Source organism: Acinetobacter sp. TGL-Y2 (genome assembly GCF_001612555.1).
Lineage (GTDB): Bacteria > Pseudomonadota > Gammaproteobacteria > Pseudomonadales > Moraxellaceae > Acinetobacter.
In genome coordinates this window covers 1,326,444-1,441,786 of the sequence record NZ_CP015110.1, presented here as the reverse complement: position 1 = coordinate 1,441,786, position 115,343 = coordinate 1,326,444, and the positions used below count along the sequence as shown (strand labels likewise).

General features: G+C 38.8%; 97 protein-coding genes and 7 pseudogenes (1 of these 104 only partly in view). 49 read left to right on the top strand and 55 right to left on the bottom strand.

From position 1 onward, the window contains the following. Positions 1 to 285: 285 nt before the first annotated feature. Positions 286 to 1,122, bottom strand: coding sequence for a pyruvate, water dikinase regulatory protein (locus AMD27_RS06655; RefSeq protein ID WP_067658026.1), 837 nt, complete (start codon positions 1,120 to 1,122; stop codon positions 286 to 288). Between the two features lie 153 nt (positions 1,123 to 1,275). On the opposite strand from AMD27_RS06655, the gene ppsA reads away from it, so the two are divergent. The 11 genes from ppsA (at position 1,276) to dnaB (ending at position 12,842) form a co-directional block, all read left to right on the top strand. Then, the gene (gene ppsA, locus AMD27_RS06650) at positions 1,276 to 3,654 is read left to right on the top strand and encodes a phosphoenolpyruvate synthase (RefSeq protein WP_067658022.1); all 2,379 of its coding nucleotides are present in this window, start codon (positions 1,276 to 1,278) and stop codon (positions 3,652 to 3,654) included. Positions 3,655 to 3,731: 77 nt separating this feature from the next. Further along, entirely contained in the window at positions 3,732 to 4,505 is a 774-nt protein-coding gene (locus AMD27_RS06645) for an RDD family protein (RefSeq protein WP_067658019.1), read from the top strand. 286 nt (positions 4,506 to 4,791) lie between these two features. Further along, a complete protein-coding gene (gene cyoA, locus AMD27_RS06640; RefSeq protein WP_067658017.1) occupies positions 4,792 to 5,865 on the top strand; it encodes a ubiquinol oxidase subunit II in 1,074 nt (357 codons plus the stop codon). Positions 5,866 to 5,868: 3 nt separating this feature from the next. Continuing rightward, positions 5,869 to 7,857, top strand: coding sequence for a cytochrome o ubiquinol oxidase subunit I (gene cyoB / locus AMD27_RS06635; protein ID WP_067658015.1), 1,989 nt, complete (start codon positions 5,869 to 5,871; stop codon positions 7,855 to 7,857). Positions 7,858 to 7,861: 4 nt separating this feature from the next. Beyond that, positions 7,862 to 8,479 (top strand): cytochrome o ubiquinol oxidase subunit III, encoded by a 618-nt coding sequence (gene cyoC, locus AMD27_RS06630; RefSeq protein WP_067658013.1) that lies wholly within the window; start codon positions 7,862 to 7,864, stop codon positions 8,477 to 8,479. Then, complete coding sequence (cyoD, locus tag AMD27_RS06625; RefSeq protein WP_171254831.1) at positions 8,476 to 8,808, top strand: cytochrome o ubiquinol oxidase subunit IV; 333 nt, start codon at positions 8,476 to 8,478, stop codon at positions 8,806 to 8,808. Before cyoC ends, cyoD begins: the two co-directional genes overlap by 4 nt. A gap of 9 nt (positions 8,809 to 8,817) precedes the next feature. Continuing rightward, the gene (gene cyoE, locus AMD27_RS06620) at positions 8,818 to 9,696 is read left to right on the top strand and encodes a heme o synthase (protein WP_067658009.1); all 879 of its coding nucleotides are present in this window, start codon (positions 8,818 to 8,820) and stop codon (positions 9,694 to 9,696) included. Positions 9,697 to 10,099: 403 nt separating this feature from the next. Beyond that, complete coding sequence (rpsF, locus tag AMD27_RS06615) at positions 10,100 to 10,486, top strand: 30S ribosomal protein S6 (protein WP_067658007.1); 387 nt, start codon at positions 10,100 to 10,102, stop codon at positions 10,484 to 10,486. Positions 10,487 to 10,498: 12 nt separating this feature from the next. After that, complete coding sequence (rpsR, locus tag AMD27_RS06610; RefSeq protein ID WP_004648825.1) at positions 10,499 to 10,726, top strand: 30S ribosomal protein S18; 228 nt, start codon at positions 10,499 to 10,501, stop codon at positions 10,724 to 10,726. Positions 10,727 to 10,735: 9 nt separating this feature from the next. After that, positions 10,736 to 11,182: a 50S ribosomal protein L9 gene (gene rplI / locus AMD27_RS06605; RefSeq protein WP_067658005.1), complete on the top strand. Its 447-nt coding sequence runs from the start codon at positions 10,736 to 10,738 to the stop codon at positions 11,180 to 11,182. 214 nt (positions 11,183 to 11,396) lie between these two features. Further along, complete coding sequence (gene dnaB, locus AMD27_RS06600; RefSeq protein WP_067658003.1) at positions 11,397 to 12,842, top strand: replicative DNA helicase; 1,446 nt, start codon at positions 11,397 to 11,399, stop codon at positions 12,840 to 12,842. 875 nt (positions 12,843 to 13,717) lie between these two features. On the opposite strand, the pseudogene AMD27_RS19120 reads toward dnaB, so the two are convergent. Further along, positions 13,718 to 14,547, bottom strand: a pseudogene (locus tag AMD27_RS19120) (IS3 family transposase); the annotation flags it as partial. A gap of 253 nt (positions 14,548 to 14,800) precedes the next feature. Between AMD27_RS19120 and AMD27_RS06585 the strand changes: the two are divergent. Further along, positions 14,801 to 15,952, top strand: coding sequence for a DUF1615 family protein (locus tag AMD27_RS06585; RefSeq protein WP_416202807.1), 1,152 nt, complete (start codon positions 14,801 to 14,803; stop codon positions 15,950 to 15,952). After that, entirely contained in the window at positions 15,919 to 16,566 is a 648-nt protein-coding gene (locus tag AMD27_RS06580) for an HAD-IB family phosphatase (protein WP_067657997.1), read from the top strand. Before AMD27_RS06585 ends, AMD27_RS06580 begins: the two co-directional genes overlap by 34 nt. A 45-nt stretch (positions 16,567 to 16,611) precedes the next feature. Here the strand turns inward: AMD27_RS06580 and proB are convergent, their stop codons facing one another. The 4 genes from proB to AMD27_RS06560 all read right to left on the bottom strand — a co-directional run bounded on the left by proB (position 16,612) and on the right by AMD27_RS06560 (position 20,424). Further along, positions 16,612 to 17,745 (bottom strand): glutamate 5-kinase, encoded by a 1,134-nt coding sequence (gene proB, locus AMD27_RS06575; RefSeq protein ID WP_067657994.1) that lies wholly within the window; start codon positions 17,743 to 17,745, stop codon positions 16,612 to 16,614. A gap of 29 nt (positions 17,746 to 17,774) precedes the next feature. Next, positions 17,775 to 18,989: an Obg family GTPase CgtA gene (cgtA, locus tag AMD27_RS06570; RefSeq protein WP_067657992.1), complete on the bottom strand. Its 1,215-nt coding sequence runs from the start codon at positions 18,987 to 18,989 to the stop codon at positions 17,775 to 17,777. Positions 18,990 to 19,118: 129 nt separating this feature from the next. Beyond that, positions 19,119 to 19,964 (bottom strand): PhzF family phenazine biosynthesis protein, encoded by an 846-nt coding sequence (locus tag AMD27_RS06565; protein ID WP_067657990.1) that lies wholly within the window; start codon positions 19,962 to 19,964, stop codon positions 19,119 to 19,121. A gap of 82 nt (positions 19,965 to 20,046) precedes the next feature. Beyond that, positions 20,047 to 20,424, bottom strand: a complete 378-nt coding sequence (locus tag AMD27_RS06560) for a winged helix-turn-helix transcriptional regulator (protein ID WP_067657983.1) — start codon at positions 20,422 to 20,424, stop codon at positions 20,047 to 20,049. 122 nt (positions 20,425 to 20,546) lie between these two features. Here AMD27_RS06560 and AMD27_RS06555 point away from each other — a divergent pair, with 122 nt between their 5' ends. After that, complete coding sequence (locus AMD27_RS06555; RefSeq protein ID WP_067657980.1) at positions 20,547 to 21,404, top strand: SDR family oxidoreductase; 858 nt, start codon at positions 20,547 to 20,549, stop codon at positions 21,402 to 21,404. Between the two features lie 104 nt (positions 21,405 to 21,508). On the opposite strand, the gene AMD27_RS06550 is transcribed toward AMD27_RS06555, so the two are convergent. Continuing rightward, positions 21,509 to 22,189 carry a hypothetical protein gene (locus tag AMD27_RS06550; RefSeq protein ID WP_067657963.1) on the bottom strand — a complete coding sequence of 227 codons (681 nt, stop codon included), beginning with the start codon at positions 22,187 to 22,189 and terminating at the stop codon, positions 21,509 to 21,511. Continuing rightward, a complete protein-coding gene (locus tag AMD27_RS06545; RefSeq protein ID WP_067657960.1) occupies positions 22,189 to 22,962 on the bottom strand; it encodes an MFS transporter in 774 nt (257 codons plus the stop codon). The genes AMD27_RS06550 and AMD27_RS06545 overlap by 1 nt, the downstream gene beginning before the upstream one ends. A gap of 668 nt (positions 22,963 to 23,630) precedes the next feature. On the opposite strand from AMD27_RS06545, the gene AMD27_RS06540 reads away from it, so the two are divergent. Beyond that, complete coding sequence (locus tag AMD27_RS06540) at positions 23,631 to 23,894, top strand: hypothetical protein (protein WP_067657957.1); 264 nt, start codon at positions 23,631 to 23,633, stop codon at positions 23,892 to 23,894. 24 nt (positions 23,895 to 23,918) lie between these two features. On the opposite strand, the gene AMD27_RS06535 is transcribed toward AMD27_RS06540, so the two are convergent. Continuing rightward, positions 23,919 to 25,376, bottom strand: a complete 1,458-nt coding sequence (locus tag AMD27_RS06535) for a glyceraldehyde-3-phosphate dehydrogenase (RefSeq protein ID WP_067657953.1) — start codon at positions 25,374 to 25,376, stop codon at positions 23,919 to 23,921. 431 nt (positions 25,377 to 25,807) lie between these two features. Between AMD27_RS06535 and AMD27_RS06530 the strand changes: the two genes are divergently transcribed. Further along, a complete protein-coding gene (locus AMD27_RS06530) occupies positions 25,808 to 26,743 on the top strand; it encodes an IS5 family transposase (protein ID WP_081405939.1) in 936 nt (311 codons plus the stop codon). A gap of 41 nt (positions 26,744 to 26,784) precedes the next feature. On the opposite strand, the pseudogene rarD reads toward AMD27_RS06530, so the two are convergent. From rarD to uvrB, 3 genes and pseudogenes are all read right to left on the bottom strand, one after another. Beyond that, positions 26,785 to 27,706, bottom strand: a pseudogene (gene rarD / locus AMD27_RS06525) (EamA family transporter RarD). A 262-nt stretch (positions 27,707 to 27,968) separates the two neighbouring features. After that, entirely contained in the window at positions 27,969 to 28,556 is a 588-nt protein-coding gene (locus tag AMD27_RS06520; protein WP_067657951.1) for a lipocalin family protein, read from the bottom strand. A 119-nt stretch (positions 28,557 to 28,675) separates the two neighbouring features. After that, positions 28,676 to 30,697, bottom strand: coding sequence for an excinuclease ABC subunit UvrB (gene uvrB / locus AMD27_RS06515; protein WP_067657948.1), 2,022 nt, complete (start codon positions 30,695 to 30,697; stop codon positions 28,676 to 28,678). Positions 30,698 to 30,882: 185 nt separating this feature from the next. On the opposite strand from uvrB, the gene AMD27_RS06510 reads away from it, so the two are divergent. The 6 genes from AMD27_RS06510 to AMD27_RS06495 all read left to right on the top strand — a co-directional run bounded on the left by AMD27_RS06510 (position 30,883) and on the right by AMD27_RS06495 (position 35,911). Continuing rightward, on the top strand, positions 30,883 to 31,662 hold the full coding sequence (locus AMD27_RS06510) for a hypothetical protein (protein WP_067657946.1): 780 nt from the start codon (positions 30,883 to 30,885) through the stop codon (positions 31,660 to 31,662). A 130-nt stretch (positions 31,663 to 31,792) separates the two neighbouring features. Continuing rightward, positions 31,793 to 31,921 (top strand): hypothetical protein, encoded by a 129-nt coding sequence (locus tag AMD27_RS19280; protein WP_265733175.1) that lies wholly within the window; start codon positions 31,793 to 31,795, stop codon positions 31,919 to 31,921. Positions 31,922 to 32,232: 311 nt separating this feature from the next. Then, complete coding sequence (locus AMD27_RS19115) at positions 32,233 to 32,877, top strand: hypothetical protein (RefSeq protein ID WP_228140725.1); 645 nt, start codon at positions 32,233 to 32,235, stop codon at positions 32,875 to 32,877. Further along, positions 32,855 to 33,208, top strand: a complete 354-nt coding sequence (locus AMD27_RS19110; protein WP_265733174.1) for a GGDEF domain-containing protein — start codon at positions 32,855 to 32,857, stop codon at positions 33,206 to 33,208. The genes AMD27_RS19115 and AMD27_RS19110 overlap by 23 nt, the downstream gene beginning before the upstream one ends. A 269-nt stretch (positions 33,209 to 33,477) precedes the next feature. Continuing rightward, a complete protein-coding gene (locus AMD27_RS06500) occupies positions 33,478 to 34,938 on the top strand; it encodes a sensor domain-containing diguanylate cyclase (RefSeq protein ID WP_067657943.1) in 1,461 nt (486 codons plus the stop codon). Positions 34,939 to 35,159: 221 nt separating this feature from the next. Continuing rightward, positions 35,160 to 35,911, top strand: a protein-coding gene (locus AMD27_RS06495; protein WP_416202806.1) for an IS5 family transposase whose coding sequence is annotated in 2 segments (ribosomal slippage) — positions 35,160 to 35,373 and positions 35,373 to 35,911 — 753 coding nt in all. Because the reading frame shifts where the segments join, the coding sequence is not laid out codon by codon here. A 272-nt stretch (positions 35,912 to 36,183) separates the two neighbouring features. Here AMD27_RS06495 and zapE read toward each other — a convergent pair. Together zapE and AMD27_RS06485 are read right to left on the bottom strand one after the other, a co-directional pair. Next, positions 36,184 to 37,332, bottom strand: coding sequence for a cell division protein ZapE (gene zapE, locus AMD27_RS06490; protein WP_067657940.1), 1,149 nt, complete (start codon positions 37,330 to 37,332; stop codon positions 36,184 to 36,186). A gap of 104 nt (positions 37,333 to 37,436) precedes the next feature. Further along, positions 37,437 to 38,447, bottom strand: a complete 1,011-nt coding sequence (locus tag AMD27_RS06485) for an AraC family transcriptional regulator (protein ID WP_067657937.1) — start codon at positions 38,445 to 38,447, stop codon at positions 37,437 to 37,439. A gap of 175 nt (positions 38,448 to 38,622) precedes the next feature. Here AMD27_RS06485 and AMD27_RS06480 point away from each other — a divergent pair, with 175 nt between their 5' ends. Beyond that, positions 38,623 to 40,119 (top strand): flavin-containing monooxygenase, encoded by a 1,497-nt coding sequence (locus AMD27_RS06480; protein WP_067657934.1) that lies wholly within the window; start codon positions 38,623 to 38,625, stop codon positions 40,117 to 40,119. 84 nt (positions 40,120 to 40,203) lie between these two features. After that, on the top strand, positions 40,204 to 41,112 hold the full coding sequence (locus AMD27_RS06475; RefSeq protein ID WP_067657925.1) for a lysine exporter LysO family protein: 909 nt from the start codon (positions 40,204 to 40,206) through the stop codon (positions 41,110 to 41,112). A gap of 76 nt (positions 41,113 to 41,188) precedes the next feature. Here AMD27_RS06475 and AMD27_RS06470 read toward each other — a convergent pair whose 3' ends face one another. After that, on the bottom strand, positions 41,189 to 41,671 hold the full coding sequence (locus tag AMD27_RS06470) for a glutathione peroxidase (RefSeq protein WP_067657922.1): 483 nt from the start codon (positions 41,669 to 41,671) through the stop codon (positions 41,189 to 41,191). Continuing rightward, entirely contained in the window at positions 41,668 to 42,087 is a 420-nt protein-coding gene (gene msrB, locus AMD27_RS06465; RefSeq protein WP_067657919.1) for a peptide-methionine (R)-S-oxide reductase MsrB, read from the bottom strand. The genes AMD27_RS06470 and msrB overlap by 4 nt, the downstream gene beginning before the upstream one ends. Positions 42,088 to 42,325: 238 nt before the next feature. Between msrB and AMD27_RS06460 the strand changes: the two genes are divergently transcribed. Both AMD27_RS06460 and AMD27_RS06455 read left to right on the top strand, forming a co-directional pair. After that, positions 42,326 to 43,756, top strand: coding sequence for a pyridoxal phosphate-dependent aminotransferase (locus AMD27_RS06460; RefSeq protein WP_067657916.1), 1,431 nt, complete (start codon positions 42,326 to 42,328; stop codon positions 43,754 to 43,756). A 213-nt stretch (positions 43,757 to 43,969) separates the two neighbouring features. Then, a complete protein-coding gene (locus tag AMD27_RS06455; protein ID WP_067657915.1) occupies positions 43,970 to 45,028 on the top strand; it encodes an asparaginase in 1,059 nt (352 codons plus the stop codon). 87 nt (positions 45,029 to 45,115) lie between these two features. On the opposite strand, the gene AMD27_RS06450 is transcribed toward AMD27_RS06455, so the two are convergent. Beyond that, positions 45,116 to 45,988, bottom strand: coding sequence for an SEL1-like repeat protein (locus AMD27_RS06450; RefSeq protein WP_081405938.1), 873 nt, complete (start codon positions 45,986 to 45,988; stop codon positions 45,116 to 45,118). Between the two features lie 211 nt (positions 45,989 to 46,199). Here AMD27_RS06450 and dnaE point away from each other — a divergent pair, with 211 nt between their 5' ends. The 5 genes from dnaE (at position 46,200) to AMD27_RS06425 (ending at position 54,585) form a co-directional block, all read left to right on the top strand. Continuing rightward, on the top strand, positions 46,200 to 49,769 hold the full coding sequence (gene dnaE, locus AMD27_RS06445) for a DNA polymerase III subunit alpha (RefSeq protein ID WP_067657913.1): 3,570 nt from the start codon (positions 46,200 to 46,202) through the stop codon (positions 49,767 to 49,769). Between the two features lie 13 nt (positions 49,770 to 49,782). After that, positions 49,783 to 50,625, top strand: coding sequence for an RNA methyltransferase (locus AMD27_RS06440; RefSeq protein ID WP_067657905.1), 843 nt, complete (start codon positions 49,783 to 49,785; stop codon positions 50,623 to 50,625). Beyond that, positions 50,618 to 51,430, top strand: coding sequence for a serine O-acetyltransferase (cysE, locus tag AMD27_RS06435; protein ID WP_067657900.1), 813 nt, complete (start codon positions 50,618 to 50,620; stop codon positions 51,428 to 51,430). The genes AMD27_RS06440 and cysE overlap by 8 nt, the downstream gene beginning before the upstream one ends. Positions 51,431 to 51,542: 112 nt before the next feature. Next, on the top strand, positions 51,543 to 52,460 hold the full coding sequence (locus AMD27_RS06430; protein ID WP_067657898.1) for an ABUW_2363 family tetratricopeptide repeat lipoprotein: 918 nt from the start codon (positions 51,543 to 51,545) through the stop codon (positions 52,458 to 52,460). Between the two features lie 121 nt (positions 52,461 to 52,581). Continuing rightward, positions 52,582 to 54,585 (top strand): alpha/beta fold hydrolase, encoded by a 2,004-nt coding sequence (locus AMD27_RS06425; protein ID WP_212846461.1) that lies wholly within the window; start codon positions 52,582 to 52,584, stop codon positions 54,583 to 54,585. Positions 54,586 to 54,634: 49 nt separating this feature from the next. Here AMD27_RS06425 and AMD27_RS06420 read toward each other — a convergent pair whose 3' ends face one another. The 7 genes from AMD27_RS06420 to kdpA all read right to left on the bottom strand — a co-directional run bounded on the left by AMD27_RS06420 (position 54,635) and on the right by kdpA (position 63,778). Then, on the bottom strand, positions 54,635 to 55,099 hold the full coding sequence (locus tag AMD27_RS06420) for an IS1 family transposase (RefSeq protein ID WP_067657894.1): 465 nt from the start codon (positions 55,097 to 55,099) through the stop codon (positions 54,635 to 54,637). Then, positions 55,092 to 55,373 carry a transposase-like zinc-binding domain-containing protein gene (locus AMD27_RS06415; protein WP_067657891.1) on the bottom strand — a complete coding sequence of 94 codons (282 nt, stop codon included), beginning with the start codon at positions 55,371 to 55,373 and terminating at the stop codon, positions 55,092 to 55,094. The genes AMD27_RS06420 and AMD27_RS06415 overlap by 8 nt, the downstream gene beginning before the upstream one ends. A 266-nt stretch (positions 55,374 to 55,639) precedes the next feature. Continuing rightward, positions 55,640 to 56,353 carry a response regulator gene (locus AMD27_RS06410; RefSeq protein ID WP_067657886.1) on the bottom strand — a complete coding sequence of 238 codons (714 nt, stop codon included), beginning with the start codon at positions 56,351 to 56,353 and terminating at the stop codon, positions 55,640 to 55,642. 26 nt (positions 56,354 to 56,379) lie between these two features. Beyond that, on the bottom strand, positions 56,380 to 59,031 hold the full coding sequence (locus AMD27_RS06405) for a sensor histidine kinase (protein ID WP_067657883.1): 2,652 nt from the start codon (positions 59,029 to 59,031) through the stop codon (positions 56,380 to 56,382). 321 nt (positions 59,032 to 59,352) lie between these two features. After that, positions 59,353 to 59,985, bottom strand: a complete 633-nt coding sequence (gene kdpC / locus AMD27_RS06400) for a potassium-transporting ATPase subunit KdpC (RefSeq protein WP_067657880.1) — start codon at positions 59,983 to 59,985, stop codon at positions 59,353 to 59,355. 20 nt (positions 59,986 to 60,005) lie between these two features. Continuing rightward, entirely contained in the window at positions 60,006 to 62,042 is a 2,037-nt protein-coding gene (kdpB, locus tag AMD27_RS06395) for a potassium-transporting ATPase subunit KdpB (RefSeq protein ID WP_067657877.1), read from the bottom strand. Between the two features lie 11 nt (positions 62,043 to 62,053). Then, positions 62,054 to 63,778 (bottom strand): potassium-transporting ATPase subunit KdpA, encoded by a 1,725-nt coding sequence (kdpA, locus tag AMD27_RS06390; RefSeq protein ID WP_067657874.1) that lies wholly within the window; start codon positions 63,776 to 63,778, stop codon positions 62,054 to 62,056. 314 nt (positions 63,779 to 64,092) lie between these two features. Here kdpA and AMD27_RS06385 point away from each other — a divergent pair, with 314 nt between their 5' ends. From AMD27_RS06385 to AMD27_RS18080, 4 genes and pseudogenes are all read left to right on the top strand, one after another. Next, on the top strand, positions 64,093 to 64,893 hold the full coding sequence (locus tag AMD27_RS06385) for an undecaprenyl-diphosphate phosphatase (RefSeq protein ID WP_067657871.1): 801 nt from the start codon (positions 64,093 to 64,095) through the stop codon (positions 64,891 to 64,893). Positions 64,894 to 64,997: 104 nt separating this feature from the next. Beyond that, entirely contained in the window at positions 64,998 to 65,393 is a 396-nt protein-coding gene (locus AMD27_RS06380) for a transposase family protein (RefSeq protein ID WP_067655826.1), read from the top strand. Continuing rightward, positions 65,341 to 65,811, top strand: a complete 471-nt coding sequence (locus AMD27_RS06375) for a transposase family protein (protein ID WP_067655823.1) — start codon at positions 65,341 to 65,343, stop codon at positions 65,809 to 65,811. Before AMD27_RS06380 ends, AMD27_RS06375 begins: the two co-directional genes overlap by 53 nt. Before the next feature lie 696 nt (positions 65,812 to 66,507). After that, positions 66,508 to 66,921, top strand: a pseudogene (locus tag AMD27_RS18080) (IS5 family transposase); the annotation flags it as partial. Positions 66,922 to 67,288: 367 nt separating this feature from the next. Here the strand turns inward: AMD27_RS18080 and AMD27_RS06365 are convergent. The 5 genes from AMD27_RS06365 to AMD27_RS06345 all read right to left on the bottom strand — a co-directional run bounded on the left by AMD27_RS06365 (position 67,289) and on the right by AMD27_RS06345 (position 77,656). Next, a complete protein-coding gene (locus AMD27_RS06365) occupies positions 67,289 to 67,675 on the bottom strand; it encodes a hypothetical protein (RefSeq protein ID WP_067657865.1) in 387 nt (128 codons plus the stop codon). Next, a complete protein-coding gene (locus AMD27_RS06360) occupies positions 67,676 to 72,625 on the bottom strand; it encodes an RHS repeat-associated core domain-containing protein (RefSeq protein ID WP_228140723.1) in 4,950 nt (1,649 codons plus the stop codon). Positions 72,626 to 72,643: 18 nt separating this feature from the next. Continuing rightward, positions 72,644 to 75,826 (bottom strand): type VI secretion system Vgr family protein, encoded by a 3,183-nt coding sequence (locus AMD27_RS06355; RefSeq protein ID WP_067657862.1) that lies wholly within the window; start codon positions 75,824 to 75,826, stop codon positions 72,644 to 72,646. A gap of 86 nt (positions 75,827 to 75,912) precedes the next feature. After that, positions 75,913 to 76,848, bottom strand: a complete 936-nt coding sequence (locus AMD27_RS06350; protein WP_067657859.1) for a hypothetical protein — start codon at positions 76,846 to 76,848, stop codon at positions 75,913 to 75,915. A 472-nt stretch (positions 76,849 to 77,320) separates the two neighbouring features. Beyond that, a complete protein-coding gene (locus tag AMD27_RS06345) occupies positions 77,321 to 77,656 on the bottom strand; it encodes a hypothetical protein (protein ID WP_171254783.1) in 336 nt (111 codons plus the stop codon). Between the two features lie 148 nt (positions 77,657 to 77,804). On the opposite strand from AMD27_RS06345, the gene xseA reads away from it, so the two are divergent. The 3 genes from xseA (at position 77,805) to AMD27_RS06330 (ending at position 82,093) form a co-directional block, all read left to right on the top strand. Beyond that, positions 77,805 to 79,070, top strand: a complete 1,266-nt coding sequence (xseA, locus tag AMD27_RS06340; protein ID WP_067657856.1) for an exodeoxyribonuclease VII large subunit — start codon at positions 77,805 to 77,807, stop codon at positions 79,068 to 79,070. Then, the gene (gene xseB / locus AMD27_RS06335) at positions 79,060 to 79,254 is read left to right on the top strand and encodes an exodeoxyribonuclease VII small subunit (RefSeq protein WP_067657853.1); all 195 of its coding nucleotides are present in this window, start codon (positions 79,060 to 79,062) and stop codon (positions 79,252 to 79,254) included. The genes xseA and xseB overlap by 11 nt, the downstream gene beginning before the upstream one ends. A 100-nt stretch (positions 79,255 to 79,354) precedes the next feature. Next, the gene (locus AMD27_RS06330) at positions 79,355 to 82,093 is read left to right on the top strand and encodes a UvrD-helicase domain-containing protein (protein ID WP_067657850.1); all 2,739 of its coding nucleotides are present in this window, start codon (positions 79,355 to 79,357) and stop codon (positions 82,091 to 82,093) included. Here AMD27_RS06330 and AMD27_RS06325 read toward each other — a convergent pair. The 5 genes and pseudogenes from AMD27_RS06325 to AMD27_RS06305 form a co-directional block, all read right to left on the bottom strand. Beyond that, entirely contained in the window at positions 82,079 to 82,531 is a 453-nt protein-coding gene (locus AMD27_RS06325) for a hypothetical protein (RefSeq protein WP_228140722.1), read from the bottom strand. The genes AMD27_RS06330 and AMD27_RS06325 overlap by 15 nt on opposite strands. A 71-nt stretch (positions 82,532 to 82,602) precedes the next feature. Continuing rightward, complete coding sequence (locus AMD27_RS06320) at positions 82,603 to 84,627, bottom strand: DUF3732 domain-containing protein (protein ID WP_067657844.1); 2,025 nt, start codon at positions 84,625 to 84,627, stop codon at positions 82,603 to 82,605. Continuing rightward, positions 84,624 to 85,076, bottom strand: a complete 453-nt coding sequence (locus AMD27_RS06315; RefSeq protein WP_067657841.1) for a three component ABC system middle component — start codon at positions 85,074 to 85,076, stop codon at positions 84,624 to 84,626. Before AMD27_RS06315 ends, AMD27_RS06320 begins: the two co-directional genes overlap by 4 nt. Then, positions 85,073 to 86,209 carry an adenylate cyclase gene (locus tag AMD27_RS06310; protein ID WP_067657839.1) on the bottom strand — a complete coding sequence of 379 codons (1,137 nt, stop codon included), beginning with the start codon at positions 86,207 to 86,209 and terminating at the stop codon, positions 85,073 to 85,075. Before AMD27_RS06310 ends, AMD27_RS06315 begins: the two co-directional genes overlap by 4 nt. A gap of 215 nt (positions 86,210 to 86,424) precedes the next feature. Next, a pseudogene (locus AMD27_RS06305) lies at positions 86,425 to 87,232 on the bottom strand (hydrolase or metal-binding protein); the annotation flags it as partial. Positions 87,233 to 87,740: 508 nt separating this feature from the next. On the opposite strand from AMD27_RS06305, the gene AMD27_RS06300 reads away from it, so the two are divergent. The 4 genes from AMD27_RS06300 to AMD27_RS06285 all read left to right on the top strand — a co-directional run bounded on the left by AMD27_RS06300 (position 87,741) and on the right by AMD27_RS06285 (position 92,199). Then, positions 87,741 to 88,949, top strand: coding sequence for a hypothetical protein (locus AMD27_RS06300; protein WP_067657837.1), 1,209 nt, complete (start codon positions 87,741 to 87,743; stop codon positions 88,947 to 88,949). A gap of 177 nt (positions 88,950 to 89,126) precedes the next feature. Continuing rightward, positions 89,127 to 89,393 (top strand): helix-turn-helix transcriptional regulator, encoded by a 267-nt coding sequence (locus tag AMD27_RS06295; protein ID WP_067657834.1) that lies wholly within the window; start codon positions 89,127 to 89,129, stop codon positions 89,391 to 89,393. 473 nt (positions 89,394 to 89,866) lie between these two features. Beyond that, positions 89,867 to 91,081 (top strand): inovirus-type Gp2 protein, encoded by a 1,215-nt coding sequence (locus AMD27_RS06290; protein ID WP_067657832.1) that lies wholly within the window; start codon positions 89,867 to 89,869, stop codon positions 91,079 to 91,081. After that, positions 91,072 to 92,199 (top strand): hypothetical protein, encoded by a 1,128-nt coding sequence (locus tag AMD27_RS06285; protein WP_067657829.1) that lies wholly within the window; start codon positions 91,072 to 91,074, stop codon positions 92,197 to 92,199. The genes AMD27_RS06290 and AMD27_RS06285 overlap by 10 nt, the downstream gene beginning before the upstream one ends. 291 nt (positions 92,200 to 92,490) lie before the next feature. Here AMD27_RS06285 and AMD27_RS06280 read toward each other — a convergent pair whose 3' ends face one another. The 7 genes from AMD27_RS06280 to AMD27_RS06250 all read right to left on the bottom strand — a co-directional run bounded on the left by AMD27_RS06280 (position 92,491) and on the right by AMD27_RS06250 (position 97,607). Then, a complete protein-coding gene (locus AMD27_RS06280; protein ID WP_067657826.1) occupies positions 92,491 to 93,423 on the bottom strand; it encodes a hydrolase or metal-binding protein in 933 nt (310 codons plus the stop codon). Between the two features lie 123 nt (positions 93,424 to 93,546). Then, positions 93,547 to 94,581: a YqaJ viral recombinase family protein gene (locus AMD27_RS06275; protein WP_416202814.1), complete on the bottom strand. Its 1,035-nt coding sequence runs from the start codon at positions 94,579 to 94,581 to the stop codon at positions 93,547 to 93,549. A 178-nt stretch (positions 94,582 to 94,759) separates the two neighbouring features. After that, positions 94,760 to 95,806 (bottom strand): DUF932 domain-containing protein, encoded by a 1,047-nt coding sequence (locus AMD27_RS06270; RefSeq protein WP_067657819.1) that lies wholly within the window; start codon positions 95,804 to 95,806, stop codon positions 94,760 to 94,762. 84 nt (positions 95,807 to 95,890) lie between these two features. Next, positions 95,891 to 96,193 carry a hypothetical protein gene (locus tag AMD27_RS06265; protein ID WP_067662823.1) on the bottom strand — a complete coding sequence of 101 codons (303 nt, stop codon included), beginning with the start codon at positions 96,191 to 96,193 and terminating at the stop codon, positions 95,891 to 95,893. Between the two features lie 143 nt (positions 96,194 to 96,336). Continuing rightward, positions 96,337 to 96,717, bottom strand: a complete 381-nt coding sequence (locus AMD27_RS06260; RefSeq protein ID WP_067662819.1) for a hypothetical protein — start codon at positions 96,715 to 96,717, stop codon at positions 96,337 to 96,339. A 20-nt stretch (positions 96,718 to 96,737) separates the two neighbouring features. Then, the gene (locus tag AMD27_RS06255; protein WP_067657814.1) at positions 96,738 to 97,328 is read right to left on the bottom strand and encodes a hypothetical protein; all 591 of its coding nucleotides are present in this window, start codon (positions 97,326 to 97,328) and stop codon (positions 96,738 to 96,740) included. Between the two features lie 18 nt (positions 97,329 to 97,346). Then, complete coding sequence (locus tag AMD27_RS06250; protein WP_067662816.1) at positions 97,347 to 97,607, bottom strand: hypothetical protein; 261 nt, start codon at positions 97,605 to 97,607, stop codon at positions 97,347 to 97,349. A gap of 493 nt (positions 97,608 to 98,100) precedes the next feature. On the opposite strand from AMD27_RS06250, the gene AMD27_RS18705 reads away from it, so the two are divergent. Next, positions 98,101 to 98,247 carry a hypothetical protein gene (locus tag AMD27_RS18705; RefSeq protein WP_171254782.1) on the top strand — a complete coding sequence of 49 codons (147 nt, stop codon included), beginning with the start codon at positions 98,101 to 98,103 and terminating at the stop codon, positions 98,245 to 98,247. Here the strand turns inward: AMD27_RS18705 and AMD27_RS06245 are convergent. Beyond that, positions 98,244 to 99,215 (bottom strand): hypothetical protein, encoded by a 972-nt coding sequence (locus tag AMD27_RS06245; protein ID WP_067657805.1) that lies wholly within the window; start codon positions 99,213 to 99,215, stop codon positions 98,244 to 98,246. The two genes, AMD27_RS18705 and AMD27_RS06245, sit on opposite strands and share 4 nt — an antisense overlap. Positions 99,216 to 99,257: 42 nt before the next feature. Beyond that, positions 99,258 to 99,985: pseudogene (locus tag AMD27_RS06240) on the bottom strand (hypothetical protein); the annotation flags it as partial. Here AMD27_RS06240 and AMD27_RS18425 point away from each other — a divergent pair. Further along, complete coding sequence (locus tag AMD27_RS18425) at positions 99,954 to 100,334, top strand: IS30 family transposase (protein WP_150115757.1); 381 nt, start codon at positions 99,954 to 99,956, stop codon at positions 100,332 to 100,334. The pseudogene AMD27_RS06240 and the gene AMD27_RS18425 overlap by 32 nt on opposite strands. A gap of 35 nt (positions 100,335 to 100,369) precedes the next feature. Here the strand turns inward: AMD27_RS18425 and AMD27_RS06235 are convergent, their stop codons facing one another. After that, a complete protein-coding gene (locus tag AMD27_RS06235; RefSeq protein ID WP_067662813.1) occupies positions 100,370 to 101,716 on the bottom strand; it encodes a tyrosine-type recombinase/integrase in 1,347 nt (448 codons plus the stop codon). Between the two features lie 257 nt (positions 101,717 to 101,973). Here AMD27_RS06235 and mutS point away from each other — a divergent pair, with 257 nt between their 5' ends. Then, entirely contained in the window at positions 101,974 to 104,610 is a 2,637-nt protein-coding gene (gene mutS / locus AMD27_RS06230; protein ID WP_067657804.1) for a DNA mismatch repair protein MutS, read from the top strand. Between the two features lie 136 nt (positions 104,611 to 104,746). On the opposite strand, the gene AMD27_RS06225 is transcribed toward mutS, so the two are convergent. The 7 genes from AMD27_RS06225 to AMD27_RS06195 form a co-directional block, all read right to left on the bottom strand. Beyond that, positions 104,747 to 104,953 carry an acyl-CoA thioesterase gene (locus tag AMD27_RS06225; protein ID WP_067657802.1) on the bottom strand — a complete coding sequence of 69 codons (207 nt, stop codon included), beginning with the start codon at positions 104,951 to 104,953 and terminating at the stop codon, positions 104,747 to 104,749. Between the two features lie 140 nt (positions 104,954 to 105,093). Continuing rightward, positions 105,094 to 105,963 (bottom strand): IS982 family transposase, encoded by an 870-nt coding sequence (locus AMD27_RS06220; RefSeq protein ID WP_067657800.1) that lies wholly within the window; start codon positions 105,961 to 105,963, stop codon positions 105,094 to 105,096. Between the two features lie 106 nt (positions 105,964 to 106,069). Then, positions 106,070 to 106,678, bottom strand: a complete 609-nt coding sequence (locus AMD27_RS06215; protein ID WP_067657796.1) for a LysE family translocator — start codon at positions 106,676 to 106,678, stop codon at positions 106,070 to 106,072. A 5-nt stretch (positions 106,679 to 106,683) separates the two neighbouring features. Continuing rightward, complete coding sequence (locus AMD27_RS06210) at positions 106,684 to 108,246, bottom strand: tryptophan halogenase family protein (protein WP_067657783.1); 1,563 nt, start codon at positions 108,244 to 108,246, stop codon at positions 106,684 to 106,686. Further along, positions 108,243 to 108,887, bottom strand: coding sequence for a bifunctional phosphoserine phosphatase/homoserine phosphotransferase ThrH (gene thrH, locus AMD27_RS06205; RefSeq protein WP_067657780.1), 645 nt, complete (start codon positions 108,885 to 108,887; stop codon positions 108,243 to 108,245). The genes AMD27_RS06210 and thrH overlap by 4 nt, the downstream gene beginning before the upstream one ends. An 11-nt stretch (positions 108,888 to 108,898) precedes the next feature. Beyond that, positions 108,899 to 109,507: a LysE family translocator gene (locus tag AMD27_RS06200; protein ID WP_067657778.1), complete on the bottom strand. Its 609-nt coding sequence runs from the start codon at positions 109,505 to 109,507 to the stop codon at positions 108,899 to 108,901. Positions 109,508 to 109,512: 5 nt separating this feature from the next. Then, a complete protein-coding gene (locus AMD27_RS06195) occupies positions 109,513 to 110,283 on the bottom strand; it encodes a 2OG-Fe dioxygenase family protein (protein WP_067657775.1) in 771 nt (256 codons plus the stop codon). A 99-nt stretch (positions 110,284 to 110,382) separates the two neighbouring features. On the opposite strand from AMD27_RS06195, the gene AMD27_RS06190 reads away from it, so the two are divergent. Continuing rightward, on the top strand, positions 110,383 to 111,264 hold the full coding sequence (locus tag AMD27_RS06190) for a LysR family transcriptional regulator (RefSeq protein ID WP_067657773.1): 882 nt from the start codon (positions 110,383 to 110,385) through the stop codon (positions 111,262 to 111,264). Here the strand turns inward: AMD27_RS06190 and AMD27_RS18420 are convergent. From AMD27_RS18420 to AMD27_RS06175, 4 genes and pseudogenes are all read right to left on the bottom strand, one after another. After that, a pseudogene (locus AMD27_RS18420) lies at positions 111,261 to 111,440 on the bottom strand (IS982 family transposase); the annotation flags it as partial. The gene AMD27_RS06190 and the pseudogene AMD27_RS18420 overlap by 4 nt on opposite strands. Before the next feature lie 20 nt (positions 111,441 to 111,460). Further along, complete coding sequence (locus AMD27_RS18075) at positions 111,461 to 111,937, bottom strand: IS630 family transposase (RefSeq protein ID WP_228140744.1); 477 nt, start codon at positions 111,935 to 111,937, stop codon at positions 111,461 to 111,463. Between the two features lie 176 nt (positions 111,938 to 112,113). Continuing rightward, positions 112,114 to 112,380, bottom strand: coding sequence for an IS630 transposase-related protein (locus AMD27_RS06180; RefSeq protein WP_228140721.1), 267 nt, complete (start codon positions 112,378 to 112,380; stop codon positions 112,114 to 112,116). Between the two features lie 54 nt (positions 112,381 to 112,434). Next, positions 112,435 to 113,127 (bottom strand): annotated as a pseudogene (locus AMD27_RS06175) (IS982 family transposase); the annotation flags it as partial. A gap of 265 nt (positions 113,128 to 113,392) precedes the next feature. Between AMD27_RS06175 and fdxA the strand changes: the two are divergent. The 3 genes from fdxA to AMD27_RS06160 form a co-directional block, all read left to right on the top strand. Then, positions 113,393 to 113,716 carry a ferredoxin FdxA gene (fdxA, locus tag AMD27_RS06170; RefSeq protein ID WP_067657771.1) on the top strand — a complete coding sequence of 108 codons (324 nt, stop codon included), beginning with the start codon at positions 113,393 to 113,395 and terminating at the stop codon, positions 113,714 to 113,716. Between the two features lie 129 nt (positions 113,717 to 113,845). Further along, a complete protein-coding gene (locus AMD27_RS06165; RefSeq protein WP_067657769.1) occupies positions 113,846 to 114,565 on the top strand; it encodes a D-Ala-D-Ala carboxypeptidase family metallohydrolase in 720 nt (239 codons plus the stop codon). A 171-nt stretch (positions 114,566 to 114,736) separates the two neighbouring features. Further along, a protein-coding gene (locus tag AMD27_RS06160) for an O-methyltransferase (protein ID WP_067657766.1) crosses the window boundary here: on the top strand, positions 114,737 to 115,343 show its 5' portion. Its footprint extends 59 nt past the window's final position; the window shows 607 of its 666 coding nt (coding positions 1-607); it begins with the start codon at positions 114,737 to 114,739; the stop codon falls past the right edge of the window.

Here is a 115,343-nt window from a genome sequence, read left to right as displayed (position 1 = left end):
CAAATCTGAAAAAGCAATTTAATTTCAGACACCTTATAAAATTTATATAAAGATAGTTTGTACTTGAGCAAGGTCTCTACTTTATTTAAGTTATCTAATAAGCAATAAATTTAAGTTTTAAGTTTTAAGTTTTAAGTTTTAAGTGAAAATTAAAGCTCAACAAAAAAAGCCAGCACGATGCTGACTCTATTTAGAACCAACCATTACAGCAAATGAATTGAGCACGTGACGCTATAGATCAAATACCTAAATCAGTTGGTTCATTTTCTTAAATTAGCTGGCCCATTAGCCGATCCGTCGCTTAAGTCCCGTCATTTGTAAAATACGAGTAGAAATCTCTTCGATTGACATTTCTGAGACATCCAAGTATTTAATCCCTTCAGATATATAGATGCCTTCTACTGCGCGAAGTTCCATTTGACATTGACTAAAGCTGGCATAACGACTGTTGGCTTTACGCTCTGTACGAATCGCCACCAGTCTTTCAGCATCAATCATCAAACCAAACAGTTTATGTTTATGTTCTTTTAAGACTTTCGGTAAACGATTGTCATCTAAGTCTTCTTCAGTCAGTGGATAGTTCGCCACACGTATCCCAAACTGCAAGGACAAATAAATCGAGGTTGGTGTTTTGCCAGACCGTGATACCCCAATCAAAATCAGATCGGCTTTGTCATAGTGTCGGGTTCGTGCACCATCGTCATTGTCCAGTGCAAAATGAACCGCATCAATACGTGCTTTATACGACTCAGAATCGGTTACTGCATGGGTTTGTCCGACTAAAGTTGTAGGCGCAGTTCCCAGCACTTCTGACAGTTTACTAATCATTCCTTCGAACACATCTAAGTTAACTGCATTGGCTGTATTGATGATATCTCTCACATAAGGATCGACCAATGTGTCAAACACCAAAGGCAATTGACCATCACGCGCTGAACACTGGTTAATCTCAGCGACCACAATGGTTGCAGCCTCTTCTGTGGTAATGTAAGGAATGATATGAATATCAAAATCAACATGAGGAAATTGTGCCAATAAAGAATGCCCAAGTGTCTCTGCAGTGATGGCAGTTCCATCGGAAATAAAAAAAACACTTCGTTTAATATCTTTACTTTCTGACATTAAAATTCTCCTCAATTATTTATCTAAGTGCTATATAATCATTATAGTAAACTGATCTTACATGACTGTCGCTTAGTAAAATAATTTTGCTAAGTTTTTCATAAAATATCATGCCAAGATAGTGATTAATACTGCATAAGTGGAGTAACAACTTTGGAAGCACGCGTAATCGGTCTGGAAAAATTAGGTAAACACGACGTAGAGATCGTGGGTGGTAAAAACTCATCACTGGGAGAAATGATCAGTCATTTAGCCAATGCTGGTGTATCCGTACCAGGTGGTTTTGCAACGACCGCAGCTGCTTATCGTGAGTTCCTTGAGCAAAGTGGATTAAATGCCAAAATTTCAGCAGAATTGAAACAACTTAATGTTGATGATGTGAATGCACTGGCTGAAACTGGCGCTCAAATCCGCCAATGGATTGTAGACACCCCGCTTACTACCACACTCGAAAAAGAAGTCCGCGATGCGTTCGCTGTACTTTCAAACGGCAACCCAGATATCGCGGTTGCCGTTCGTTCTTCTGCGACTGCTGAAGACTTACCAGACGCATCATTTGCAGGTCAACAAGAAACCTTCTTAAACATCCGCGGTATTGATAACGTTCTGATCGCAATTAAAGAAGTTTTCGCATCTTTATATAATGACCGCGCGATTGCTTACCGTGTGCATCAAAACTTTGACCATGACATCGTAGCCTTGTCTGCGGGTGTACAACGTATGGTTCGCTCTGAAACGGGTGCAGCGGGTGTGATGTTTACACTCGACACTGAATCTGGTTTCCGTGATGTTGTATTTATTACTGCATCTTATGGTTTGGGTGAAATGGTGGTTCAGGGCGCAGTAAACCCAGACGAATTCTATTTATCGAAGCCACTATTGAATGCAGGTCGTCATGCAGTAATCCGTCGTAACCTAGGCTCTAAACACCAAAAAATGATTTATGGTGAAGAAGGCTCTACAGGTAAATCAGTCACTATCGTTGACGTTGAAAAACAAGATCGTCAACAATTTGCGTTGAATGACCTCGAACTTCAAGAACTCGCAAAACAAGCGTTGATCATTGAAAACCATTACGGTTCTCCAATGGATATCGAATGGGCGAAAGATGGCGACGACGGTCAAATTTATATCGTTCAAGCACGTCCTGAAACTGTGAAAAGCCGTGAAAATGTCGGCACAATGGAACGCTACCTGTTAAAACAAAAAGGTACAGTAATTTGTGAAGGTCGTTCAATTGGTCAACGTATCGGTTCTGGTCGCGTGCGTATCATTTCTTCTGTAAAAGAAATGGATAAAGTGCAAGATGGTGATGTTCTCGTATCGGATATGACAGATCCAGACTGGGAACCAGTCATGAAGCGTGCCGCGGCGATTATCACCAACCGTGGTGGTCGTACTTGTCACGCAGCCATTATTGCACGTGAACTTGGCGTACCTGCAATTGTAGGTTGTGGCAATGCAACTGAAATTTTGGTTGATGGTCAAGAAGTGACTGTGTCTTGCGCTGAAGGCGATACAGGTTTCATCTATGAAGGTGCTTTAGATTTCGAAGTTCAACGTAACTCGATCGAATCTATGCCAACACTTCCGTTCAAAATCATGATGAACGTTGGTAACCCTGACCGCGCATTTGACTTCGCGCAAATTCCAAACGAAGGGATTGGTCTTGCACGTTTAGAATTTATCATCAACCGTATGATTGGTGTACATCCTAAAGCACTTCTAAACATTGATAGCTTACCGCGTGAAACACGTGCTGCTGTTCTATCTCGTACAGCGGGTTATGCATCACCTATCGAATTCTACGTTGAAAAACTCGTTGAAGGTATTTCTACTCTTGCTGCCGCATTTGCAGACAAACCAGTGATTGTGCGTATGTCTGACTTTAAGTCAAATGAATATGCAAATTTGATTGGTGGTAAGCTGTACGAGCCAGAAGAAGAAAATCCAATGCTTGGCTTCCGTGGTGCAAGTCGCTACGTGTCTGACAATTTCCGTGATTGTTTCGAGCTTGAGTGCCGTGCTCTGAAAAAAGCGCGTGAAGAAATGGGCTTGACCAATATTCAAATCATGATTCCTTTTGTACGTACTGTAGCTGAAGCGAAGCGTGTGATTGAACTCTTGGCTCTAAATGGTTTGAAACGTGGTGAAAACGGCCTTAAAGTAATCATGATGTGTGAATTACCAACCAATGCACTGTTGGCTGAACAATTCCTTGAGCACTTTGATGGTTTCTCTATTGGTTCAAACGACTTAACACAATTAACATTGGGTCTAGACCGTGACTCTGGTATCGTATCTCACTTGTTTGACGAACGTGATCCAGCAGTGAAAGCGCTGCTTTCTATGGCGATTCATGCATGTCGCAAAGCTGGCAAATACGTAGGTATTTGTGGTCAAGGTCCTTCTGATCACCCAGATTTAGCACAATGGTTAATGGAACAAGGCATCGAATCTGTTTCATTGAATCCAGACTCAGTTTTAGACACTTGGTTCTTTCTTGCAGCAGAAAAGACTAAACAAGCGTAATAAAACGTGTTAAAAAAAGACCCATTCGTGGGTCTTTTTTTTCCCATCATATTTTGAAGTTTTGAGATTTTAGTTTTATGCAAATTTACTTGGCGCGAAATAATCAACAAGCTGGCCCATACACTGTAGAGCAAATTAATCAAATGCTTGCAAGCCAACAAGTATTGTTGACTGACTTGGCTTGGCATCAAGGTATGGCTGAATGGAAAGCTCTAGGTGAACTCACACAAGGTAAGCTTGAGTATCAACCTACAGGCTACGTGCCTTCCGCACCCTTTCCGACAGAAACTCAAACTTCAGAAACCTCGTCTCATACCATTCAGGTGAACAAAAAGCAAAATTCAACAGAACTCGCTTCATTGGGCTCACGCTTTCTCGCTAAAATTGTGGATTTAGCTTTATGGTTACCTGCGATGATAATCCCTTCTTTTTTCTTAACAGAAGAGCAAGTAGCGCAATTGTCTCAGCTACAACAGAAAATGCAAAATACATCTTCATCTGATCAAGCCGTTCAACTTCAAGAGCAATTATTTACCCTGATTCCGCCTGAAGCATGGCAAGCAATGGGTGTTTATATTGCGCTTATGCTTGTAGCTCAAGCCTTTTTAATCGCTAAAAGTGGACAAAGTTTAGGCAAAAAAGTAACCAAGATTCAAATCGTAGATGCCAAAAATGGTGAAAAAGTAAACTTGATGCGCGCTTTTACACTGCGCAGTATGATCTTCATTATTTTAAATATGATTTTCATGCCTTTCATTACAATCATTGATCATGTGTTTGCTTTGAGTGAAAAGCGTCAAACTTTGCACGACAAACTTGCAAAAACCAAAGTGATTAAACGATTAAAATAAGCCAAAGGGATACCAAAGTATCCCCTTTTTTATAAGCTTGATTTGACACAATAAATACCACTTTCAAAACCCAATTCCGACTAAAGGAATTGGGTTTAATCCTTATATTTAAAGGTACTTTATATATAGCTTAGTTTATATTTATAGGGCATAATGCCCTACAACGTAGCGGTGTCTGATGATTGAAAACTCTCATAAACTAGTTTTTGGGTTTTCAATCATGTGACACTATAATCGCTATCCCATAATTTATTTAGGGAATGGGACTCTTCACCGAGGTTGTAAAATGAGACAAACAATTTTAGCTGTATTGTCTTTATCAACGCTTGCTATGCTCTTAACAGGGTGTGGCGGTGATATGGTACTTCTAAACTCAAAAGGTCCAGTCGCTCAAGGTCAATCAGACCTCATGATGACTGCGATCTATTTAATGCTATTGGTGGTCATTCCATCGGCTATCATGGCATTATGGTTTGGTTGGAAATATCGCGCGTCGAATAAAGATGCAGACTATAGACCGACATGGGCACACTCTACAGTTATCGAAATCGTAGTGTGGGGTATCCCGTGTATTATTATTGGTATTTTAGCGTATCTAACATGGTGGGGCTCACACAAGTATGACCCTTACCGTCCGCTCGAATCAGACAAAGCACCTTTAACTATTCAGGTTATTTCTGAACAGTTTAAGTGGGTTTTCGTTTATCCGGAACAACAAATTGCGACAGTTAACGAAGTGCGTTTCCCAGAAAAGACACCTCTTAACTTTAACATTACCTCTAACTTCACAATGAACTCATTCTTCATTCCACAGTTAGCGGGTCAAATTTATGCAATGGCGGGTATGCAAACTCAACTTCACATGCTTGCTGATGCTGAAGGCGTATATCGTGGTTTCTCTTCGAACTACTCAGGTTATGGTTTCACACAAATGCGCTTCCTTGCTCACTCTGTGTCTGAACCAGCATTTGCAGAATGGGTTGCTGCTGTTAAAGCGGGCAACGGTACTTCTGTAAACCCAGAAGCAGTTCAAAAGACCATTTTAGACCAAGCTGAATTTGCAACCTTACGTGATGGTAACCGCTCGAAATTCCAAATCGAATCTATGGTTGCGAATGCTAAAACAGATTTAGAGAAAAAACTTGCAGCAACTGCTGAAGCAGAGGGTCCTTACCCAACTAAGCCACACCCAGTGACTTATTACTCTTCAGTTGAGCCAAAGTTATTTGAATCTGTAATTAACAAATACATGAGCAACTACCACGGTGCTGATCACTCAGCTGCTGCTGGCACTCATGAGGCTGCTGCTTCTGACGCACATGCCGATGTTGAACCCGCTTCTTCAGTTGTAGGGGAATAAGACATGAGCTTCTTAGGTAAGTTAGGTCCAGATGCAATCCCACATGATCCAATCGTGTTGGCGACTGTTGCACTGATGGTATTAGGCGGACTTGCACTCTTTGCAGGCATCACCTACTTCAAAAAATGGAACTACTTGTGGACTGAATGGTTCACTTCTGTAGACCATAAAAAAATTGGTATTATGTACCTGATCGTATCTGTTGTGATGCTGCTTCGTGGCTTCGCAGATGCAATCATGATGCGCCTTCAATTGTTCCTTGCAAAAGGTGGCGGTGAAGGTTATTTGCACCCCGAACACTACGACCAAATCTTTACTGCGCATGGCGTAATTATGATTTTCTTCGTAGCAATGGGTCTAGTTGTGGGCTTAATGAACATTGCTGTACCTCTTCAAATTGGTGCACGTGACGTTGCCTTCCCATTATTAAACTCGTTAAGCTTCTGGTTGTTTGCTGGTGCTGCTGGTCTAATGATGGCTTCTCTTGCTCTAGGCGAATTCGCTGCAACTGGTTGGATGGCTTACCCTCCACTATCAGGCATCGAATACTCACCTGGCGTAGGTATGGACTACTATATCTGGGCACTTCAGATCTCTGGTCTAGGTACGCTTTTAACGGGTGTTAACTTCTTTGTGACCATCATTAAAATGCGCGCACCTGGTATGGGTCTTATGGACATGCCAATCTTTACCTGGACATCTTTATGTACAGCAGTATTGATCATTGCGGCATTCCCAGTATTGACTGCTACTATTGCAATGTTGACACTTGACCGTTACTTCGGTTTCCACTTCTTTACCAATGACTTGGGCGGTAGTCCAATGTTGTACGTAAACTTGATTTGGACTTGGGGTCACCCAGAAGTATACATTCTGGTTCTTCCTGCTTTTGGTTTGTATTCAGAAATCGTGTCTACGTTCTCTCGCAAATCATTGTTTGGTTACAAGTCAATGGTGTATGCAACGATCGCAATTACAGTTCTTGCGTTCGTAGTATGGTTACATCACTTCTTTACGATGGGTGCAGGTGCCAACGTTAACGCGTTCTTCGGTATCATGACCATGGTTATTGCGATCCCAACGGGTGTTAAAATCTTCTCATGGTTATTCACCATGTATAAGGGTCGTATTACCTTCACATCACCTATGTACTGGACACTTGGTTTCCTTGTGACTTTCGGTATTGGTGGTTTGACTGGCGTATTGATGGCTGTTCCACCCGCTGACTTCTTGGTACATAACTCATTATTCTTAATCGCTCACTTCCATAACGTTATTATCGGTGGTGTTGTGTTCGGAATGTTTGCAGGAATCACTTTCTACTGGCCGAAAATGTTCGGTTGGAAGTTAAGCGAATTCTGGGGCAAAGCGAGTTTTTGGTTCTGGTTCTTTGGTTTCTACTTTGCGTTCATGCCGCTTTATGTTCTTGGGTTCATGGGTATGACTCGTCGTTTGAACTCTTATGACAATCCAGAATGGGACCCGTATGTTGGTATTGCACTTTTTGGTGCTGTATTAATCGCGATTGGTATTGCTTGTTTCATCTTACAAATCCTTGTAGGTTACTTGCAACGTGAGAAAAATATGGACGTTACTGGCGATCCATGGGATGCACGTACACTTGAATGGTCGACTTCATCTCCTGCTCCATTTTATAACTTTGCAACACTTCCTCAAGCGAATGGTATCGACCGCTTCTGGACAGACAAAGAAAATGGCGTAGCATATGCACGTCCAACGAAGTACGAAGACGTTCATATGCCGACGAATCGTGCTGCGGGTATGGTTATTGCTTTGATCATTACTGTAATGGGCTTTGCTTTAATCTGGCATATCTGGTGGTTAGCTGTTATTTCGTTTATCGCTGCAATCATTGGCTTCATCGCAAGTTCGTTCACCAAAAAAGTGGACTACTATGTACCTGCTGCTGAAGTTGAGCGTATCGAAAACGAACGTTATGCTTTACTTGAACAACACTTGAAGAAGGACTAAGGATATGGCTGAAGTACTTCATCACGAAAACCATGAGCATGATGAGCATCATCACGATGATACTGACATCACGGTCTTTGGTTTTTGGACTTACTTGATGAGTGACTTGATTTTATTCGGTACACTCTTCATTGCGTTCGCTGTATTAAGCAGTCATATTCCACCTGGAACACCAAGTGCGAAAGATCTGTTTGGAGATTCTCTCGGTTTTGTTTTAACTGAGACCTTTGCTCTTTTGATCTCTTCAGTAACATTTGGTTTTGCAGTGCTTGCTGCTTACAAAAAGAATGTAAACCAAGTTTTGGCTTGGCTTGCTGTGACTTTTGTGTTCGGTGCGTCGTTCATCGGTATGGAACTTTATGAATTCAATCATTTAGTTCACGCTGGTCATGGACCTACCACAAGTGCGTTTTTATCTGCGTTCTTTACCTTAGTCGGTACGCATGGTATTCACGTCACTTCAGGTTTGGTATGGATGATCGTGTTAATGATTCAAATCAAGAAAAATGGTTTGACTACAATCAACACACGTCGTCTTGCATGCCTAAGCTTATTTTGGCACTTCCTTGACATCGTATGGATCTGCGTATTTAGCGTAGTGTACTTGATGGGAGTAATATAATGAGTCACGATCACAATACTGCTGAAGCTTCACACGGTAACGCGAAGCAATACACCATTGGTTTCATCGTCTCTGTTCTGTTGACTGTAGTACCCTTCTACATGGCAATGAACCCTGAAGATTTTAGCCGTGGTGCGATTATCGCGGTTATCGGTATTACAGCTGTTGCGCAGGTTCTTGTTCAATTGGTTTACTTCTTGCACATGAACTCATCTGCTGAACAGCGTTGGAACGTGATTGCATTTATCTATACAATTCTGACTATTGCGGTTCTTATGGTTGGTTCTGTGTGGATCATGAACTACTTACATTCTAATATGATGATCTAAACGATTGTCATGTTAAAAAAGTATATATTCCTGACTAAGCCAGGAATTCTATTTGGTAACTTTGTTACTACCTTGGGTGGCTATTTCCTAGCCACTCAAGGTTCAGTGGATTTCCTTCTCCTGCTTTTAACCCTCCTTGGTACAACTTTGGTTGTTGCCTCTGGTTGCGTGATCAATAACGTTATTGATCAAGACATCGACCACAAAATGCAGCGCACTCAAAATCGCGCGCTGGTGAAAAAAACCATTTCTGTTCCTGTTGCCTATGTTTTTGCATTGGTACTGGGTTTGCTTGGTTTTGGCATTTTATGGTTTTGGGTGAATGCGTACGCTTTTCTTTTTGCTGTGATTGGTTTTGTGGTTTATGTGGGCTTTTATAGTCTTTGGACCAAACGTACAACAATCCATCAAACGATCGTGGGTAGTATTTCGGGCGCAAGCCCCCCTGTCATTGGGTATACTGCTGTTACGGGTCAATTTGATGTCGCAGCTTTACTTATTTTCATCGGTTACGCGCTTTGGCAAATGCCACACTCATGGGCAATTGCAATTTACCGTTTTGATGATTATAAAAATGCAGGTATTCCGATTCTACCTGTAGCAAGATCGATCTACCGCACCAAAGTTGAATCACTCATTTATGTGATTTTATTTGGCATCGCCATGAATGCATTATTCGTTTATGGATATACCAACTGGGTGTATTTGATCATTATTAACATCTTGTGCTTATATTGGTTGTATTTAGCAGTGATTGGATTTAAAGCAGAAAATGATCAAATTTGGGCAAAGAAATTTTTCCTCTTCTCTGTCATTTTAATCACGATTATGAGTATCAGCTTTAGCTTTACCTATATATCGCCTGCACCGCAATTACTGCTTTTTTAGAAGATAGAGTTTTACTCTATCTTTTTTTTGCTTTTAAAACGCTGAATCCACTTTACTTTCTTATGTCATTTATGAGGATTATTTGTAACGAGCAACTTAAACTTACTCAATCTCAGTAAGCGATTAAAGAAAATAAAGTAAAATTTACAATAAAATCTGCAATGCATAATGTTGGTTTTTTCAAAAAATACTAAACACAAAACAAAATATAAGGCCGTGATCAATCGAAAAGCATTTACTGATTGTAGTAAATAGGGAAAGTTTCATTTGTAATCAGACCCAATCTTTCCTATAATAAGCCCCTCGCAATTTATGCGGCACATACTGATTGTTTACATTCAGTTGTGACTCCTTGCTTCAGATTCATTTAATCTGGGGCTGTATAAACCGTAAGGAGCTGACAATGCGTCACTACGAAATCGTAACTCTGGTACACCCAGACCAAAGCGATCAAGTTGTGGGAATGGTAGAACGCTACATTTCTCACATCAAAGATGCTGGTGGTCAAATTCACCGTTTAGAAGATTGGGGCCGTCGTCAATTGGCTTACCCAATTAACAAAATTCACAAAGCGCATTACATTTTAATGAACATTGAATGTAATCAAACTACGCTTAATGAATTAGAAGAATTGTTCCGTTACAACGATGCAATCCTTCGTAATGTTATTATTCGTCGTGAACACGCAATTACTGAAGAGTCTTTACTTGCTAAAAGTGCTGAAGAAAAACGTGCGCGTAAAGCTCAACGTGAAGAAGCACAACAAGTTCAAGATTCTGCTGAAGCATAAGGAGAACATTCAATGGCACGTTTTTACCGTCGTCGCAAGTTCTGCCGCTTTACAGCTGAGAAAGTTGCTTACATCGACTACAAAGATATCGATACGTTAAAACAGTACATCACTGAAAATGGCAAGATTGTTCCTAGCCGTATTACAGGTACTAAAGCTCGTTACCAACGTCAATTAGCGCTTGCGATTAAACAAGCTCGCTACTTGTCTTTGATCCCTTACACTGACAATCATAAGTGAGGTTGAGCTGTGGATATTATTTTATTACAACGCGTTAAAAACCTTGGTAAATTAGGTGATAAAGTTTCAGTTAAAGCTGGTTACGGCCGCAACTACCTTATCCCTCAAGGTCAAGCAGTAGCAGCGACTGAAGCTAACACTGCTGCATTCGAAGCTCGTCGTGCGGAACTTGAAAAGCAAGAAGCTGATGTATTAGCTGCTGCTCAAGCACGTGCTGACCAGTTGGACGAAGTGAATATCGTGATCACTGCGAAAGCGGGCGATGAAGGTAAACTATTCGGTTCAATCGGTACACGTGACATCGCTGATGCGTTGACAAATGCTGGTCTAGAAGTTGACCGTGCAGAAGTTCGTTTACCGAACGGTGCACTTCGTCACACTGGCGAATTCAACATTGCAATCCAATTGCATCATGATGTTGTTGCTGAAGTTCTCGTTACTATCGTATCTGAGTAATTTTTGCAAAGAAAAGAGCATGCTTTTGCATGCTCTTTTTTTATCTATAATTTTTGATTATCCGCTTCATTTGATCCATTGCTACAATGATTTTTACTGAATTTGTTTTAAGCTCTCCTTTTTGATTGATATTTCAGTTATGCTCTTATCTGTTTCAGATGAAATAAATCAGTAGTTTCTGATCATTCAGTTTTATTAAAAATCAAGGTCTTATATGTCTCAGGCGACTGCCAATGCGAAAACCAATAATTTTGATCATGATTCTAAAAAGCTTGAATCTGCATCCTTAAAAGAATTTCGCACGCCTCCGCATAACTTGGCCATAGAACAGGCCGTGCTTGCAGCGCTCATGACCGTTGCTGAGTCTTTTGAACAAGTCAGCGATGTGTTATCCGAGAATGATTTCTATGCAACACGCCATAAATATATTTATAGAGCCATTGAAAAGTTAGCCCAAGACAACTCTCCTTATGATGCAGTCTTAGTGAATGACTGGCTGATTCGACAAAACCTGCTTGATGCCGTCGGTGGTGAAGAATACCTGATGCAGTTGATGACAGATTCACCTGCAAGTTTTTATAATCTCGAAATTTATGCGGTTAAAATTCGTGAATTTGCAACTTTAAGAAATATGATTAAAGTCGGTAACGAAATTTTGCAAAATGCTTACGACACCAAAGGTCGTGAAGTGAGTGAAATTTTAGATTTAGCCGAAACCAATATTTTTTCTATTGCGGAACAACATAATAACAACGCCAAAGCGCAAGGTCCGAAATCAATCAGCAGTGTAACCGCCGATTTGATTGCAAAATTGGACGAACTTTCTCAACTTGAAGGTAGCATCACAGGCTTAAGCACTGGCTTTGTAGAATTAGACAATAAAACATCTGGCATGCAAGCCGGTGATATGATTATTGTGGCAGCCCGCCCTTCCATGGGTAAAACTACACTTGCGATGAATTTGGTCGAAAGCGTCTTATTCAACAGTAACTTGCCTGCACTGGTTTTCTCTATGGAGATGCCCGCAGACTCGATTGCGATGCGTATGATTTCATCTTTTGGTCGGGTGCATCAAGGTCATTTGCGTTCTGGTAAAATGGATGGTGATGAATGGTCTAAGGTTACAGGCACTATTTTGCAACTGCAAGAAAAGCATTTATATATAGATGACTCCTCTGCCCTACCTCCGACTGAATTACGCGCTCGCGCTCGACGTATTGCAAAACAGCACGGTGGTAAGCTCGGTTGTATTATGGTCGATTACCTTCAGCTCATGAAAGTACCTGGCATGGGCGATAACCGTGTGGGTGAGATTGGTGAAATTTCCCGAAGCTTAAAAGCGCTTGCTAAAGAAATGCAGTGTCCTGTGATTGCACTTTCACAGCTGAACCGCTCACTAGAGAACCGACCGAATAAACGCCCTGTGATGTCAGACTTACGTGAATCTGGCGCAATTGAGCAGGATGCCGATTTGATTATGTTTATTTACCGCGATGAGGTGTATAACAAAGAGTCTAAAGAAGCTGGTACTGCCGAAATTATTATTGGTAAACAACGTAACGGTCCAATTGGTACAGTACGCTTGGCTTTTGAAGGTCAATATACCCGTTTTAGCAATCTATCTCCTGAATACTACGCGCAGTATCAAGACGAAGAATAATGAAAAGTCTTATTCAAAAGAGACTATGGGTCTCTTTTTTTTGTTTGAAATTTCGATCACTCACGTTTTATAAAACTTAGATTAATATTTGAAGTGCAACACCATGTTCTTGAAATAATACCTGACTCGGACTTTTAAAGCCGAGTCTTTTTTTTGGGCGATGATTCAATCGCTCAGTGATTTCTGAAATATATAGTCACTCAAATCATTGCCTTTTCTTATATATTGCCTAATTAAACCATTTGTATTTTCACAAGCACTATAGGAATCAGCGAAATAGAAATCTATCCCTAGCTTTTGGGCAACATACTCATGCAAACTAAACTCTTTACCATTTAGCTGACCTCTGAGCGGATCAAGTAGACTGATTGTTGCTTGACAAACTTCCTCCGACTTGCGTGAACTACACTTCTTCAACCACAGATAACCAGTCTTACGATCTACTATTCAGACCAATGATTGCTTCTGGTTCTTACCAAAAATCGTATCTATTTCTAAATCTACAAAGCGAGTGCGCTGCTCAATCTCACTGGGCCTGGCATAAATACTGTTACGATTGATCAGCTGACCACGAGTTTCAGGAGAACCATATTTTCTTTTTCTTTGATTTCTGAAACGTAAGTTTTGAAACAAAGTACCGCTCTTGTTTTATCCTTTCATATGAAGCGATAAGTTGAATGAAAACTGAATGGAACACGAGAAGCAATCTGTTCAGGACTCCATTGAAGATTAAGATAAGTGATGACATGTGACCAAACATCATCAGGAAGTCTTTTGGGATGAGGTCAATATCGTCTTCAAGATAAGATATTGATATGTTTAGCATCTGATCTCAATACGTAAATTTTCTTTTTAATACGCTCTCGCTTTAGCTACTGAAAGAAGCTCTCAGCAACAGCATTATCATGGCATGAGCAGTGTACTGCGCAAGTGTCTACTGATACTGCTTTCAAGATTACGATGCTTGAGGAAATTCTGCCATTCATAACTGGTATATTGGCTATCTTGGTCTGAGTGAATGAGTACTTTACTCTTCGGTTTCCTTCGCCAAAGAGCCATCAATAATGCATCTAAAACCAGCTCTGTAGTCATTCTCGATTTCATAGACCAGCCAACCACAAGGCGCAAAAATAAGTCAATCTCCACAGCAAGATATAAACCACCTTCATATGTGCGAATATCTTGCGAAGCAGCTCTTCTCGTATCAGTCACCTGAGAAACACTGTTCGCAAGGATTAGGCTGAGTGGGATTAAACTATCGCTCTAAAGTGTTTGCGGAAACCACACTTGCCATACCTGCATGAGCTCTAGGTTTACGATAACCGCGCTGTAATTTAAGCCCATCCGCTTTCATGAGCCGATCTACTCGATTAGTACCGCAACTTTCGCTAACGTCTTTCAAATCGCGGTGAATCTTGCGATAGCCGTAGATACAACCAGATTCGAGCTAGAATTGTTTAATCAATCCTGAAAGCTGTTGTCGTTTCTTCGCAGTTTTAGTGATGGGTTGATTTAGCCATGCGTAATAGCCACTATTCATGAACATCTAGAGTTGAACATAAACGACGAACAGACCATATATGCTGATTGTCCTAAATAAAGGCATGCCTCATCAGGACTGGCTTGCGAAGTACACTGCGGCTTTTTTTAATATATCTCTTTCTTCTGTGACTCTTTGAAGTTCTTTTTTTAGTTTTACCAATTCTGCAACATATGGTTTACTGCTCATAAGCACCGCTTTATTCGCCACTTTATCTAACTAAAAGGTATTTATATAATCGGTGGCTATTCAATTTGATAGCTATTACGAACCCATATACATATATATTCATACAATTTTCGACTGACATAGTATACTTAGCCTGCTCTCACAGCTCACCTATTTATCAGCGCGTTTTATTCTTATGAAAAAAAGTTCTCCCCCTTACTTCGTATTAAAAGCATGCAGTATTGCAACAATGACATTTATGCTCACTGCTTGTGGCGATGGTTCATGGTGGAATGACGATGAAAAAAAGATTGACGCAGATCAAATCAAAACCCTTATTCCAAGTCGCGTAAACGACCGTACCGCTTGGGCAAAGGATATTGATGACATCACTGAACAGCTCGGTATTCCGCAAACCAAAGAAAATATCTGCAGCATTATTGCGGTGGTCGATCAAGAATCTAATTTTGTGGCAGACCCGCACGTTCCGGGCTTAGGTGCTAAAGCAGTCAAAGAAGTTGAAGATCGTTTTGATGAGAAATTCAAAGATAAACTTGGCGATAATATTGGTGGGACAGTTGCTGGATATTTCCAAGAAGTCCTACGCAATCAACCCACGCCTGAAAATAACTATTTAAAACAAATGCGTAAAGTCAGCACAGAGCGTCAACTCGATGAGCTGTATCGTGAAATTTTTGCGCATATGGCGAAGCACTATCATGTCAGCGCACTCACGGGTGCTGCACGTCTGGTGGGTCAAGATATTGGTGAAAAGTTAAATCCCATTACCACCTTAGGCTCTATGCAAGTTCACATCAGCTATGCCAAAGACCACAAACGTCAAGCTGGCAATATTGCTGAGCTTCGCACTGATTTATATAGCCGGTACGGCGGTTTATATTATGGTATTCATCGTCTAATGATGTATCCCGTGCAATATGATAAATCCATTTACCGTTTCGCAGACTATAACTCAGGCATGTATTCGAGCCGAAATGCGGCTTTTCAAAGCATGCTCAATGACTTAACCGCAGCGGATCTAAGTTTAGATGGTGACTTATTGCTGTATAACAAAAATGGTAATCCACGCGCTGAAAAAAGTGAGTCTGAACGTGAGCTGATCAATGTCTTTGCAGCCAACAATGTACTGATTACACCCCGACAAATTCGCTCCGACTTAAAGAGCGAAAAAGAAAATAAATTTGAATCCACTGAAACCTATAAAGCCGTGACAGAACTTTATGAAAGCAAGATTGGCAAGAAGCAATTTTATGCCATCATGCCTGAAGTGGTTATTTCAGGCCCGAAATTGAGTCGTGAATACAACACCAACTGGTTTGCAACACGGGTAAATGGACGTTATCAAACATGTATGCAAAAAGCGAAACAACTAAAAACTTAGCCTTATTCGACTTCGACGGCACTTTGTGTAACAAGGACAGTTTCACTGGTTTCATTTTTTACGCCTTGAGAAAACGTCATATCGTTAAACAAAGTATTAAGATCTTACCTTGGATTCAAGCCTATTATTTAAATATTTACCCAGCTGACGCTATGCGTGCTAAACTATTCAAGGCCATGTTTTCCGAGCAATCGGCAACTGAAATTTTAAATTTGGCATTGGAATACTCACAGCATCTGCGAAATAGTTTGGATGCTGAACTTTATAAGCAACTTTTGAAACATAAGCATAATAATGATGATGTTGTAATTGTATCTGCTTCGGTTGATATCTATTTAAAAGACATTGCAGAGCTTTTAGAAGTAGATCTGATTTGTACGGAAGCTGAGATTAGGAATAATCAGTTCACTGGCTTATACGCGACACCTGACTGTAGTAATATTCAAAAAAAAATCCGCATATTAGAAAAATATGAGCTTCATCATTATGATTTGGTCTATGCCTATGGCAACTCCAAAGAAGATTTAGATATGCTCAGCCTTGCTGATTTCGCTTATATGGTCGGTGTAGACAACCATTTACCGCACATTCAGCAACAAAAAAAGCTCGCCTAAGCGAGCTTTTTTATTTATTCCGTCAAATTCTGACGGAATTTTGCACTAATATATTGCCATATGATTGCGATGGATCATCTCTAAAGAACGCGCCTCACCTAAAACCTGATGCACTTTATCAGAAGACAAACCCTTCACAGTGTCAGCCGAGCGCGAACTAAAGTTGACGCGTCCCACTGCAATACGACCGCCTTGCTGATCCACGCACTCAACCACATCACCCCGTTCAAAGTGCCCTTCAACCGCCTTCACCCCTACAGGCAAAAGACTGCGATGGTTTTCTTTGATCGCTTTGACAGCACCATCATCAATCACCAGACGACCCGCTGTTTGTAAATGCGCGGCCAACCATTGCTGATGGGCCGTGATCCGGTCATTATCAGTGATGAATAACGTTCCCAACAACTCACCCGCCATAAGGCGTGCAAGGACATGGTCACTTTCACCACTGGCAATCAATGTTGGACAACCTGATTTTGCTGCTAAACGCGCTGCGCGAACTTTGGTGAGCATGCCGCCACGACCAAATTTTCCACCACCACCTGCCATATCAAATAGACTTTCATCTAAGGCACGAACGGTAGAAAACAGTTTGGCATTTGGATTTGAACGTGGATCTGAGTCAAACATGCCTTGCTGATCCGTTAAAATGATCAACAAATCCGCATGTACTTGACCTGCCACCATCGCAGCAAGCGTGTCATTGTCACCAAAACGAATTTCATCAGTTGAAACCGTGTCGTTTTCATTGATCACAGGCACAACTTTCCAGTCGATCAGATTTTGTAAAGCATCACATGAATTGAGGTAACGACGGCGATCTGCAAGATCGTCATGCGTAAGCAGGACCTGTGCAGTCTGTATTTGATGTTTTTCAAGTACACTTGACCAAGTATGGATTAATCCCATTTGGCCAATGGCTGCACACGCTTGAAGACTGGGTAGATCGGTGGGTCGATGCTCAAGTTTCATGCGAACCATACCTTCAGCCACAGCGCCGGAAGACACTAGAATAATCTCATGCCCTGCATTGTATAAATCTGCAATTTGATTTGCCCAATGCGAAATCGCATCTAGATCTAGACCTTTTCCGTTTGCTGTGAGTAAAGAAGATCCGATTTTAACAACGATTCGTTTACAAGCCTTGAGCTGACGTTGCCCATCTACCACTTCTATCATCTTGTCCTCAGTAACTCACTTGCATGAGTTTAACGTACGTAAACCACTTCCATATCGCCGTCATCACCATCTTCGTCTTCATCATCATCGCCAAGTAAACCCGAAAGACGTTGTTGACGACGCATTTCACGATAGGCTTCTTTCGCAGCAATCGTTTGCTCACGTGTTTCAGCTTCAAGCTGATCACGGAATGCTTTCATTTCTGCTGCGTACTCAGGATCTTCAACTTCGCGTTCGCGTTGCTGTTCAATTTCATCCATCAAGTAATACACAACATCTTTGGTACCTTCAAAAGTCAGACCCGATGTTTTGAACACTGGACCTGTCCACTGCATTTCTGCAAGCAAATGATCACACCATTCATCACGTGTATCGGAAGACAATTGATCAATTTTGTTGAGTACCAACACCACAGGCAATTTAGACAGCGTTGGAGAAAATTTCTCTAACTCCTTTAAAATCGCTTTGGCATTATGTGCAGGATCAGAACCATCAATCGGTTGAACATCCACAATGTGCAACAAAATACGGGTACGTGCCAAATGCTTCAAGAAGCGAATACCTAGGCCTGCACCATCAGATGCACCTTCAATCAGCCCCGGAATATCCGCCATCACGAATGAACGATGACTGTCTGCATCAACCACACCCAAGTTTGGCACCATCGTGGTAAATGGATAATCTGCAACTTTAGGTTTTGCCGCAGATACTGCACGAATAAAGGTCGATTTACCCGCATTCGGCATACCCAGTAAACCCACATCCGCAAGTACTTTAAGTTCTAAACGAATTTCACGGTATTCACCTTTAAAACCATGGGTGCACTTACGTGGTGAACGGTTTGTCGATGATTTAAAATGCGTGTTTCCTAGACCACCATCACCGCCTGCTGCAACCAACACGCGTTGACCATTGGTGATCAAGTCTCCGATAATATCGCCAGACTCTGTATCTACAATTGTTGTCCCAACTGGAACTTTTAATACGGTGTCTTCACCGCCACGGCCAGCACAATTTGCACCACGACCATTTTTTGCTCGCTCTGCACTGAATCGACGTGTATAACGATAATCTACGAGTGTGCTAGAGTCGTCGCCAGCTTCTACGTATACGCTGCCACCACGACCACCATCACCACCATCTGGGCCACCAAACGGTACGAATTTTTCACGGCGAAAACTGGCTACGCCATTGCCACCGTCGCCAGCCTCTACGGTAATGACTGCTTCATCAACAAAGCGCATAATGCCAATCCTCTAAATACTTTAAAACCGCATATTCTGCCATATTTTAAAGAATTTCTCGAATAGTATTATTCCGCATTACATGAAAAACCGTTTATTTCTTTTGGATTTTGCTTGAAGAACTCTAATTTAGATAAAAATCTCAGCTTGCATATACAATTTACACTGTCCAGAAATTTCTACCCGATCATGCTCAAGTAATTTACAATGCAATACACCGCCTCGTTTCGAGGCTTGATATGCCGTGATTTTATCTTTTTTTAATTGCGGATACCAAAGTGGAATCAGTGAGGTATGTAAAGACCCTGTGACTGGATCTTCATCAATTCCCATTGATGGTGTGAAATACCGAGAAACAATATCATAAGGAGATGCAAGCCCCATAGCTAGGTTAATACTCTGCATAGAAGCAGCACCATTTGTAACATCATTTTTTGCCGTGATCGCTACGCGCCGCCCGCCTAATTGTTTAATTTTTTCAAAGTTGGGCCGTTCATTTAAAACTGATTCGACCGTCGGATAGATCACAATGTAGGCTTGAGGATTGATGAACACGTCAAAACATTCCTGAGTTAAAGCTTCTTTTAAAAGTTCAGGTATTTCGACTAGTCGTGCAGGTATTTGAACAGGCAGATTCATCGAAATAAATCCATCTTGTAATTTTTGAATATAAAAATCACCTAAGCCAGCCACATGAAAAGTAATTTCGGTTAGATCAGGATGGTTCCTAAAAATAATAAAACTGGTTGCCAACGTTCCATATCCGCAAAATTGAACTTCTTTGACAGGCGAAAACCATTTTATTTCATAATGCAACTGATCAACTTTCTTGGCAAAACTGGTTTCTGATAGATTATTTTCTTGTGCAATATTCAGCATGAGCTGATCATCCAACCATTCATCTAAAATAATCACAGCAGCTGGATTACCAGAAAACAAATGATTACTGAAAGCATCTACTTGATACATTTTCATTTCAATGCCTCTTGTTAAAAACAGGTTTGAATTCTGAGTTTAAAATCCCAAAAAAGAATATATCTAATTGAAAATCAAAATATCAAGAACTCACTCTTTCTTTATTCTCCAGTATCTCAGGCAAATTTCGCTCAATCCATCCCACCAATTCCACCATTTTATGGGCAGCTTGTGAACCCATGATCGTCAGCTGATATTCCACTTTAGGTGGCACAACAGGATAAACCGTGCGAATCAAGAAACCATCTTGCTCTAAAGTCTTTAGCGTTTGTGACAACATTTTTTCACTCACGCCTTCTATACGCTGTTTCAACTCACTAAAACGATGCACACCTTCACTTAAACACCGTAGAACCAGCACTGACCACTTAGTGGTCAGGTGCTCTAAAATTGTACGAGATGGACAGTTATTCGATAAAACCTGTCCCAATAACTCACTCTTTGCATACTGACCGCTCATGTATTCATTCCACTCGTGACTGATTAATTTTAAACTTACTTTTTGGTACGTACTTACAATTTGTAAGTTATCAGATTAAGATTTCATCATCAAGTTTATTTTTTAATCACAAAGAGAAGATCATGAATATTGCAATCACAGGTGCAACAGGTCAATTAGGACGCTTCGTTATCGAGTCCCTTATTCAACTCAATTCACAACACCACATCATTGCATTGGTGCGTGATCTCGAAAAAGCCTCAGTCCTTAAAGCTCAAGGTATTGAAATACGACACTTTGACTATGATCAACCACAAAGCCTAGCAAATGCATTAAAAGGTGTAGATAAATTACTGCTGATTTCAGCCAATGAAGTTGGACGTCGCACCCTACAGCACAAGGCAGTCATTGACGCGGCTAAAATAGCGAATGTACCCTACATTGCGTATACCAGTTTACTGCGTGCTGACACTTCACCGTTGGGTTTGGCACAAGAGCACCGCGAAACTGAAGCACTCATTAAACAAAGTGGCTTAAGCTACACCTTACTTCGTAATAATTGGTACAGCGAAAATTATTTGGCTTCACTTCAGCATGTGATCGAAACAGGCATTTTATTTGGCGCAGCAGCAGATGGACAAATCAGTTCAGCAACGCGTCAAGATTATGCAGAAGCCGCAGCGCATGTGTTAAATGGCACTGAGCACCATAATAAGACCTATGAACTTGCAGGTTCGCAGGCATTTACGCTAAGTGATTTGGCAGAATTAATATCTAAAGCATCTTCAAAACACATCAGCTACCAGAATTTAAGCGCTGAGGATTACAAACAAGGCTTAGCGCAAGCAGGTCTAGCACCTGAGCTGATTGAGGTAATCGTCGATGCAGATGTACAAGCAACTCAAGGTGCAATGTACAGCGAAATCACTGACCTAGAACACATACTCGGCCGTGCTACTACCTCTATAGCAGATTCGATTAAACACACACTTCAAGTCTAGTTGAGTTCAACCACTTAAACGTGGTCATCATTTAACGAAAAAGATCGCCTGTTCAATACAAAACAAGCGATCTTTTTTTTATTCAAATCTTCTTTGAATGCTGTTTAAGGATGAATATTTTTAATGGGTAAGGTCATGTTCATGTCTAAGTCGGCTTTACTATCGCGTTCACTGTTATACATGGTGGCGTTAAAGGTGGCGATTTTACGCATGGTCATTGGATCATTGACGTTCAATTTCGGCGTAAGTTGATGGACGACATATAAATTTATACGTTCATCAAACTCTAGATACACCGGTCCTTCAAACGCAATTCGAATTGGGACGTCATAACTCTGCTTTAAATGAAACGGCACTTTAAGCCGAATAGGAATATCGATATTTAAAGGGAATTTAGGCAGTAGCTTTGATTGATAGACCAGATCCGTCGTGGCACTAAGTGGCATCACTTCATCAATCACCACTTCAGTTTGATAATCCACCGCCACAGAAACAGGCACGTCTACACTAAACTTTAAATCAGCCAGATACTTACCCTTCAAGGGCAAATCAATATTTTGATTCAGATTAATTTGAGTGTCTAAAACCCCAATGGACTGCGCTTCAAGATAGTTTCCCACATTGATTTTGGTGGGTAATGAATGCGACAACTGAATATCTGCATTGCGTGCCGAAACATGCATCGACGCTTGCACATTGAGATATAACCAAAAACCGATTGCCACCAACGCAACAACCACGATAAAACTCAACATCAGAAATTTGGCAGAATAAAATAATTTCATTATTTCACCTGCTCTGATTTCACCGCCTGATTGTTTTTCTGTGCCTGATTTTGCGCTGGAGTCTCAGCGCTTGCTGAATCTTTCTTCCGCTCACGCATCAATTGTACTGAACTGAGAGGAATCACCAGCTCACCTTTTTTAATTTTAACCGGCAAGGTGTTTTGCACATCAACAGTAGCATCTAAGGCCGTTTTGATCGGAACATTTAAATGTCCCTGTATCGGAATATTGGTTTTAAGCGTAGTTTTAAGGGGGATGTGTAAATTTTCTTTTAATACCGTCTGAACCGGTGCATTAAATTTTAAATGAATATTTTGCTCAAGTGGCACATCCATCTTGATAGGCACATTCAGTTTGATCGGAATCGTGCCTTTTAGCGGTAAGGTAATATCTCGACCCAACACTTTAATTTTAACTTTGGTATCAACCGCAAGGTCTTGATCCACCACCAAGGTTTCACGCACAGGAATAATGGTTTTAATCGGGACTTGATTGTCAAAATAAACCCTTGGCGTCAGCGTTTGTTTTAATGGAATATTTAACTGTTCATCAATCGGAATTTCAGCATTGACACGTCCCGTGACATCCACATCTAGTGCATCATGAATTTTCACTTTGGCTTGTAAAGGCGCTTGCAGATCAATATTGACACTTTGGTCTTCAAGCGGAATATAAATATTGAAATGTTTGAACACCCAAATTGCGAGCAATACGCCGCATAGAGCTGCGATGATGATAAAAGCCAATCCACTGAGCACATATTTCAATTGCAATCTTTTAATCCTTAAATTTTATTTTTATGACATTACATATTGTCATGTAATTATGCGATTTAGTTTGCAATTTTATGTAAAATTGAATCATTTTAATCAGTATAATGATGATGATGATGATGATGATGAAAACTCAAAATTATTTTATTTGTGATAATTTGATTAACATCATCTCTTAAATTGATACGAGATACAATTTAGAAAGTGGGACAAATCAAGACACTATAGCAGCTGTGCTAAAAAAGCTTTTTAAGCACGAATTCGAGCATAAAAATATACTTTTTTTACTTAGTACTGAGCATCCTAAAAAGCAAGCGAAATGGCACTACTATTTTGCATATGTATCAAATTAAAAGTTAAAAATTGAATATTTATTTGAGCAGAAGATGCAAATGAATGTATTCGATTTAGTGAGCTCAATTACAGACCAGTACAGTATTTTTCTTTTGGATCAAATGAATCACATAAGTTTAAAGGACTTATTAAATTTACCTGATTGGCATTAAAACCTCTCTAATTTATTACAACAGGCAAATGATATCCAAATAGATGATTATTTTTTTGATGCTAAGCGACGTTTTTATCAAACCTACACTAACAAACTCAATCAACATCATCTTTATGAACATTATAAAAAAGTTCTGACTAACTTTAGATTGGGTGGATCCATGACTTGCATACTTAAGGAGGATCAATATCATTGGCCACATATTTATTTTTTAGCCAATCAAGCAATCAAAGATCGTGAAGATCTAATTTTCGATATTGATTATCTGGGACGTGCTATACCATTTAGTAAGAAATTTGAATTGATCTATGAAAATTTAAGACAATCATCCCTAGATGCGCGATTAGATATTACTCCATATTTAAAAAGTGAATTGTTTGAAATAAACTCAACAATCCAATGGCGTAAAAAAACCCAACACTAAGTTGGGTTTTTTGTACTTTACAAATTATGCATTTGTTTCCGCTGGAACTTTTGGATAGCTTACGCCGCCCATTTGTTCAGCAATACGCAGCACTTGGCAGCTATAACCCACTTCATTGTCATACCATACATATGCAGTTAAGCGGTTACCTGAAGTGATGGTGGCTTGCGCATCAAATACACCCGCAGTACGCGAACCAATAAAGTCTGAAGAAACCACCTCAGTCGAGTTGGTATAACCAATTTGACCTTGAAGGCTTGAACTAATAGAAATTTGACGAATGTATTCGTTCACTTCTTCACGGTCCACTTCTTTATCTAAGGTTAAGTTTAGAATCGCAAGTGATACGTTTGGTGTCGGTACACGTACAGAGTTACCTGTCAATTTACCTTGAAGTGCAGGAAGCGCTTTCGCAACCGCTTTCGCTGCACCTGTTTCAGTAATCACCATGTTCAAGGTTGCAGCACGACCACGACGGTCTGCTTTATGGTAGTTGTCAATTAAGTTCTGATCGTTGGTGAACGAGTGAACTGTTTCAACATGACCATTCAACACAGTGTATTTGTCATGCAATACTTTCAGTGTTGGGGTGATTGCGTTTGTGGTACAGCTTGCAGCAGAGATGATGGTATCTTCATCTAAGATATCCGCTTGGTTTACGCCGTACACCACGTTCTTCATGTCACCTTTACCTGGTGCAGTCAAGATCACACGTGCAGCACCTGGACATTTAAGGTGTTGTGCAAGACCTTCAGCATCACGCCATTTACCCGTATTATCAATGACTAAAGCATTGTTAATGCCGTAAGCGGTGTAATCCACTTCAGCTGGGCTAGATGCATAAATCACTTTAATAAATTGACCATTGGCAATAATCGCTTCATTTTCTTCATCTACAGAAATGGTGCCTGCGAATGGACCGTGAATCGAATCACGACGTAAAAGTGACGCACGTTTTTCCAAATCACCATCAGATGATTTACGCACCACAATTGCTTTTAAGTTTAAACCACGGCCAAGACCAGATTGACCAATGATTAAACGTGCAAGAATACGACCAATACGACCGAAACCATAAAGCACAACGTCTTTATGTTCTACAGAAGTAGGGTTGCCTTCTAAAGATTGAACAGCTTGTGCAACGAATGCATCGATATCGCCGCCTTTTTCTTTATATTCAACAGCAAGTTTGCCTAGATCAACTTCAGCAGAACCGATATTTTTAACTTTAGCCAATGCTTCTAAGATTGGGAAAGTGTGAACAACTGAAAGTTCAACATCCATCATACGTGTACGACGGTGTGCTTTCAGAATTTGAATCACTGAACGGTTGATTAAAGAGCGACCATAAACTGAAGCCACGATGTTTTTTTCACGATACAATTGACCCAATAGGGCGATCATACGTTCCGCAAGTTCTTCACGGTTTTTCCAGCGGCCTTGGTGCTCTGCATGTAGGGCAACGATAGTGTCTTTGCTCACAGATACTTCCTCTAGTTTATATATCTAGGCATAAATTTTTAAACCCGACAATTGTAATGGAATTATCTTGGAGTTGAAATCAAAACTGGGTTTATTTTTATTGATGAAATATTCTAAGCCTACAAATCTAAGCCAAGATACTGTTTTAATAATAAATTTCATCAAGAAATAACTTCATTTTATCTATAAATACCTGAGTATTCACTCTAAATAGCGGATCTAGCACATATTTTAAATGAACCTTTGAACCTGAGATTAAATTTAAACGCCTATTTAAAATCACGCGTCACACGCTTAATTCAAGGTGGGTGAAAAACGTAAATCATAGCTGATCGAGGAGTTAAGGTCTTCTAAATTAAAATCTTCTAAGTTTTCAGGGCTTTGTTGCACAAACCTACCATTAGATGTTCATTCAGCAATATAATTTCTGAATGAACAAGCCTACGCCTAAAATTTATCGTACAACCAATTGGTCTTCCTATAATCGGACCTTAATCAACCGAGGAAATATCTCCATTTGGTTTGATCCTAACACTCAGTGGTATGCCCAGCCAAAAGCTAAACACGGTCGAAATCACACCTATTCCGATACCGCTATCCAATGCTGTTTGATGATCAAATCTCTATTTCGCCTATCTTTACGTATGGTCACAGGCTTTGTTCAAAGTCTGATTAAACTCTGTGGATTAGATTGGGCAGCACCAGATTATTCGACCATATGCAGAAGACAAAAGCATATTGATATCGCAATTAGCTATCAGAAAAGTAGTGATGGACTGCATCTACTCGTCGATTCTACTGGTCTGAAATTTTTAGGTGAGGGTGAATGGAAACGTAAGAAACATCAGCTTGAATACCGTCGTCAATGGCACAAACTGCATATTGGTATAGACGCTAAAACCCTACAAATACGGGCTGTACAACTCACTACAAATGATGTCAGTGATTCACAAGTATTAGAAGATTTACTTGCTCAAATTCCCTTGGATGAGCAAATTGATTCTGTCTATACGGATGGTGCTTATGACACAAAGCATTGCCGACAAGTCATTTTAGATCGAGATGCACATGCGGTAATACCACCAAGGAAAAATGCAAAGCCTTGGAAAGATCAGCAAGCGATGTCTATAGAGCGGAATGAGTTATTGAAAACAGTCAATCTTGCGAAGCAGTGCTTCTCAGGAAGATCCCTTTGGAAAAGGTGGTCTGGTTATCACCGTCGAAGTTTGGTAGAAACCAAGATGCATTGCATCAAATTATTAGGCGATAAATTAACAGCAAGGAGTTTCCCTAGTCAGGTGAATGAGATTCACGCACGTATAGCAGTGTTAAATAAATTTACGGAATTAGGTCGCCCTCATACCTAAGTTGTCACTTAAATTTGGCTCACTTAGAGTAGCTCTGCCTTTCAAACCTTTGTGCAACAAAACCAATTTAATGCCAAAGTCTGTGCTTGTTTACGCTGTTTATATAAATAAAGGATACCTTCTATAATTAATAATACCACCGCAAGCCAAATGGGAATATAGGTCAGCCACTCGCCTGCATCCACCCGCTCACCCAAAGCAATCGAGGCAAATGCCAGTAAAATCGGTTCTAAATAACTGAGCAATCCAAAAATAATAAAAGGTAAATAGCGGCTCGCTAATATATAGCTTCCCAAACCCATTGCACTCAAAAAACCGAGTCCAACTATGGCCCATACTAGATTTGGAAATTCGACGATTAAACCCAATGAATCACTATGAACAAAAGCCAAATAAAATGCGACGGGCAGAATCAAACACAAATCCCACCAAAAACCACCCAAATGATCAGTGTGGAATTTACGTCTTAAAAAGAAATAAATTGGATAGGCTACGGCGACATAGGCAATTTCCCAGGCAATGTTGCTAATTCGCCAAATTTCATGCCCGACACCCAAAACCGCCAGAACCACAGCTGCCATTTGCCAAGTACTGAGTTTTTCTTTGTAGAGCACACAGCCAAAAAGCACCATGACCAAAGGCAACAGGAAATAGCCCAACGAGACTTCTAAGCCGCGACCATTGATCGGCCCCCATAAAAACAACCAACTGTGTAGTACATAAAAATGAACTGATGAACAGCCAAATAAATAAACTGGGTTGTTGAATAACTCGTTTAAAAATAGACGTGACATGCTTTAAATCTCCTGACCACCACATAAATACCGTGAGAAAAGGTAAGGTCGCAAGCATACGCCAAGCAAAAGTTTGTTCACTGTCGAGTGGCTTTAAAAAATGGGTAAAGAAATACAATACACCAAAAATGACTGATGCCAAAACAGATAATGCCACACCCTTATACATCTTATCTTCCAACATCAGCCCAAATGGCATTATACCGATTGAATCTTATTTATGCCTTCTAAAATAAGCACTTTTATCAGTTGAGACCATTTTTAGCATTGATGTGATTAAGTTTTTTTCTAGAACTTAATTTACAGGTCTAGATCTGCATTTATAAAATGCTGGGCATCCATCATCCATCAATGCATCGATTCTTTAAAAAAAGCCACGTCAGACGTGGCTTTTCAAATGTTCATCTCGGCTTAAATATTCGAGATCTTTTTTATTGACCGGTTTGTTTAGTGTTAATTACATCACCTAAATCATAGCCGACTGATTTTGCATAGTCTAAATACTCTTTCACGACTTTCTCATTGGGCTGACTGGTTCGAGACAGTATCCACATATACTTACGACCTGGCTCACCCACCAATACGGTTTGATAATCTGCATCAATTTTAAGAATCCAATAATCACCGCGACCAAAAGGCATCCAGCGGATCGCACTCGGCAAGAAACTCACTTTCAATTTCGAGTTATAGGGTGGATTTTGAATAAATGCTTCACCCACGGATTGATTTAATTTTCCATCTTGCGAATAACAACGATTATCTACATTGACGTTGCCATTTTCATTTAAGGTATAGGTTGCAGTCACATTACGATCACATTTCTTTTGAAAATAAAGTGGCTTACGTGCAACTTCATACCACACCCCTAAATAACGATCAAGTTCAACCTTATCCACTGTTTTTAACGGTTCATCTTTAGCATACGCCATAGTCGCTGCGCCTAAACCAAGCAGTAACGCACTACCCAATGCAATTTTACCTATTCGATAGCTCACTTTTGGAAGATTTGTCATGGTCATTCAACTACCCCTTCAGTATTTTTTTAATAAAAAGTATATAACACTTTATAAAATAACGATGAGTTCAGGCTAAAGTTGTATTGTTATGTAATGATTTTGAAGCAAAATTTATCTCAAAGCTATTTTAACATTTGCGCTTTTAAGCGCACAATTTCATCTCTAAAACGTGCAGCTTGCTCAAATTGAAGTTCCTTCGATGCTTTAATCATTTCTTTTTCAAGCTTCGCCAAATGTTTCGACAACAATTTCGGGTCTGCCAAAATATGACGTTCATCCGCACTGAGTGCTTTAGCTTGACCTGATATATTGGCATCGATTTGATCATCCGTTAAATCTTCACCCGTATCGAACTCTTTTACGGTTTGACGCACAGTTGAACGTGGCGTAATACCATGTTCTAAGTTAAATTCAATTTGCTTATTTCGACGACGCTCAGTTTCATCCATGGCCTTACGCATGGAGTCTGTGACACGATCTGCATATAAAATGGCTTTGCCTTTAACGTTACGTGCAGCACGACCTATGGTTTGAATCAGCGCCCGCTCTGAACGTAGGAATCCTTCTTTGTCTGCATCTAATATGGCAACCAAGGATACTTCAGGCATATCTAAGCCTTCACGAAGTAAGTTAATTCCAATGATCGCGTCATAAATACCAGTACGTAATTCATGAATAATTTTAACACGCTCGACTGTATCAATATCGGAATGTAGATACGCCACTTTCACACCATATTCTTTTAAATATGAGGTTAAATCTTCTGCCATACGTTTAGTTAGAGTCGTCACCAAAACACGTTCGTTTAAGTCTCTACGATTATTAATTTCTGATAAAACATCATCTACCTGCGTTAAGACTGGACGGATTTCAATTTCAGGATCAATCAGTCCTGTCGGACGCACCACTTGTTCGGCCACTTGCTCAGATTTTTCAAGTTCGTATCTGGCTGGCGTTGCGCTGACAAAAATGGTGGTGGGAATAATTTTTTCCCACTCTTCAAACTGCATTGGGCGGTTATCCAATGCACTTGGTAGACGAAAACCGTAATTCACCAAGTTTTCTTTGCGTGAACGATCGCCCTTATACATCGCGCCAATTTGCGGAACAGTCACATGCGATTCATCAATAATCAGTAAAGCATCTTCAGGCAAATAATCAAATAAGGTCGGCGGCGCTTCACCAGAAGGACGACCTGATAAATGTCGTGAATAGTTTTCAATGCCGTTGGTATAACCAAGCTGTTGCATCATTTCCAAATCATAACGGGTACGCTGTTCGATTCGCTGCGCTTCAAGCAATTTATCATTTGCTCTAAAAAACTCTAATCGCTCTTTCAGTTCAGTCCGAATCGTACCAATGGCACGTTCTAAATTATTTTTAGGTGTCACATAATGGCTTTTTGGATAAATGGTGATGCGAGGAATTTTACGCACCATTTTCCCCGTTAGAGGATCAAACCAACGTATGGAATCTACTTCATCATCGAACAGTTCGATCCGTACTGCATTTTGATCAGATTCAGCTGGGAAAATATCTAAAATTTCACCGCGAATACGATAGGTACCCCGCAAGAACTCTAACTCATTACGGGTATATTGCATCTCAACCAAACGGCGAATAAGCTCGTCACGACTAATTCGATCACCAGTGACGATATGCAACAGCATATTCATATAGGCATTTGGATCGCCCAAACCATAGATAGCAGACACAGACGCTACAATGATGGAATCTTTACGCTCAAGCAATGCACGCGTTGCAGATAAACGCATCTGGTCAATATGATCATTGATGGCAGAGTCTTTTTCTATAAAAGTATCTGAGGAGGGTACATACGCTTCAGGTTGATAATAATCATAGTAACTGACAAAGTATTCAACCGAGTTATTCGGGAAAAAGGCTTTGAATTCACCGTAAAGCTGTGCAGCCAAAGTCTTATTATGTGCCATGACAATAGTAGGACGTTGTAATTGCACAATCACATTCGCCATGGTGTAAGTCTTACCTGAACCCGTTACTCCTAGCAGTAATTGATCGTGATAGCCCTTTTTTACGCCTTGCACGAGTTTCTCAATTGCCTGAGGTTGATCTCCCGCGGGCTGATAATTGGTGACCAGTTCAAAAGGACGACTCTCACTCACAAGTTCAATCTCACAAATAGCTTTAGGAAAAATAATTTTAGGACAAGTTTAACAGAACTCAGCTTTAAGACTGTTGAACTGCGTTTTATTTATGGGGTTGTATTGTTTATATTCAAGTAAATTCACTTGACCCTAACGCCAATCAACTGCAACATGGATTAACCCGATTGTATTTGTGAAATTATATGACTTATCAATATCATGATGAAAGTATTATCAAAAGCTTAGCGGAAGATACTGTTTTTGTTTTTGGAAGTAATTTGGCAGGTACTCATGCGGGAGGTGCTGCAAAAACGGCTTTACTGCATTTTGGTGCAGTTAAGGGTGCGGGCCGTGGCTGGTCTGGGCAAAGCTATGCCATTCCCACGATGAATGAACATTTACAACAAATGCCCCTGTCTCAAATTCAGCATTATATTGAAGATTTTAAAATCTATACCAAGAATCATCCTAAAATAAAATACTTTATTACTTCAGTCGGTTGTGGTGTCGCAGGTTATAAAGTAGAAGAAATTGCACCGATGTTTAAAGGCATTTCTAAAAATGTCATTTTACCCGTATCGTTTCGACCTTTTGTTGAAAGAACTTTGCCTAAACTCACCAAAGACTTATTACATACCTTCATTACAGATGATGTTATTTTCCATGCAGAACCGAGTGAAGCCATTCAACTGCTCCCCTTAACAGATGCTGAAAAGAGTTTGGCAACTATTGTCATCAACACACCCATGTATCCGAATGACAGCAATGGACGTGATCGTATTTTTGAAATCCAAGATATTTTGCACAATTTGAGTGGCAAAATTTTTCAGTTCAAAGATCAAACCGATGGTTCGATGGTCTTTGGCGGTGTAATCCTTGCGCTGCTTGAGCTTTACAACTTAAATGAAACTGATTTTGTTGATGTTTGGAATGGTGTTCGTGAGGTTTCACCGCCACGTCCTGCGCATCGTGCAAAAAAATAAGTCGCTAATTAACGCTGGATTTAAATTGAGTACATTCTCTCTATAACTGAACGCTATAGTCTGACTGTATAATCAAACTCTATGATCAAATCATAGATTTAAAAATCATTAGCATTGGATAGGAATAATCATGGAGCAGTTAGATTTAGCAATCTTTGATTTATCTCCTATTGCGATGTGGATTCAAGATTATAGCGGTGTGAAGAAAATCTTTGAATCCTGGCAAGCCGAGGGCATCTCTACGCGAATATCTGATTAAAGATCCAAGCCGTTTAATGCCCTGTTTAGCCACCATAAAAACGACATGAATTAATCAAAGCACATTAAAATTATATGAAGCTGAAAATTTAGAGGCCATTTTAGAAAGTTTTTCAAAGCTTCATTTTGAAGAAATTACTCAGCCACAAGTAATCTTCTTTTTAGAGCTTTGGGAGAAAAGCTCTGATTGTGTTTTTGGCCCTGTCAATTATACCTGTAGCGGTAAACAAATTGATGTGCAGCTGCGTGCCAATCTCATTACTGGCTATGAAGACACTTGGGAGAAAAATTTACTAACCATTGAAGATATTAGTGAGTTTCAAAACGCACGGCGCTTTGCTGAATCGATCTTCACCTATAGTCCAACAGCGCTTTAGATTAAGGATTACAGTAAGATCAGACAACATTTTGCAGATTTGCAGCAACAACAAGTCACAGACAAAAGCCTATCTGAAGCTTCACCCCGACTTTTTACAGCAATGCTTCAATGACATTGATTTTCTAGACATCAATCAGTCCATGCTGAAATTGTTTAAAGCAACTGACAAAAAGATGTTCTTTGGCCATTTACCGCGTATTTTTTACATTCACATCCATCAATCATTTTCTGAACAACTTTTGCAGCTCTGGGAAGGAAATTATTATCAGCAGCGTGAATGCACCTACTACAGCATCGATGGAAAAATGATTCATGTGCTGGAGCAATTTAATATTTTTCCACACAATGTTGATGATTGGGGTGTAATTCAGATAGCACTCACAGAAATTACTGAAAGAAAGTTTCTAAAAAATCATCTACAGTATCTGGGTAAACATGACATTTTGACCAAACTGTACAACCAAACTTTTTATACGGAAGAAATTAATCGTTTAGAGGAAAAATTCGATTTATCCCGTGTCATGTATTTATTTGGACATGAATGGTTTAAAAAGCATGAACGATACTTATGGGCATGACGTAGGTGATCAAATCTTAAAACGTTTCGGTAACATTCTCAGCCTTGCCATAACCAACACTACATACTCTGTCTCACGTATTGGCGGTGATGAATTTGTTATTTTGATGCCCAGTGCAGATGATCAAGATGTACAAAAAATGTTGAGTACTTTAGATTCACTGGTGTATTTGGATAATCAAAAAAATCTGAATTTCCCCATCAGTGTGGCAATGGGCTACTCCACCACCCAAAACAATGAAAGTATCGAAGATTTACTTAAACGCGCTGATCAAACCATGTACATCAATAAAAATAAATACTACGCATCAAATTCAAATCGACGCAGTTAATCATTTCAGTTATCTTTTAAATCTGAAGCATAGCTGACGATTTTATCCACAAATTTGAAGAAAGATTTCTTCTGAGCAGTTTGAATAAATCGACTCATAAAATTGACTAAAGAACAATCAAATACTCTTTAGCCAAAAGATATAATGTTCAAAATAAAAAATTGCAGTGATATTAATCACAATAATAGCTTGTTTGTGACCAATATCACATTTATAGTAATGTTATAGTATACACTTGACTTACAAATAATATAAATAAGGCCAACATTATGGAGTTTCTAGATTCTTCGATATTTGATTTATCGCCCATTCCAATGTGGCTTGAAGATTACAGTGAAACTAAAAAACAACTGGAAATTTGGCGCGCTGAAGGCGTTGTCGATTTACGTACTTTTCTCGAAGAAGATCTTCGGCGAGTCACCTTGTGTGCGCACAAAATAAAAATAATTAAAGTGAATTCAAAAACGCTTGAACTGTTTGAAGCACAAAGTTTGAAGCACTTAACCCAAAACCTAAGTATTATTTTTCAACAAGACATGTTTGAGTCGCATATTGCGGAGCTGCTCGCGTTGTGGGATGGGAAATTTGAGTTTAGTGGCACTGTAATCAATTATACGATTTCAGGTAAACGTCTTGATATAAAACTTAGAGCAGTGGCCTTGCCAGGATCAGAAAAAACTTTGGATCGTCTTCTTATTACCACTGAAGATATTACCAATTATCTGAATGCCAGTCGTTTAGAAGAAAAAAATCGTATCTTGGCAGAAGCGCGTTTCACCTACTCACCCACCTCACTTTGGGTCGAAGACTTCAGCCGGGTAAAACATCGCCTTGATCATTTAAAACAAATTGGTATTGAAGATTTCCGTACGTTTTTAGATGTGCATCAAGATTTCGTCAATCAATGCATTGACGATATTATTTTACTCGACGTCAACCAAGCGACCTTAGATTTGTTTAAAGCATCTGATAAAGAGGTGATGTTTAAAAATTTAAATAAAGTCTTTACCAAAGACATGCATCAAACCTTTAAAGAACAATTGATTGAACTCTGGAACGGTAAAATTCATCACAGCCGTGAAGCAATTAACTATGCGCTCGATGGCAGTATTCGCAACGTACTACTGCAATTCACCGTATTTCCAGGTTATGAAAATGATTGGAGCATGGTTCAACTGGCACTGACCGATATCACTGCGCGTAAAAAAGCAGAGAGTTATCTAGAGTACCTCGGCAAACATGATGTATTAACCAAACTGTATAACCGCTCTTTCTTCACCGAAGAAATGAACCGATTAGCGCGCGGTATGGTTCGTCCTGTTTCAGCGATTTTTATCGACATGAATGGCATTAAAGAAATCAATGATGGCTATGGTCACGATGCGGGCGATGATGTACTGCGCCGTATGGGCAATATACTAAATCGCACCGTACATAATACCAATTTTACTGCGTCTAGAATTGGTGGTGATGAGTTCGTAGTGCTGATGCAAGGAGCCAATGAAACCACCGTTCAATCTACCGTGATGACGATTCAAGAACTCATGAACATCGATAATCAATATTATTCTAGTCATACCATTAGCATTTCTATGGGACATGCTTCAACTCGTGACAATGAATCACTGGAAGATATGCTTAAACGTGCAGATCATGCCATGTACAAACAAAAGAAAAATTATTACGAGTATTTAGAATCTGAAGAATCGGTATATATATCAAATTCTTAAGCTCAACTGAAAACAGGCCTAATGCCTGTTTTTTTATTGCTCAAAGTTATTTGAAAGATTCACATCATTTTTTTATTTTAGAGCACTCCATTGAAGTGATTTTTCTTAACATACCCTTCACAATACTTTAGGGCGTGTCCTCATTTGAAGTATATATTTCACTCATCAGTTTCATTCTATTAAAATAGCTTAACTCGTTGTCTAGAATTAAGCTTCAGATCATGTCACGTAGAGTCATCACAGACGAAATTTGGAATCAAATCCAACAAACTATGCAATTTTATGGCTGTTATCGTTCACGTAATAGTAAGAATATTATGGAAGCCATCCTATGGAAGCTTCGCACTGGTGCTCCTTGGCGTGATGTTCCTGAAGATCTTTGCCCATGGCAAACGGCTTACAACCGGTTTAATCGTTGGGCGAACAAAGGGCTCTGGGAGAATTTGTTTTTAAATTACGAGGCGTATTGGATAAAGAATGGGTATTCATTGACGGAAGCTATATCCGCGCGCATCAGCATGCAAGTGGAGCTCGGCATGGTGAAGAAAGCGCAATTGGAAAATCAAGAGGTGGAGCGACTACAAAAATTCACCTTGCCGTCGATGCGAGTGGATATCCGATTGATTTTGAAATCACTGGCGGTGAAGTCCACGACAGTCAAGTTGCAAGCCAATTAATTGAATTGGTGGGTGAAGCAGAGTATTTGATTGCAGACAAAGGCTATGATTCAGAGAATATCCGGGAAGTTGCTCGAAATCATCATATGATTCCGATCATTCCAAGAAAATCTAATAGTAAGAAAGTAAACGTTGAATTTGATCATTATCTTTATGGATTAAGACATCTCGTTGAAAATGCGTTTGCTCGCTTAAAACATTTCCGGGGTATTGCCACTCGTTTTGAAAAGTTAGCTCGTAATTACAAGTCAATGTTATTTTTGGCTTGCTCATTCATTTGGTGTAAATCCAAATGAGGACAGACCCTAGAATATATGTACTGACAATTACTTTTCACCGCGAAAATTTTCTATTACACCCATAAAATATTTCACCGAGTAAGATATTGAAAATTAAAATTTTAATTTTTCGGCTAATGAATAAACACTTAGCTTTGGAGTTCGCACCTGTAGCAATTTTCAATTTTATTCTTGCGATAAATGAAAGATTTGATTTGCCTTTAGATTTGAAATTTATGAAGTAAAAAAGAGAGGCAAAATGCCTCTCTTCGCTCAAGGGATTTATAGTATTAGGCTGACGCTTGCTCACCCGCAATTTGACGATGCGCAGATTGTAAATATTCGTCTGACTGCATTTCAAGTAGGCGTGAACGGGTACGCTCAATTTCAAATGCCAGTTTTTCACCACTGTATAAATCGATAATTCCAGCTTCAGAAGTAAGTAACAACTTCACGCCACGGTCATAAAATTCATCGACTAAATAAATAAAGCGGCGGGTTCCTTCAGATAGAACGTCATTCAGATTGGGGACATTACTGACTAAAACAGTATTATAAATATTTGAAATTTGAATAAAATCTGCTGGGCTTCGTGGCTTCATACACAACTCTGAAAACTCACACCACAGCACATCTTCAGTATGTCCTAGGGTATCGACATTACGACCATTAATCATAATGGGCTCATCACTAACGGTTTGCGACTGGGTTAATGCTGCAAAACGCTGTGCCATCCATAGTTTATGTTCGTGCGTTAAAGGTGATTTGAACAATTGCGCTTGTTTCAATACCCTTAAACGATAATCCACCCCTGCATCGACATTGAGCACGCGACAATGCTTTTTCACCATTTCAATGGTCGGAATAAAACGATCGCGATGAATACCATTTTTATATAAACCATCAGGCGCAATATTTGAGGTGGCCACCAAAGTAATACCCCGAGTGAATAATTTTTGGAATAAATCACTCAGAATCATCGCATCTGTGACGTTCGAGACAAAAAATTCATCGAAACAAATCACTACTGCTTCTTTGTAGATTTGCTCAGCCACAATATCAAGTGGATTTTGTTGACCTGAGTTTTTATTTAGCTCTTTATGCACATACTGCATAAAGTGATGAAAGTGCATGCGGGTTTTACGACGAAATGGAATCGATTCATAAAATTGATCCATCAGCCACGTTTTGCCACGTCCGACACCGCCCCACATATAAACACCTTGCGGTGCAGTCTGACGGCGAAAACGTCGAAAGGCTTTTTTAGAGGCTTTATAACGTGAGATCAGCTCTTCCCAGACACGGTTTAACTCATGCACAGCCTCTGCTTGTGCATCATCTGCCATGAATTGACCAGAAGAAATGGCTTTTGCATAACGTTCTGCGGGAGACTGAATCTGAGAGTGTAAATTGTTCTGAGTCGATTTAAGATCTAACATAAAATTTATTTACTGTTGTAGGCTGAAGAAAGTATAGCGAAATATGGCGTGTTATAAATAACACTTTGGCATGGGTCAAGCCGGTATAACCTATAATGCTTAGGCTATTTCCCATATTGGCGTGGACTTTGTCCAAACCACCGTTTAAATGCATGATTGAACGCCGCGGGTTCTGAATAACCCAGCATTTCTGCAATGACTTCAATCGAATATTCTTTGTATTCAATGAGTCTCAAGGCCTTATGCTTCATCAATTGCTCACGTATTTCTTTATAACTGGTGTTTAACTGTTGTAACTGATGACGCAGCGTTCGCTCAGGAATATTTAAAGCAAACGCAGTTTCAGTCATGGTTGGCAAAATGCCTTTTTGTAATTCTAAATAATTTTGAACCCGATCAATTAAAGGATTGAGAACCTCTTCTTCCTCATTTAATCGTGCAATTTCTGCAACACATTTGGCTTCATATACCCGAAATGTAATCACATCTGCTGAAGATAACTTGAAATCAAGCAATTGTTGATCAAACCAAAAAACGGCTTGCTCTGCGCCAAAATGAATATTGTTGCCATAATAATGCTGATACTTTTGAAGTATAGACGCATCTTCAGGCGTATCAAATGGCAGTTCAACACGAATCTGCGGAATATCCAAACCCACCATTTGGTAAATATCTTTAATAAACTTGTATGTTCCAGAAATCTCACAATGCGCGCGAAACAAATCTGTATCGCTGAGCAATTCGTTTGATCGGTAGGTTAATGCGGCTTCTTGAGCATTGATGGTACTGCCCAAAATCCCAGAAAGATGAGTCAAACCTTGAAAACGTACGCCATTTTGGATTGCAGCATAGACTGTTTGACTGGTGACCAAAAGCATTAATAAAGGTCCATAACCTGCCAGTGCATAATGCTGCCCTACCATCAGACCCACCAGTGGATCTACATCTTTGGCAATAACATTTTGTATTGCACGTTCCACACTCGGATGAATAATCGAACTCGGATCAAGTGCGTCTGCTTGTAAACCAATACTGGCCAAACGTGCATCAATATCAATCTCTGTTTGACGCATGCCTTGTATTAAATACATCAACCCCAGTATGGATCTCTTCATTGCTTATTCATGTGTTCAATCATTTTTCTGAACAACAATTGTACAGCAAATTGATGTGACATTTAATTGCCGAAAAGATCAATTTATAGTGTCTGTACAATCATGTTGTTTGATAAAAAATCCATTTATGATGTCAACATCAAAATAAGCATAAACACAAAAGGATTTAAACGTCATGCACGATGTGATCGAAAATAAAGATGCCACACCAAAAGTGAAAGTTGCCATTATTGGTGCAGGTTTTGGCGGGATTGCCAGTGCCATACGTTTACTCCAATCCGATATTCAAGATTTTGTCATATTAGAAAAAGCCAAAGATGTGGGCGGTACATGGCGTGATAACCAATACCCCGGTGCGGCATGTGATGTGCAATCTCATATGTACTCACTCTCCTATGCACCCAAGACAGATTGGAGCAAACGCTACGCTGAAGCACCTGAAATATTTGAATATATTCAAAGTTTAATCTCAGATTATCAGCTTAAATCTTATATCCAGTTTAATCAGCAGGTCATTACCACGCGTTATATTGAAGATCGTTGTGTATGGCAGATTAAGACTGCATCGGGCGATATGCTTGAAGCACAATTTTTAATTTTTGCATCTGGCCCTTTACACGTCGCACAAACTCCAAAAATAAAAGGCATTGAACACTTTAAAGGTGAAGTATTTCATTCATCGCAGTGGAACCACGATTATGATTTAACGGGGAAAAATGTCGCTTCCATAGGTACTGGCGGTAGTGCCATTCAATATATTCCTGAAATTGCCCCTCAAACCAAACAGCTCTATGTGTTTCAGCGCACGGCGGCATGGGTCATTCCGCGCGATGAACGTCAATACAATGCGCTGGATAAACGTTTATTTGCAAAATACGACTGGTTTAGAAAACTACACCGCGCACGTCTTTACTGGTCAAATGAATCTCGTGTAGTTCCCATTGTGCAACCACAAATGATGAAAGCTGGACAGAAACTGGCTGAGCTTTTTATTAAATATCAAGTCAAAGATAAAACCATTGCGCGAAAGCTCACCCCTGATTACACCATGGGCTGTAAACGCATTTTGGTTTCAAACAAATATTTTCCAAGTTTTAACCGCAGTAATGTTGAGTTGGTGACAGATTCGATTCAAGAGCTGACCGCAGACAGCATTATCACCAACGACGGCGTAGAGCGAAAAATTGATTGCTTGATTTATGGAACAGGTTTTATTACCGACCCCCGCATTTATCTTAAATCTTTTGCGTGTTATGGCGAAAATGGTGTGGAGCTTAAACAGGCATGGAAAGATGGTGCAGAAAGTTATTATGGCGTCAGCACTCAAGGTTTTCCAAATTTATTTCAACTGCTTGGGCCGAATACGGTACTGGGTCATAACTCGGTCATTTTTATGATTGAGTCACAAGTGAATTATATTCTACAAATGTTCCAAGCACTTGAGCGAACTCATGCGGATGCAATTGTGGTGAAAGATAGCGTACAGGCGCATTTTAATGCCGACCTTCAAAAACAATTTGAAGGCACTGTCTGGCAGTCTGGGTGCGTCAGTTGGTATCAACAAGATGGCGGAAAAAACTTTGCACTTTGGCCAAGTTATACCTGGAAATATTGGCTCAAAACACATCAAGTCAATTTGACGGATTATCGTTTTTTAACAAAGACCCAATGAATGTGCATAAAGTTTCGTGATTCAGTTGGCTTTTAGGTTTAAAAATTTGCCATAATGTTGAGGATCTTTTAAATTTTCAACATTATGCAATCTCTTTGGCTCATTTTCCAACTTCTGCTTCCTTTATGCTTAGGCTATCTTGCCTTGGGGCGTTTACCCATTTGGTTTAAACGCTTCGTATTTCAAATTTTACCGTATTTTGCTTATATCTTGTTGGTCGCAATCGCCATTGAATTTACGCAAGTATTGGATCAGATCAGCTCGCCAGCACTTCTTTTAAGCAATGCAATCATTCTGGCTTGTGCAACCTCTGTCGGTGCTTTTTTGTGTTGCTACTTGCTCTATACAGCCATTGGCTATCAGCCCACTCAAGGCAAAGTCTCCTTTGATTTGTTGACCAAATCCTTACTGAATATTAGTTATGCATTCATCGCTCTATTGGCGGGTTATGGCATTGCTTTATTTATAGCGCATTTTGATTTGAATCTGCATATCAGTACATGGAATTTGCTATTGGTATTCATGTTCTTCATTGGACTGGATTTAGCGCGCTCCCCTTTAGACCGCTCATGGCTGAATTGGAATATTTTATTGGTGCCACTTGGTTGTATTATAGGATCTATTTTAGGTGCATGCATCGCAGCACACCTGATCAGCAATATTAGTTTAAAAGACTTGATTATGCTTTCACAAGGTTATGGTTTTTATTCCATGTCAGGCATCGTTGTTACTGAGTTAAGAAATGCAGAACTGGGCAGTGTTGCGCTCATGAATGATTTATTTCGAGAAATTTTCGCGATTCTTTTTATGTATATGATTGGATGGCGTTATCCACGTTCAGCGATTTCTTCTGCGGGTGCAACCGCCATGGATGTAACCTTACCCATGGTCAAACAAGCCTGTGGCAATAATTTTATTCCCCATGCCATGGTCAGTGGTTTAATCTTGTCTTTACTGGCGCCGATATTACTGAGCCTCTTGGCTGCATTGTAATTCACATTAAACATATATAAAAAATCAGCTTATCTAAGCTGATTTTTTGATTGCGCACAGTAAAAAATATAAAACCTTATTCTGCCAATGCTTTTTCGATATCTTCTTCAATGGCTTCAGGTTTGGTGGTCGGTGCATAACGATTTATCACCTTGCCGTCTTTACCAATTAAAAATTTGGTAAAATTCCACTTAATTCCACTGCCCAATACACCTTTAGAATTATTGGTTAAATAGCGAAAAACTACATGTGCTTCAGGACCTTTCACGTTGACCTTGGCAAACATGGGGAAACTGACTCCGTAGTTTTTTTGGCAAAAGCTCCCAATTTGATCATTATCACCTGGATCTTGTCCACCGAATTGATTACATGGAAAGCCCAAAACTTCAAGTCCCTGATTATTGTACTTTTGGTAAAGTTTTTCTAATCCAGCAAATTGAGGTGTGAAGCCACATTTACTGGCTGTGTTCACAATCAACATCACTTTGCCTTGATAGTCGGAAAATTCTTTATTTTTTCCATTTAACAACTCAGCTTCAAACTGATATATGCTGGTCATGGATAGGTTTCCTCATCATTTTTTTCTTGTGTTTTAAGTTCAAGTGATGCCGAGTTAACACAGTAGCGCAATCCAGTTGGTTCTGGTCCATCTTCAAAAACATGCCCTAAATGCGCATCACAATGATGGCAAATAATTTCCGTGCGGGACATCCCATGCGAGCTATCATCTTGTTCTTCTACCACACTCGGATTGATCGGTTTAAAAAAGCTCGGCCAACCGCATCCGCTGTCGAATTTAGTCTCTGAAGAAAATAATGCTTCTCCGCAGCAACGACAAGTATAAACACCGTCTTGTTTACTGTTCCAGTATTGCCCAGTAAATGCGGGTTCAGTGCCTTTTTGACGGGTAATACGATATTCTTCAGGCGATAACTCTCTTTGCCATTCTCTGTCCGTTTTATTAAGTTTACCCATGACTAAGTCCCTTCAAATCGTGCTTTTAAAAATAGGATAATCCTATATTTACGTCATCCATTGTTAAATTTCTAGTGTTTATTTAACAATTTACAAAAGACATATAATGAACCAAATACACAATAAAAAGCAAAAAGTAAGCAAATTGCAGAAAACTGGTGAGCAATATTTAAATTAAATGCTTTTTTGTGAGCAAATTAAATGTTAGGCTAGTACAATTCTTGCTCTGGATTAAAAAATGTCGCAAAAAAAAAGCGTAATTTTTAAAACTCTGTTGCCAATGATCAAGCAATATCAACAGGCAGGGTTTACGCATGAAAAAATTGTTACTTTACTCAGAGATGAACATCAGCTCGATTTGGTGACAACCGAGACATTTAAAAGCTATTTATATCGTTATGCAAAAGTGACCTCCACTCTTTCCGAGAACATTAAAATGCCGAACACCTTCCAAATTCCACGACAAATAAAAAAATCGTCAAAGCTCGAGCATGTATGCTACGACATTCGTGGACCTGTGTTACGCGCCGCCAACGAAATGGAAGAAGCAGGTCATAAAATTATTAAGCTTAATATTGGCAACCCTGCGCCTTTTGGTTTCGAAGCGCCACAAGAAATTATTAACGATGTGGCTTTAAATTTACCCAATGCCATTGGTTATACCGACTCGAAAGGGATTTTCCCTGCGCGTAAAGCCGTGTGTCAGTATTACCAGCAAAAAGGTATTTTTGATATGGACGTCAATGACGTGTATATCGGTAATGGTGTATCTGAACTGATCGTCATGTCTATGCAAGGCTTATTGGACTACGGCGATGAAATGTTGGTCCCTATGCCAGATTACCCGCTTTGGACTGCTGCGGTAAACCTCTCTGGCGGAACCGCGATTCATTACAAATGTGATGAAGAAGATAATTGGTATCCAGATATTCAAGACATAGAAAACAAAATCACCCCAAATACCCGCGGTATTGTGATTATTAATCCGAACAACCCAACGGGTGCGGTGTATCCACGTCATGTCTTAGAAAAAATGGTCGCGCTTGCCAAGAAATATGATCTCATTTTATTTGCAGATGAAATTTACGACAAAATTGTCTATGACGGTATTGAGCATGTTTCGGTTGCTGCTTTAGCAGGCAACCAGTTATGCATTTCGTTTAACGGTTTGTCTAAATCCTACCGTATTGCAGGTTTCCGTTCAGGGTGGATGGCAATTACCGGTGATAAAGCCCGTGCCTCAGATTATATTGAAGGTTTAGACATGCTCGCGTCGATGCGTTTATGTGCCAACCATCAAGCGCAGTATGCCATTCAAACGGCTTTGGGTGGTTATCAGTCCATCAATGACTTGATCCGTCCAGGCGGTCGTTTGTATGAGCAGCGTAATATTGCATGGCAAATGCTGAATGAAATTCCAGGTGTGTCATGTGTTAAGCCTGAAGGTGCAATGTATTGCTTCCCGAAATTGGATCCTGAAATTTATCCAATTGAAGACGATGAACAATTCATGCTTGATTTTTTAAGAGCTGAAAAAGTATTGTTGGTTCAAGGGACAGGATTTAACTGGCCAACACCCGATCATTTCCGTGTGGTGTTCTTACCAGCTGAAAATGAACTACGTGAAGCGATCAACCGTTTAAGCCGTTTCTTGGCGAAAATGCGTTAATTCAACTTTCATCAGGTGATTTAATTAAAAAGCTTAGCGCTTCGGCGCTAGGCTTTTTTTGTGGGCTAGACGCATGTTTGCCCCATTATCATTTGAAATGATCAAATCTTAAATTATATTTTCAAAGCGATCTATTCAAAGACCAAAGAATCGATTAACGTGAACATGGCATAGAAAATGCTTAGCACCATAAGAAATTTTAAAGGATGAATCATGAAAAAAACATTAAGCGCACTGACACTTTCTCTTGGTCTACTTTTACCACTCACAAGCTTTGCAAAAAACAATGTCGTGGTTGTTGCAACAGGCGGAACGATTGCTGGTGCAGGTGCCAGTTCAACCAATAGTGCCACCTATACGGCCGCTAAAGTTCCTGTGGACGCACTTTTAACTGCTGTTCCGCAAATTCAAAACCTCGCCAATGTCAGTGGCGTTCAAGCTATGCAAGTCGCATCTGAAAGCATTACAGATAAAGAACTTTTATCACTAGCTCGCCAAGTCAATGATTTAGTGAAAAAATCTGATGTTAACGGCGTGGTGATTACCCATGGCACAGATACTTTAGAGGAAACCGCTTTCTTTTTAAATTTAGTGGTACATACAGATAAACCGATTGTATTGGTAGGCTCAATGCGTCCGTCTACCGCTTTATCTGCAGATGGTCCTTTGAATTTATACAGTGCGGTTGCGCTGGCGGCAGATGATACAGCTAAGGGTAAAGGCGTCTTTATTTTGATGAATGACAGCATCTTTGCTGCCCGTGATGCGACCAAAACCATTAACCTACACACCCATGCTTTCACTAGCCAATGGGGCGCTTTAGGCACACTGATTGAAGGGAAACCCTATTGGTTTAGACAGTCGGTAAAACGTTTTAACAATCGCTCAGAATTCAATATTGAAAACATCAAAGGCGATGCGTTACCACTCGTGCAAATTGTCTATGGTTCTGGAAATATGGTGCCAGATGCGTATCTTGCCTATGCCAAAGCAGGTGCAAAAGCGATTATTCATGCAGGAACGGGTAATGGTTCAGTGGCGAAGAATATTGTGCCGACATTGACTGAGCTTCAAAGTAATGGCGTGCAAATTATTCGTTCATCACGCGTACCTCAAGGTTTTGTGCTGCGTAATGCAGAACAACCCGATGATAAATATGGTTGGGTGGTTGCACACGACTTTAATCCACAAAAAGCCAAACTTTTAGCAGCATTGGCACTCACTAAAACCAAAGATGCTAAAGAAATTCAGCGTATGTTCTGGGAATACTAAGCGATAAGTTTTGCCCAATCATTCAATAAAAAAGCACCTTAAGGTGCTTTTTTATTTTGCCTGCTTTTATTTTGGCTATAGATTAACTCAATCTTCCAAAAGTTCTCGCGCTTTCTTTAAATCCTTTTTCAAGCCAAAACCACCGACTTTATATAATTCTGCCATTTCTGCTGCTGCATCTTCATGTCCAAACTCAATCGCCTGAATATAATACTCACTTGCAGCCTTATAGTCTTTTTCGACACCCTGACCATCGACATAGATATTGGCTAAATTATAATAGGCATGGGCGTTATCTTGTGCAGCGGATAAGGTAAACAATCGCATGGCTTCCATATCATTCTTCTTTATACCATCCCCTGACTGATACAAGGTTGCTAAGTTATTTTGAGCATGTGCATTCCCTTGAGCCACTGCTAGTTTGTAGTATTTGACAGCCTTATTATAATCTTGAGGAACATGAGAGCCCGATTCGTAATAATTACCCACACTGTATTGGGCACTGTCTACTCCCTTGTCTGCGGCTTTGGTCATCCATAAAACAGCCTGTTTAGGGTCTGCTTTAACCCCATCCTCACCATCTTGTAAAGTCAGCGCCAATTGATATTGTGCTAAGGCATGTCCTTTTTTCGCAGCTTTGGTATACCATTTCACGGCTTCAACGTTATTTTCTTCAGTGCCCTCGCCATAATCCAAAAGATACGCTGTGGAGTATTCAGCTTCAAGGTGACCTTTAGCTACCGCTTTTCTGTACCATGTCAGTGCCTTTTCAAAATTTTCATCGACACCATCAGCATTGTAATAAGCTTCGCCTAAATCATACTGGGCCTCAGCGTCTCCACTTTGGGCTTTTTTAAGCAGTATTTGACTATAGGCACCGCCCTGTTCCATATCTGCATACGCTGGAGCAGTAAGTCCAGAAGCAAGTATTAGGCTTAAAAGTATATTTCTTACTCTCATGTTTCTAGATTTTAAGCTGTTTAATTTTATCGTTTTCAAAGGATCAAACTCTCGATGGTTTTTGGATTTTATTTTTTTGAAGCTTAGATTTAATTGTAAAGATTTTCAATGGCTTCATTTTATGAACAGATAATTGATCTTTTTGCTTTTGTTCATTCCCTCGGACTAAGAGCATGTTAAAATATGCCTAGACTTAGCGAAGGATTCATTTATGCAGTTTGTTCATCTTGGTATTCATACAGAATTTTCGATTACAGAATCGATTGTACGTATACCTGATTTAATTAAATCTGCATTGAAAGAAGATATGCCTGCTTTGGCGATGACGGATCTGTCGAATTTACACGCTGCGGTTAAGTTTTACAGCAAATGTTTAGACCAAGGCATTAAGCCGATTTTAGGCAGCAACATTCGTTTAAATGATGAATCGCATCGTGTCTCACTGCTTGCCATGAACAATGCTGGCTGGCGCAGTCTGACTGAAATTGTGTCACGTGGCTTTATTGAAGGTCAGCAGCTCAGTATTCCTTGTGTCAAAAAAGAATGGGTGCTTGAACAAGGTTCAGACCTGATTGTCATGCTCGGCATGAAAAGTGATGTCGGTGAGATGCTTTGTTCTGGACATCCGCAAAAAGCAGAACCCCTACTTGAAGAATGGGTCGAAAAATTTGGTAATCGGGTCTATTTGGCGCTCACACGTACCAATCGACCTCAAGAAGAAGACTTCATTGTAGAAGCCGTTAAACTCGCAGCTAAATATCAAATTGGTGTTGTGGCGCATAATGATGTGCACTTTGTGCATCCTGAAGACTATGAAGCGCATGAAGCACGCGTCTGCATCGCAGATGGTTATGTGTTGGGTGACAACCGTCGTCCACGTACTTACAGCACAGAGCAATATTTTAAAACCGCTGAGCAAATGGTGGAATTGTTTAAAGACATTCCAAGCGCTGTTGGAAACACTGTACAAATTGCCAAGCGCTGTAATGTCAGTTTAGAACTGGGTAAATACTTCCTTCCAGATTATCCCATTCCTGAAGGACACACCATTAACAGTTTCTTCGCACATTTGTCCGAAGAAGGTTTAGAAGAGCGTCTGGCGCATTTATATCCTGTTGAAAAACGTGATGAAAATTGGTCAGAAATTCGTCAGCCCTACGATGAACGTTTGGCTTATGAAATTGGCATTATCAACAACATGGGTTTTCCGGGCTACTTCCTGATTGTCATGGATTTTATTCAATGGTCTAAAGGTAATGGTGTTCCAGTAGGTCCTGGACGAGGTTCTGGTGCAGGGTCATTGGTTGCGTACAGTTTAAAAATTACTGACCTTGATCCACTTCGTTACGAACTTCTTTTTGAACGTTTCTTAAACCCAGAACGCGTTTCAATGCCCGATTTCGATGTCGATTTCTGTATCGCAGGTCGCGATAAAGTGATTGACTATGTGGCGCGTCATTATGGACGTGATGCAGTTTCACAAATTGCAACTTTCGGGACCATGGCGGCCAAAGGTGCAATTCGAGATGTGGCACGCGTCTTGGGTAAATCGTATGGTTTAGCTGACCGTATTTCAAAAATGATCCCCACCAAGCCTTTGGGTTTAAGCTTGGAAGAGTCAATTGAGGCTGAACCTCAGCTCAAAGATATTGTCACCAATCCATCCAACCCAGACAATGATGATGCCGCTGAAATTTGGGAAATGGCGCTTAAACTTGAAGGCATTACCCGAAACACAGGTAAACATGCCGGCGGCGTGGTCATTGCACCAACCAAAATCACCGATTTTTCTGCAGTCATGTGTGAAGCAGATGGTACGGGTCGTGTGGCGCAGTTCGATAAAGACGATGTTGAATCTGCAGGCTTGGTCAAGTTCGACTTCTTGGGTCTACGTAACTTAACCGTGATTGAAGATGCTGTTCAGCATATTAATCAGCGAATGCAGTTCGACACACCGCTTAAAATTGAAAATATTCCACTAGAAGACAAAGCTGCATACTCGATATTTGCAGACGCGAATACCACAGCGGTGTTCCAGTTTGAATCCGCTGGTATGAAGAAAATGCTCAAGGAAGCGCGTCCAAGTAAATTTGAAGAAATTATTGCCTTTGTATCGTTGTATCGTCCGGGCCCGATGGATCTGATCCCTGACTTTATTCATCGTATGCATGGCGGTGAATTTGAGTATTTGCATCCCTTACTTGAAGGCGTGTTAGAGCCGACTTATGGCATTATGGTCTATCAAGAACAGGTAATGCAGGCTGCGCAGTACTGTGCAGGTTATAGTTTGGGTGGTGCGGACTTACTTCGCCGTGCAATGGGCAAGAAAAAGCCTGAAGAAATGGTCAAACAGCGCCAAATCTTTATAGAAGGTGCTGCCGAAAAAGACATTGATGAGCAAACCGCGAACCATATTTTCGATTACATGGAAAAGTTCGCAGGCTATGGTTTTAACAAATCTCATGCCGCAGCCTATGCCCTTGTCGCCTATCAAACTGCATGGCTAAAAGCGCACTATCCTTCTGAATTTATGTCGGCGGTTTTAACGTCGGAAATGCAGAACACTGACAGTATCGTGTTCTTGATCGATGACTGTCGTAACAACGGTTTAGAGGTACTGCCACCTTCAGTCAATATGTCGCTTTATAAGTTCCATGCGACCGATGCCAATACCATTGTCTATGGTTTGGGTGCGATCAAAGGGGTGGGTGAAGCAGCCATGCAATCGGTGATTGATTCGCGCAACCAACTCGGCCCATTTAAAGATATTTTTGATTTCTGTCATCGCATCGATTTAAAGAAAATCAACAAACGTACTTTGGAAGCTCTGATTCGTTCAGGTGCATTAGACTGTCTAGGTGTAGAGCGCGCGACCATTATGTCGCAGCTTCCAGAAGCGGTTCAAGCGGCAGATCAAGCACGCAGTAACCGTGAATCTGGCATCATGGATTTGTTTGGTGAAGTTGAAGAAGTTCAGCGTAAACCTGCCAAACCCGTTAAACCTTGGGCAGATGAAGTTCGCCTCAAAGGTGAGAAAGACACGCTCGGGCTGTATTTAACAGGTCACCCGATTGATGTTTATCGTACCGAGCTTAAATCTTTTGTGGCCAATAAGATCAATGAACTGACTCCGACTCGTCGTGGCGTGACCACAGTATTTGCAGGTTTGGTGGTGGATATTGCCAACTTCCCAAATCGCATGATGATCACATTGGATGATGGTACGGCACGGATTGAAATTTCAGCCAATCATGAACGCTTCCAGCGTTTCAAAGACATTATTGTCAATGAAAAAGTGGTGGTGATTGAAGGCGAGGTTTATGAACGTGAAGGTTTTGACCGTCCAATGGGACGTCTCACCAAAGCGTTTACCTTGAATGAAATCCGCCAAAAGCGCGCCAACTGCATCCAAGTTAAATTAAGCCCTGAACATTTTTCAGCAACGCTGAATCAAGATCTGCAAAAATTAATTCAGCCATTTTGCAATGTCGATATGTCTAATCACATTCCTTTGCATATTTTGCTGGATTTTCCTTATGCCACCGCAGAATTACATTTAGGCACCTCCTGGAATGTAGCGCCCCAAGATGATTTGCTTGCAAAACTGCGTGATTATTTTGGTAAAGATGCACTGTATATCGAATATCAAGTCAAATCTAAAGCGGCAAAGAGTAAGGCAGCTGAATCCTTTAGACCTTCAAAAATCGCTCCACCTCCCCGTGATATGAGCATGGATGAAGCGATGGATCAGTATCAAACCGAAGTCAGCCAATACTCTTAATTTTGGAAGTTTTATGAATATTTTAGACAATGCTGCTATATCGCAGCATTTAGCCCATGTACGTATTGTCATGGTCAACACCACTTTGCCTGCCAATATTGGCAGTGCCTTACGTGCCATGAAAACTATGGGTCTGGTCAAACTGGTTTTGGTGTCGCCAAAAACCTATCCACATCCTGACATTGATGCATTAGCGGCGGGTGCTACCGATTTAATCGATCAAATCCAAATCGTGGAAACGCTTGAAGATGCGATTCAAGATTGTCATTTGGTGTTTGGTACCAGTGCGCGTAGCCGTACTATTCCATGGCCATTACTGGATGCTCGTCCTGCTGCGCAAAAATCAATGCATGCGGTGATTAAAAATCAACACGAAATTGCGATTGTCTTTGGTCGTGAAGACCGTGGGCTGACCAATGAAGAATTGGCATTGGCGAATTATCATGTCACCATTCCCGTTAACACCGAATACGGCGTTTTAAATGTCGCGCAAGCCATTCAAATCATGTGTTATGAAATGCGCATGGCGACCGTCGACTTGATGGACCAAACAGTTGATACTGATGCAACCATGAAAGTCACCGATAGCGATAATATGCATTGGGATGAACCATTGGTGAATCATGCTCAGATGGAACAATTTTATCCGCATATGGAAAAAATGTTGGCCGATATTGAGTTTTTAGATCTTGAGAACCCTCGTTTATTGCCTTTACGCTTGCGTCGTCTGTTTGGACGTATACAATTAGACCGTATGGAATATCATTTACTCCGAGGTATTTTCACCCGCGTACAAGCCCTCAACAATGGCACATGGAAAAAGTCGAAATCTAAAGAGAATCAAACCGATGCTTAAACAGCTTAAAGAAGACATTAGTGCAGTGTTCGCACGCGATCCTGCTGCACGTAACACATTTGAAGTTTTAACGACCTACCCTGGCATACATGCTTTAATGATGCATCGTATGGCGCATCAGCTTTGGGTCAAAAATTGTAAAACTTCAGCACGCATGTTGTCTTCTTTGAGTCGCTTTGCCACTGGCATTGAAATTCATCCGGGTGCGAAAATTGGTCGTCGTTTCTTTATTGATCATGGCATGGGTGTGGTGATTGGTGAAACCGCGGAAATTGGCGATGACGTCACCTTGTATCATGGTGTGACCTTAGGTGGCACCACATGGAATAAAGGCAAGCGTCATCCTACACTTGAAGATGGTGTGGTGGTGGGTGCGGGTGCGAAAATTTTAGGCCCATTTACCGTGCATAAAAATGCCAAAGTCGGCTCAAATGCAGTTGTAACCAAAGAAGTGCCTGAAGGCGTAACCGCAGTGGGCAACCCAGCGCGCTTTATTTTAAAAGATAAAAAAGTTGAAAATGAACAAGAAAGTCGTCGTCGTAACTATGCTCAAAGCATTGGGTTTGAACCCTATGCGACCACGCAAGATCAATCTGACCCGATGCTTGAAGGCATGCGAGTTCTGTTAGATCGCATTCAACAAAATGAAAAACGCATGAATAATTTATGTCAGCGTCTTTCGCTTTTAGACCCCACATTTAAAAACCCGCAAAACACCGAACAGCCCTTTAGTGCCGAGGAATTAAAAATTATTGAAGAAGTTCGACGTGAGTGCGAAGCGCAAACGACACAATCTAAAGCTTAATGTATAAGTTTGAATAACGTAGCGCATTTCAAGTTGCATGTTCCGCTTTCTTTTTTTAGACTGAAGGACATGCTTTTTTATATATTTAAACAACAAAATATTGGAAACACTTATGACGATTAAACCATTGCTATGTGCAATTCTTGCTTCCTCTTTACTGACTGCGTGCGCATCTACAGGTATTCCAAAAAATAAAGTGAACAATGATCCGATCGTCTATTCTGAGCCTGACTTAACAGCGCCATTTTACGCACTCAACCCATTTGACTATAATCTCCCCCCTGTATTTGAGTTAGAGTTAAAAAAGGCAGCGGCTCAACCTGTACAAAAGCTTGAAGTGACCGATCCCAAAGATCCAAATAAAAAACTGATTTTAGACACCAATAAACTAATTGTACCAACGGTGAACAACTCACAACGTGCTATGAAATATGCTGTGCTTGCAGGTCAAAATGAAATTGATATCACCAATATCGATGATTTCTTACAAATGGTTGAAGGTAAAGCACGTCACTACCCGCCGCGTTTCACCGATCGCCAAGAACGTAAAGGCTTTGAAAGCAAACTCAAAGAAGTGTCTGCGGAACTCGATGCACTTGCGAGCAATGAGAATGTTTCTTTTGATATTTTAGTCCGTGCATTTAAAGCCAGCGTCTTGGGTCGTAATCTGGATTTAGGTTCAATCTACACCACAAAATCATTGAAATACGCACAGCAAATTTTAAAAATCAACCAAGAAGATGCAGAAGCAAACTTCTGGTTTGGTTTCTCATTGTCTGAAGGTGGCGGTCAAAAAGAAGCAACGCCTTACATCGACAAAGCCCTTAAAGCAGGTGTACAAGAAGCGTATTTAGTTTCAGCAAATAACTTTATTGCTTTGTCTCAAAAGAAAAATGCAGTCCAAACTTTGAAAAACTACAAGGTGAAATACCCTGAAGAAGCAGAAGTTGCAGATCGTTTGATTGCCGAAATTGAGAAACAAGGTCGCTATAACGTATGGCAAGTAATAAACAGCCCTTCGCAATCATAAAATAAGTGTGTTCAACGCCATAAAAATAGACTGATCATTCAGTCTATTTTTATGGCTGATATTCTTATCCATGTAAAAATAACGTATGCTTTTCTTCAGCTTATTTACATTGATGTTAAACATGTCGCAGACAAGAAACACGATAATATTTGCCCTATGTGCAACTTTACCCTTGCTGATTTCAGGCTGCCAAGTGGTCAGCGTAAAAAATCAAGCACTCAATGTATCTATTGCCAATGAACGCGATAGTATTTTAACCCGCAAAAAAATGAGTGAAGCCAGTCTTAATGTACTTTCCATGACTGGACGTGAAGCTGAGGAATGTACAGATGAACCGGAAAAATGCATCGCTGAACTTGAAAAGATTCCAGAAATACTCGATGAGCAATTTCTTTCGACAGCCAGCGAAGCTTACCTGACTCGAGCCTTAGCGCTGAGTAATTCCTCTGAGTGTAACGTCAGTTTAATCAATAAATATCAGTCTGAAGAAAAGAAAAAAGTTCACCAAGAGCAATATAATCAATGTCTAGATCAACAAATGGGTCTGCTGGATAAAAGTATTCGATATAGTTATGCCTATCTGTTCAAAACCAAACGTCATCCACAGGAACGTCTTTTTGACAACAGACAAGTACAGATTCGTGACTTTTATAACCAAGCTTTAGCAAAACTCATTACTAATTACGGTTTAAGATATACAGGTGAAAAAGTCCCAAAAGAAATTAAAGTGGGCGACAGCATTTATTCGATCAATTATAAACATTACCCTGAAATTGCTAACCGTAAACTCGAAAGCCTGATCAGTAGTTACAATCTCAACTTTTCAGGTCTGCGCTCTATTAACCGTAGAGATGGTTTTGGATCTGAATTTGTGGCAACCTTGCCTGCACCTGAAAACGAAGACTCAGGCAAATACATCGTAGATCCTTTAAATCACGTTTATAAAGGCGGCATCAATCCCAATATTCATCATCCACGTTATTTGTCCGTGACCATGACTGCGGAACCTAAATCTGCGGGCAGTGTTGAAGACATCATTCATAACCCAAATTTCCAGCTGAATATTTATGATCCGTATAGTGTTGAGAAACTCAACATTGGCGGTAAAGACTATCCTCTCGCTACCAATTTCTCTGCACCGTATGGGCTTTGGCTTGCAGAAAATAATTTAGGTGCAGCGGCATATTTAAGCTTAATTGATCGTGACAACAGTATCACCATGCCACATTTGTTCATGCTTGAACCGTACAATCCAAATAAGAAAATTATCGTTTTGGTTCATGGTCTTGCCAGTAGCCCTGAAGCATGGATTCGTCTAACCAATGACATTATGGGCGATGTCGTTCTGCGTGAGCATTTTCAAGTTTGGCAAGTGTTCTATTCGACCAATATGCCCATTATGGAAAGTCGTTTTCAAGTCAATGCCATTATCAATCAAGGCTTTGCAACGCTTGATCCAAAATCAGCTTCAGCCAAAGATGCTGTACTGATTGGTCATAGCATGGGCGGAATTATTGCACGCCTTTTGGTTAGCGATGCTGACTTAACAGGTCCTGCTTTAAAGATTTTAAAATCTCAGCAGCTCACCCGCTTTAAAGATGAACCCTTGTTTAAAGCGCGTCTAATTATGAAGCCAGTGAAAAATTTTGATCGGGCTATTTTTATTGCAGCACCCCATCGCGGCACAGATTATGCTGACCGCTGGTTTACCCGTGCAGCGCGAAAAATCATTAAACTTCCAGGTGCATTTTTGGGTGCGTTTGCAGATTCACTGACTGAAAAAGACATTAACGTGCAAAATTTTGTTAAAGATTTAGGTCATGGTCTTATTCAAAATGGTCCCAGTGATCTGAGTCGCAACTCTAAATTCACTGAATTAACTGAAGAGGTTGTGCCAAACAAAGACATCGCCTTTCACTCAATCATGGGCAATATTACGGGTAGTGATGACCCGAATGTCATCAATGATGGCATTGTGCCTTATAAAAGTGCTCACCTTGAAGGAGCACAATCTGAAATTATTCTCAAAGGTGGTCACTCAATTCAGGAAACGCCTGAAGCAGTGCTAGAATTACGTCGAATTTTGAGGTTACATTTGACAGCAAATGGTCTGTATAAACCATAAATCTATCTTCGCCTTTACTCCAAAAACATAGTTAAAATTATGGTAGTGTCTAAATATGACGTGTTAACCACTTATCTTTCATGTCTTGATTGTATTTTAATAAAAACATATGCGAGACAGCTTCATGATTTTCTTTCTTCTTCGAAAAGCTTAAAGTTTTCCGTGTAAAACGTCCCAAGCGATTTCTTAATGTGGCATTGAACCGTTCAACATGGTTCGTTAAACCTGTATGTTTACCTACAGAGCGATGGGTATTAGGATCAAACACCTCAGCATAACTTGACCAATAATCACTACATGTTGCTAAATTAAAGTAGGCTGTGGGAATACGGCAACGTAAATCTGTACACGTTTTATCATTGCGCCGACCACATACATAAGCGACGACCTGACGTGTACGACGACATAATGCAATCCACGTCCAAATCTTGTGACGACGAGATTTTACAAAGCTCCACAGTTCATCCAGTTCTAGAACATCTGTTGGATGAGCATCAAGTAATTCGTCACTCAATTTCCTGTTGTTTACTTTTTTTTATCCATCCCATCAGTGTTTCAGGTGCAACACCAAATAGACGCTGCATGCCTCTTAAACTGCCTCGTTCAAGATAAGTATTGATCATAAGTTCTTTTTGCTCTTCGGTATATTTGATTTTAGGTTTGAGCACACTTGATCGACCGCAATCTTTACATCTGAACTGCGCATTCCCACTTTTATTATGCCCATTCTTATAAATATTTGCTGATTGGCAACGGGTACATAAGTAGCTTATCGTTTCTATGATCATGTTTAAGGTCTATTGCTCAGGCATTTTCAAGTCTATTCTAGATTAAAAAACGTTGTTTTTGCATACTACCATTTTTTGAATGAATCAATTGATGATATGGCAAGATGTGAGTTTTACACTACATTTCAAAATAAATATTTTTATATTTATCAATAAATTAAAAATTATAATAATGTAGTGTAAAGAATAGGTTTGGCTATAGCACAAATAAAAAGGGTGTTAAAACAGCAGCAACATTCACACTCAATCTTTTTAAAATGTTTAAATCAATACATATTTAAAAACCTCAATCCAACACCAGGTTCAGTAATAATGTATTTGGGATGCACCGCATTATCGTTTAATTTTCCACGTAATTTGGCCACCAGTATTCTCAAATAATGTGTGTCTTCCTGATGCGTCGGCCCCCATAGCTCTTTCAAAATTTGAGGTTGTGTAATCAACTGTCCTTTGTGCTGTGCGAGTAGATTGAGTAGCTGATATTCTTTGCGTGTTAAGGAAATTAACTGTTGATTCAAAAAAACTTGTCTGTGTGCAAAATCAATTTTTAGCACATCATCGTCATAAACAGCCGACTCTACGACCACATTCTGCGCTTGGCGAAGTAAAACACGTATTCTTGCCATGAGTTCCTGAACACTAAAAGGCTTGGTCACATAATCATTTGCACCTGCATCTAACAGTTTTACTTTTTCCTCCTCGTCAGCACGAACGGACAGTACAATGACTGGTGCATTAGACCAACTTCTCAGCTCAGACAGCACATCAAAACCGTCTAGATCGGGTAATCCTAAGTCTAAAATCACTAGATCTGCACCCTGCAAAGCCAACAGTTCTAAACCCTGCTGACCATTTTCAGCTTGAAGGACTTTATAACCTTGCGCCCGCAAAGCAATATCTAAAAATTTTCGAATCTGTGTTTCATCATCAATAATCAGCACATTGGCCATCGCACTTGCGGACACGTTTTGCTCTGACATCAGATCTCCTTATCCAATAAAATAGTTCACGCCACTTGTTGTATAGAAAGTTGCATGCGAATGCAGGTGCCTTGATTGTTTTTCGCAGAAGATGCCACTATTTTACCCATATGCGCTCCAATAATCGCTTTCACAATCGTTAAGCCCAAACCCGTACCGTATTGACCACGGTCGCCACGCTCCATGGTATAGAACATATCAAAAATACGATCACGCTCATCTTCAGGAATACCTTGACCTTGATCGCTAATGGCTATTTCTATCTCATTTTCAGTCAGTTTTGCAACATGAATCGACACGGGTTTATGCTCAGGTGAGAACTTAGCCGCATTTTCCAAGACGTTAAAAATAGCCTGTTCGATGAGTGCCCCATGTACAAATAAACTGAGTGTCTCATCAGGTAAATGTATCTCAACCAATGACTTTGGCATATAGCGTTTTAAACGGCGAACGGCTGAACCAATCAATTCATCGACACCAATCCAATCCCTTTTTAGGCTAAGCCCTTCGTGTCCCAAACGGGTCATATCCAATAAATTTTGAATATATCGGTCTAAGCGCTCTCCTTCTAAATGAATCGCTTCGAGTAAACTGTCCTGATCTTTCTCATCCATTGAATGACGATAATTACTTAAAGTATCCGCTGCACCAATCATAGAAGCCAAAGGTGAACGTAAGTCGTGAGATACCGATGATAATAGTGCGGATCGCAGTTTTTCTGTTTCTGAACTGACATTGGCAATTTCTAAAGCTTTGGTCAATTGAGTCCTTGAAATCGCTTGTGCAATATATTCAACCATCACTTCTGCCAATTGTTTTTGCTCTGAATTTAATGCCAATTGAAATGATGAAAATTTAAGCCCTACTACACCTAAACATTGTTTAGAGGCCAATAATGGTAAAAACCACCAATCATTTTCGGTCAAAGTTTGAGTAAAACGCCCTGAAGGCTGATGGTTTTTAAAGGTCCAATCGGCAGAAATTTTTTCTTTATCACTGATATTGTGTAACGCTGTTTTTACTTGTGCGCTTTCAGGAAAATAAATCCAAACTTCGGCATTTAAATTTTTACTTAGGCTGCTTTCAGCAATATCTTGAACATGTTGCAAATCGACTGCTGTAGACAGTTTCTGCCCTAAATCTTGCATAATGCTGTTATAACTATTGGCTGCTTTTAAAGCCGTGACTTGCTCTTTAAGTCGCGATGCCAATCGACTCGAAATTAATGCAGCCCCCAAGAATGCCACCACAGTAATCATGCCTTGGTGTGCTGAAATTTGTAACGTAAATTTAGGGTTAATAAAAAAGAAGTTATACGCTAAAAAGAACAAAATGGCGGAAAGCACTGCTGCCAACATGCGTGTTTGGGATGCAACGAAAACCACGGCTGTTATAAAAACGACAGACAGGTCTTCTATACCCAGATATTTTTCACCCAAACTGGCAATTAAAATACTGATGCCTGTGGTAACAATGACATAACCAGCTTCTCTCAGCGATAAAAACTCACCCTTATCTGGTAAAATTGAGTGATGTTTCTGCTCAGCAGCAATAGGCACAATACTCAACTCAAAGCGAGGTTTGAATCGCAACAACTGATCAATAAAATTTGGCTTTACGTTGAACTGAACTTTTTTTCGAGCAGCTTGTGCTAATACCAAAGTCGATATTCCGTGATCCATCACATAATCAAACAGCGTTTTGGCATGTTGCTGACCGTATAGTGTTTCGGTCATTCCGCCCAATTGACGCGTTAAATTTAATGCAGCCTCAATTTCACGGCTTTGTAAGTTTTCTTGCTTGGCTGTTATTTTTGAATCTTTAGAAAAGGCAACCACAGTCCAATGTGCCAACCGATGTTCAGCAATACGACATCCTGTACGAACCAATGCCTCGGAATGCCCTTGTCCATCGACCATAATTAAAATATGGTTTTTGAGCGGAATAGGTGCAAGTCCTTGAATAGCAAAATTTTCCCGCACATTGTCATCGACATGACTTGCCACAGTTTGCATGGCCAATTCACGTAAGGCGGTTAGGTTAGAGTGATTAAAAAACCGCTGTAAAGCTTGCTCTGCCTGCTCTGGCACATAAACTTTGCCTTGATTTAAACGTTCAAGTAGCTCATTGACAGGTAAATCAATTAAGCGAATATCACGAATACGCTCAAACACCCGATCTGGAACGGTTTCTGTGACACGAATGCCAGTAATTTGAAGAACCACATCATTCAAACTTTCTAAATGCTGAATATTCATGGTGGTAAAGACATCAATACCTGCATCTAATAATTCATTAATGTCTTGCCAACGCTTTTCGTGGCGACTGCCCGGCATATTGGTATGCGCAAACTCATCAACAAGAACGATGCTCGGCTTTTTTTCAAGAATGGCATCTAAGTCCATTTCTTCAAGTTGATGCCCTTGGTACTCAATGATTCTACGGGGGGTAATGCTCAGACCTGCAACCAAGTTTTCAGTTTCTGCACGACCATGCGTTTCGACATAACCAATGACGATATTGTTGCCTTGTAGAGCCAAATCATGCGCACGAACTAACATGGCAAAAGTTTTCCCGACACCCGGAGCTGCCCCTAAAAATATGGTTAAACGCCCAGATTGATAGCGCTGGGTATGTTGTAGCAAAACATCTGCTTTATTGGTTCGCTGATCTGTCATAGAAATAATCTTTATTTATAGATTAAAAATTCATAGTTCAAAAAATTCCAAATCGGTTTGACTATCCTGATTGGTGGCATGGATGCCACCGTTGGGCAGAGGGACAAGGCAGTCCCTTCGGCCCAATAAAGGATTTTGGTTACTTTGATCCTTCAAAGTAACAAATACCAATACAAATTAATTTAAACTTTTCAATGTAATATCAGGCAGTACCAGCTTTTATGATTATACATATTCGCTTTTACTAGACTATTTTTTCAAAATAAACTTTTAAAAATTAAACTCTTAATATTTTCTAATTTCTCAAATATTCGTTTTGATTCATTTAACCATCCGATCCAAAGCCAAATTCAATGCTAATACATTTACACGTTCAACCCCCAAAACACCTAAAGTGAGTTGAACTGTATGATGCTGTACCTGTTTCAGTACATCTTGCTCAGAAATCTGTCTTGCTTGTGCAACACGTTTGACCTGAATCAATGCCGACTGCAGACCAATATCAGGGTCTATCCCACTGCCTGAAGCCGTCACCAAATCCGCAGGAATTGCTGACTTCTCAATTTTTTCCTGTGCTGAAATTTTATTTAAGCGTTCATCTACCGCGTGGTGCAAAGCTGGATTGGTTCTCGCCATATTACTCCCTGCCATTGCCATCGGATCATAATTTGAAGCCGATGGGCGTGGCTGAAAATACTGTGCCTGAACAAAAGGCTGTGCAACCAGACTTGAACCCACAACCTGATCATTTTGCACAATTAAACTGCCATTGGCTTGATGCGGAAAGATCGCTTGCCCCAGTCCTGTTGCAACTGAACTGTAGACAAAACCACACAGCCCCAAGGCAACAATGCTTAAGCCAATAGATGCACGGGTTAAGCCAGCCGGCGATGAATCAATCAATTGACTTTTTCCCAATGGATTGTTTTGCAATAGATCATTTTCAATATTCATTTTTATCATCCTCACACATATTAAAGTGACAACAATGGACTAATCATCAGATCAATCAATTTGATTGCAACGAATGGCAACAACACCCCACCCAGACCATAAATCAACATATTACGGCGTAACAATTGTGTAGATGTTGACGGTTTAAACTTCACCCCACGTAATGCAATGGGAATCAGTAATGGAATGATCATGGCATTAAAAATAAGTGCTGAAAGAATGGCACTTTCAGAGCTGCCCAATTGCATGACATTCAAGACATCCATTTGCGGAATAGCGGCAACGAATAGTGCAGGTAAAATGGCAAAGTACTTCGACACATCATTTGCCAAAGAGAAAGTCGTTAACGCCCCTCGGGTAATCAACTGCTGTTTCCCAATTTCTACAACTGCCAGTAATTTGGTGGGATCTGAATCTAAATCCACCATATTGCCTGCTTCTTTCGCCGCTTGCGTACCTGAATTCATGGCAAGCCCGATATCTGCTTGTGCCAAAGCAGGTGCATCGTTAGTACCATCCCCGACCATGGCCACCAAATGTCCTTTATTTTGTTCTGCACGAATACAATTCAGTTTATCTTCAGGTCTTGCTTCAGCAATATAATCATCCACGCCTGCTTCCGCTGCAATGGCTGCCGCAGTGAGTGGGTTGTCCCCTGTGATCATGACGGTTTTGATGCCCATTTCACGTAAGCGTGCAAATTTTTCCTTAATACCTTGCTTAATCACATCAGAAAGTTCTATCACCCCTAAAAGGTTTTGATCTTTTGCCACCACTAACGGTGTTGCGCCTTTCGATGCGACTTGCTCTACACGGGCTTTTAACTCGCTATGGTTTTCAAGGTTTTGCGATGCAAATTTAAGAATCGCATCCAATGCCCCTTTACGTATTTGATGACCATCGGACAAATTCACCCCTGAAATACGGGTTGATGCACTAAAGGCAATAAATGCTGCCTGATCTGGGTCAACGATACGCTCACCCAATTCTTTTGCCAAAGACACCACAGACTTACCTTCAGGTGTCGGATCTGCAAGTGAAGTCAATACCGCAGCTTGACGAAGCTCTGATTCGGTCACACCTGCGAGCGGATAAAATGCGGTTGCCTGACGGTCACCATAAGTAATGGTGCCTGTTTTATCCAGCAACAACACATCCACATCACCCGCCACTTCAACTGCTTTACCTGACTTGGCAATGACATTCGCTTTTAAGGCTCTGTTCATCCCCGCAATCCCAATGGCAGGCAACAAGCCGCCAATCGTGGTTGGAATGAGACACACCAACAATGCAACCAATAGAATTGGATTAATTTCAATATTCAGAAAATGCCCAATAAAAGGCAGACTCCCTACCACGACGATAAAAGTCACAGTCATCACGGTCAGTAAAATACCCAATGCAATTTCGTTGGGGGTTTTTTGACGGTTAGAACCTTCAACCAAAGCAATCATACGGTCTAAGAAACTATGTCCTGCTTCGGCCGTTATTTGTACCACTATACGGTCAGTGAGGACTTTAGTACCCCCTATCACGCCCGATTTGTCTGTGCCTGCTTCACGTAATACAGGTGCAGACTCACCCGTAACCGCCGCTTCGTTAATGGTGGCAAAACCATAAATAATCTCGCCATCAGCTGGAATCAACTCTCCTGCACGAACTTCGATCAGGTCATGCATTTTCAATAAAGAGGCGGCAATTTGTTTACCATCAGTATCATCTTTATGTTGAATCAGGCGAGCAGTCAAATTCTGACGTGCCTGTCTTAAGGATGATGCTTGACCACGACCTTTGGCTTCCGCCACCGCTTCTGCATAATTGGCAAACAGTACAGTGACAAATAAAATAAAGGTGACCAATAAGCCAAAGAGCAAGTCAGCTTTACCCATCAAGGTGCTGAGAAAAGTGATAATAGTGCCCAGCCATACAATTGCCATGACAGGATTTCTAATCATGTGTTGTGGAAGTAATTTAATACATGCATTTTTCCACGCTTCAGCTTGGAATAAAGTTGAAGTGTTTTTTTGATTCTGAATAGATTGTTTTGAATGATTCATTGTACTCACCCTTAACCTTGTACCAATAACAGATGATCAGCAATCGGCCCTAAGACGAGGACTGGCATAAATTGTAATAAAGTTAACATCACCACAATGGCAATGAGCGTGAACGCAAAGGTTGGCGTTTCAACTTTTAAACTCCCGCTGCTTTCAGGTGCCTGACGTTTCGCGGCTAAACGTGCTGCAATCCATAATGGAATAATCAGCGTCGGGAAACGACCCAATAATAAAGCCAGACCACAGCTGACATTCCACCATACGGTGTTATCTGCCAAACCTTCAAAGCCTGAACCGTTATTGGCAAATGCAGAAACATATTCATACAGCACTTGTGAAACAGCGTGATATTGCGGATTACTATTGCCTGTCAATTCAGGGAAAAATAAAGTCACAGCTGTTAAACTTAAAATTACAATCGGCTGGATTAATATCACCACCGCCAGTAATTTAATTTCACCCGCTTCAATTTTTCGACCAAATAATTCAGGGGTACGTCCTGTCATTAAACCCGCAACAAATACCGCCAAAAACAGATAGATAATAAATTGCTGTAAACCGCAACCAATCCCGCCCCAAATGGCATTAATCAGCATATTGGCTAAAGCCACAAAGCCAGTGAATGGTGCAGATGAATCATGCATCATGTTGACAGAGCCATTATTCACTTGCGTGGTCACAGCTGCCCAAAGTGCAGAAGATGCCTCACCAAAACGAACTTCTTTACCTTCCATTGCATAAAGCTGTGTCGCTGTAGATGAAAGACTTTCAGACCAAATTGCACTACTTGCTGAAATGACGGACATCAGTAACATTGAAGCAAAAACAAAGCCTGCAAATTTTGCGCGTTTAGTGAAAAAACCCAACATGAAAATCACAGAAACTGGAATCAGTAGAATCGCTAACATTTCTAAAAAGTTAGATAACGGCGTTGGATTTTCCAGTGGTACACTGCTATTCGGTCCATACCAACCACCACCATTACTGCCAAGCTGTTTAATCGCCACCATCGGTGCAACTGGGCCTAATGGAATTTTTTGTGTTTGTAATTCGGCAGTTTGGTCGACAACTTGCACTTCAGGGCCACCCTGAAATGTAGATGGCACACCTTGGCTATTCAGCAATAGCGACCAAACCATACACAGCGGAATTAAAAAACGAAACGTTGGGCGAATCACATCTGCCCAATAGTTACCGATATTAATTTTCTGAACTTTGGTACTAAAACTTGCATTCTGATCTGCTTCTGACAATGCATTCGAGTGTTTATAGAACAATGCTCGAACGGTTGCGACAACCATTGCCAAACCCATCATGGGGGTAATGATTTGCATACCCACAATACCCACCATTTGCGACAAATAAGACAGTTGAGCCTGTCCTGAATAATGTTGCTGATTGGTATTGGTTAAAAATGAAATCATGCTATGTAACGCCAAATCCCATGACATATTCGGTGCGTTATTGGGATTAAGTGGTAGGCTAGCTTGAGTCATAAATAAAACCCAAGTAGCTGCGCCTAGCACCAAACAACTCAGCACAAAACTCAGTGAATAAGTCTTCACGTTCATGCCAATTTTAGGATTTGTCCCCAACACCGCATAGATTGGTTTTTCAATCCAATTAAATATGGGATCAATTTTCATCTCACGATTTTGCATGATTGCCGCAAGATACTTACCCAAAGGATAAGCGAGAACAATCACAACAACCAAAAGTAAAATAAACACTAACATGGTATTTCATTCCCTTTTAAACAGTGAGAAATAGACCTCTTTGTGATATTGGTATATGTAAGATTTTTAAGTATTTGTATGAAGCATATTTTTGGATGCTGTACTTTTTGATGTGCTATCAGTATCGCACTCATTTTTTAATCCTAAACACTGGGATATTCCACGGCTTAGTATGTGAAAACAAGGCGTAAACTCTCTATTTATAAGAATACGTATAGCGTAAAATTTTCGTAAAATTTGATTCTTTTTTATTTATAAACAACAAAAAATAGATTAAAAGGAATCCAAAAATGATGACGATAATGATGACATATATGGAAAATTTTGAACTGTTTAAAGCCTTATTTTTGGGATTGATTGAAGGTCTAACCGAGTTTTTACCCATTTCCAGTACAGGACATTTAATACTTTTTGGTCACCTGATTGATTTCCAATCGGATTCTGGACGTGCTTTCGAAGTCGTTATTCAATTGGGGGCTATTCTTGCCGTTTGCTGGTTGTATCGAGAAAAAATTATCGCATTGGTTCAAGGCTTTTTTTCTGGCGATGCGCATGCCAGACGCTTTGCCTTCAATGTATTGGTCGCCTTTCTTCCTGCCGTAGTTATTGGAATATTAGCTGTCGATTTTATTAAACACGTCTTGTTTAGCCCTATTGTTGTCGCTTGTGCACTGATCTTTGGTGGACTTGTTATTTTTGCAGTTGAAGCAAGAAAGTTTGAGCCTAAAACTATTGAAGCCACGGATATTAACTTAAAGCAAGCCATCATTATTGGTCTTGCACAATGCCTTGCCATGATTCCTGGCACATCTCGCTCAGGTGCAACTATTATTGGTGGCATGCTGTCAGGCTTATCACGTAAAGCAGCTACAGAGTTTTCTTTTTTCCTGGCGATGCCGACCATGCTCGGTGCAGCAAGCTATGACCTCATTCGCAATGCAAGTGTATTAACCTCAGACAATATGATGAATATTGTTGTTGGTTTTGTCGCTGCATTTATTGCAGCCTTACTTGTCGTCAAAGCTTTGGTTAAATTTGTAGAAAAACATACCTTAAGAATATTTGCTTGGTATCGTGTGGTATTGGGAATTATTTTATTAATAGTCTTTGGTTAACATACACTTTTATTCATTAGATCTCTTTCATAAATCAAAAAATAATCAATCTTTTGCCGATTATTTGTACCAAAGCCTCTTCAATAATCATGCATAATCTTTGAATGAAATACATCGATTCAAAAAAGCTTTCTGAAACACAGTTCAAGCGATATACAGGCATCTCATGGTCAACCTTTTATTTAATGGTTGAGCAACTTAATATGCATGTTCCTGCCAAAGGCAGACCACCTAAATTGAGCATAGAAGATCAAATCCTTCTATGCTTAAGTTATTGGCGTGAATACCGAACATTGTTCCATGTCGCAACAAGTTATGGTGTTTCAGAGCCTACAGCTTCAAGAATCGTCCGCCACGTAGAGGACTGCCTCATCAAGTCGAATTTATTTAATTTACCAAAGGATTTGCCAGAAGGCGAAGGCATTGATTGGAATGTGGTGATCGTAGATGCCACAGAAATTACAATACAAAGGCCTAAAAAAACAGAAGAAAAGCTATAGTGGGAAGAAGAAGGCACATACTTTCAAAGTTCAAGCCATCATTCATTATAAGACTCAGAAAATTCTAAGTTTATGCACGAGTCGTGGTGCTGTACATGATTTTGAACTCTTCAAACGTAACTTGAATCAGATTCCTATAGGTGCCTTCATTCTTGCAGATAAAGGCTATCAAGGGATTTATGCAGTATATGCGAATAGCCTATTGCCATTAAAAGCAAAAAAGCGCTGCAAACTGGATCCTGAGCTAAAAATGTATAATCAAGAAATCAATAAAAGGAGAATTGGCATTGAGCATATATTTGGTAGTTTGAAAACTTTCAAAATTCTTGCTGAGCGATATCGTAACCGTGGAAAAAGACTGGGCTTAAGATTCAATTTAATTGCTGGAATTTACAACATGGAGCTGAATAAAAAATGACTTATGAAAGAAGTCTATTAGACTTCTTTCATGGATTCATTTTATTCCCATCTATTGTAAAAAATAAACAGCAAATGAAGCATTACGGAAGTCGTCTATTTCAAATTGAGAAAATATCTGTAAAATATTTGGTTATTTACAAAGACACCCACTCAAATTAAAAATATTTATATCCGCAGTTTTTTCTGAACGAGCCTCAATATTTACAAGTCACAACAACAAATAAGAAGGATGAATTAAAGAAATTTGGTCAGAACAAAAGTACTTTATATTTTTAGGATGAGTTCAAATCCCCTAAATTTAATGAAACCAAAGACATAAAAACAATGTTGCGCTTTAGTCATAAAATCAAACTGTCTAATAATGCAACAAAGACCACTTTGTTTATAAATTTGTAGCTCAACAATATAACATTTGCAGACGCTCTCATGATAATTTATGCGTATTCGAAGGACTTCAATTTTAAATGAATACAGCCATGCTCTCTCCCGACCTAAGCACGCTTACTCCCATGATGCATTAGTGTTATACAATTGTTTTCAAATACAAAAAATATGAAAATATAATTAAGTACACTAAAAAGGATACTTATTAAAAAATCAAAAAAATACTTATAAAGAAAAATTAATTTATTCAGTTCTTAACGGCTTTGTTGCACAAACCCTACCTTTAGATGCTCAGCAATATAATTTCGGAATGAATAAACCTGCGCCTAAAATTTACCGCACAACAAATGGGTCCTCTTATAACCGAGCATTAATAAATAGAGTAAACATCTCCATTTGGTTTGACCCTACAACTCAATGGTATGCTCAGCCACAAGACAAGCATGGACGAAATCAAACCTATTCCGACACAGCGATTCAATGTTGTCTGATGATCAAATCTCTGTTTCGACTTTCTTTACTTATGGTCACAGGCTTTGTTCAAAGCCTTATTCAACCCTGCGGTTTAAGTTGGACAGCACCAGATTACTCCACACTATGCAGACGACAAAAGCATATTGATATTGCGATTAGTTACCAAAAAAGCAGTGATGGATTGCATCTACTTGTAGATTCGACTGGATTGAAGTTTTTAGGTGAAGCTGAGTGGCAACGTAAGAAACATCTTGTATTTCTTTAGCCATCGCCTTTCTCATATCACCAGCATCAATTAGTGATTTAACATCAGCACCATAATCTTTTCCAGCATTTCTGTTATGCCCATGACTTGAGGTCTTTTTATGATCATCGGGATCCATTTGTATTGATGGACCTTGACTTTTAGAAAGAGTAGTTACACTACGATTCAATACCTGGTTTCGTAGTTCAGCCATATGCCCCCTCTATAACCACCATTTTCTATTGCACTTCCTTTTTAGAAGTCTCAGTCAGGGTACGGGTACCCCCCTATTAAAAAGCCCGATATAAAATTATCGGGCTTTTTAACAGTTTTTAAAATTTTTGAGTAGCATATATTATACTACTAAACTTTTTCATGATTTGAACAAAGGTAATGTAAACTTAATTTTCCCATTCTCATACTCCAAATATCCCTGTAAAATTAGATCAGTCAACTTAGATTCATTATATATATTACACTCAACAATATATTCACCGTCATCTTCTGTTTCTTCAATTGTAAATATTGGCCTATTCGGGTTTTTTGCTTTAGAACTGTCAATTTCATTATATGGAGTCAGTGATAAAGTATAAGCCTTTTGCTCAATGCTTCTCTCCAATTCTTCGGTTATTTCCTCATACATTGAAGAAGATAATTCAAATTCATTTTCAAGTTTAGAGAAATTTTTGCTATTTAAATAACTTAAAAAATTCTCTATTAATTGATATGCGTCTAATTGTAATGTGTCAACTTTACTCATTTAACCTTTCCTTCTACTTAAAATATTTGTTGATGATCCTGCTGAAGCACCCAACCCTGATAAATATGATCTTGCTTTTAATGTCGCACATTTTGATGCTTTTGCGCTTAACCCCGCCGCTCTTAGAGACTTAAAAGCTACAACTGTTTCACTTCCAAGTAAACCGGCTTTTGAAGAGGCATCTTGAGCCCTATTCGCTTTATAATGTGGAGTTCCTGTAGTAGTTTTATTCTCATTTCTCCCCTGAATACTTACCGCAATAGCGTCATAATATTTATAATCCTTAATATTATTGACTGCCGCATCTTGATAAACATGATGTGAGTCGTTCAATGTTTTTTTACCCTGTTTTGTCATTTCGCGATGAGTACCAATTTGAACATTTTCTTGTTTTAAAATATCATCACAATCGCATGGATAAGAAGGGGTTAAGCCATATGGATCTATCCAATTGATAGGATTTGGCGCATAAGCATAAATATTATATCCACCCAATAATCCAATCGGGTCTTTGGAAATAAAACGCCCTACATACGGTGAATAATAACGATAGCGGTTGTAATGAAGCCCTGTCTCTTCATCAAAATATTGCCCTTGGAAACGAATATTATTACTGATGATCTCAGAGTTTTCAAAGAAATTTGACTTCGCTTTTTCAGTCTTGCACTCACCCCATGCTTTATATTCAGCTTTCCAAATGATCGCACCAGTATGGTCGCTCATTTCTTGTGGCGTACCTAAGTGGTCACAATGGTAATACCATACATCATTAAAATCTTTGGCTTTCTTACTCGTTTTCCAAAGTGGATCGCGTTGTAAGCTATAAGGTTTATCTGACCAATCAGGCGTTTGATGAAGCTCTATCGCTTCCGCGTACACCGCCTGTACCAATGGGATAAATGTACCCTTTTCATACACATAGTGCTTGGTGGCGTGATCATTTGATTCATAGGCTAAAGTATTGCCCTCCCACCCATAAATCACATTTTGTTCATCACCTGTATGATGCTGTTTACTGCGTTTATGAATACGACGACCTAATGCATCATAACGGTACTCTGCGGTATATTCGGTATTTCGACTTTTGATCAGTCGTCCACACGCATCCCATTCAAGATGTAAATCACCTCTAGTCGATTTTTGACGGATCAACTGACCATAAGCATCATATTGGTATTGTTGGTCTAGATATTCTTTCACTACGTTATTGACTAAACGGTTATAGCCATAACCTTTTTCTTCCACATTCTGACTGTAGCTGTGTTCTTTTGAAGTGTTATAACGATCGATGATGTTACTTGCAGGGTCAAAGTTAAAGGTTTCTTTACCCAGTTTGCTATTGGCTTCAAGTAAGCGTCCAACTGGGTCATATTTGTATTGAATATCACCACGACGTGTGTCTTGTATATGAATCAATTGACCCGTTTTATCGTACTGATATAAACGTTGAATCAGTTGTTCAGTTTCATTAACTGCATTATTTGGAATTTGATTCGATGTTGTTTGATAGCCAAGTTCATGTCCATTGACTACACGCTGTTGGGTTAAACGTCCAACTACATCGTATTGTTGCTCTTGGCTGGTGCCATTAGCATAGTGGCGTACCAACTCACGATGTAAATCATCACGTTCAAAGCTAACAATGTCTTCACCATTTAAAATTAAGCTCTGTACATGACCACTGCCGTAGGTGAGCCAGTCGATATTCTGTCCGTCTGGTCGAATGGTTTTAATTCGATCATTGATTTCATCATAACTGTGTTTCCACACAGCAGTTTTTCCTATTTTGAAATCTTGATGGTGTTCACGCGTCAAATTTCCGACGGCATCATAATACCATTGTAAATTGCTCTCGCTGTTTTTGGCTTGAATGATTTGTCCATTGCTGTCATAAGAAAATTCTTCAATTAGCTTTTGTTCTAAGTCTTGTTCTATATAACCATACCCAGCAGTGCGTTGTTCTAAACGCCCCATACGGTCAAAGAGGAATTGTTGAATTCGATCTTTCGGTGCAGCACGGTCTCTTAAATCTTGACCATATGCCGATGCAACTTCGATACTGCTCGCAAGATTACCATCGGTTTCATCGTACTTATAAAGCGTCTCTTTACCATCGAAATCAATTTCTTTGGTTAAGCGACTTGCAACATCATAGAAGAATTCGTAACACGCCCCATTTTCATTGGTCAGACGTTTGAGGCGATTCAGTTTATCCCACTGGTATTTCAGCTTATGATTCAGTGGGTCTGTACGTGATGCAATCAGACCTGCTGCGTCATATTCATATCGGGTTTGTTGCTGTTTCGAATCTACATGTGCAAGTAACCGTCCTTCAGCATCATGAATATAATGTTCTTCTGTTCCATCAGCATATTTAATTTTTTCGAGCTGACTCACTGCATTTAATGGCAGTCCTTTGGCAATAGGTTCTCTTTGCTCAGTTGATAAATCGGTATAAAAATATTCTACTTTTTGTTTTAAGGCATTTTCTACCGATTTAATGCGCCCTCGTTCATCATATGTCCATTGCGTTTCTTTGCCTGAACAATCGATATAACTGACTAAATTCGATTGATCATCATATTTAAGTGTTTTTGAACCACCTCTGGCATCTTTAATACTGGTGACTAATCCAAAGACATTATAGTTAAATGCTGTTTCATGTTTTAAAGGATCAATTTCTTTAACAATATTGCCCTGCCCATCATATTCTTTAAACCAACGCCCTTGCTCAGCATCAACCATTCCAATCAGTTGACGTTTGTCGTCATAGGCATAATACAAAGTTGAATCATCAGGTTGAGTTACTTCAATAATATTGCCATGTTCATCATAAGCGTAAATTGTGACCGCAGCATCGGTATCCACATGTTTGGTAACACGCGCAAAATCATCACGGAAGAACCATTCTTCTAGTCCATTCGGGTATCTAATTCGATAGGTATAACCATCAATATCATAGTAGTACCAAGTTTCTTCACCATAGGCATCCGTCACATAGGTTAAGCGAATGTTTTCATCCCAAGCCAATTGTGTATCTGAGCTGCCATCATCCGCCCATTCGTGATATGCCTTTGAGGTCGGTTCAATCCCATCATACTCAAGGTTCATTCCACGATTGGTAAGATCGGTATAGCGAGTTAATAGATGGTGATCATATTGGTAATGAAAACTTGCACCATTTTCGGTAATGGCTTCGATTAAATTGCCTTTTTCATTATAGTTATAACTCGCAAGTGGACGAATCAATTGGCCTTTTTCAACCAACCACACATCATCTATTCGCCCTTGTGGATTAACTTGGAAAGCCACATGCACGAGTTGTTTTTGTTTTTCTTTAATTAAGACATCTGAAATAAAAGATTGTTCTTCTAATGTATGATCATAGCGTACTGCAATGGTAATCCCATTTTTGTATTCAATCGTCGCTAAACGATACCCTTCTTGGTATTTCTCAAAAATATGTTTTTCTTCTTTGTTATATGAAATCATCTGCACTGTGTCAGACACAACTGTATAGTAAAAATCTTCTGTTTGATTGTGGAAACTGGCACCGACTTTTAGCTTCGGTAATTTAATAGCACGAGCATCTGCGCCAATATATTCCAAACCACTTAGATGTTTGATATAACCTGATTTTTCTTCTGTCTCTTCAATATACTCGCTTTGTGGGACTATTCGAGTGGTGAATGGGGTCAACCATCTTGCACCAAACTCTCCACCATCCAAGGGATAAAGATTGGATGCATAAGTTCTGTTTAAAATAAAACTCTCAATAGATGGAACAACAGCATCTTGATGGGTGATAAATTCAGTACCCATTGCAAAGGTAATATGGTTTTTAGTACCAACTTTGGCTTTTCCGCCTCCCAAATTTACAGGACACAACTGCTCATTTGGGTTAGCTTTAGCTTTAGCTTGGTTATTGGTTTTTTCCAACTCTCCACTTGGTTTTTGTTTTTTCTTCTCTGTCACTTGGCTTTGCTTAATTGCCGCTGTTTTTTTATTTTTAGCTTTAAACTTCAAGGCAGCTTGTAATAATACATTCAGTAACCATGCAATACTCATCGCTTTCTTAGGATCAGCCAATGACATCAAGTATTGGGGTGCTTTTTTCCCAAATGCTCGAATTAGATTAATCACAGTCTGAATCGGTTGTTTCGCACTAGCAGGAACAGCGAAAGAAATACCTTTAGCCACTGTATTAATATTTTCTTTAACACCCGCTTTCCATAAATTGACCACACCATCTACGGCATTACCAATAGTTGCTTGAGTATTACGCTGTAAATTACTGATACTAACTTTACTTAATTGTTTTTGTGCTTGTTTTACATTACCAGTTGAACTAAATACCTTACCACTCAGAATTTTTTGAATTCCATTGGCAAAATCATTACTAATTGCAGTTATTTTCGTACCACAATTCTGCATCATTCCTGTAACTAGAGGTTGTGCTTTGGCAGCAAATTGATCTAACTCTCCTGCAATACGTTCATTTAAATGATCACTCAATATCACCAAAATAGTGTCTGAAATAACACCTTTGGCTTGTTGACGAACCAAATTAAGCGTTGGCCTAATACTCATCCGCATGGTTGCCATTGTTGGGGGTGCAGGAATAATACCAATCACATCCAAACCTAAATTTAGCCAATCAAAGAAACTTGGGCTGGGTTTTTTACTAATATCAATAACATCATAAACTGCATCAACCAATGCAATAGCATTACCTATCACAGGTAATGAACCTGCAACACTCTTAATAGTGTTTAAATCAACATAATTGTTAGTATTTTTTTTAAGCCAAGAGTTTATTTTGTTCATGCCAGACTTCACATCTGCAGCATACAATTTATTCAGTGGTGTAACAGCAACTTGACCCGTATTGGTTCTAACACTTGGTTTTTTTGCAGGTGTTTTACTGATTGTTTTAGGCGGAATTCCCATCTTTATAATTCTCTAATCTTATTTAAATGTAAAATTCATTGTATTTAACGAACCGCTTTTTGAAGCTAAATTTTCGTTTTGTTTCACATTTTCTTGACGTAAGGGATTATTTAACTGCGGTGGAGTGATGTTGCCATTGATTCCACTAATTGTATTTTGCCCCAAAGTTTTAGGAACAAAGTTTGAAATTTGATTGGCAATTTTTGATTCAACCTCTTGTTGTAACATCGGCAATAATGCCTTTGCTCCACCTTCTTTCAATTGCTTGGCAGTTTCAACTGCTTTCATAATCGAGGATGGATTGGTGAATGCTTGTCCTAAGGCTTTTTTTGCCTCACTCGTGGCACTCTTAAGTATAGCGTCTGCTTTACCCATTAAAGTTTGTGCATCAGGGTCATTCTCATTTGGCCACATTGGGGGCCGCTTGAAGTCACTGGATTCTTCCCAAGGATTTCGCTTGTCATCTTCAAATACAACTTTAGCAGCACCCGTTGCTAAACCTGAAACGCGTACAAACCCTTTATCATCAAGTTGTCCTGTGAATTGTTTACCCAATGCATCAACAACGGTATAGCCACCCTGTTTTACAAACTCACCATGACTATAGTCATGCAGCAATTCCAGTACCCCTTGCCCACGTTTGGGTGGCGGAGGCAAATTCGATTGAGCACTTGCACTCGCACCCCCTTGGAATATATGTTGCCCTGCGTTGACTTGAAACTTACCACCTGTCTTCGGAAAGATCCCTGAGCCATTTAAGGTGATTTGTGATGATGCACCTGTAATCACCACCTCTTTCGGACTACTGATCTCAATCCGATCTTCGGTCGAGCTAATTTTAATACCCAGTTTTGCAAAGATATCTAAAGCATCAGACTGTGCCTGAATCTCAACTTTACCCTTTGCTGCAATCAGATTGATACCAGTCATCGCAGAAAATAGGCTCAGCTTATTTTGTGCATGCGCAATAAAATTCTTTTGGGTGCTAAAATTGATACTATCGCCTGCATAGTGGTTGATCTGTGCATCCGCAGATAAGTGAATATCTTCTGGGGTACTTAAGGCAATGCCATCAGCGGAACTGAGCAGGAGCAAGGCTTTGTTAAATTTGGCGATCTTTTGTTGAATTTGTTCAGCCAATTCTTTGAGCTGTTCGACTGATTCGATTTCATCAGTCTTTTGATTCTTCGCAATATCACTTAAGGCTTTGGCATTACTTTGACTGCCTTCGAGTTGTTTCTTAGCAATCTCTGCATCAAGATGCTCCCCTTTGGCTTGGTCTTGCTTGTAGGTACTGAGCAATAAACCTTGACCAGCACGTAACGCACCCCATTGGTCAGTACGCAGTTCAAAGCCTTCGCCACGGTCTTCGCTTTCTGCCTTGTCTTTAGGATGACTCAGTTTCCCTAAGTTCAGTTGGCTTGCACCATGACTACTTTGTAGTTGTGAGCTGATCTGTCCTGTGGTGTCGTCAAAACGAAGTTGGCCAAAGCCTTCGCCTTGTACTTCTTTTGATCGGATGCCTGCGATTTTTTTGGTGTCAGGCAGTTTGCCTTTTTGATCGAATTGAGTCGGGCTGCGTCGCCCTTCGTGTATGCGTCCGACCACAAAGGGGCGGTCGATGTTGCCGTCAAAGAAGTCGATCACGACAATTTCATTGATGCGGGGGTGGAAGCGTGCGCCATAGCCTTCGCCTGCCCAAGGGGTCAGTACATCGACCCAGGCTGAATCGGTGTCATTGTCATTGGAGCCTGCACCACCATCATGTCCATTGTCTTCATTACGAGTAAACAGGAAGCGAACTTTTATCCGCCCCCATTCATCTACATAAATTTCTTCGCCATCAGGTCCGACCACTTTGGCACGTTGCGGTGACGCAACGGGTCGGTGTTGCAGTGGGTTGTATTCTGGAACAGTCGCAATATTGCGTCGTTGTAAAATCAGATTATTGGCTTGGCGTTCATCCTTGTTATTGGTGCTGATTTCGCTGTGTTGCCAATTGCTTTGTTTGAGTAATGCGGTCACTTGATCTGTGAGATCTTTGGGTAAGTTGTTTTGGTTATAAAAAGTCTTAGCAGTGATCAGGAATTCTTTATCCGAACCGCTATGTTGATCTATTTCAGGGTGTTCATTCAATTCAAACCAGTAGCCGACGAGGCTATCACGTACAGTGGATGTGGCTGTGAATTGTTTGGCTTGTGAATCATAGTAGTTGCTTAAGTTTTCATTAAACTTTTCAATTTGGCTGTTGCCTGATTGAGTCGCACCATCTTCCCCTTTTAAGTCTTGCATCCATGCAGGCGAAAAGTGCCATGCTTGTTCTAAACCTAAACTCGCATTGTCATAGTGTTCACTGTGACTGTGTTTGCTTTGTACACTCCCTGCACCTTCTTCGGTCTCTAAAGCATCGGCTTGCCATCTTTGTACGTGTACTGCGGTCGGTTGAATGGAGCGTTGTCCGATAAAGTTGGTAATTGAATCACTTTGTTCGGTTGCGCTGCTGCGGTGGAAACGGATATTGCGACGGTCAAGTGCTTTATATTGATTGTTGTCATCTATGAGGCGTAGTTTTTGGGCTTGGATCTGCTCTGTTGAACTGGATACTTTGTGCTGAGCTTCATCGATCAGCCAGTTGATACCTTCGCTTCTCATTAACCGTGTGAGAAAGTCGTGGTCACTTTCTGAAGCCTGCATGATGAAGGGACGTATGTCGTAGTCTTTGGTTATGCCACTTGTATCTAAGCTTAAGCTTGTTGCGAACAAGGCGCTTTTGTCTTGCCATTCTTGAAAGACAGTTTGAATGACATCCACGACTGATTTGTTCATAAACACACGCGAGTTTCTGCGGTGTTTCCAAAGCGCTGTTGCATCTTCTACGTTCAGGCGATAAATCGTCAGTGATCCATCACTAGCACCGATATCCACCTGAGTCACTATGCCTGAGATTCGTGTTAGTTCTGATTGGTCAGTAACGATATCGACCGCGACTTGACAGCCGATGAAGTTTTTTAAAGCAATGTGGGCATCTGTAGATAGGCAAATGAGCTGTAAATTTATGCCTTGGTTGAGGGCATGTGTCCCATCAATACGTTGTAGGAATACTTTATCGTTGAGTATGCTATTGCTGAACTGTAGGTGTATGGCACGCTTTTGTGCAGTTAGTCCGAGTTGTTCTAATGCAGCGTAAATATGATTTGCCATAATTTATTATTTGATTTCAGATTGTGATGAATTATACAAAATAAAAGCTAAAATTGTCTAACTTTAGCCTTTATTTAAACAACACTTTATGTCTCATTTTGTTGCAGTCTTTTTAAAAGCATACGACGATACTTTATCTGTCCTTTGGTCATTTGATATTTTTTTTGTAATTCACTTATCTTGAATGTTGTTAATTCAGTTGCATGTTGCAACACCCATTTTTCTATACCCACCACTCCGATGATTTCTTTAATATTTAATCTGCGTCGCAAGGCTTTACGGGCATTGTAGATTTGGTCTGTAGAGGTATTGAGCTGAGCAGCAATTTGCAGAATCGTGATATCTGGATTTAAAATCGTGTCTCGATGTTGATAACGCCACTGCCATGTTGCATTTAATTGTTTTAGATGAATTTCACTCATCGCAGGTAGTTGTAATTCTGCACAGGCAAGTTCATGAAATTTTCTTGCGGTGTAATCATCGGTTTGTAAGATTTTTTGTAGTTCTTTAAAACTTTTGCATTGTGCAATTTGTACTTTATGAGTTTGGTAGATTTTTTCAACTGTATACTGGTTTTCATGAATGCGCGTTTTTTTATCTTTTATACTGAGCTCGCTGACTAAATAATTGGAATAGCTTTTTACGGTACCTTTGCTCAACCCATATTTTTCAAATAACATGGGGTAACTGTAGTTCAATATTTCATGTTGGTGTTGAATGATCCATTTATAGTTACGTCGAGACACGGCTTTTTGCAGATTAAGTTCACATCGAATTTTGGTTGCTGTTGAGGTCGAAATACCAAGCACATCCGTCATTTCAAGCCATGTAAGTGTTTTAATATAATCGGCTAATTCAGGAGTTATGACCAGAGATTTAGATCCTAATCGTGGTGCACCATAACGCCAGCCAAATTGCAGAGTAAGACCTACTACTATTTTTCGTTCTTCATAAATATCCCAATCTTCACCTTGCCAATCCTTGACCGTTTGAATTGGATAAAGCACATACTTACTCACCATCTTCACTGAGACTTCATTTATTGATCAACGTTGTTTGTTTTATCAAGTTCAGCTTAAAATTTGAAGTAATTTTTGCAAAGTTTTACATGTATTACTGCGCATGCTTAGATTATTTAAAAAACCATGTTTTAAATAAACTTGTTTTAATCAAATTCCTCAACACCCTAAAAGTGATCCACTTTCTCAGCTCAGCCAACCTCATAGATGATCGTTATTTTCTCATATTAGAAAATTCACTTAATACTTTATGGATTAAGCCATTCCTCTGAGGTTGATACGTTTATCTATGCTGATATACATACTGGAATTACCACTAAATACACAAAAAAATACGACATGGCCAGATGTTTTTTTGTGGCAGACCATATCAATCCAAAGTTCGCTGAACAATTGAGTTTGCAGTTATTGAAATAGAAGCTTGTGTCAGAATTAATATTCCACATTTATTGAATAAATTAATACTACTGCGGTACTACTTCGCACACTCAATATCTAATTTATTTTTGTAATAATCTAAAGCCTCATCTAAGTGTTTGAGTAGTTTCTGCTCGGTATATTCTGGCGATAATTTTATTAATTTCGGTAAATAATCAGCTTTATAAGTTCGAGGATAGTCCTCGCAGATTATTTTAGTGCTTTGTTGTTTAGAAGTGTTTTGATTGTCTAAAATATCAAGATATACACCAATTTTTTGATCAGCTTGTTCAAATTGTTGTTTAGCCAATAGATCCTCTTTAGGCTCAGTTTGTTCTTTCTGACAGGCAATTAAGCCAAGGCTCAGCAAACCTATAAGTAGTACTTGTTTCACATTCTGCCTCGTTTTTGTTTTAAGTAAGATACGCATATCACAAAAAAAAGAAAGTGGTCTGTCTAGAGTCATTCATATCACGCTTTACTATTACAATAATCAGATGTTTGCTAAGATTCAAAAAATGAAATGAATTATATTGCGATAGATGCCTGAATTTAAATTAACCCTCAGTGAATACCTCACAACAGTTCAAGAAGTCATTCAAATGACTTTTGATGAAGCTGTCTGGGTAAAAGCTGAGATTCGCAACTTAAATATTAAAACTGGGCATTACTATCTAGAGCTTGCTGAAAAACAGCAAGATTCAGATAAAGTCATTGCCAGCTGTCGTGCAACAATCTGGAAAACATTAGCCAGTAAAATGGTTTTAAAATTTGAACGCGAAACAGGGATTGAACTGTCTCGAGATCTAAATGTATTAATTAAAGTCAAAGCACGCTTTGATCCGCAGTATGGTTTTTCAGTCAATGTTGAAGATATTGATTCAAGCTTTACGCTAGGTGATCTTGCAAGACGTTATCAACAAATTATAGAACGACTCACCCAAGAAGGTTTAATCAATAAGAATAAACAACTACCCATGCCATTTGATGTCCATCATGTTTTGGTGATTGCGCCTGAAAATGCTGCGGGGCTTGGTGATTTTAAACGAGATGCTGATGTTTTAGAACAAGCGAATGTCTGCCATTTTATTTATGATACTGCTACATTCCAAGGAAATACTGCTGCACATAGCATTATGGATGCTTTAGCCAGAAACTTAAAAAAATGGGCAACTGATTTTAATACACCACCGGATTTGATTGTACTCATTCGTGGTGGTGGTGCTGTCAATGATTTAGCCTACTTAAATGACTATAATCTTGCCGCCCTACTCTGCAAACGAAAAGTACCAATTTGGGTGGGCATCGGTCATGAAAAAGATCGTACTATTTTAGATGAAATCGCACATCGCTCTTTTGATACACCCAGTAAAGTCATAGCAGGTATCCGTAATTTAATCGTTGAACGCTCGCAAGAAACGTCCAGTTTTATACAACAGATTAAACGATTGTCCCAACATCAAATTTCAACTTATCAGAATCAAAATGATCAAATGATGAAAGTCATCAAAGTACTGGCTCAAGCTCAATTAAATACAGCGAATAGTGCTTTAGATCAATTGAAAGAACAAACACATTATTTAGCCAATCAGCAAATTAGATTAGCATCCAATCAAATTGATGGATTACTACGAGAAACCTTACTTCAGAATCCGAAACAAGTGATAGCAAAGGGTTATGCCGTTGTTCGTTCCGAAGGTAAGGCGATTCATTCTATCCAACAATTAGGTTCATCAAACTTTTCAGTGGAGATGCAGGATGGTCTAATAGAAGCTCAAGTCTTACAGGTAAAAGCAAATGACAGATGAAAACTTAAGTTTTAAAGAATGTTATGAAATTTTAAAGAACAATGCCGAATTACTTGAATCTCAAGAACAGCCAGACATTGATAATTTAATGAAAATCGTCGAACAGTCTATGGATGCATATAAAGCCTGTAAATTTAGGGTTGATGCTGTGCAACAAGCACTAAATGATACATTTAAAGAGTAAATTTGAATTTAGACTAAATCACCAGATAATCGTGCTAAAACTTTATAATTATTTTCAAATGAGCCATTATTCTAATAACTTATTTTTATTTTAGGGCGTCATGGATATTCGACCAAGTTTACTCAGCTATATTTTTGCAGGCTCAACCAAATGGCTTATAAACTATGAATTTCCAGAACTCTCTCTCGAATTAGATGGCAACATTGCAAAACTAAATTCCGAGCATATCTTGGAAATCCACATCCAAAAAGGATGGATATGGTCATCACTGACTTTAAAAACTTTAGATCAGAATTTTCTATTTAAAGGCATTTTGAATACGCAAGCTGAAAAAATTAAGATAGAAATTCAAAGTGATACAGAGTTCTTGAAAAACAAAAGAAATGCAGAGCAAATTCAAAGAGCTTTGCAACCGCATATATCTGCATACCAAAACTTCATTAATCAATATGTTTATCTCTCTCATCGTTTTAGCTCCTTATTTAGAGAGGAGTTAACCCTAAAAGCAAAAACTGAGGTTGAGCGGTTTCACAACCTTATTCAGAGAGATCCTTCTTTTGCCTTTGAACCTTCAAAACAAGATTTGTTTGAAGAACTGAAACAGTTTATTGAATTGCCTATCAAAGACAACCACTCCATTGATATCAAAAACAAGTATTTTATTGAAAGTGAATTAATCGCAAATAAAGATTTTTTTGATCAAGTTGAAAGTACACCTCTCACCAAAGAACAACGTGTTTCATCGATCATTTTTGAAGATCGTAATTTACTTGTGGCTGCCGCAGGATCAGGTAAAACTTCGACCATTATTGGGAAAGTTGGCTACGCACTTTTGACAGGGCTGTATAAACCTGAAGAAATTTTAGTATTGGCTTTTAATAGAAATGCCGGAGATGAACTAAACGAGCGCATTAATTTAAGGTTGAAAAATATCCTTGCACAGTTCGATAGCAAAATAGAAGCTCTTAATTTCCACAAACTTGGTGTTCGAGTTATTGGTAAAGCAACAGGAAGAAGTCCTTCTGTCTCTGATCATGCTGGAAAAATTCAAGTTTTATTAAACCAAATCATAAAAGACTTGAACGAGACTGATCCTGATTTTCAGGGGAAATACCTATTATTTAAGACAGCATATTTAAAAAATCCTTTGTCCCCTTTTATCTTTAAAAATCAAAAAGATTGGCAAGAAGCAGAAAAACAAACATTTGATAGATTTAAGAATGGTTTTGAAACATATCAAGGTGAAATTGTAAAATCTCACGGTGAAAAGGCCATTGCCAATTGGCTATACAGCCAAGGGATTCCTTACATTTACGAAATGGATTATGAACATGACACAGCAAATGAAAACTACCGCCAGTACAAACCTGATTTTTACTTCCCAGATATAAACCTTTATTTAGAACATTATGCGGTGGATCAGTATGGCAAACCACCTGCTCATTTTGGACAAAAATATCTGGACGAAATGAAGTGGAAAACTGAAATACACACAAAGTTTAAAACTGATTTAATCTGTACCACTTTTAATGAATTCATTACTGGCTCTATTTTTAAAAAGCTGGAAAAAGAGTTAATTGCACGTGGACAAGTTTTTCAAGCCCGTAGTTTGTTAGAGATCACAGAAAAAGCTAAATCTATCTTTGAACAAGATACCAATGATCTGTATGGTACTTTTTTGAGCCATTATAAATCAAATCAGGCCAGTGTTACCCAACTCTTAGAAATCCCTTCTCTCACATTACGTCAAAGTCTATTTTTACAATTATTTTCAAAAGTTTATGAAAAATATGAGGAGAGTTTAAAATCTTGTAAAGCACATGATTTTGATGACTTACTTATTGAGTCAGCAAAACTTGTTAATGAAAACAAATATAAAAGCCCTTTCAAGCTCATTATCGTAGATGAATTTCAGGATACCTCTCAAGCGAGAGCAAGATTTATACAAGCATTTTTAAATCAGGTACCTGAAGCTAAACTATTTTGCGTTGGTGATGACTGGCAAGCAATTTATCGCTTTGCAGGCTCAGACATTAGTATTTTCACACAGTTTGAAAAAGCCTTTGGTTATACCAAACAAACTCAGCTCACCCAGACATTTCGCTCCAATCAAGGGATTGCCAACATTGCCAGTGGTTTTATCCAAAAAAATAAAGTGCAAATGCAAAAAGTGGTGAAGGCTATTGATCAGACAACCAGTAACGTTGTTGAAATTCATTTCGCTACCAAGAATCAAGATATTAACGAATATCTATTTAAAACTATTATGGAGATCAATAATGCTAATGCTGGAGCAGATAAGAAAAAGTCTATTTATATCTTAGGTCGGTATAAGCACCACAAACCTGATTTTAGTAGTATTCAAGCATTTCTCAGAAACTGTACAGTTGAATTTAAAACAATCCACTCATCTAAAGGGCTACAGGCAGACTATGTCATTCTTGTTGGCTTGAACAAAGGTAGTAGCGCATTCCCTTCTGAAAAAGAAGATGATCCACTTTTAAATATGGTATTGCCTCAGCCTGAAACACATGCCTATGCTGAAGAACGCCGCCTGTTCTATGTCGCAATTACTCGCGCAAAAGAGAAAGTTTTTCTTATTGGTGAACGTGGTTCTGTTTTTCTTGAAGAAATAACCAAAGATCCAAATTTTAAAGAATTTATTTATATACCGCAGGATGAAAATAGACTAATCAACAACCACATACCACATGAATGGTTATGTCCTCAATGTAATCAAGGACGGCTTAGAAAAATTAAAAAAGGTCCATATGGTGCATTTTTAGGATGCAATCGTTATCCAAATTGTAATTATACAAGAAGTTTAAAACTCAGTTAAATTTTGATGAATATTTTGGATAATCATTGAATAGTCATATTCTAATGCTTGCTCTTCGTAATCATCCAAATAACTTTCAAAATTTATTATAGGTTTTGATGAATCCAATATGATAAAACTATCATGCCATGCACTAACCTGTTCAATAATTATATTCTTGGGTGAATTTTTAAATTGCCCACAAGTTATATCCACGGTCATTCCAAGCACGTTTAGCCATAAATGCTTAGACTGATAATCATCTCTAAACTGCCCTGTTATCATTTTAATTTTTGAAGCAGCATAGCCACACTCTTCTATTAAATAACGAGCAAGCATCATAGATGAGTATTCACAACATTCCTTAGGAAATAAAGAAAGTACACTAAAATTAAAATCATCTTTATTTATTTGTGAAATTGCATTCAAGAATTTCTGAACATCATTACCAATTTCCAATATTTAGCACCTAACAATATTTGAAATTTAAAATAAAATTATGGTTTACTGCCTATTTATTAAAATGATACTCAAATATCTGGGACTGGATGTATTAGCCCTCTTGTACGCCATCTATTTTCATTCACTAAAGAATCAAAAGAAACCCCATTTGTTAGTTTCAAACCATCGGCATGGTCTATAACTATAATCTGTGGACAAAAACCAATATTCGATTCAATTTCATTACAATAAATAGATAACTGACTAAATAAATTTTCTACTGCCTTAACATCTTCATCAATATTAGTTTCCATATCAGATTTCTTTCTTTGCTCAATCTCTTCTAGTTTCACTTTCTCAAAACTGTCTGAATTGTCTCGATTGAAATTTGGAAAATATACCTGTGTAGGCTGATCAAAAAATAAAATTGAAGGTATAGAACATTTATCACCTAATTCAGCAAAGTATTTATGTAATGCTAAAAATAGGGTTACATGACTATATAACCAATTTGCACCACTACCCATTGATCTTAAATAAATTTTCTCACCTTCTGCTGTTAAATGATAGAGATCAAATGTTTCAAATGAAAAATGAAGGTTGATAGGCTTATAGTCAAGTTCAAATTCAAAATGGCTTCCGATTTCTGCCATATATTCATTTACTTTTAAAGAAGCATCATTCAAACCTTTCTGTACATTATATTTTTTAAGTTTATGATTTATAGAATTTAACTCATCGTTTAAATCATTAATTTGCTGTTCAAGATCAATATCGTCTGCCATGTTAAGAGTATCAATAAGCATAAAAAGCTTCGCCTTTTGCATCAAAATACTCTCATATAAACTTTTTTGTTCAGTTAACTGTTTTTCAGTCTGTTCTATTTCAGTTATTTGCAAGTTTAACAAGGTCAATGATTTATCAAACTGCTCAATTTCACGTTGAGTTACTACCAAGAATGATTCAAATTTAGCTTTCATAGGACGTGCTTGAGCAAGATTACCTGAAACCTTAACGATAGCCTGTTGTAGCCTTTCCGCACTTTCTCGTAATGTATCTTTTTCAGTATGGCAAAATGGACAAACTGAAGATGATATATTTACATGTTTTGGAGAGCTGAACTTGTTAATGTTTTCAACAAAGAGAGCTTCTTCTTGAATATGTTTATTAGTAGATATCACTTGTCTTTGAAGCTTTCTTAGTTTAGCCGTCTTTTCGTTTCGCTCCAACTTAAGTTGATTGTAATATTGAGTGGTCGCATTAGATTTATAATCAATATTTTCAGATACGATAATACGATCAAGCTGGTCTTTAGCATCCTGTGGATGGCGAAGCACCTTTTCCACAGATAAGGGCACTTCTTTAAAGCCCATTAAAGCATAAAGTTGACCTAGAACAGGACCAATGTATCGCTTATAATTTTCAGATACTTGTTTATTTGTTTCTTTTAAACGTCCTAAACGTTTAACTTCTGCGTTTAATCGTTCCTTTTCTTGTAATAAGATAAAATATTCCTGTTTAACTAATCCTAAGAATATTTTTGTGTGATCTATCACTTGATCACGCTTCGCCTTTTCATCAAATCGATAAAATAGAGCATGTTTATTAGCGACAAGATTTTGATGCTGAAGCATAAATGATGCAAAGCTACGTATTGATGGGGTCGGAGCTTTAGCTTTATTGTACCTGTTTTCTCTAGCAAACAAAGACTCATCAACATCATCTATATCTAGAAAAAAACTCCTTAAATGTTTCAAAAACTCATCTAAAGGACGGAAATAACTATTATCAAAATATTCATCCGAAATATCATTCGAATTAAATGAATCAACCCGACGGAAAAATCCCCTACTTGAAATTTCGGGCTTACGCGCAATTACCATATCTTGTCCATTTACTGATAAAGCAACATAGTAAATAGAAACTGTTTTAGTAATAATTCCTTTAGGAATTGTATTTTCACTACTACCAAAACAATAATCAAAAATTTCAATCAAAGCACTTTTACCTGTCGAAGACTTGCCCGTTACGACATTTAGCCCCCTTTTAAAATTAACAGGGTGTTTATTTCCCTGATTATCAATTACCCCTATTTCATAAATTAATGTTTTCATTGGGGCTTAACTCCTAAAAAGGCATAAATTTCAACCACAGAATGACCGTAAAATAATCGCCCTAGCTTCTCAGCACTTTTTTTCTTGGTAAGTTTTGATGCAAAATTATCACATCCACGGAAAGACAAATTTTGCTCATCTACAAATAGCCAATCATTAACCAAGCAATATTGAATGCTTTGCTCAGTTAATACTTGAAACTCATTTATTCGTTCTTGTAAATCATAAAGCTTAGTACGATCATCAAAAATCGACCAAATAGTACTTTTAACGTTTGATTTAAAAATCTTATGACTGAATATAGGATGACTACATAAAGGAATTACCAAAGGTGCAAGTAATAAATTATTCTCTAATTCACCTAGAGCCGTATAAAACGAGGAAAAATATACACCGTACTCAAATGGATTATATTTCAATTCATAAAGTGCATCGACAATACTTGTCATTGTTTAACTTTCCATCTTAATTGCAAATCCTCATCATCCATTAGATCGTGAATAAGTCCGTTTCTAAAAACAAAGTCTGGACTTAAATAACCATCAATTCCAAAAGGTGATTCACTAGTTAGTTGATCATATAAATCTTGTGAAATCGCAGTTAAGTTGCCTTGTTTACGACTAGCAGTACGATGCTTAGCTGAAAATTGACGAATCCACTGCTCTCGATAACGATGAACAGTGGCTCTAAATTGAGGATAGCCATTTAATTCTTCTATTAAAGAATTTCTTAACTCAAGCCAATTACCGATAGCTTCAGGCAAAACATCTCCATATTCTATCTCGATAATTTTACGAGCAAATAACTGACTAACATAAATTTCAACTTCATCTTCAGCTGCATTCCTATTATTAAAATCAGGAATTGTAAATAAGGTGGGTCCCCATCTGGCAGTTAAAGATTCTTTTTTTTGATTGAATAGATTTTTTTCAATTGTCCAGTCTGTATTACTGGCTTGTTCATAGATAAAACCTATCAGCCCCTCCGTAAAGGCTTGCCGATTAGCTACAGGGATAAAGCCATCAAGTTTTGTGCAAAAATTCTGTCTCAAAACATCAAGATCATCTGCTTCCACATGTAAAATAATTTTTCCCAATATAGATTTAAGTTCCGATTCAGCGCTATTTAGCATTACCTCTTTCTGAATCCTTATAATTTCTGATGGTTTTTCAGCATTAAGTTGATCTTCGGTACGATCTGAAAAAATATTTCTTAATACTTCTAGACGCTGTTCCGGGCTCTGTGAATTCCAATCTTTAAGGCTAGTAGTTACGCCAAATGATTGAGTTGTATGAAGTATTAAAACACCGTATTGAATATGGTTAAATTCTGGTGCCAGCCAGTTTTTTAACGTCTTCCAAAGGTTTTCGTGATGATCCGTAAGAGGCGCTGCATAATTTTTTACTTCAGTTTGACTCGATTCTGTAATATCTGATGATATCAAGCTGACATCACCATCTTTTTCAAACCATACAGTTTGTCCATCTTCAAATGAAAAACATTTATCCAAGCCAATCAAAACTTGATAATGAAAAGCTAAAGCTGTTGTTAGTGCAGCATTTTTTGTTTGACCATCACTCATAATCCCCTCCTACAACTATCTGTGAAACATTTACTTGTAACGTAATGTTTTAATTTTTAGCTTTTACAAATTTGTATTCACAAGCAAATTGTCCGCATGGGTGTCTTTTATTCACAATCATGATATTTCTAATAATAAATTTAGGTATGTACTTTTGACCCACAAAAATAAATATACAATTATTTGATTTATTGAACAATATCACAAAAAATAAACTAATTCGAGCTTAAGAGAACCCTACAAATCACCGTCCTCACACTCCCTTGTAAACCCTGCTACATATCCAGCATCCCCCTTCCCCTGATTAAATTTAGATTTATTCTTAGCTTTTGAATCAGGATATAAATTTTCAGATTCAACCACTTCATCCGTATAAAACTCCTCTACTAAATCTAAGCTCTCTTCACTGTTCACCTCAAAGCGTGCATTGGCAAAACCCTGCCTTGCGATTTGATCGAGCGCATGTTGGTTAAACCCTGAAGCCTTGCTTTGTTGATCAATATCTTTCGCTGTTTGAATCGCTTGTTGAAGATTCGTACCATCACGCAAGGTTAAATCTACGTAATACACAGGAGTGCGATAACTTTGTGTGGTGGACTTTCCTCTAAGCGTGAGTTGTAGAGGCAGGCATGAAAGTAATCCGTTCGATGCCGCATGGTAATAGCTCAGACGTGCTGCCAAAGTTCGAATACTGTTAAAACCCGTGGTTCTAAAGATAAAGGTCCCGAGTTCATCACTTTCATCTAAATTGACGTGCAAACGCCTATAAGGCTTGCAGTTACCGCCTTGCGCCAATGGACATAAGTCAGGAGATAGGCATGGGTGTTGCTCTATACCTTAGTTAGTCATGCGTTGGTAGGTTTCACCATCGCCTATACAAATAGGCCGTTCTGTCTGACAGTCAAATAAGCTGTACTCAGCTCGTAGATTAAGCTCAGGATCATTAAAGATCATGCGTACTGGAATGGTTCTGAGTTTTTGATTGGGTGCTTTGGCCCTAAGCTGTTCATCGAATAGATATTTACCTAATGTCTACCCTTATTTTCAATAAAGATAGCCATCATGCCACATAGAGAACACCTCCAATTTTTATTTCATTTCAGACTATACATCGTCTATTAACTTTCATAGATTTGATTAATCAGCTTATTACTATTCAACGAATAGCAAACAATTATGAAATACAGTGAAGTCCCCTGCATACTAAAAGTGCTTAAAAACCTGAGTATTTACAATATACTTTCTTTAACCAGTCAAAGTAAAATCCATTATTACTAATAAACAACGTCTTACAACAACATATATAAACCAGTAGCGTAATATTTGATCCTATAGCGTTTTTGTAACAAAAAATATTTTCCACATGATTTTTTAAGCACTCACCGTATATGTTGAGCTGTTTCAATAGAGAAAAAGGGTTACGCTTAATAAGCACCTTATTCTTTTGAAAAATATAATTTAAAGTGCTAACTTTTGGGGTATAAATTTCTCTTATTAACCCAGTATAGTCCACTCAGTGCCCGCAATGATCATGAAAAAAAATAGTATAGATCCATTCCACCAAAAAAAAAGAATACTTACAGAGTTGTGTGAATTTCTTGAATTGAAACTAAATCAGCCTTATGCATTAGAATTGCCAGAATATTTAAAGCATTTTGAAATGATTTACCCACAATTATTCAGAGCTAACCAGCCAGCAGAAACTCAAAATAAATCTATACATCGATTTAAAGAATTAGTACAGAATAATGATCCGAGTATAAAGAACTCTCCTTTGGAAAATCCTAAAAATTTCCTACCACCGACAGGGCTATCTCTTCTAAAACAAAATGCTTCAATCATTTTCAATATCAAAAAAGAATTCAATGAGGAAGTAAAAACACATAAGGACAATATGAGCTATATTAAAAAAAATCAAAATAGCCAAAGTCTCAGGATAAAAGGAAAAGTAAAATCTAAAATCAAAGAAAATATAGTTATTATTAAAAGAGCCAATAATCATTATAATAAGATGCTTGACCTACTGTTTGAACTGAATGCTGATTTGATGTATGCATTACCTAAAGACTTACGTACAACCCTCACGAACAGGCAAAATGGCAAAACTCAAAAAGATACTTTTGAACGTAATGTAGTCAAAGTGGTGTATCAACTCTTTGCCATCGACTATCTAGAAAAATTACGAGCAGATATTCACATTGGCGATTATTTACGAAAAGAAGCACTTTTAGAAGAAGAACACAAAAAAGCATTTATAGAAAATAGAACAGTACGAATTCTAATTAACAGCCTCATCATTAATCATTGCAATGACCTGCTTTCAGAGATGGAGAATAAAAAAAAAGCCTTAGAAAGATCCCTTCCAATATTAGAAAACCTTGGACAAATTTTTCCAAAAAATAATACACTGTTCGATTATATAGTTCAAAATTGTCCACTACCAGCAACAGATACCAGTATCTATGCCGTTTCAAACACCACCCCAGAAAGTGAGCTAGATATTCAACCTTTTGTTAAAACACTAAAGAAGAAAATAAGCAATTACTCTAATGACATCAATAATTATATTAATAAAATGGATCGGCTCAACAAAGAAATTTTAACCTTTAAAAATCAAGAGTCTTTTAAAGAGCTTGACAATCCAACGATTAAAGTTGATTTGGAGAATCTCAAAGAATGGATTCAAGGAAAAGAGTATGCTGAGATACGCAAAGGATCTAAACTCTATGAACTTGAGTGAAAATAGTATTGTACTGATACAAGCATCTTAAACTTTATAAATATGAAGTCTATAACCTAAAAATTAAAATAATTATCAATAACATACAGTCGACTTCGCTTTGACTTTTTTCTTACGCGACTGATTATTATACATTTGCTATCACAGTACACCTTGATACTGTGTAGGAGAAATAATATGAAGTTTGAACAAGTTTTAACGACCAACCCAACTGCTGAAATACTTATTCCTGTAGCCAAGTTAGCATCGATGCTCCATGTATCCCGATCCAGCATCTATGATTGGATGAATAAAAAATCTTTAAGATACGACGCCACATTTCCCGTGCCCATTAAAGTGGGAAGAGCAACTCGCTGGCTTTTATCTGAAATTAATGGCTGGATCGAAGACAGAGCAAAAGTACGAGACAGTAACCAATTGCGTACGCTAACTCCCCAAAACTGACCATCAACCAATGCAGGCTTACCCTTGCGTTTTGAGTTTATTTTGTCAGATGGGCTAGGGGTGTGAATATCGGCTCTATATCATTATAACTATTATTTATATATTACATATTAGTAAGCATACTTTTAGTTATATAAACGGATTGATTCATATACTTGTATATACCAGCATGATGATGCCTATCAGCATGATAGATATAAGTATATTGAGTGCTGATCAACGTAATGTGATCGGTACATGTATCAATGCTGATGCTTCACCTGTAGCAGATGATTTTACACAATAATAGGTCCCACTGGTACATCATAACTCCGTGATGCCATATGCCGTTATTTAAAACTTGTGTAGATTACTGCTTCAACATACCTGCCCTATTCTTCATAATCCTGTTGAGACACTGCCATAAACAGTGTCTTAGGGACGATTACGCTCAAATTCTCACTGGTAAGTCTCATAAACTGAGAAATTATAAAATGATTACTAAACAAGCAAAATTTGTTAAAGAGCAGACATCGTATCACAGCATCCTTCCTGCACATCCTGATGACTACAGCCAATCTTTCTACACGGATGGCATAAACCAAGTCATTGTTCAGGCACAATTGGATAATATCATCGCTCCATTATTTGATGTAGCCAGAGTGATTGACGCTGCCTTAAATACGATGCGTAATGCGATGAAGGTCAAGAGATTACCTAATGGATATCAAGCGAGCTCATATTACTGGTTGCAGCACGTTTGGATTGCTTTTCTAGCATCCCTTAGATATGAGCCTATAGATAAAATTACTCTTGGCATTGAACTCGAGATTTTCTTTAAAACGCGTGATCAGTTTTCTGAAGAACAACTCTGCCAGATGGAAATGGGTTGTGCTCTATCTAAAGACCGAACATTAGCAGATGAATACGCTGCCTTGATTAATCTCTTCTTTCAGAAATTCCGGCAAAATTTACATAACCCGAAGGTTAAGAAGAAAATTCGTCAACGTAATCGTACTTGCCGTGAAGCCTATATGGGTGCAATAGAACTCGTTAAGAATCTCTTTGCTTTTGGTTCATCACGACTATTGGTCATCCGTATGGATTTATCTCTGCAACGCTCTTTCGAAACTTTGGCTAAGAATTTTTTCAAAATTGATCAAATTCATTCTGAGCATGACCTTGAGTACATAAAACAATGTATCGAGCTTTTACTGAAAAAAATGGATAGAAATGCCTTACTGAAAGACAAACTTGGATATTTTCTACGTTTTGAGTATTCCATTCGAGCTGGCTTTCACATCCATAGCTTCTTCTTTTTTGATGGCAACCATCGGCATGCTGACATAAAAATTGCTGAAGAAATTGCACGAGTATGGAATGAAGAAGTTACTGGTGGTCAGGGCTTTACCTACATTTGTAATTTTAACAAAGAAAATTATCGCAACTGTGGCATTGGCATGATTCAGCACCATGATGAAAAGAAAATTGATCATCTTTACGAGGTTATAAAGTACACCTGTAAATCAGACCAGTTTTTTTGGTTCTCTACATTAAATAACGTACGTAGAACTCAAAAGAATCAACTGCTCAAAGACCCTTATGCTGATAGGCCAAAAGTTGGACGTCCCCGCAAAAAGTTCAATTCAAGCTCAAATCTTTTTTTAAATTCTCGTACTAATACTATGGAGAATCAGGTATGCCTTTAATCAGTCCAAACAAAGTTAATCATAGCGCGGTTGATACATTTGAAGCCAATAAGTTTATTGCACATAGCACAGGACTTGATCTAAGACCACAAAATGTTAACTCTCTCAATATTAGGATACCTGTACCGGCTGCTCCGTGCTTTCCGATTTCCGATTACTGGAAAGCAGGTAAGGAAGTTTTGTATAAACGTGCGCTTAAAATGAGCTCACTCAGACCTACAGGGTACTCTTTACAGCAATATGGTTATCTGACATCGTTCGGAGTATCATTTTTGCCAATTGTGCAGAATATCCAACACAATCCACTTTTTGGTGACTTTGCAAAGAGCATTGCTTTCAACCCGTTGGCAGAAGTCACACTGAAAAAAATGTATCAGCATCAACTTTTCTCCATATATTTTGATGGTTCAACTCTATGTACAGACCAATACGATTCTTACTTCAGTGATTTGAAAGTTACGTGTACGACTCGACAGTTTCAACAAAGATTCTCACGCTGGGCTGAGCAATACAATCAATCTCGTAAAAAATACAATGAATTCATGGAAAAATTGTATAACATAGCACCTATATTTGAGGTTCATTCGCTTGTCATTCTTCGTAAGGCTGTCAATGAACAAAATAAGGCAGCTCAATACAATGGTTTTGTCGAACTGAATGTTGACGATGTCTTAAACGAGCGTGCAAATGAAATCATCAAGCTGGTTATGCGTAACTCTAAACGTAATGATGTAATTGGCGTATTATCCAAACGTGAATTTGATATTCATCTAAATCACATCAATAGGTTAATTTTCTTTGTGAAAAAAGATTCATCGGATTGGATGAAATTTAGTGAAACTCAACTTTACAAAGACCTAGAACCACATTTCATTGATACACCTACTGATCATATTGCATTGGGCTGTTTTCCTTCACTGAACGCTGGTATTGCTCCATTGTTCCAACAACAGGAAACCAATTTTTACAATATCAATCAGTTACACGTGGGACACCGTTTGGCTGCATTACAAGCACATTTAGTTGGTAGTGACTTTTGGCTTCGATACAAGGATCAGCTCACCCTGAAAATCGAACGTGAAGTACAAATGGTATTTGGCAAACACTATACTGAATAATCGACTACCTGATAGCATAAAACCTGAAAGCCAAAGCTTTCAGGTTTTTTATTCCGCTCATTAATATTATGCTCTTTACAGTAGTATTGAGACGTTATCAATGAGGGACTACATTCGCTCCATAAGTGCTAGGCTCCTTAAATCTTCTGAGTCACCCGGCGACCAGTTATCCAACTTGTTTGGTCGTTGTAATTGACCACCAAGTTGTAAACCCATAATTTTCCTAAGTTATTTTACATATAAAAATCAAAGTTTTAATTATCCTCAAAGGAATCATGTGATACCTTTTATTTAATTCACCGCCCGCACACTCCGCTGCAAACCTTGCTGAATATTCTGTATAAGACCATCCACTTGATTGAATTTGGACTTATCTTTGGTTTTCGACTCAGACTGCGTTTGCTCAACTTCAGCAACCTCATCCGTATAAAACTCCTCTACTAAATCTAAGCTCTCTTCACTGTTCACCTCAAAGCGTGCATTGGCAAAACCCTGCCTTGCGATTTGATCGAGCGCATGTTGGTTAAACCCTGAAGCCTTGCTTTGTTGATCAATATCTTTCGCTGTTTGAATAGCTTGTTGAAGGTTGATGCTATCCCTGAGTGTTAAATCCACGTAATACACAGGAGTGCGATAACTTTGTGTGGTGGACTTACCTCTAAGCGTCAGTTGCAACGGTAGACATGAAAGCAGTCCGTTCGATGCCGCATGGTAATAGCTCAGTCGTGCGGCTAAAGTTCTTATGCTGTTAAAGCCAGTGGTTCTAAACATAAATGTCCCGAGTTCATCACTTTCATCTAGGTTCACGTGCAAACGTCCATACGGCTTGCAGTTACCGCCTTGAGCCAATGGACAGAGATCAGGAGATGGACATGGATGTTGCTCTATGCCTTGGTTGGTCATACGTTGGCAGATTTCACCATTGCCGACACAAACAGGCCGTCCTGTTTGACGGTCAAATAAACTGTACTCTGCTCTTAGATTCAGTTCAGGATCATTAAAGATCATGCGGACTGGGATCGTTCTGAGTTTTTGATTGGGTGCTTTGGCTCGAAGTTGTTCATCCAGTGGATGCTTTACCCACCCGCTGTCTTTATTTTGTATTTGGGAAGTAATGGTAAATTGATCATCTTTTTCAGGAAGTCGTTTACCGTTCTTTTCGATCATCTTACCGATACTGATCCGTCCGAGTATTGGCGGTGTAATGGCTAAACCTTTAATCATGATGAATTCCTCTTGTCATTGAATTGCATGAGCTGTGCTGTTCATATTTGAAATAAATACGGCATAAAAAAATCCCATGCGCTTAGGCATAGGATGTTTAGGTGGTCGTTGAATGCACTTAGGCTAATCGGTATAGATATTAAATCGACGGCTGCCTGACTTTTCTAAGGGGTAAAGCTGTATTAAATCAGGCTGGTGCTGTAATAAAGCTTGGGTATTCAGCGCCACACGGTCTTTCGCTTTTTTCCAGACCACGGAGCCATCACTAAATACAGCACGTTCTTTGTCTTTCATCAGCACTTGAATATGATGCTTGGTTTCATCAAAGTTGTTTTGATGCTTTTCAATATGATGTTTTTCCTGAATCAGTTGATTAAACAATTGATTGGCATATTCATTCTGACTCAGGTCTTCGACACTGAGTGGAACATGCTGCGGGTAGAGCAGTTGGAGCGCTTTGCCTGCCGATTCACTGGCATCTGCATCAGGTGGGGTATCGCTTTCCACACATTCCCAGAAGTAACGTTCTGCATTCACAATATGCTGAATCACCGACTCTGAACGTGTCACTTTAAAGATCCGTGTTTCATGTCCACAGATCAGTACACAGATGTGTGCAGCTTTCTTGCCTGTCACCGCCAATTGATGTTGGACTTGGCAGAGCACGTACAAAGGCACACCATCGCGCCATAGCTTTGCCCCATGCTCCCCTGCAGTTTTACATTCCAGAATTTGTACATCAGCATCCCCAACCACGGAGTAATCTAAATTTGCCAACATAAAATGTTTGTCAGGTTCAGGATGTTGTAAGACTGCATTGACTCTGCGGACTTTATAGTTGGTGTGCATGCTGTAATATTCAGCGACTAAAGGTTCAAGTTGTTTCCCCCAGTACAGTGGCGCATGGCCTTCACTTTCATCTTCGATGGATTGTTGAATACGATCAGTCTTGATCATCCATAGCTCTAACATCGACATATAAGGATTCAGACCACAGGCTGCGGCACAGTCACTGCTACCGATGCCTTGCTTACGCACCTCAAGCCAATCCTGATAAGCTAAATCTTTGGTATTCACCAAACGCTTGGCTGAGCTTGTCCGCTTTACTGAGTTAGATGGCGTGCATAAAGTTGATGGGTTAAGCTGTTTTGTTTGTATTGCTCTAGGGCTGATTTGATTCATAAAAAACTCCTATTCATTTCTGAGTGCTATAAAATTGTAGGCATAAAAAAAGCCACATCTGGAGATGTGGCTAAGAGGTATTTGAGTTCAAGGAGATTTTCAGGATCATGTTGATCTGATGTGATCATCTTAAATCCCAAATCTGAATCTAAACTTAAATCGCCAAACGTATAGCCTGTTCCAATCCACGCTGTTTTAAGCCCGCACCTGCACCAAACCATGCTGAATCTAGCCGGTGATCCTGACTCATGGCACGACGTTCGTGATCGGCAAATTCGGTAATTGAACAGAGTAAGCCATACGCCGTATCTTTGGCTGAACTGAGTGCTGCACCACGACCCTGTCCATTGAACATGCTCATCACTTTCGACATGGCACGACCATTGGGTTCAGTCTTGTTGTCTGCTTTGGCTGTAGAGTTAGCCTGTGTTGCGACATTGCGGTAGTACTGAATAATGCTGTCCTCCTGTTCGGTTTGGCTGAGACTGGTGTTGTTAAACACCGCATCGAAATACGCTGCGGCTTCCTGTTGCGTGACTTTACGCTGACTGAGTTGTTTCATTTCATACATGTGCTCATTCCATGCCCGTACTGAAATCCCCAGTTGTTGTTTGACTTTTCCAGCGTCAAACTTGGTACTGTGCGGCACTTTGACCACACCTAGACTACTGTTCTGCCCTTTGAGGGCAATAGCTAAAGTGTTGTTACACACCACACGGATACTAGTAAATTGCGCCGTGGTGGCGAGGGTTCCATCACAAGCCGTGGCTAAGAGAATGTAACCATTACTGACATCCTTGCCTTTTAAAGCGGCGGTCTGTCCTGTTTTCGCCAATGCCCAGAATTTCTTACCCCCTTTCAGCACGCCAGCGGTTTCGAGTTCAAAGCCTGCTTGCTCGGTCAGGTCTCGATAGAATTCTAAAATTTCTCTCGGTTGAACTTCTTGATAACGTTGACTGACCACTGATAATGGCGCATGCGTATCAGAACGATACAGTACCCGTTGTTCATCATGCGGTAGGATCAGGTTTTGTCCTTTATGATTTGCAGCCATATAGCTGACATTCGAGCTTTCAATCTGCCAGTCCATACCTGCCTGTTTTGCCCAGACCTCAATCGGTTGGTTTCGTGCCAGTGCATTGCCTAAACCATGCCAAGGGGTTTGACCGACATAGGCCATATTTTCAAGTTGATGTGCCATAGTGAATATTCCTTAAATGAAGGGGTTGTTTGAAGTTTTAAAGAGTCAGTAAAGTCAAAGATGTAAAAGTGAAAGCCTTAGATGCTATTGCTTCACCCATGCAAACTGTTGTTGGCAATCCAAGCAGACATACTGCTCGGCATTGCGGTAATACGTTTCAAAGCAGTATTGACTGACCACGACCAGCACACCGCCGATCACCACACCAATGGCTGCGCCTGCTAAAGGTGAAAAGCCTGACTTCTTGGCGATCTGCATGCCGAATATCGCCATCTGTGTCGGTGAAATACAGCGTTGCAGGTGGAGAAAATAGTTGGAATGGGGATGCTCTGAATCGGTCTGCTGAACATGGACTGACTGGCAATAGGGACAGTGAACCAAGGACATGTCTAATTCCTGATAAAGTGAATCCAGCACTAAAAGCTGAACTAAGGGCATAAAAAAAACCGCATCCCTTTTCAGGACACGGTTTGGTTGAGTTTTTGGCTTGAATTTAAATTGAGTGTTTTAGCGTTTAGAATTAAATACCGCTATTGAAAGCTGTAGCTTGCTGTTCCCTGTTCAGTTTCCACATCGACCCGCACTACATTGTCATAGCCACAGCCGGTTAATTTCAGTTTTAAATATAGCCCCATTTTAAAATGCTGCGGATATTCCAGCGACCTGCGATAGCCCTCAACAGCACATTCACCATTGTTGATTAATACATTGGTGACATCGATGGGATCTGGGCTGTTGGAACGAATGGCAATGACATTCGCAGCTTGATTACCCGCCCACCAATTACTGGTATCTTCTACATTCATTTCTACGCTAAAAGTATCGGGATCAAGGCTTGAGCTACAGCCTGCCAAGGTCATTCCTACCGCAGTAGCCACTGCAAGCACGATCGGTTTGAATAATTTTTTGATCATCTTCATCTCATTCATCCTCAGCAGTAGTTGTAACTTAGGCTATAGTCAGCTTGATCCATGTCGGTGCTGACCATGTGAATTTGACAGGCTTTGCCTACATTAATTTTGTAGACATAATACCGATTACCGACTTGCTCTGATTCAATTGCACCTCGTGACAATACCTGTATTTGTTGACTCAATTGCCCCCTGTCCTTGGCGATTTTGTCTAAAACATAGTGCTGATACGTGTCTATATTTTTCTGCTCAAATTCAGGTAAATCATCGTAAGCCATCATGTACTCTAGTGTGTCCGCTGCTTTTAAATTTTTATCCAATTCAAAACTCAATAGCTTAGGTTCATGCCGTGCTGAACTTAGTTTCTTGCTTCCAGCAGTTAATTGATCAATATCAATGCCATCGACTTCAACTGCTGCAATCTCAGTTGATCCAGTCACTTCTGAAGCAGCGACGTTTGAGGTCTCTACAGCAGGGCCACTGCGATCGGCAGTACGTGTTTGAATGGGTTTCTCTACAGCATGTTTTGGGCTAAAGAAATACAAGCACGCGATGCTGATCAGGGTCAATGCCACAATCACGGTCAAACCCAAAATGGTTTTTTGGTTCATCTTTACTCTCCCCCACGTTTAGTTGGGTACAGTGACTTGACCGTTTTTGGCATTAAAGTGAACAAAGCGCGGACAGCCACCTTGAAAGTTCACTGTGAAATTTCTCCAGCCCTGATTGCCTGGGTTAGTTTTATACGTACACTTATAGACCCCATTGCCTAGGTTACGCGCCTGAACAAAATAGGCTTCGCTCGCTTGTGCGAACCAGCCTGCTTGCGCCCATGATGCGCTTACGAACAAGAATGAAATTAGGGTTGTTTTTACGAATATATTGGACATCATCATTTTCTCTTTTTATAGGCATCACCTGTCTTCAGCAGACACAGTGCTCCCCATGCAATTTATGTTTGAATGAATTTCTATGTTTTTTTGAAAGTGTTATAGACGATAAAGCACACTGATCTACTTCGCTCAAAACAGCATGAGAGATTCATCCTCATATCGGTAATATGTAGGTGAAAAAGTTTTATTCTTAGAAAGTATTAGACACAGCTATGCCATCTAGCACAGTATGGATTCTAATCACCCAGTGGCACCAATATGAAAAAAGAGAAATATAAGAGAGGGTATAAATGTAGACGCATGGCGTACTCCTTGTGCTAAAAGAGCCCTACCAAATCACTGTCAATATGATGGTGGCAGAGCGAAAGAGGGTTGACAGACTGACACACAAGAATCAGCACGCACAAGGCGTCCCTCCCTCGCCCTACCGCTACGAAGGGGGACGAACGAGTTCGCCACCAAAAAATTACTTTTTTGATGTGCTTGTGTGATGGGTCTGTCAAAACCCACTGACGATGTAGGTCAGCAGGCTAAGGATAATCTGCACAAACTAGAGCGTCAAGTCAGTACAGGGGTGTTCTTGAAAATGAATGTGCTAGTTTCAATTTCAGCACCGGCATCTGAGGGCGTTGACTAGCGTCGAACAGGTGTCCCGTGAAACCATTTAAACCCTTTAGGGGTGACACAGATTCTATTGGCTAGACCTTCAATGCTGGTTTCTCGATCAGGCATCTCATTTAAAGCACTTAAAGGGTCTAAGGCTTGATCCTGAGCATTCCGCTGAATAATCAACTGATATTCATCTTCATGTTGATATAGCTGAAAATCCGACTGTAAACAAAACGTCATTCCTTTATTGTCAGTTACCTTTTTCCAGCAATAGTCTATTTCTCGACTGTAAGCAGAAAACTCTACACAGAGTAAGGCATCAACAGCCAGAAAGAATTTCACCACATAACCCCGATCAACTCGTACGATCTGATGAAAAGTAAACACGACTTGTGCCTTATACCAAGGCAGTTTTTTGAGCTCTTTTTGGAAGTGATTAAACAACTTATTCCACTCACTGATATCTACCCATTGATTGAGAAATCCTTCAAGACTCAGCTCAAATTTCAAATCAACGGCATCGGGATAGGTTTCACTCACAGTACAATAGGATTCACGAATTTTTTCGATCTGCTTCGTGTAATACTGGTTATGCTGCTGAAGTTGTTCTACAAAGCTTGTACTCTGAAACAATTTATCTAGTCGCTTCAGGATTTTGTCAATATGAGCAGATGCTTGATTATTATAGCTAGAGGCTGTGACTAAACCTCCCATTGTAAAATAGTGATCACCCGATTCCAGTAATACACTGCTGTAAGCACGATAAAAGGCATCCACCCAAAATGAAAACTTATATTCTCGACCACACACCACCATCAGAATACGCCAATCATCAAAGTAGCTCATCAATATCTGGTTTAATTCTAGATTCAAAGCCCTTTGATGATCTTTGAAGTCGAGACCTTCTGGAACTCGCTCAAACTTGAGCCTTTTGTAATACTCAATCATGTTTTGTTCTAAGCGTGCTGCTGTAACCTCTAGTGCTAAATTACTCATGTGTTGTCCTATGAACTGATTAACTTCATATAACTTGCAAGTTCATAATTTTTTAAACCAAATCTTCTTTTCCAGCTTTGCTAAAGCGGTTTGCGCATTCCATTCCTTTATTCTCCTATTCGCCTCTTTATCAGGTATAGGACGACCATGATGCTGATAGTCCCCCTTGTAAAAGGTTTTGCGTCCTTGCAATTTAACTAATAGCATCTGCTCGTATTTTTCAGGATTGCTGAGATACGCAATGGCACCTAAAGCATTGTTACCTTGTGCAGGCTCTGTTCGACGAATCTCTCCAACGCCTAAACGTCCCTAACGTTCGTAGTTGTCTTTATTTTCTGTCGTGTTGATGTTCCATCCACACACCCCTTACCTGATGTGATCTCCTGCCACTTCTCAATCACCCCTTCAGCAATGTTATAATCACTCTGGTGCTTAGATCTATTAATCACCAATGCTAAATGCGCATGAAAGCCTTTGGTTATACCCTGCTCTAGTGCGATCGCATAGGTTACCAGTGCATCGAAACAACCGTTCTTGTCAGTAATCAAAGCACGTAGGCTATCGATATGCTGATAGAAGTCATGCACCGTAATCTCACTCAGGCTATTCTTGCTATAGCTCAAATCAACTCGGATCACTAGGACTGAGTAATATCCCTTAATTGCACCTTCAAATTCCTCAAGTAAAGCCTTTAGATTTCGTTCTTTTCGGTTCTTAAATCTTTCAATCTCATCAAGAATGAGCCCGCGATGCTCATGCAATATCCTTCTTGCCAAACAACCATATAGTCTACTTGAGCCGATCAAAAATCAGCTCAAGACGATTACTGCAGATAATGGTAAGGAGTTTAGCCGGCATGAGTATGCTGCTCAAGAATTAGAAATAGACTGGTATTTCGCTGATCCTTATAGCGCTTGGCAACGAGGTACGAATGAAAATACAAATGGCTTAGTCAGACAATACATTAGAAAAGGAAGTGATTTGAATCACTATACGGATGAATACATTTCAGAAATCACTTACCGTATAAATCATCGTCCAAGAAAAAGACTCGGCTTTAAAGGTCCGAGTCAGGTATTATGGCAACAACATGGTGTTGCACTTCAAATGCTAATCTAAGTTATGAAAGAGGCCTATTATAATGTATTTATAAGTCAGTTTATTAATGTGACTATACAAGGATCAATATGATCTGCCCATTTTTGCAACCATTGTCGACTTTCTTTTTCATAAGAATGCAAATCATAAGTTCCTTGCATCCCTTTTTTTGAATGGCCCAAAATCGCTTCAGCCACCTCTGCTGGACAACCTAAACGAGATAATCCTGTGCGTACCGTCCTTCTTAAATCATGTGGATTCCAGTCAGGCATATCATTCAACCAAAGCTGTTCAGCTCTATACTTCTGCTTATATTGCATCTTTTGGGGATTTCTCATTCTCCATTTACATTCAGTGATAGTCTTTTGCAAAAGTGGCTTTCCACTTTTTTCCATTTGAAAAACATATTCTAAATGCTTATTAGGCAGGATAGCGATAAATTCAGCACATTGTTTTGATAACTGCACATAACGTTCGGAACCATTTTTGCTTTGTCTTATATGCCATGTTCTATCCTGAAGATCTATATCTTCCCATTTTGCTTCACAAACCTCACCTGTACGACAACCAGTCCATAATGTGATCAATAATACTTGTTTGTGTTTTGCTGAAAACCCTGAGGTCGGCAACCACTTAAGCACTCGTCTCAGTTCATCATCGTTTAAAACTCTTGTTCCCTTCGTAGAAGTGAGCTTAAATCTAGCCTGCTTTAAGCTAGACTTAGCTAAAAAAGCTGGATTAGCAAAATCATCTTTAAATCTTTCAAGTCCAATTGCGTACTCATATGCTAAAGTTAATTCAGACAAGACCCTTCCCGCCTGAACATTCGCTCCTCTCGCTACGATATCTGACACTAACAGAACAATATCTTTACGAGTGATTTGCTCAGCAGGTAAGTGACCTAAGACTCTGACAGCATCCCCATAGAGAGTCCTTCTCGTTTCATCCTGACCTTTTTTCTTACGAGATCCTCTGATCAGTTTTTTTGATCCGGATTTTAAATCCTCTATATAGCGGTCTTCGATAACATTTATTAGATATAACTCAATTAAATCTCTCACTGTAAATTTATAGAGTTCTTCCTTCTCTATTTCTTCCTTAAGCTTTTTTAACCTTTCCTGTTTTTGCTGTTTTGCATGACTACTGGGACAAATTCCTGAACGCCTTAGTGCTTTTAACTTTTGTAGCTCTATTCTTGCTTCAGCTAAAGACATATCAGGAAAAGTACCTATTTTCATTTTTTTTAAAGAATTATCTATAGGGGTACGATATCGATATGTAAAAGAAGTTAATCCAGTCTTACCTTTATTTACTCGCAAGCCTTCATTCTCACCTATATCTGCTTTATAGCTATCATTTTTCATTTTCTCTATTGCTCTGGCAGATAGAGCAACTTTTTTCATCGTTTGAGTTTCTTTTTCATCCACCTAAAAATCCTCTTAAAAACCATGGCATATTTTTTGTTAGAATCCTTTTCAGAAGTTCTACAATCGATCTACCTAATTCTTAATACTTTAAACCCAGATCACATACAAGTACACCAAAAGGTATACTTATATGTTGGATTACCTAGGTTCAAACAAGATTTAATAGGATCAGTCTGGAAATTTATTTATGCAACTAATTGTAAATATTTATATTTTTAAAGGCTCTAAGTGATATGGATACAGAAAAATTAATACCCAGCTTATCCACCTTAACACCTATGATGCAGCAGTACATGTCCATGAAAGTGCTTCATCCGCACTCTCTCATGTTCTATCGTATGGGCGATTTTTACGAGTTATTTTTTGAAGATGCGCATAAAGCTGCAAAAATTCTCGGCATTACCTTAACTCACCGCGGTAAAGCCAATGGTGAACCGATTCCAATGGCGGGCGTTCCTTATCATGCTGCCGAAGGTTATATCGCACGCCTCGTGAAAAAAGGTGAAAATGTCGTCATCTGTGAGCAAATTGGTGAGGTTACCGGTAAAGGACCTGTCGAGCGTGGTGTAGTTCGAATTATAACGCCCGGGACATTGACCGATGATGCGTTACTGAATACACATCAAAGCTCAAATCTGGTCGCACTATGCATTCAGCAAAATCAAATTGGTATCGCACTTTTAGATCTCAGTGCAGGAATATTTAAAGTTCAACAACAAGATTATAAAACTGAACAATTGCCTTTAGAGCTTGCACGTTTAATGCCAAGCGAAATTCTGATTGACGAAGATTTAATTGATCAGCAGATTATTGAGCAGATCAAACAAAATATTGAATGTCCAGTGACCAAGCGTCCCAATGTAGATTTTAGTGTCAACAATGCACAGAAAACCTTATGTGATCAATTTGCTGTATCTACTCTCGCTGGTTTTGGGATTGATCATCTGCCTTTGGCAAAAGCTGCCGCAGCGGCACTGATTCACTATGCCAAAGAAACCCAAAAGACCGCTTTACCTCATATTCGCTCAATCAAACTTGAACAAAGCAGCGATTTTATTGCACTTGATCCCGTCACTCGTCGTAATTTAGAAATTATCAATCCATTGTTTGAGCATGGTACCTCACTCTTTGCGCTGATCAATGACTGCCAAACTGCCATGGGTGGACGTTTACTCAGCCGTACCCTAATGCAACCGATGCGTGATACGGCCATTTTGGATCAGCGTCTTGATGCTATAAAGGTATTGCTGAAGGGCTATCACGAATCTCCAATCCGATTGGTATTAAAAGATATTAGTGATATTGAACGTGTGCTGAGCCGTGTGGCGCTGGGCAGTGCTCGACCACGTGATTTGGTCCAACTTCGTCAAGCCTGTGCGCAAATCCCCTATTTACGTCATGCGCTTCAACCGATTTTAAGCGTGGGACAATCTCCCCTCATTCAGCAGCTCAATGAGAAACTAGGCGATTTCCATGGTCTTCATCAGCGCCTGATGGCGGCTATCGTTGAAAATCCACCTGTCGTGTTACGCGATGGTAATGTGATTGCTGAAGGTTTTGACAGCGAACTGGATGAGCTGCGTCAAATACGTGATCATGCAGGTCAGTTCTTGATTGATCTTGAAATTAAAGAACGTGAAGCGACAGGAATCAACACCTTAAAAATCGGTTATAACCGAGTCAGTGGTTATTATATTGAATTGTCGCGCGCGCAATCTGAACAAGCGCCTGAGCATTATATTCGTCGTCAAACACTCAAAAATGCTGAGCGCTACATCACGCCAGAGCTAAAATCCTTTGAAGATAAAGTGCTTTCAAGTGAGTCTCGTGCACTTGTGCGTGAAAAACTGCTGTTTGAAATGTTACTTGAAGAACTCAGACTCGATATTGCGCATCTACAAATGATGAGTAGTGCCATCGCACAGATTGATTTGATCAGTAACTTTGCGCATCAAGCGCGTTTATACAGTTGGAACCGTCCAGAATTTAGCCCAGAAATTGGCATTCAGATTAGCGCAGGTCGCCATCCGGTGGTTGAGTCACTGATTAAAACCCCGTATACCCCAAATGACACTCAGCTGAATTTTAATCAGCGTATGGCGATTATCACTGGCCCGAATATGGGTGGTAAATCCACCTTCATGCGCCAAACGGCTCTGATTACCCTACTTGCTTATTGCGGGAGCTATGTGCCTGTGCAGGCCGCTAAACTGGGACCTATTGATCGAATCTTTACCCGTATTGGTTCAGCGGATGATTTATCTTCAGGCAAATCTACCTTTATGGTGGAAATGACCGAGACCTCGCAAATTTTGCATCATGCCACCAATCAGTCTTTGGTGCTCATGGATGAAGTTGGACGTGGCACCAGTACCTATGATGGTTTGTCGCTGGCATGGGCATGTGTACTGGATTTAACCAAACGTATCAAATGCTTATGTTTATTTGCTACACATTATTTCGAACTAACAGAGCTCGCCAAAGAAGCTTCAATTAGCAATTTCCATGTGACCGCTAAAGAAATGAATGGCAACTTAATTTTACTCCACAAAGTACAACAAGGCCCTGCCAGTCAAAGTCATGGTTTGCAAGTGGCGAAACTTGCAGGTATTCCAGCTAGCGTAATCAAAGATGCACAGCTGCGCTTAAAAATCTTAGAGAAACAACAACTTCAGCAACCAAAATCAATCCAAAATGATTTATTTGCGGTGGATGAGACCCGTGCGCCAGAAGTGATCGAACGAATTGTTGAAGTTGAAAAAAGTTCGCCAGTACTCGATCTGCTTCAATCATTAGATGTAGATAGCCTGTCTCCACGTGAAGCCCTACAACAGCTGTATGCTTTAAAAGATCAGTTATTAAAGTCATGATCTCAAGTCATGCTTTAAAACTAAAATTTAAAATTATGATTTGAGAGGATGATTTAAAACCTTGTTCTAAAGAATCGAAAACCTAAAAAACCTCGTGTGATACGAGGTTTTTTTATAGCTGATTGAGACAATAGTGCTACTGGTCAAACAACTTTCTAAGCTGTCTACGCCTTCTGATCAGACCCAAAACTTCTTTACGCTCATAGATTTCATCTAAGCTAAAAGGCAAATGCTGCAGCAGCACATCATCAGGTAACATGCTGTTTTCAATAAGATAACAATCTTGTGCTGTGATCCATGCGCTAGGTGCAAATTCAGGCTTTCGAGACGGTCTTTTTTTCATGGCTCAATTATATCAAAACCCAACTCTGGGTTGTGTTATCGATTGATAAAAAATGAGCATCAAAGCATGGGGTATTTGCATCAATTTATCATGGCTTCATCGATGCTGAATATAAGTACACTGAGTAACCCGAATCCTGTTTAAGCCAATGATTCCATAATTTGAATTTTCGGCTTATTTTGATGGGTTAGTTGATATGCGCATAACGATGCGTAAATCCCACTTAGAAATCCATGAATGCTACGTGCTTTACTCGTCACTAAATTGTATTGACCTTTCAATAGGCTGAATAACGTTTCTATTTTATTGCGCTGTTTTAAGTGATGCTCATCTGGTGCACTGAGCTCAACAGACCGCATGTTCTTTCGATGATAAGTAATCAAATCAATGCCTTGATCTTGTAACTTACTTTTTAAATCTTGAGTAATATAACCACGACCCGCATAAAGCTTTGCCTCGAACCCCTTGACCAACTGCTCCACCATTTTGATGTCAGCCACATGGCCATTCGATAAAGCAGAACAAGTAATTTCCCCAAACCGGTTCATTGCAATATGTAATTTACAGCCATAAAACCAACCCATTGAACTTTTACCTCGAGATGTGATTTTAGCTAAAGATTTATGGCGTTGAATCCGTTGATTTTTACAAACTGGCAGAGTTGTTGAATCAAGCCATAAACAATGGCTATGTTGACCTTTTGTTAAAGCTATATGTAAAGCATGTAATGCCAATTGATGTATATTCATTAGATAAATCATCCTTTGGTAACAGGGTAAGCTTTTAAATAAATGATTTTTAGCATGTTTCAGCCATGTGAAAAATGCTTTGAAATTGGTGAAGTAAGAACATTTATACCAGATAGCAATAAAAGTGATTTCTGAGATACTCAAGTGAGCGGTTCGGACTCTTGAGAAACGACGGCTTTGTTTAAGAAAATTCCAGTAGGTTGCTTCAATTTTAAGAAAGAAATCATCAATTACGCAAAATAATTCGGTACTATTAAGCATCGGGACTAGAGTTTTAAGTTTTGTGTGGTAACTCAACTGATGGCTCTAGTCCTCTTATTTTTCAAGTCAATTTCTTATCCGCGATTCGGGTTAACTATAATTTCATTCATCTAATAATTAAAATAATTGCAATTAACACCATACATATAGCACTAGATTTATTTAATATAGCCATATTTCTTTTACTTTTAAATAAATGTAGTAATTTTAAACCTACTAAGCCATAAATTGACATGGAAATAATATCGATAGATGAGGAAATAAGTCCAAGTACTAAATATTGTGTCATAATATCAATTTGGGGATTGATAAATTGCGGAAGAAAAGCTATAAAAAAAACCAGCACTTTAGGATTGGATATTGCTGTTAAAAATCCTTTAATAGGTAAATTATAGATACTTTTTATTTCGTAGTTCGTCCCGCTGGTCGTAGAATCTGATTTCCAGATCATAACTGCTATAAATAATAAATAACAAAAACCTAAATATTTTATAATCTCAAAAATTATTGGAAAATCTGTTATCAGCTTATATAATCCTAAACCAACAGCACAAATAATTAAAAAATCTGCTATAGCAGCTCCAATACTCGCTAAAAGCACAAGGCGAATGCTTCCTTGTAAACCTAAAGCTAGTGCTAGAAAAGATGTTGGTCCTGGTAAAATAGCACCAATAAAACAAAAGGTGCTATAGAGTAAAATTAGATTAAATTCCATATTATTTACTTATGGTGTATGAACTTTAAGTATTCATATGTAGTAGGTAGACTTTGTAATAACATATTTTCACGTTCCTTCAAATCTTTCATATATTGTTGAGCTTGTTCAAATTTCTCATCATATAGTACTTTGGGATATACTGAGTCTGGGTACCATTTAAAACCAGTAAACATACAGTAATAGTTACTGTTAGTCCAAAAATTGGAAAACTCTATATCAAAATTACCATAATAATCTTTTTCATTAGTAGTAATTGGAGGGCAAACAACCAATCCTGCTTTATACATATCTAGTTTTGCTTTTAAAGAGTCTGAAAGTTTCAAATCATGTTTATTTGCTTTCCAAAAATCGGTGTCAATACGCGATGTAGTAAAATAATGAGTTTGCAAAAAATCACGACTATCATCAAACATTACTTCAATTTTATCATTGAATGAGTTGATTAACTTTTCATCCATTTCTTTTGTTGGAAAGTGCTTAACAAGTTGGTAAATAGCAACATAAATAAAATAAAGCCCTGTAGATTCTAATGGTTCTAAAAAACAGGAAGATAAACCAATTGCAACACAATTCTTCACCCACGCACGCTTATTCCGTCCAGTTCTGAATTTAATATGATTCAATGAAATATTATCTTCTTTTACATTCCATAATTTTAAGAATTCATCAGTTGCTTGATCTTTAGTTGTAAAGTTATCTGAATAGACGTAACCTGATCCAAACCTACCTAACATAGGAATTTTCCACGTCCATCCATTTTTCATGGCAATTGCTGAAGTATAAGGTTCTATCCCATTTTCCTCATCATCATGTTTAATAGATGCTGCAACTGCTGAATTGCAAAACAATTGATCAGACATATTCAAGAATGGTTCATTTAATGCTTTATTAATTATAAGTCCTTTGAATCCAGAACAATCAATAAATAAGTCGGCTTCGAGATCTCCATTTTTTGTAGTAGTCACAGACTTTACATAGCCATTTGCATCTAAATTTACATTTTTCACTTCATCTTCAAAATGTTTTACACCCCAAGAAATTGATAGTTTTTTTAGGAATTTAGCAACCAAATGAGCATCAAAATGCCAAGCATGACTCATAACACTTTCGTGATTTAATGTCTTTGGAGATAGTTTCGCATCTAATAATTTAGCTTTGTCATAGCAATCATAAGCCATAGGTAAATTTGTTGTTTTATTTTCTCTAAAGTAATTCCAATAATGTGTTAATGGAATATCCTCTATATTTTTAACCTGACCAAACATATGATAAAAGTAGTCGTTTTTATCATTAGGATCATTCCAATTTACAAATTTAATTGCAGCTTTAAATGAGGCATTACATTCAGGCATCCAATCTTCTTCTTTTAGCCCTAAAAAATCAAAAAATACTTTTTGTAAATTTGGAATGGTCGCTTCACCAACACCAATTTTAGGTATTTCTGGTGATTCAACTAAAGAAATATTGACCTTATTTCCAAAAGCCTTCGCCAAATATGAGGCGGTCATCCAACCAGCACTACCGCCACCAACAATTAAAACGTTTTTTATTAATTGACTACTCATTTACATTTCCTTTTTAAACTGCATATTTTTAAATATTCATTTATTTCTTGATATGATTGAACTATGTGAAAATAAGACGGAGCATTTATCTTTACTTCATTTGAAGGTTGAAATAAAAAGCCATGATCAACTAAATGCAACATAGAGAAATCATTAAATGCATCACCAATTGCTATACTTTGTATTCTTGGACTTTGTTTTTTTTGATAATTTACAATTACTTCGTGCTTTCCTTTTTTTCTTGAGTAACCTACTCGTTCTATATAGCCATCATTATTCACAATTAGATTATGACAATATGCTTTGTGAGGAGATAATCCTAATTTCTCGAAAAAATGATGAAGAAATTGATAAAAACAATCAGAAACAATTCTTATTTCAAAGTTACCGTTCAGTTGAAGATGTTCTATAAACTTTTTAGCATCTTTTAATGGGTCAATTTTCTTTATAATTTCAATAAGTTGAAATAAAGTAATTTTATTTTTTTTTAGAATATTAATCCTTTGTTCCATTAATTTTTCATAATTTGAAACTTCTCTTGTTGTTACTGATAATTCTGGTACACCAAAATGAATTGCAAACACCTTCCATATCTCAGGAATAAGAACCCCTTCCATATCAATAAAAGCTATTTTTTCCATATTCATCTCCATTATTGAAATTTAGCAAAAAGCAAAGCTACACCTAATGCACATAAAATTGAGCCGATGACTTTGTTAATTTTCACCTGTTTCGCTAACATTTTTTGTCTTAAAACTATCGATGAAAATAGTATAGAAACAAGAGAAAACCATGCAAAATGCGCGAATGACATGAATAATCCATAGCCAAGTAAAATGATTTTAGGTGTTGAAATACTTAAAATTTGGGTATAGGTACTAATCACAAATAGTGTTGTCTTAGGATTCAATGCGTTTGTAAAAAAACCATATTTTAGCGCTTGAAATGAGTTTAATACTTTTAAAGCATCGCTATCGAATAATGGTTTTTGAGTAAATGTTTTATATCCGATATAGATCAGATAAATTGCTCCAATATATTTAAAGATATTGAGAATTTGCGGGGTATAAGTCATAACAAATTCAACAGCAATTAATGTATATGTCACATGAACCAATACCCCGAGTGCTATTCCTAACGACGTTAAAATACCGATTTTTCTACCGTACAAATAACTATTTTTTGTCACAATTGCAAAATCAGCTCCAGGGCTGACCACAGCCAATATTGTGATCAAAATAACAGCAACAAATTCTCCCATTTCAACTATGCCTTTTTAAATGTAATCACTAAAACATCCCTTATTCCGAATTTACTTTGCTCAATACTATTTACCATTGTTTCAGTAACACTATGATAAACTTTATGATCATCAACTAATGCGAGGTCTAGAAAGTTTTCTAACATAAATTCAGTTTTTAGAGTTTTATCCAAATTATAAATTCTAGTAAAACCGCCTTGAATATTTTGTCTATTAATCAGAGCCATTAATACAAAATCAACACCATCACGATGGATCCCTTCAGGTGTTGGTTTACCTAAATTATTTGGTTTAGCTTCGATCCGAAATTGATGTGCTTCTATAAACCAATTCTCAGACTCAAGTTCAGAAAAAGTAAAATATGCAAATTGTAGTAAATTTTGAAAAATAGGGTTTTCTATAGTTTTTCTGTCTATTTCTGTGAAATGCCGAGCTATCCCACCATTCAAAGAGTTGTATTCAATAGTTTGAAAATGTGGAATATATTTATTTTTTTGAACAATTTTATCTCTGTTATTAACTGTAAAAGTAGCATGTTTTCTAGTTCTATATTTCCCTCTATCTGACATGAATTGATCCATGTCAAGTGTGTTCCAACTGTCAATGAATTCGGTCATATCTTGTTCACATACATTGTCGAAATTATTTTTTTCCTGTATTTTTTGGAATGTATTAGAATCAATGAAAGTATAGCCTTGGTTAGCAATTTCTGCTGAATATCTATAATTTTGTACATATTCAGTTGGTAATATTTCAATTTTAATTATGGTTTCCATAGTATTAAATTGATTCTTTGTTTGTGGTGATTTTTATTTTCAAACAGAAAGTAAAAAATAAAAATTGAAAAAAACGACACACTTATATGAGGTTATAGAATGATTGAGAAAATATCTTTGAATTCTTTGAAATTTTTTTATTTTGTTGCAAAATGCGGAAGCGTTACCGCAGCAGCAGAAAAATTATTTGTTACACAAAGTGCCGTAAGTAAACAAATACATAATCTTGAGGAATCTTTAAATATTGTTTTATTTGTTAGGAAAAATAAAACCTTAGTAATTACATCTGATGGGCAACAACTATTTAATTGTTGCCATTACCTTTTTAGCCAACTTGATGAATGTTTGATAAATTTACATAATAATGGAAAAAAACAGTTGATCTTGTCATGTGAACCTACAATTTCAATGAAATGGTTAATTCCTAGATTATCAAAATTCAAAGAGTTAGGGCATGATTTTGAAATAGTTTTACTTACAGGAGGGGGAGTTGTTGATTTTGAGAAAAATAAAATTGATATTGCAATTCGGCGAAATGATTTTAATTGGGGAGAACATATCTATAGTGAAAAAATTGTAGATGAATATATCGTAATTGCTCAAAAAACAAACTTTCACGTAAATACTGAATTACTCATCTCAGCTTCAAGACCGAAGTTTTTTTATAATATGAGTAAAATTTTCGGACTAAAAGAGACTCTAAGTAAATATTCTAAAATTGAATTGGAACACTTTTATCTTTGCCTTGAAGGTTGTTTAGCTGGATTAGGCGACACTATTATTTCAATTTATATGATAGAGAAGGAGTTAGAATGTAATTTATTAAAAAAAATATCGACTCCAGTACAAGATGGATCTTCTTATTATTTACTGTCGCATACTGCTTTTGAAACAGATCATAGAAAGATCATCTTTTTAAACTGGCTAAGACATGAAATGTATGAGAGCCAGGTCAGACTAATTAACCCGAATCCTGTTTAAGCCAATGATTCCATAATTTGAATTTTCGGCTTATTTTGATGAGTTAGTTGATATGCGCATAACGATGCGTAAATCCCACTTAGAAATTCATAAATGCTATGTGCTTTACTCGTCAATAAATTGTATGGACCTTTCAATAGGCTGAATAACGTTTCTATTTTATTGCGCTGTTTTATAGCTGGATCTAAATTTTAAGCTACATTTCCTTCAAGCCTAAATCGATCGCTTCTTCTATCGTTTTGTCTAACCGGATAGCGATACTTTTAACTTTGGATTTTAGCACTGACCATGCTTTTTCAATTGGATTTAAGTCTGGACTGTAAGCAGGCAAGTACATGATTCTACAATTAAAATCTGTAGCTAGTTTTTTGATATCTCCATGCTTATGAATCGAAGCGTTATCTAGAATCAGCAGATGCCTTTTGGTCTTATCCTGATTATCTTTGGTTAAATTTTCAAGTAGATATCTCAGCCATCCCGTGAACATTGCTCGATCGCATGAACCTTGAAAGACCAAAGGGTAAAGGAACTGATACGCTGAATTAGTCCTCACAGCACTGATGATACTTAATCTTTTACCATGACCACCCAATTTTAAAGCAGCGCAACGACTGCCTAGTTTAGACCAACCATATTGCGCTGTATCTGTGGTGTTTATCCCAGACTCATCAATATAAAGAATCTAATCTTCCCCAAACTCCTCTTTCCATTGCGGAAGAAACCAGTTAAATACAGCCCTTGTTATTTTGTCGGCTTGCTTATAGAGAAAACTCTTTTTTTACGTGTCCAACCAAGTCTATGAATGGCCTTTAACAGGGTTGAGTAAAGGATTGGATACCCAAACTTTTGTTAAAACAAAGGGACGAGATCTTTCACTTGAGAAAATTCAGTAGTTTCAATAAAGTGTTTGAAAGCATCCATATCCTTGATTTTAGTGGGTCGACCTGCATTGATTTTAAGCTGTTTCAATTCTCCAGTGGTGTTTTGAAGAAGAATCCAATCATCCAAAGTGGTTCTAGATATTTTAAAGGTTTTACATGTATATGATTTGTGATTATTTTCTTCATAAAACTGCATGACATTTTCACGTAAATCTACCGAATATATTTTAGGCATAGTCTTGATCAACTGAATTTCTCATCATTGTATCCTAAAATAAGATTGCAGCTATAAGTGATATTCATCTGGCGCACTGAGCTCAACAGACCGCATGTTCTTTCGATGATAGGTAATCAAATCAATACCTTGATCTTGTAACTTACTTTTTAAATCTTGACTGGTATAACAACGATCCGCATAAAGCCTTGCCTCGAACCCCTCGACCAACTGCTCCACCATTTTGATGTCAACCACATGGCCATTGGATAGTGCCGAGCTTACAATCTCGCCAAATCGATTCATTGCAATATGTAATTTACAGCCATAAAACCAACCCATTGAACTTTTACCTCGAGATGTGATTTTAGCTAAAGATTTATGGCGTTGAATCCGCTGATTTTTACAGACGGGCAAAGTCGTTGAATCAAGCCATAAATACTGGCTATGTTGACCTTTAGTTAAAGCTATATGTAAAGCATGTAATGCCAATTGATGTATATTGATTAGATAAATCATCCGTTGATAACAGGGTAAGCTTTTAAATAAATGATTTTTATACCGTTTCAACCATGTGATGAATGCTTTGAAATTGGTAAAATGAGAACATTTATACCAGATAGCAATAAAAGTGATTTCTGAGATATTCAAGTGAGCGATTCGGACTCTTGAGAAACGACGAATTTGCTTAAGGAAATTCCAATAGGTTGTTTCAAATTTAAGAAAGAAATCATCAATTACGCAGAATAATTCGATACTATTAAACATCGGGACTAGAGTTTTAAGTTTTGTGTGGTAACTCAACTGATGGCTCTAGTCCACTTATTTTTCAAGTCAATTTCTTATCCGCGATTCGGTTAAGTACTTTAAAAGATTAAATACCGTCTTTTGCAGCGTTATTTCAAATAAGGATTTGCATTTCATACATTTTAAATAACAAATATCAGTAAAAGGAATTGTTTGTTGTGTGCTTTTTTGCCTAAAATACAGCATTCGTAAATTAGAACCATATTTTTTAGGTAGAGCTGTCGCCATGACCTTTGTTGTCACTGAAAATTGTATTAAATGTAAGTACCAAGACTGTGTTGAAGTTTGTCCAGTTGACTGTTTCTACGAAGGTCCGAACTTTCTTGTAATCAATCCAGATGAATGTATCGATTGCGCACTCTGCGAACCTGAGTGTCCAGCCAATGCAATTTTCTCAGAAGATGAGCTTCCAGAAGGTCAAGAAGTATTTATAGAGTTGAATGCTGAACTTGCTGAAAAATGGCCAAACATCACTCAAATTGGTGATCAACCTGCAGACCGTGAAGAATGGAACGGTAAAGCAGATAAGTTACAATATTTAGAGAAATAATGATGAAAAGATCAGCTTCGGCTGATCTTTTTTATACCGAATTGGTACATTTATTTGCAATTTATGCAAAATCTCTACCATAAATTAGACTAAACTAGATTTCTATTTGATTCAGTACTTAATTTTATAATGAAAGAAATTTTGAAGGGCTTAATTTCGATCAGTGCTATTTCACTGACAGTGATGGCTTGTACATCTTCCCCTCAGAAAGGTCAAACGATCGTTACCCCATCGGGACAACGGATTTATATACCACAAGAAAAAATAACAATTGAACGTCCTGCTCGCCCCAAAGTCATGCCAAATTCATATCGAAACTGGGTATCCATCGGCAATAATCAGTCTCGTGTACGCGACTATGAACGCTATTTAGAACGAAATAATGTCGGCAATATTATTCCGAGTTTTGAGTTATTAAAATCTGCACGTGACTGGCAGCGCTGTGGCAAATCTGAATACATGATTCCAAGCAGTGAAGTTTGGTCGAATCAGTTGCCTACTTTGAAAGTATTCAAATACTTAGTGGCATCCAAAGTACTGACCGATTTTGAAGTCACTTCGGTGTATCGTGATTTACCTTTAAATCAATGTGCGGGCGGTGCAGGTTCTTCGCGTCATTTATTTAATTCTGCCATCGACTTTAGAATTGGACCTGAATATCCGCAAGCACAAGACTATGCTCATATTGAAAATTCAAAGTTCAAACTGTGTCAATTTTGGAAAAATCACGGTCAAAGTCTGAATATGGGTCTAGGTTTATACGCTTCAGGTCAGATCCATATAGATACGCAAGGCTATCGTACTTGGGGGCCAGATTTAACGCGAAACTCCTCACTTTGTAATTACTAATTTCTGTAACTACTAATTTCTGTAATTACTTACCATGAAAAATAGAATAGAGGGCATTTGACCTCTATTTTTTTGTGCATCATTAAAAATTTTGCAGATTCATGCAGGCAAAAATTGCACTCAGATTTGAAACCATTACAATGCAGATAACAAAATTGAGGTGCCCCTGCTATGCAACAACTCTGGTCAGATATCGATGCTTATATCGAGTCCACGCTTATTCCCGAAGACCCTATTCTTATCCAAACTTTAAAAAATACTGAAGATAAAGGTTTTCCTGACCATTTGGCTGTTGCAGCCAATCAAGGCATGCTCCTGCAAATGTTGATTCAAATGAATCAGTGCAAACGTGTGCTTGAACTCGGTACTTTCGCAGCTTATAGCACCATGTGGCTTGCACGCGCTCTTCCTGAAGATGGTTATATCTTGACGATTGAAGGACGTGATACTCACGCAGCCTTGGGGCAAGAAAATATTGATCGTGCAGGATTACCCCAACACATTGAGCTTCAAGTTGGACGTGCTGCAGATATTTTAAAAGCGTTACCTACCGATGTTGAACCTTTTGATTTTATTTTTATTGATGCCGATAAACAAAATTATCCTGAATATTTGGAGTTGTGTCTGAAATACGCTCGCTCGGGCACTATCATCTTCTTAGACAATGTCATTCGCGCAGGAGACATTATCAATCCAGAGAATGTTAAACCAAGTATTGAAGGGATTCGTGAAATGTATCGTTTGATGCAGAATCATCCACGTCTGCTTTCAAGCACTG

Bases quoted from the DNA above. Each gene is read 5' to 3' on its own strand.
- zapE (WP_067657940.1), bottom strand. From the start codon at position 37,332: ATGTTAGATCTTAAATCGACTCAGAACAATTTACACTCTCAGATTCAG.
- AMD27_RS06470 (WP_067657922.1), bottom strand. From the start codon at position 41,671: ATGACCAGCATATATCAGTTTGAAGCTGAGTTGTTAAATGGAAAAAAT.
- AMD27_RS06425 (WP_212846461.1), top strand. From the start codon at position 52,582: ATGTCGCAGACAAGAAACACGATAATATTTGCCCTATGTGCAACTTTA.
- cgtA (WP_067657992.1), bottom strand. From the start codon at position 18,989: ATGCGCTTTGTTGATGAAGCAGTCATTACCGTAGAGGCTGGCGACGGT.
- AMD27_RS06290 (WP_067657832.1), top strand. From the start codon at position 89,867: ATGATTACTAAACAAGCAAAATTTGTTAAAGAGCAGACATCGTATCAC.
- AMD27_RS19280 (WP_265733175.1), top strand. From the start codon at position 31,793: ATGGAGCAGTTAGATTTAGCAATCTTTGATTTATCTCCTATTGCGATG.
- AMD27_RS06485 (WP_067657937.1), bottom strand. From the start codon at position 38,447: ATGAAGAGATCCATACTGGGGTTGATGTATTTAATACAAGGCATGCGT.
- AMD27_RS06460 (WP_067657916.1), top strand. From the start codon at position 42,326: ATGTCGCAAAAAAAAAGCGTAATTTTTAAAACTCTGTTGCCAATGATC.
- AMD27_RS06200 (WP_067657778.1), bottom strand. From the start codon at position 109,507: ATGGGAGAATTTGTTGCTGTTATTTTGATCACAATATTGGCTGTGGTC.
- AMD27_RS06295 (WP_067657834.1), top strand. From the start codon at position 89,127: ATGAAGTTTGAACAAGTTTTAACGACCAACCCAACTGCTGAAATACTT.
- cyoE (WP_067658009.1), top strand. From the start codon at position 8,818: ATGTTAAAAAAGTATATATTCCTGACTAAGCCAGGAATTCTATTTGGT.
- AMD27_RS06355 (WP_067657862.1), bottom strand. From the start codon at position 75,826: ATGGCAAATCATATTTACGCTGCATTAGAACAACTCGGACTAACTGCA.
- AMD27_RS06220 (WP_067657800.1), bottom strand. From the start codon at position 105,963: ATGCTTAATAGTACCGAATTATTTTGCGTAATTGATGATTTCTTTCTT.
- AMD27_RS06385 (WP_067657871.1), top strand. From the start codon at position 64,093: ATGGAAAATTTTGAACTGTTTAAAGCCTTATTTTTGGGATTGATTGAA.
- AMD27_RS06190 (WP_067657773.1), top strand. From the start codon at position 110,383: ATGATTGAGAAAATATCTTTGAATTCTTTGAAATTTTTTTATTTTGTT.
- AMD27_RS06565 (WP_067657990.1), bottom strand. From the start codon at position 19,964: ATGAAAATGTATCAAGTAGATGCTTTCAGTAATCATTTGTTTTCTGGT.
- AMD27_RS18425 (WP_150115757.1), top strand. From the start codon at position 99,954: ATGAGCCCGCGATGCTCATGCAATATCCTTCTTGCCAAACAACCATAT.
- AMD27_RS06330 (WP_067657850.1), top strand. From the start codon at position 79,355: ATGGATATTCGACCAAGTTTACTCAGCTATATTTTTGCAGGCTCAACC.
- cyoA (WP_067658017.1), top strand. From the start codon at position 4,792: ATGAGACAAACAATTTTAGCTGTATTGTCTTTATCAACGCTTGCTATG.
- cyoC (WP_067658013.1), top strand. From the start codon at position 7,862: ATGGCTGAAGTACTTCATCACGAAAACCATGAGCATGATGAGCATCAT.
- AMD27_RS06580 (WP_067657997.1), top strand. From the start codon at position 15,919: ATGTATGCAAAAAGCGAAACAACTAAAAACTTAGCCTTATTCGACTTC.
- AMD27_RS06255 (WP_067657814.1), bottom strand. From the start codon at position 97,328: ATGAACCAAAAAACCATTTTGGGTTTGACCGTGATTGTGGCATTGACC.
- fdxA (WP_067657771.1), top strand. From the start codon at position 113,393: ATGACCTTTGTTGTCACTGAAAATTGTATTAAATGTAAGTACCAAGAC.
- AMD27_RS06560 (WP_067657983.1), bottom strand. From the start codon at position 20,424: ATGAGCGGTCAGTATGCAAAGAGTGAGTTATTGGGACAGGTTTTATCG.
- AMD27_RS06225 (WP_067657802.1), bottom strand. From the start codon at position 104,953: ATGAAAAAAAGACCGTCTCGAAAGCCTGAATTTGCACCTAGCGCATGG.
- AMD27_RS06450 (WP_081405938.1), bottom strand. From the start codon at position 45,988: ATGAGAGTAAGAAATATACTTTTAAGCCTAATACTTGCTTCTGGACTT.
- AMD27_RS06180 (WP_228140721.1), bottom strand. From the start codon at position 112,380: ATGCCTAAAATATATTCGGTAGATTTACGTGAAAATGTCATGCAGTTT.
- AMD27_RS06245 (WP_067657805.1), bottom strand. From the start codon at position 99,215: ATGAGTAATTTAGCACTAGAGGTTACAGCAGCACGCTTAGAACAAAAC.
- xseA (WP_067657856.1), top strand. From the start codon at position 77,805: ATGCCTGAATTTAAATTAACCCTCAGTGAATACCTCACAACAGTTCAA.
- AMD27_RS06320 (WP_067657844.1), bottom strand. From the start codon at position 84,627: ATGAAAACATTAATTTATGAAATAGGGGTAATTGATAATCAGGGAAAT.
- AMD27_RS06270 (WP_067657819.1), bottom strand. From the start codon at position 95,806: ATGGCACATCAACTTGAAAATATGGCCTATGTCGGTCAAACCCCTTGG.
- AMD27_RS06360 (WP_228140723.1), bottom strand. From the start codon at position 72,625: ATGGGAATTCCGCCTAAAACAATCAGTAAAACACCTGCAAAAAAACCA.
- thrH (WP_067657780.1), bottom strand. From the start codon at position 108,887: ATGGAAAAAATAGCTTTTATTGATATGGAAGGGGTTCTTATTCCTGAG.
- kdpC (WP_067657880.1), bottom strand. From the start codon at position 59,985: ATGAATATTGAAAATGATCTATTGCAAAACAATCCATTGGGAAAAAGT.
- AMD27_RS06375 (WP_067655823.1), top strand. From the start codon at position 65,341: ATGCCACAGAAATTACAATACAAAGGCCTAAAAAAACAGAAGAAAAGC.
- rpsR (WP_004648825.1), top strand. From the start codon at position 10,499: ATGGCACGTTTTTACCGTCGTCGCAAGTTCTGCCGCTTTACAGCTGAG.
- AMD27_RS06540 (WP_067657957.1), top strand. From the start codon at position 23,631: ATGACTTGCATACTTAAGGAGGATCAATATCATTGGCCACATATTTAT.
- AMD27_RS19110 (WP_265733174.1), top strand. From the start codon at position 32,855: ATGAACGATACTTATGGGCATGACGTAGGTGATCAAATCTTAAAACGT.
- cyoB (WP_067658015.1), top strand. From the start codon at position 5,869: ATGAGCTTCTTAGGTAAGTTAGGTCCAGATGCAATCCCACATGATCCA.
- rpsF (WP_067658007.1), top strand. From the start codon at position 10,100: ATGCGTCACTACGAAATCGTAACTCTGGTACACCCAGACCAAAGCGAT.
- AMD27_RS06300 (WP_067657837.1), top strand. From the start codon at position 87,741: ATGAAAAAAAATAGTATAGATCCATTCCACCAAAAAAAAAGAATACTT.
- AMD27_RS06645 (WP_067658019.1), top strand. From the start codon at position 3,732: ATGCAAATTTACTTGGCGCGAAATAATCAACAAGCTGGCCCATACACT.
- dnaB (WP_067658003.1), top strand. From the start codon at position 11,397: ATGTCTCAGGCGACTGCCAATGCGAAAACCAATAATTTTGATCATGAT.
- kdpB (WP_067657877.1), bottom strand. From the start codon at position 62,042: ATGAATCATTCAAAACAATCTATTCAGAATCAAAAAAACACTTCAACT.
- AMD27_RS06440 (WP_067657905.1), top strand. From the start codon at position 49,783: ATGAATATTTTAGACAATGCTGCTATATCGCAGCATTTAGCCCATGTA.
- AMD27_RS06280 (WP_067657826.1), bottom strand. From the start codon at position 93,423: ATGATTAAAGGTTTAGCCATTACACCGCCAATACTCGGACGGATCAGT.
- AMD27_RS06510 (WP_067657946.1), top strand. From the start codon at position 30,883: ATGACTTATCAATATCATGATGAAAGTATTATCAAAAGCTTAGCGGAA.
- AMD27_RS06315 (WP_067657841.1), bottom strand. From the start codon at position 85,076: ATGACAAGTATTGTCGATGCACTTTATGAATTGAAATATAATCCATTT.
- AMD27_RS06365 (WP_067657865.1), bottom strand. From the start codon at position 67,675: ATGAGTAAAGTTGACACATTACAATTAGACGCATATCAATTAATAGAG.
- AMD27_RS06655 (WP_067658026.1), bottom strand. From the start codon at position 1,122: ATGTCAGAAAGTAAAGATATTAAACGAAGTGTTTTTTTTATTTCCGAT.
- AMD27_RS06475 (WP_067657925.1), top strand. From the start codon at position 40,204: ATGCAATCTCTTTGGCTCATTTTCCAACTTCTGCTTCCTTTATGCTTA.
- AMD27_RS06210 (WP_067657783.1), bottom strand. From the start codon at position 108,246: ATGAGTAGTCAATTAATAAAAAACGTTTTAATTGTTGGTGGCGGTAGT.
- AMD27_RS06480 (WP_067657934.1), top strand. From the start codon at position 38,623: ATGCACGATGTGATCGAAAATAAAGATGCCACACCAAAAGTGAAAGTT.
- AMD27_RS06380 (WP_067655826.1), top strand. From the start codon at position 64,998: ATGAAATACATCGATTCAAAAAAGCTTTCTGAAACACAGTTCAAGCGA.
- AMD27_RS06410 (WP_067657886.1), bottom strand. From the start codon at position 56,353: ATGTCAGAGCAAAACGTGTCCGCAAGTGCGATGGCCAATGTGCTGATT.
- AMD27_RS06585 (WP_416202807.1), top strand. From the start codon at position 14,801: ATGACATTTATGCTCACTGCTTGTGGCGATGGTTCATGGTGGAATGAC.
- proB (WP_067657994.1), bottom strand. From the start codon at position 17,745: ATGATAGAAGTGGTAGATGGGCAACGTCAGCTCAAGGCTTGTAAACGA.
- AMD27_RS06350 (WP_067657859.1), bottom strand. From the start codon at position 76,848: ATGGTGAGTAAGTATGTGCTTTATCCAATTCAAACGGTCAAGGATTGG.
- AMD27_RS06430 (WP_067657898.1), top strand. From the start codon at position 51,543: ATGACGATTAAACCATTGCTATGTGCAATTCTTGCTTCCTCTTTACTG.
- AMD27_RS06530 (WP_081405939.1), top strand. From the start codon at position 25,808: ATGAACAAGCCTACGCCTAAAATTTATCGTACAACCAATTGGTCTTCC.
- AMD27_RS06520 (WP_067657951.1), bottom strand. From the start codon at position 28,556: ATGACCATGACAAATCTTCCAAAAGTGAGCTATCGAATAGGTAAAATT.
- AMD27_RS06415 (WP_067657891.1), bottom strand. From the start codon at position 55,373: ATGATCATAGAAACGATAAGCTACTTATGTACCCGTTGCCAATCAGCA.
- AMD27_RS06195 (WP_067657775.1), bottom strand. From the start codon at position 110,283: ATGGAAACCATAATTAAAATTGAAATATTACCAACTGAATATGTACAA.
- kdpA (WP_067657874.1), bottom strand. From the start codon at position 63,778: ATGTTAGTGTTTATTTTACTTTTGGTTGTTGTGATTGTTCTCGCTTAT.
- AMD27_RS06550 (WP_067657963.1), bottom strand. From the start codon at position 22,189: ATGAAATTATTTTATTCTGCCAAATTTCTGATGTTGAGTTTTATCGTG.
- mutS (WP_067657804.1), top strand. From the start codon at position 101,974: ATGGATACAGAAAAATTAATACCCAGCTTATCCACCTTAACACCTATG.
- AMD27_RS06235 (WP_067662813.1), bottom strand. From the start codon at position 101,716: ATGAAAAAAGTTGCTCTATCTGCCAGAGCAATAGAGAAAATGAAAAAT.
- dnaE (WP_067657913.1), top strand. From the start codon at position 46,200: ATGCAGTTTGTTCATCTTGGTATTCATACAGAATTTTCGATTACAGAA.
- xseB (WP_067657853.1), top strand. From the start codon at position 79,060: ATGACAGATGAAAACTTAAGTTTTAAAGAATGTTATGAAATTTTAAAG.
- msrB (WP_067657919.1), bottom strand. From the start codon at position 42,087: ATGGGTAAACTTAATAAAACGGACAGAGAATGGCAAAGAGAGTTATCG.
- AMD27_RS06215 (WP_067657796.1), bottom strand. From the start codon at position 106,678: ATGGAATTTAATCTAATTTTACTCTATAGCACCTTTTGTTTTATTGGT.
- AMD27_RS18705 (WP_171254782.1), top strand. From the start codon at position 98,101: ATGGGTCTGTCAAAACCCACTGACGATGTAGGTCAGCAGGCTAAGGAT.
- AMD27_RS06500 (WP_067657943.1), top strand. From the start codon at position 33,478: ATGGAGTTTCTAGATTCTTCGATATTTGATTTATCGCCCATTCCAATG.
- AMD27_RS06555 (WP_067657980.1), top strand. From the start codon at position 20,547: ATGAATATTGCAATCACAGGTGCAACAGGTCAATTAGGACGCTTCGTT.
- AMD27_RS06405 (WP_067657883.1), bottom strand. From the start codon at position 59,031: ATGACAGATCAGCGAACCAATAAAGCAGATGTTTTGCTACAACATACC.
- AMD27_RS06165 (WP_067657769.1), top strand. From the start codon at position 113,846: ATGAAAGAAATTTTGAAGGGCTTAATTTCGATCAGTGCTATTTCACTG.
- AMD27_RS06455 (WP_067657915.1), top strand. From the start codon at position 43,970: ATGAAAAAAACATTAAGCGCACTGACACTTTCTCTTGGTCTACTTTTA.
- AMD27_RS06310 (WP_067657839.1), bottom strand. From the start codon at position 86,209: ATGAGTGATGGTCAAACAAAAAATGCTGCACTAACAACAGCTTTAGCT.
- AMD27_RS06285 (WP_067657829.1), top strand. From the start codon at position 91,072: ATGCCTTTAATCAGTCCAAACAAAGTTAATCATAGCGCGGTTGATACA.
- AMD27_RS06250 (WP_067662816.1), bottom strand. From the start codon at position 97,607: ATGTCCAATATATTCGTAAAAACAACCCTAATTTCATTCTTGTTCGTA.
- AMD27_RS06265 (WP_067662823.1), bottom strand. From the start codon at position 96,193: ATGTCCTTGGTTCACTGTCCCTATTGCCAGTCAGTCCATGTTCAGCAG.
- cysE (WP_067657900.1), top strand. From the start codon at position 50,618: ATGCTTAAACAGCTTAAAGAAGACATTAGTGCAGTGTTCGCACGCGAT.